This is a genomic window from Citrobacter freundii complex sp. CFNIH4, from assembly GCF_002934505.1.
Classification (GTDB): Bacteria; Pseudomonadota; Gammaproteobacteria; order Enterobacterales; family Enterobacteriaceae; genus Citrobacter; species Citrobacter freundii.
The window spans coordinates 3,780,914-3,895,598 of sequence record NZ_CP026231.1 but is presented as its reverse complement, the minus strand read 5'-3'; the positions used below and the strand labels follow the sequence as shown (position 1 = coordinate 3,895,598).

Sequence of the window (114,685 nt, the reverse complement as noted above, 5' to 3'; positions counted from 1 at the left end):
TACCCTGCATGGTATCGTTCAGTACACTGGCGCGAAATCCGCCGAACGCCGTATACAATGCGATACTGACGCCAAAAATCAGCAATCCAGTTTCGTAAGGAATGCCCGCTGCGGTTTCAAGCAGACGTGCGCCGCCAATAAACTGTACGGTCATTGCTCCGACAAACGCGACCAGCAGGCTGAGACTCGCCAGCCACACCAGCAGGCGGCTCTGGTAGCGCGCAAACAGCATATCGTTGAGGGTAACAGCATTATAACGACGCGCCAGAATCGCGAATTTCTTACCAAGAATCCCCAATGAGAGCCAGACGGCAGGCAACTGGATCATCGCCAGCAGCACCCATCCCAGTCCGTATTTGTAAGCAGCGCCAGGACCGCCAATAAACGAGCTGGCGCTAATGTAGGTTGCCGTTAGCGTCATCGCTAACACGACCCCGCCCATGGAACGGCTGCCAAGGAAATATTCATTCAGGAAGGTACCGGTCACTCTCTTACGCATGGCGTAAACAGAAAGACCGAAGACCACCAGAAGATAGGCGACCAGCGGTAAAATAACTTCAAGCTGCATCGTCATCCTCCAACGAAATGTCGCGATAGATAAACTTCACCATCGCCCAGCACAGCACGATGAAAACCAGCGGCGTTAGCAGGCAGGCCATTTCGAACCAGTGCGGTAAGCCGGTAAAACCCAGCGTTGAATCAGGTAAGTAAGCGGTCACTAACCATGTAACCAGATATAAAAGGGTTAGCCACAGCGCCCAGCGCGCCTCTTTATGGGCCTGAACAAAACGAGCGTCCATTTTTTGTCCCTTGTGGATAAAGAAAGCGGGGATTGTACCTTATGGCACGTGCGGGAGGGGAGAAAAACAAAAGGCCGGAATTTCCGGCCTTTTTGGTTAACGCACGCTTACTTTTCCTGAAGTCCGAGTTTTTTCTCCAGATAGTGGATATTGGTTCCACCGTGCTGGAAGTGCTCGTCATTCATGATACGGATCTGCAGGTCAACGTTGGTTTTGATACCGTCGATGATCAGTTCCTGCAAGGCGTTTTTCATACGGGCGATAGCGACGTCGCGGTTTTCGCCATAGCAGATCAGCTTACCGATCATTGAGTCATAGTACGGAGGTACGGTGTAGCCTGCGTAAATATGAGACTCCCAACGCACACCAAAACCACCCGGCGCGTGGAAACGCGTGATTTTACCCGGGCTTGGCAGGAAGGTGTTCGGGTCTTCGGCATTGATACGGCATTCTACCGCATGGCCTTTAACCACAACTTCGTCCTGCTTGATGGACAGCGGTTGACCCGCTGCGATGCGCAGTTGCTCTTTGATCAGGTCAACGCCGGTGATCATTTCGGTTACCGGGTGTTCAACCTGAATACGGGTGTTCATCTCAATGAAGTAGAACTCGCCGTTTTCGAACAGGAACTCGAAAGTACCCGCCCCGCGATAGCCGATATCAACACAGGCTTTGGCGCAACGCTCGCCGATGTAGCGACGCAGTTCCGGAGTAATGCCCGGTGCTGGTGCTTCTTCGACAACTTTCTGGTGACGACGCTGCATGGAGCAGTCACGCTCTGCCAGATAAATTGCGTTACCCTGACCGTCTGCCAGCACCTGAATCTCAATGTGGCGTGGGTTTTCCAGGTACTTCTCCATGTAAACCATGTCGTTGTTGAAAGCCGCTTTCGCTTCCGCTTTGGTCATGGAGATGGATTGTGCCAGTTCGGCATCGCTGCGCACGACGCGCATACCGCGACCGCCGCCGCCGCCGGAGGCTTTGATGATAACCGGATAACCGATGCGTTTAGCATGAGCGCGGTTAGCGTCCATGTCATCACCCAGCGGGCCGTCAGAGCCTGGGACTGTTGGTACACCTGCTTTCTTCATCGCGGTGATTGCGGACACTTTGTCACCCATCAGGCGGATGGTGTCGGCTTTCGGGCCGATGAAGATAAAGCCGGAACGTTCTACCTGTTCAGCAAAGTTGGCGTTCTCAGAGAGGAAGCCATAACCCGGGTGAATTGCCACCGCGCCAGTGATTTCAGCAGCGCTAATGATAGCCGGGATGTTCAGATAGCTTTTTACGGATGCTGCCGGGCCAATACAGACCGTCTCATCCGCCAGCAATACGTGTTTTAAATCGCGATCCGCGCTTGAATGCACCGCGACAGTCTTGATGCCCAGTTCTTTACAGGCACGAAGAATACGCAAGGCAATCTCGCCGCGGTTGGCGATAACAATTTTATCCAACATGTTCGCCTCGTTATTCGATGACGACCAGCGGCTCGTCAAATTCTACCGGTTGACCGCTTTCTACCAGAATCGCTTTAACTACGCCGGATTTGTCGGCTTCGATCTGGTTCATCATTTTCATGGCTTCAACGATGCACAGGGTATCGCCCGCATTCACTTTCTGGCCGATTTCGATGAACGCTTTCGCATCCGGGCTCGGGGTGCGGTAGAACGTACCAACCATTGGGGAGCGTACGATGTGACCACTGATTTCCGCTGCTGCCGGAGCTTCCATACTTGGAGAGGCAGTTTGTGCGACAGCGTTAGACAGAGCTGGCTGCTGCATCACTGGTGCAGCATAAGCCTGTTGCATCATCGGAAAACTTGCAGCTGGCGCTGCACGGCTGATGCGTACAGATTCTTCGCCTTCAGAAATTTCCAGTTCGGAGATGCCTGATTCTTCAACCAGCTCGATCAGTTTTTTAATCTTACGAATATCCATGAGTGGGTTCCGTACTCTTTGTTTAGTGAGATTGTGACAAGCGTTTTACCGCCGTCTGTATAGCATTTTTATAACAGTGAGTGACAAGATGCCACGCATCTCAGGCGCTGCACTGGGTGCTGCTGCCATTAAATGAGATTGCCAGACTTGTTAGTCATTGTGCGGCTATCTTCTGCCATTTTCGGGTAAAAGACAAAATATACCTTCAATATGCGATTGTCACCCTTTCAGCGCTTTAAAAACGCTACCGGGGATAGCAAAGTCGCACATTATAACTATTTCGTAGCAATTGGCAGCTAAATACTGGTCTTATCAGGGAAGATAATCAACCGTTAACATGTAAAGAAAATCGGATCGTCCGTGTTTTGCAACGCACTGCACATAACGTGAAACTACCGCCACCACTGGCGAAACTTCTTGTAACGGCACGCTAACAGCACCGCCGCGAGCGCTGCATAAATAATCGGTTGAGGGGAGATAATTTTTACCGACCACAGATAATGTATGGGTGCCAGGATCGCCACAAGATAGACGAAGTTGTGCAGATACTGCCATTTTTTACCCAGCATTCTCTGTGCAGCTTGCGTAGACGTTAAGGTGAGGGCGAATAATATGACCCAGCTAGCAACGCCCAATGTTAAATAAGGTCGCGTAAGTAATTCGCGCCCTAATAACGCCAGATTATTAATGCCCAGCTCCAGTAGTGCGTAGCTGGTTAAATGCAGCGTTGCCCAAGCGAAACACCATAGCCCTAACAGACGACGTGTGCGTATCAATAATGGCTGTTTAGCGTAGCGCGTGAGTGGAGAGACCAGCAAGGTCGCCAGCAAGAATTTCAGAGCTGTCCTACCGGTAAAGTGCTGGATATCTTTGACCGGATCGGCGCTCAGGCCGCCGTGATTTACCGCCCAAAATAGCCAGACAAACGGCAATAAACCGGCAAGATGCAGGCAAACTTTCAGCCCGATAATGTGCTTTGCGGTCAGACGCACTTAAAAATTCTCCTGCAAATTGAGTCCGCGATACAGTGATGCAACCTCTTCGGCATAGCCGTTAAACATCAGCGTGGGCTGACGCTGTACGTCCAGGATACCGCCTGCGCCAATAAAACGCTCAGTGGCCTGGGACCAGCGGGGGTGATCGACATGCGGATTCACGTTGGCATAAAATCCGTATTCATTGGGCGCGGCCAGATTCCAGGTTGTCGGAGGGCGTTCGCGCGTGAGTTTGATACTCACGATCGACTTAATGCCTTTAAATCCATATTTCCACGGCACAATTAAGCGAATGGGCGCGCCATTTTGTGGCGGAAGGGCCTTACCATAAACCCCCACAGTAAGCAGTGTGAGTGGGTGCATTGCTTCATCCAGACGCAGTCCTTCAACATAGGGATATTTTAGCCCGCCGCCAATAAAGCGATCTTTCTGTCCCGGCATATCATCCGGTGCGTACAGCGTTTCGAACGCGACATACTTTGCGTTGCTGGTGGGTTCAACCTGCGCCAGCAGTTTATGTAACGGAAAGCCGATCCACGGCACGACCATTGACCAGGCTTCCACGCAGCGCATCCGATAAATCCGTTCTTCCAGCGGGAAACGGGCGGTCAGCGAATCGTGATCGAGGGTGAGTGGTTTTGCCACCTCGCCACTGATTTACAACGTCCACGGATCGGTTTTCAGGCTGCCTGCATTGGCTGCCGGATCCGCTTTATCGAGACCGAACTCGTAGAAGTTGTTGTAGCCAGAAACCTTATCCGCAGGCGTTAAAGGAAGTGAATTTTGCCAGGCGGAGGGCTTACTGAAATCAAGCGGCTTACCTGCAGGTGCGGGCGGGCGATCGTTGCCCTTAAACCAGCTCAGAAGATCGGCCTGTGCAGAGAGGGGCAAAGACAAGGCGGCAGCGCTGATCCCTAATGCTTTTAGTACCTGGCGGCGCTGCATAAAAAAAGCCGACTCATCAGTGACGTCGGCTTCTGTAAATGGACGTAATTTCTTCATAACAGACTCCCGGCTTACGCGTCATAACTGACAGGGGACGCGTAGTTAATATGGCAGGGAGTCTGTAGATGTGCCGCGAAATTTGGTTAATTAAGTGTAAATTTCTGCGCCAGGGCCTGTTACTTCACCTTTACTAGCGTACGGCCTTGCACCTGGTTATTGATGATGGCATCGGCGAACTTCGGCGCATCAGCCAGCGTAATTTCCGTTGCCGCCTGGGCATAGAAAGATTCCGGCAGATCCTTAACCAGACGTGCCCAGGCCTCTGCACGGCGTGCCGGCGGGGTCATCACCGAGTCCACTCCTTGCAAACGAACGTTACGCAGAATGAATGGCATCACCGTGGTCGGCAGAGCGAAACCACCCGCCAGGCCGCAGGCGGCAACGCAGCCACCGTAGTTCATCTGCGCCAGAACTTTTGCCAGAACTTTGTCGCCAACGGTATCCACCGCGCCAGCCCACAGCTGTTTTTCCAGCGGACGAGACTCGGCAAACTCATCGCGGCCAAGAATACGGTTAGCGCCCAGGCTTTTCAGGTAGTCGTGGGTGCTTTCACGGCCCGAAACCGCCGCAACCTGATAACCCAGCTTATGCAGTAACGCAACGGCTGTGCTGCCCACGCCGCCGCTGGCGCCGGTGACGACAATTTCACCGTCTTGCGGGCGAATACCTGCATCTTCAAGCGCCATTACGCACAGCATAGCGGTAAAGCCGGCGGTACCGATGACCATGGCTTTACGCCCATCCAGTCCTTTTGGCAGCGCAACCAGCCAGTCGCCTTTCACGCGTGCGCGCTCTGCCAGTCCACCCCAATGATTTTCACCCACGCCCCAGCCGGTCAGTAACACTTCCTGACCCGCATGAAAACGGGGATCTTCGCTTGCACGCACGGTACCGGCGAAATCGATACCAGGAATCATCGGAAAATTACGAATGATTTTACCCTTGCCAGTGATAGCCAGAGCATCTTTATAGTTCAGGCTTGACCAGTGGATATCCACCGTAACATCGCCTTCAGGTAGCTGATTTTCGTCGAGGGGTTGAACGGATGCGAGGGTTTTTCCGTCCTGCTGTTCTAAGATCAAAGCCTGCATAACCTGTCCTCAATTCGTATAGTGGATTGGAAAATTATTAATGAAGACTATACTCGCTAATCAAAACATGATGCCGATTCTGCGCAATAAATTGCCAGATATACCTGATTTGGTAGTATGCCCACACTGTATGTATAAATGGACGGATTTTGCGTTCAGTTTTGCATTTTTGGGTCGCTTTATCACTTTCAGGCCTGTTTCATAACTGTCGGAGTTAACACAAGGATGCGATTAACGACGAAATTTTCAGCTTTTGTCACGCTGCTTACTGGGTTAACGATCTTCGTGACTCTGATCGGCTGTTCGCTGAGTTTCTATAACGCTATTCAATATAAGTTCACCACGCGCGTGCAGGCGGTCGCGACGGCGATTGATACGCATCTGGTCTCCAGAGATGTCGTTGCGTTAACCCCGCAAATCGATGAGCTGATGGTTTCTGTTGATATCGTGCGCATCGAACTGTTGCAGGGCGAACACGTGGTGTATGACCATTCGCGCACCAGTAGCTACCGACCGGCAGGGACGAACAATCTCTACCGCGAGATCACCGTACCGTTGGTCAAGCATCCGGGCATGTCATTGCGTCTGGTTTATCAGGATCCGATGGGTAACTATTTCCATTCGCTACTGACCACCGCACCGCTCACGATAGCCATTGCTTTCATTATTCTGATGCTCTTTTTGTCTGTGCGCTGGCTTCAGCGCCAGCTTTCGGGTCAGGAGCTGCTGGAGATTCGTTCCACACGTATTCTGAACGGCGAACGTGGACCGAATGTGCGGGGAACGGTCTATGAATGGCCTGCGCGCACCAGCAGTGCGCTCGATATGCTGCTGACTGAAATTCAAAATGCTCGCGAGCAACGCAGCCGCCTGGATACGCTGATTCGTTCCTATGTCGCGCAGGATACAAAAACTGGGCTAAGCAACCGCTTGTTCTTTGATAACCAACTGGCCACGCTGCTGGAAGATCAGGAAAAAGTAGGCTCGCATGGCGTCGTGATGATGGTGCGCCTGCCGGACTTTACGCTGCTGCGCGATAGCTGGGGAATCACCCTCGCGGAAGAACAAATCTCGACGCTGATCAATTTGTTGTCGACTTTTATGACGCGCTATCCGGGCGCGTTGCTGGCGCGTTACCACCGTAGCGATTTTGCCATCCTGCTGCCACACCGCACGTTGAAAGAGGCGGAAAGCATTGCCGGGCAATTATTAAAAGCGGTAGATGCACTTCCGGCTAATAAAATGATCGATCGTGCCGATATGGTTCATATTGGTATTTGCGTTTGCCGCAGCGGTCAGTCGCCAGAGCAAGTGATGGATCATGCTGAAGCGGCCACGCGGAATTCGGTATTGCAGGGTGGAAATAGCTGGTCGGTCTATGATGACTCGCTGCCGGAAAAAGGTCGGGGCAACGTACGCTGGCGAACGCTGATCGAACAGATGCTCAGCCGGGGCGGGCCGAGAATTTATCAAAAGCCTGCAGTAACCCGTGAAGGGCGGGTGCACCATCGGGAGCTGATGTGCCGTATTTTTGATGGTAACGAAGAGGTCATTTCGGCGGAATATATGCCGATGGTCCTTCAATTTGGCCTGGCTGAAGAGTATGACCGTTTGCAGATAAGCCGTCTGACCCTGCTTTTGGGTTACTGGCCGCAGGAAAATCTGGCGATGCAGATAACGGTTGAATCGCTTATTCGCCCACGTTTTCAGCGCTGGCTGCGTGATACGCTGATGCAGTGCGAAAAATCATTACGCAAACGCATAATTATTGAACTTGCTGAGGCAGATGTCTGTCAACATATCAGCCGGTTACAGCCCGTCATCAGATTGATGAATGCGCTGGGCGTGCGTATTGCCGTTACGCAGGCGGGGTTAACGCTGGTGAGCACCAGTTGGATTAAAGAGCTTAACGTTGAGTTATTGAAGCTGCATCCAAGTCTGGTGAGGAACATTGATAAGCGAACGGAAAATCAGCTTCTGGTTCAAAGCCTGGTGGAGGCCTGTTCGGGAACACCCACGCAGGTTTACGCTACGGGCGTACGTTCGCGTAGTGAGTGGCATACGCTGACAGAACGCGGAGTTGCGGGTGGGCAAGGGGATTTTTTTGCTGCATCACAACCACTTGACACTAACGTGAAAAAATATTCGCAAAGATACTCGGTTTAACCTGCCGTTTAATTTGTTTTCACGTAGAATAACGCGCGCTGTGCCTTCTGGGGGTGTGCTTGCCTGCTCGCCAGGTTGTAACAGCAAACATGCAGGTGAATGACCTTTGACAGGTTGCAAACAAAAGCGAGGAGTGCTGCTGATTTATTCAGCCCTGATGGACTCAGGCCGGTTTTGTAACAAAGGAAACGAACTGCACTAATTTTCACCGTAGCAGATGATTTTTGCGCCTTGTCGCTGCTGCGTGTGGTTGGTAAAGTAAGCGGATTTTGTTTTCCGCCCCAGCTTTCAGGATTATCCCTTAGTATGTTGAAAAAATTTCGTGGCATGTTTTCCAATGACCTGTCCATTGACCTGGGTACCGCGAATACCCTTATTTATGTAAAAGGACAAGGCATCGTATTGAATGAGCCTTCTGTTGTGGCCATTCGTCAGGATCGTGCCGGTTCGCCGAAAAGCGTAGCTGCAGTAGGTCATGATGCGAAGCAGATGCTGGGTCGTACGCCGGGCAATATCGCTGCAATTCGCCCAATGAAAGACGGCGTTATCGCTGACTTCTTCGTGACTGAAAAAATGCTCCAGCACTTTATCAAGCAAGTGCACAGCAATAGCTTCATGCGCCCAAGCCCGCGCGTACTGGTGTGTGTACCGGTTGGAGCAACTCAGGTTGAACGCCGTGCGATCCGTGAATCAGCTCAGGGCGCAGGTGCTCGTGAAGTCTTCCTGATCGAAGAGCCGATGGCGGCTGCGATCGGTGCGGGTCTGCCAGTTTCTGAAGCAACCGGTTCAATGGTTGTTGATATCGGTGGTGGTACCACTGAAGTTGCCGTTATCTCCCTGAACGGCGTGGTTTACTCCTCTTCTGTTCGTATTGGCGGCGACCGCTTTGATGAAGCCATCATTAATTATGTTCGTCGTAACTACGGTTCTCTGATCGGTGAAGCGACCGCAGAACGTATTAAACACGAGATCGGTTCCGCTTATCCGGGCGACGAAGTGCGCGAAATCGAAGTTCGCGGTCGTAACCTGGCTGAAGGCGTTCCGCGCGGCTTTACCCTGAACTCCAACGAGATTCTGGAAGCCCTGCAGGAACCGCTGACCGGTATCGTTAGCGCGGTAATGGTTGCACTGGAACAGTGCCCGCCGGAACTGGCGTCTGACATCTCCGAACGCGGTATGGTGCTGACCGGTGGCGGTGCGCTGCTGCGTAACCTTGACCGTCTGTTAATGGAAGAAACCGGTATTCCAGTTGTTGTTGCTGAAGATCCGCTGACCTGCGTGGCGCGCGGCGGCGGCAAGGCGCTGGAAATGATCGACATGCACGGCGGCGACCTGTTCAGCGAAGAGTAATCGGATGCAGGTTGGGTAGCCCCCGCGGGTTGCCCTTCCGCTCTGATACGAGAATACCCATAGACTATGAAGCCAATTTTTAGCCGTGGCCCTTCGCTACAGATTCGCCTTATTCTGGCGGTGCTGGTGGCGCTCGGTGTTATTATTGCCGACAGCCGCTTGGGTACGTTTAGTCAAATCCGAACGTACATGGATACCGCCGTCAGTCCTTTCTACTTTATCTCAAATGGTCCTCGTGAATTACTTGACGGCGTGTCGCAAACGCTGGCTTCGCGTGACCAACTCGAACTTGAAAACCGGGCATTGCGTCAGGAACTGCTGCTGAAAAATAGCGAACTGCTGATGCTGGGGCAATACAAACAGGAGAACGCGCGTTTGCGTGAGCTGCTGGGATCGCCATTGCGTCAGGACGAACAAAAGATGGTGACGCAAGTCATCTCAACGGTTAATGACCCTTACAGCGATCAGGTGGTGATCGACAAGGGGAGCGTTAACGGCGTCTACGAAGGTCAGCCGGTTATTAGTGACAAAGGCGTTGTGGGTCAGGTCGTGGCGGTGGCTAAACTGACGAGCCGCGTGCTGCTGATTTGCGATGCGACGCATGCGCTGCCCATTCAGGTTCTGCGTAACGATATTCGCGTGATCGCTGCGGGTAACGGCTGCACTGACGATCTTCAGCTCGAACACCTGCCGGCCAATACCGACATTCGCGTTGGCGATGTGCTGGTCACCTCGGGTCTGGGCGGACGTTTCCCTGAAGGTTATCCGGTTGCTGTTGTTTCTTCCGTTAAGCTGGACACTCAGCGCGCTTATACCGTGATTCAGGCTCGCCCGACCGCGGGTCTGCAGCGTTTGCGCTATCTGTTGCTGTTGTGGGGTGCCGATCGTAATGGCGCGAACCCGATGACGCCGGAAGAAGTACACCGCGTTGCCAATGAACGTCTGATGCAAATGATGCCGCAAGTTCTGCCAGCACCAGATGCCATGGGGCCGCCTGCGCCAGTGCCAACTCCTGCAACAGGTGTGACTTCTGCGCCTGTGGATACCACGCCGCCACAACCTGCTCCGCGTAAGCCGGGAGGACAGTAAGTGGCAAGCTATCGTAGCCAGGGACGTTGGGTGATTTGGCTCTCGTTCCTTATTGCACTGTTGCTGCAAGTCATGCCCTGGCCGGATGACATTCTGGTTTTCCGGCCAAACTGGGTACTGCTCATCTTGTTGTATTGGATCCTGGCACTGCCGCATCGCGTAAATGTGGGCACGGGATTTGTGGTGGGTGCCATACTGGATCTCATCAGCGGCTCCACGCTTGGCGTGCGCGCATTGTCGATGAGTATCATTGCTTATCTGGTCGCGCTGAAATTCCAGCTATTCCGAAACCTCGCGCTCTGGCAACAGGCGCTGGTGGTCATGTTGTTATCACTGGTCGTGGATATTATTGTTTTCTGGGCCGAGTTTTTAGTGATCAACGTCTCTTTCAGACCTGAAGTGTTCTGGAGTAGTGTAGTGAATGGCGTGCTTTGGCCATGGCTATTCTTACTGATGCGTAAAGTCCGTCAGCAGTTTGCGGTGCAATAAGGTTGATATGAATACTCTGTATCTTGCTTCAGGTTCTCCACGTCGTCAGGAGTTGCTCGCTCAGCTTGGTGTTACGTTTGAACGGCTGATCCCTGGGATTGAAGAACAGCGGCACCCGCAGGAAAGTGCGCAGCAGTACGTTTCCCGTCTGGCGCGCGAAAAAGCGCAGGCTGGTGTAGCGCTGGCACCGCGCGATTTGCCGGTATTGGGTGCGGATACCATCGTTATCCTTAATGGCGAAGTGCTGGAAAAACCGCACGACGCTGCCCACGCCGCAGCAATGCTGCGCAAACTGTCGGGCAAAACGCATCAAGTTATGACGGCCGTGGCACTGGCCGATTGCCAGCACAGTCTGGACTGCCTGGTAGTGACGGAAGTGACATTCAGAGCACTAACCGATGAGGACATCGCGGGTTATGTTGCCAGCGGTGAACCAATGGATAAAGCAGGTGCATACGGTATTCAAGGGTTGGGTGGCTGTTTTGTCAGGAAGATAAATGGCAGCTATCACGCCGTAGTCGGCTTACCGCTGGTAGAAACGTATGAGTTGCTGACCAATTTTAACGCACTGCGTGAGAAAAGGGATAAACATGACGGCTGAATTGTTGGTAAACGTAACGCCATCGGAAACTCGGGTGGCTTATATTGATGGCGGTATTCTGCAGGAAATTCATATTGAACGTGAGGCGCGACGCGGAATCGTAGGCAATATCTACAAAGGTCGTGTAAGTCGTGTACTTCCGGGTATGCAGGCGGCTTTTGTAGATATTGGACTGGATAAAGCCGCATTTCTTCACGCTTCTGACATCATGCCGCACACCGAATGCGTGGCGGGTGAAGAACAAAAACAGTTCACCGTACGCGACATTTCTGAACTGGTGCGCCAGGGTCAGGATCTGATGGTGCAGGTGGTAAAAGATCCTTTGGGAACGAAGGGCGCACGCCTGACGACGGACATCACGCTTCCTTCCCGTTATCTCGTTTTTATGCCGGGGGCCTCGCACGTTGGCGTATCCCAACGTATCGAAAGCGAAACGGAACGCGAACGTCTGAAAAAAGTGGTGGCGGATTACTGCGATGAGCAGGGTGGTTTCATCATTCGCACGGCGGCAGAAGGCGTATGCGAAGAGGATCTGGCCTCGGATGCTGCCTACCTGAAACGCGTCTGGACAAAAGTCATGGAGCGTAAAAAGCGCCCGCAAACGCGCTACCAGATGTACGGTGAACTGGCACTGGCACAGCGCGTGTTGCGTGACTTTGCTGATGCGCAGCTTGACCGCATCCGCGTCGACTCCCGTCTGACCTATGAGGCGTTACTGGAATTTACGGCGGAATATATCCCCGAGATGACCAGCAAGCTGGAACATTACAGCGGGCGTCAGCCTATTTTTGATCTCTTTGATGTAGAGAATGAAATCCAGCGCGCGCTGGAACGCAAAGTTGAGCTGAAGTCCGGCGGTTATCTGATCATCGATCAAACTGAAGCGATGACCACCGTCGACATCAATACCGGCGCGTTTGTTGGGCATCGTAATCTCGACGACACTATCTTTAATACTAATATTGAAGCAACGCAGGCCATTGCTCGTCAGCTGCGTCTGCGTAACCTCGGCGGCATCATCATTATCGATTTTATCGACATGAATAATGAAGATCACCGTCGCCGGGTGCTGCACTCCTTGGAGCAGGCTCTGAGCAAGGATCGTGTAAAAACCAGCATTAACGGTTTTTCACAGCTGGGCCTGGTGGAGATGACGCGCAAACGCACACGTGAAAGTGTGGAACATGTATTGTGCAACGAGTGTCCAACCTGCCATGGGCGTGGTACGGTGAAAACGGTGGAAACCGTATGTTATGAAATCATGCGCGAAATCGTGCGGGTACACCATGCATATGACTCCGATCGTTTCCTGGTTTATGCCTCTCCGGCAGTGGCTGAAACTCTGAAAGGTGAAGAGTCACATGCGCTGGCGGAGGTTGAGATCTTTGTCGGCAAACAGGTCAAAGTACAAATCGAACCGCTGTATAACCAGGAGCAGTTCGACGTCGTCATGATGTAAATCGTGTAGTGGCGCCCGCGCATGTAGGCCGGATAAGGCGCAAGCGCCGTCATCCGGCAATATTCACTCAAAGGGGTGTGAGTCATATTTTTTGGTAGACAAGGAGAGGTGCGTGAGGCGATTGCCGGGGATATTACTGCTCACTGGAGCCGCATTCGTTGTCATCGCAGCGCTGCTGGTCAGTGGACTGCGCCTTGCGTTACCTCATCTTGATAGCTGGCGTCCAGCCATTCTTGGCAAGATTGAATCCGCTACAGGTCTACCTGTTTCCGCCAGTCAGCTTTCTGCCAGCTGGCAAAATTTCGGTCCTACGCTTGAAGCGCGTAATATCCATGCGCAGCTAAAAGATGGGGGAGAATTTTCGGTAAAACGCGTCACGCTGGCGCTGGATGTCTGGCAAAGTTTGCTGCACATGCGTTGGCAGTTTCGCGATCTCACCTTTTGGCAACTGCAGTTGCGCACCAATACCCCTATCCAGCGTAGTGAAGGCGGAGATGGAATTGAAACCGACCATCTCAGCAATCTCTTCCTGCGTCAGTTTGATCATTTCGATCTACGCGACAGTCATATCAGCTTTATAACCCTCTCAGGCCAACGTGCTGAACTGGCGATCCCACAGCTTACCTGGCTGAACAATAAAAATCGGCATCGCGCCGAGGGTCAGGTCAGCCTCTCCAGCCTGACCGGACAGCACGGCGTTATGCAGGTGAGGATGGATCTGCGCGACGATAATGGGCTATTGAATAATGGTCGGGTCTGGTTGCAGGCAGACGACATTGACGTCAAACCGTGGTTGGGCAAATGGATGCAGGATAATGTCGCGCTACAAACCGCGCGTTTTAGCCTGGAAGCATGGATGACGATCAGCAAAGGCGTCGTTTCTGGTGGCGATGTCTGGCTGAAAAAAGGTGGAGCAAGTTGGCTGGGTGAAAATCGTACGCACACGCTCTCCGTCGATAATCTGACGGCGCACATCAGCCGTGAAGAGGCGGGCTGGCAATTCTCTATTCCCGATACTCGTATTACCATGGATGATAAACCCTGGCCGAGCGGCGCATTAACGCTGGCCTGGATCCCTGAGCAGGAAGTCGGTGGTGAGAATAACAAGCGCAGCGACGAGCTTCGCATTCGTGCCAGCAATCTGGATCTGGCCGGATTAGAAGGTCTGCGCCCGATGGCGTCCCGGTTATCGCCTGCGCTGGGTGATATTTGGCGCGCCACGCAGCCGAGCGGCAAAATAGATGTGCTGGCGCTGGATATCCCGTTACAGGCGACAGAAAAAACCCGCATCCTGTCATCGTGGACCAATCTGGCCTGGAAACAGTGGAAGTTGTTACCGGGGGCTGAGCATTTCTCCGGTACGCTTGCGGGCAGTGTTGAAAATGGGGCGCTCACCGCCTCCATGAAGCAAGCCAAAATGCCGTATGAAACTGTCTTCCGCGCGCCGCTGGAAATAGAGAACGGCGTGGCGACGCTAAGCTGGCTGAAAAATGATAAAGGTTTTCAGTTAGATGGGCGCAACATCGATGTTAAAGCGAAAGCGGTACGCGCGCGCGGTGGTTTTCGCTATCTGCAGCCCACTGGAGATGAACCGTGGTTAGGCATTCTGGCTGGCATTAGCACCGACGACGGCTCTCAGGCCTGGCGCTATTTTCCGGAAAACTTGATGGGCAAAGAGCTGGTTGACTACCTCAGCGGCGCTATTCAGGGCGGCGAAGCGGATAACGCCACGCTGGTGTATGGCGGTAACCCACATCTGTTCCCGTATCTGCACAACGAAGGGCAATTTCAGGTTCTGGTGCCGCTACGTAACGCGAAATTTGCTTTCCAGCCCGACTGGCCTGCGCTAACCGATCTCAATATTGAACTGAACTTCATTAACGATGGTCTGTGGATGAAGACGGATAGCGTCAATTTAGGCGGCGTGAAGGCCAGTAACCTGACGGCTAGTATTCCCGACTATGCTAAAGAAAAACTGCTGATTGATGCCGATATCAACGGGCCGGGCAAGGCGGTCGGACCTTATTTTGATGAGACGCCGTTGAAGGACTCCCTCGGCGCTACGCTTGAGCAGTTGCAGATTGACGGCGATGTGAATGCTCGCTTACATCTGGATATCCCGCTAGACGGCTCGCAGGTTACCGCCAAAGGCGATGTCAACCTGCGTAATAACAGCCTGTTTATTAAACCGCTCGACAGCACGCTGAAGAATTTGAATGGTAAATTCAGCTTTATCAACGGCGATCTGAAGAGCGAGCCGATGACGGCGAACTGGTTTAATCAGCCGCTGAACGTCGACTTCTCCACCACCGAAGGGGCGAAAGCCTATCAGGTAGCCGTGAACCTGCAAGGCGACTGGCAGCCAACCCGCATGGGGATTTTACCGGCGCAGGTCAACGATGCCTTAAGCGGTAGCATGGCGTGGAATGGCAAGGTGGGTATCGATCTTCCGTATCATGCCGGACCGACCTACGACATTGAGCTAAAAGGCGACCTGAAGAATGTAAGTAGTCACTTACCTGCTCCGCTGAATAAGGCAGCCGGTGAGGCATTACCGGTGAACGTTAAGGCCAACGGCAATCTGCGCAGTTTTGAACTGACCGGCAACGCGGGCAGTAAGAACCACTTTAACAGCCGCTGGTTGCTGAATCAGAAACTGACGCTTGACCGCGCAATCTGGACGTCGGAAAGCCGCACCGTGCCCGCGTTACCCGATCAGCAAGGTATTGAGCTTAACCTTCCCCCTATGGATGGCGCGCAATGGCTGGCGTTGTTCCAGAAAGGCGCAGCAGATAACGTTGGCACCAACGCCAACTTCCCGCAGCGCATCACGGTGCGTACGCCATCGTTATCCCTGGGCGGTCAGAATTGGAATAACTTGAGTATCGTGTCTGAGCCTGCGAGCAATGGCTCCATCGTGCAGGCGCAGGGACGTGAAATTAATGCCACGCTGGCTATGCGCAATAATGCGCCGTGGCTGGCCAATATTAAGTATCTTTATTACAACCCCAGCGCGGCGAAAGCGTCGCCGACGAAAGCACCACTGAATAGTACTCCAGCCTCGCCGTTTTCCGCCGTGGACAACGTCAGCTTCCGCGGCTGGCCGGATGTTCAGTTACGCTGTGCCGAGTGCTGGATGTGGGGACAGAAATATGGGCGTATTGATGCCGATGTGGCGATTAAAGGCGACACGCTAACGCTGAGTAACGGTCTGTTGGATACAGGCTTTGCCAGACTGACCACCGATGGCGTGTGGGTGAACGCGCCGGGCAAAGAACGAACGTCACTGAAGGGTAAACTGAGCGGCAGTAAAATTGACTCCGCTGCCAGTTTCTTTGGCGTATCGACCCCGATTCGTAACTCTTCGTTCAACGTGGAGTATGACCTGCACTGGCGTAACCCGCCATGGGATCCAGATGAAGCTTCGCTGAATGGGATTTTGCGTACCCGGTTGGGCAAAGGTGAGCTTACTGAACTCAGCACCGGACATGCGGGGCAACTATTGCGACTGCTGAGCTTTGATGCGTTGCTGCGTAAACTGCGTTTTGATTTTAGCGATACTTTCAGCGAAGGTTTCTATTTCGACTCGATTCGCAGCACGGCCTGGATCAAAGATGGCGTGATGCATACCGATGACACGCTGGTGGACGGTCTGGAGGCAGACATTGCGATGAAAGGCTCGGTGAACCTGGTGCGCCGGGAGCTGGATATGGAAGCCATTGTCGCGCCGGAAATTTCTGCCACCGTAGGCGTTGCCGCTGCGTTTGCTGTCAATCCAATTGTCGGCGCGGCGGTGTTTGCTGCCAGTAAGGTTCTGGGACCATTGTGGAGCAAAGTGTCGATTCTGCGCTATCGCATCACCGGTCCGGTCGATAAGCCGCAGATTAACGAAGTTCTGCGTCAGCCGCGCAAAGAAAGCCAGCAATAATTTGACGGGGGCGAGTAATTGCCCCAATCTCAACATAGATCCTCTACCGCAGTCCGTAGGCCGGATAAGGCGTTCACGCCGCCATCCGGCATTGAAGTGCCTGATGGCGACGCTGGCGCGTTTTATCAGGCCTACAACAGTAACTAATGAGTAGCAAAACGATGAGTCTGAACCTGGTAAGTGAACAATTGCTAGCGGCAAATGGCCTGAAACATCAGGATCTGTTTGCCATCCTGGGCCAACTGGCCGAACGCCGTCTTGATTACGGCGATCTCTATTTTCAGTCGAGCTATCACGAATCCTGGGTTTTAGAAGACCGCATCATTAAAGATGGTTCTTACAATATCGATCAGGGCGTTGGCGTGCGCGCCATCAGCGGCGAAAAAACAGGGTTTGCCTATGCAGACCAGATTAGCCTGCTGGCTCTGGAGCAGAGTGCTCATGCTGCCCGTACTATCGTGCGTGACAGCGGTGACGGCAAAGTAAAAACGCTGGGAGCTGTGGAGCATCAGGCGCTTTACACCTCGGTTGATCCCCTGCAGAGCATGAGCCGCGAAGAGAAACTGGATATTCTGCGCCGCGTAGACAGCGTGGCGCGTGCCGCCGACAAGCGCGTCCAGGAAGTAACCGCCAGCCTGACCGGTGTTTATGAACTGATCCTGGTAGCAGCGACCGACGGTACGCTGGCCGCTGACGTTCGCCCGCTGGTACGCCTGTCCGTAAGCGTACAGGTGGAAGAGGACGGTAAGCGCGAGCGCGGCGCCAGCGGTGGCGGCGGTCGTTTTGGCTATGACTATTTCCTGGGCGACCTTGATGGTGAAGTTCGTGCTGACGCATGGGCGAAAGAAGCCGTACGCATGGCGTTGGTTAATCTCTCTGCGGTAGCTGCGCCTGCTGGTACGCTGCCAGTAGTACTCGGCGCTGGCTGGCCTGGCGTTCTGCTGCATGAAGCGGTCGGTCATGGTCTGGAAGGCGACTTTAACCGCCGTGGTACCTCGGTATTCAGCGGTCACATGGGGGAGCTGGTAGCGTCAGAACTGTGCACCGTGGTGGATGACGGCACAATGGCGGACCGTCGTGGCTCTGTGGCTATTGATGATGAAGGCACGCCGGGTCAGTACAACGTGCTGATCGAAAACGGTATTCTGAAAGGCTACATGCAGGACAAACTGAATGCGCGCCTGATGGGCGTTGCGCCAACGGGTAACGGTCGCCGCGAATCTTACGCGCACCTGCCGATGCCACGTATGACCAACACCTATATGCTGCCGGGGAAATCTACGCCGCAGGAAATCATCGAATCCGTTGAATACGGTATTTATGCGCCTAACTTCGGCGGCGGCCAGGTGGATATCACCTCCGGAAAATTTGTGTTCTCTACGTCTGAAGCATATCTGATTGAAAACGGTAAAGTCACCAAACCGGTGAAAGGCGCGACGCTGATTGGCTCTGGTATCGAAGCGATGCAGCAGATTTCGATGGTGGGTAACGACCTGAAACTGGATAACGGGGTTGGCGTGTGCGGTAAAGAAGGGCAGAGCCTGCCGGTGGGCGTGGGCCAGCCCACGCTGAAGGTGGATAACCTGACCGTGGGTGGCACCGCATAACATCATGATGTATGCCCGATAAGCACCAGTGCCATCGGGCATCTTTCCGGATGCGGCGTCAATGCCTTATCCGGCCTACACTTTTTTTATTTCTCTTTTCCCCGACCGTACATTCCCTGAAACAGCTGCGCTACATCGACAAAATAGTCTGTCAGATAGTTAATCACCACCTGCACCTTGAGCGGCAATTTGTCTTTTTCGGTATACAGCGCATAGACCGGACGCGGATCCGACTGGTAGCGGGGAAGCAGAATCTCCACTTCGCCACGATTGATCTCATTGATCACCCACATCAGCGGTACATAGGCAATGCCCGCGCCTGCGGCCAGCCAGCGCACCAATGTCATCGGATCGTTAGTCACAAAACGACCCTCTGGGATCAGGCGGGTGGAAATTCCTTCCGGAGCGATAAGCTCGAATTCATTATCCGGGCGCACGCTGTATTCCAGCCACGAGTGGTTGCTGAGATCGGCAGGTTTCTCCGGGGTGCCAAACTGTGCGAGATAGCTTTTCGCCGCGCAGACCACCATCGGCATAGCTCCCAAACGGCGTGAAAACAGGCTGGAGTCCTGCAACGCGCCGACGCGGATAACCACGTCCAGACCATCAGCGATTAAATCCGGGGCCGGGATGCCGGTCACCAGATTTACCGTCAATCCCGGATACTCTTTCAGCATTGTGGCGGTTAATCCGGCGAGGACATTTTGTGCCATAGTTGAAGAACAGCCAATGCGCAGGGTGCCGATGGGCGTGTTGTTAAAGGCATAGAGTTGCTCGTGAACATCCTGCGCTTCGTGCAGCATTCTCCGGCAGCCCTGATAATAAATTTTACCGGCTTCAGTTAGCCCAATGCTACGCGTGCTGCGGTTTAGCAGCTTGACCTGTAGCTCATCTTCCAGTTTTGAGACCGTCTGGCTTATCGATGAAACGCTCATTTGTAGCTGTCTTGCGGCGGCGGTGAAGGAGCCCATTTCGACAACTTTGGCGAACACCGACATACGTTTTAATCGTTCCATTGTTCACTCTGGCTTAAAAGTGATTTAGATCACATAATATAGATAACAGCAAAACAGTTACGTTAATATATTATTATTCAAATAACGGCTATGTCGCTCTCGCCTGGCTCATCCTTGCCCTTCTCTGCGGTGACATACGCTAGAAAATCTATCATCTGCACTCTCTTACGTTACCAAGGTCAACATGAGTCTGTTTCCCGTTATCGTGGTGTTTGGTCTGTCCTTCCCACCGATTTTTTTCGAATTACTTTTGTCACTGGCGATTTTCTGGCTGGTGCGCCGGGTGCTTGTTCCGACTGGCATCTATGATTTTGTCTGGCATCCGGCTCTGTTTAACACCGCGCTGTATTGCTGTCTGTTCTATTTAATAACGCGCCTGTTCGTTTGAGGTTGAAGTGAAAACACTAACAAGAAAACTCTCCCGCACGGCCATTACCGTGATACTGGTCATTCTGGCTTTCATCGCTATTTTCCGCGCATGGGTGTTCTACACCGAGTCGCCGTGGACACGTGATGCGCGTTTCAGCGCCGATGTCGTCGCGATTGCGCCGGATGTTGCGGGCCTTATTACCAACGTTAACATCCATGATAACCAACTGGTGAAAAAGGATCAGATCCTGTTCACTATCGACCAGCCACGCTATAAGAAAGCCCTCGAGCAGGCCGAAGCTGACGTGGCCTATTATCAGGTACTGGCGCAGGAAAAACGCCAGGAGGCCGGTCGTCGTAACCGATTGGGCGTTCAGGCTATGTCTCGTGAAGAGATTGACCAATCAAACAACGTCCTGCAAACCGTATTACACCAGCTTGCGAAGGCGCAAGCGACCCGCGATCTGGCGAAATTAGATCTGGAACGTACCGTTATTCGCGCGCCAGCAGACGGCTGGGTGACTAACCTGAACGTCTATAGCGGCGAATTTATCACGCGCGGTTCCACGGCGGTGGCATTGGTCAAACAGCATTCTTTCTATGTGCTGGCGTATATGGAAGAAACCAAACTGGAAGGCGTCCGCCCTGGGTATCGCGCTGAAATCACCCCGCTTGGCAGTAATAATGTGCTGAAGGGCACGGTTGATAGTGTGGCGGCTGGCGTAACGAATGCCAGCAGCACGCGGGACGCCAAGGGTATGGCGACCATTGATTCCAATCTTGAATGGGTGCGTCTGGCGCAGCGTGTGCCGGTGCGAATTCGTCTTGATGAGCAGCAGGGAACCTTGTGGCCTGCCGGGACGACGGCGACCGTCGTCATTACCGGCAAGCAGGATCGCGATGCCAGCCAGGAATCTTTCTTCCGTAAAATGGCGCACCGCCTGCGCGAGTTTGGTTAATCGCGATGGGTATTTTCTCCATTGCCAACCAGCATATCCGCTTTGCGGTAAAACTGGCCTGCGCGATTGTACTGGCGCTGTTCGTTGGCTTTCACTTCCAGCTTGAGACCCCGCGCTGGGCGGTGCTGACCGCGGCCATTGTGGCGGCAGGTCCAGCCTTTGCCGCTGGCGGAGAACCTTATTCAGGTGCTATCCGCTATCGAGGCATGTTGCGTATTGTCGGGACATTTATCGGCTGTATTGCCGCCCTGATCATTATCATCAGCATGATCCGCGCCCCGCTATTGATGATCCTGGTGTGTTGTATCTGGGCCGGTTTTTGTACCTGGATCTCGTCGTTAGTGAAGATCGAAAACTCTTATGCCTGGGGGCTTTCAGGCTATACGGCGCTGATCATCGTCATTACTATCCAGGCTGAACCGCTGCTGACGCCGCAATTTGCGCTCGAACGCTGTAGTGAAATTGTGATGGGTATTGTCTGTGCCATTGTTGCCGACCTGCTCTTTTCGCCCCGTTCGGTGAAACAGGAGATTGATGTCGAACTGGATAGCCTGCTGGTGGCGCAATATCAGCTTATGCAGCTGTGCATTAAGCATGGCGACAGTGAAGAAGTAGACAAAGCCTGGGGAGATTTAGTCCGGCGTACGGCGGCGCTGGAAGGGATGCGTAGTAACCTGAATATGGAGTCCTCGCGCTGGGTGCGGGCTAACCGCAGACTCAAGGCATTGAATACGCTGTCGCTTACGCTTATCACACAATCCTGCGAAACCTATCTTATTCAGAATACCCGACCAGAACTGATCACCGATACCTTCCGCGAGTTGTTCGATACGCCGGTTGAAACGGTACAGGATGTCCATAAACAGCTGAAGCGGATGCGTCGGGTGATTGCATGGACCGGTGAACGTGACACACCTGTCACAATTTACACCTGGGCCGGGGCGGCAACGCGCTATCTGTTACTTAAACGTGGAGTTGTCAGCAACACCAAAATTAGCGCTATCGAAGAAGAGATCCTGCAAGGTGAACCGGTGGTGAAAGTGGAATCTGCCGAGCGTCACCATGCGATGGTTAACTTTTGGCGCACCACGCTTTCTTGTGTGCTGGGAACCTTATTCTGGCTGTGGACCGGCTGGACATCCGGCAGCGGCGCAATGGTGATGATTGCGGTCGTCACCTCGCTGGCAATGCGTTTGCCCAACCCGCGCATGGTGGCGATAGACTTTATCTACGGTACGTTGGCGGCGTTACCGCTCGGGGCGCTCTATTTCCTGGTGATTATCCCTAATACGCAGCAAAGCATGTTGTTGCTGTGCCTGAGCCTGGCAGTGCTGGGATTCTTTCTGGGGATTGAAGTACAGAAACGACGGCTGGGTTCGATGGGGGCGCTGGCCAGCACCATTAATATCATCGTGCTGGATAACCCGATGACCTTCCACTTTAGCCAGTTCCTTGACAGTGCACTGGGGCTGATTGTTGGCTGCATGTTGGCGTTTATCGTCATTCTGCTGGTGCGTGATAACTCTCGTGACAGAACGGGTCGTGTGTTGCTCAACCAGTTTGTCTCGGCGGCGGTTTCAGCGATGACCACCAACGTGGTACGTCGTAAAGAAAACCACCTCCCGGCGCTTTATCAGCAGCTGTTTTTGCTGATGAACAAATTTCCGGGCGACCTGGCGAAGTTTCGCCTGGCGCTGACAATGATCATCGCACACCAGCGCCTGCGCGATGCGCCGGTGCCGGTAAACGAAGATCTCTCCGCATTCCACCGCCAGCTTCGCCGCACTGCCGATCGCGTGATTTCCGCAGGAAATGACGACAAGCGTCGACGCTATTTTAGCCAGTTGCTGGAAGAGCTTGAGATCTATCAGGAGAAATTAATCATCTGGCAAGCACCACCACAGGTGACCGAGCCGGTAAAACGACTCAGTGGGATGTTGCACAAATACCAGCATGCGCTGGTCAGTAATTAAGAGTTGAAAACCGACACTAAAAGCGTCGGTTTTTTTATGGCTATACTTACCTGAAAATGCGAGAGACCCCTACATATTGGCGGTCTGTAGAGTGGCTGGCGTCGGGATGGTGGCTATAGATGAATATCTATACATTTGATTTTGACGAGATAGAAGACCAGGGTGATTTCTATCGCGAGTTTACGCGCACGTTCGGTCTCGCCAGGGAGAAGGTGGTTGATTTAGATTCTCTGTGGGAGGTGGTTATCGGGGAAGTTTTACCGTTGCCGCTGGAGATTGAATTTGTCCATTTACCGGACAAGCTGCGCAGGCGATACGGCGCGCTGATTTTACTGTTCGATGAAGCGGAAGAAGAGCTGGAAGGGCAGTTGCGTTTTAACGTTCGTCACTCAATGTAAGACATAAAAAAGCCCCCGGCAGGCGGGGGCAAGTCGTCGGACTTAGACGACGAGGGTTTATTTGTAGAGTTCTGCAGTAGCGTGCCAATGAGCACCTTCACGGAGTTCGGTGACGCGATAGCTGCTGGCGCCTGCTTTTTCAGCCTTAGCGGCGATGGCCTGACGCATGTCCATTGGTGAACTACCGATCTGAGATACGGAGATGCTACCCATAGATTGCAGATTCTGTGCTTCTTGTGAGTTCACCTGAGTAACCGCGGCGCTTGCACCGAAGGAGAGAACAGAAAGAAGGCTTAAGGTTGCAATAGTAGTTTTGATTTTCATGATATTTACCTCGTCGAATTCTTTTATAGGGGGCTACGTTTCGTGACCCTCATCACAAAATCAAGTATACACTAATAACCTGATAAATTAATACCACGCTAATTGTTTCTGTGGGTATTAAGTGTTAAGAAAAATATTTTTTATAACCAAATGGAATTAAAAAGAGCGTTTCGAACATTTTAAAAGAAATAAATTAAATAAAATCAATTGGATATGGTTTTTTGCAAAATGTGCGTTTTTAAGCCTTCATATTCACTATGTGAATGGTTTTTGACGGTTAAACGCACCATTTGTTAAATGCATAGCAGTCAAAAATAGACGGAAGGGGGTAGAAAGAGAGTGTTTTCCCCCGCCGCGAGGCGACGGGGAGGCGGTATTACAGTTCTTGTTCGAACAGTTCCAGAATGGCTTCGTAGAGATCTTTTACCGTAAAACCCTTAGCTGGGGTGGTGAAGATGGTATCGTCACCGGCAATCGTACCCAGGATACCTTCCGCTTTCCCCAATGAGTCCAGCAGACGTGCAATCAACTGAGCAGCGCCAGGACTAGTATGAATAACCACGACCGCATCGTTATAGTCGATATCCAGCACCAGATTTTTCAGCGGACTGGAGGTTGTAGGCACGCCCAGTTCCGCCGGAAGGCAGTACACCATTTCCATTTTCGCATTGCGGGTACGCACGGCGCCAAATTTGGTCAGCATGCGTGAAACCTTGGACTGATTGATATTATCAAAGCCCTGATCCTGCAATGCGAGGACGATTTCGCCTTGAGAGCTGAACTTTTCTTCTTTAAGCAGCGCTTTAAACGCCTTTACTAATTCTTCTTGTTTTGCCGAGCTTCGCATAAGTCACCCGTAATATGGCGGTAGAAACAACATTATTGTGCATACAGATGAATTTTTATGCAAACAGTCTGCCTTGTTCAAGGCTGAAATAATGTTATGAAAGAGCGGAATTTTATCAAATTTCGTTATCAAGAAACATGCCTGTGTCACGGCTCGCAAATAAGGTTAAAAGTAAATTAAATGTTATCAAATTGATGTTGTTTTGAGAGGTGGGTAGGGTATATTGTCAGCACCTGTTGGAAAGTTGCTCTACTGTGCGGGTGGTTTTGAATTACGTAACTTAGGTTTTATTTTACGTAAGTTAAATGCATAAAAGCCAAATTTGCGTGACTACGCATTCTTGACGCGTGGTTGTTGTATTCGTTGGATTTGTGAATTAAGGTCGCCGCCGCGGAGCAATAGACACTTTGCTTATCAATATAATAAGGAGTTTAGGATGAAAGTTGCAGTCCTCGGCGCTGCTGGTGGTATCGGTCAGGCGCTAGCATTACTGTTAAAAACCCAACTGCCTTCAGGTTCAGAACTCTCCCTGTACGACATCGCTCCAGTAACGCCTGGTGTGGCCGTTGATTTGAGCCATATCCCTACTGCTGTGAAAATCAAAGGCTTCAGTGGCGAAGACGCTACCCCTGCACTGGAAGGTGCTGATGTAGTACTGATCTCCGCGGGCGTCGCACGTAAACCGGGTATGGATCGTTCCGACCTGTTCAACGTTAACGCCGGTATCGTGAAGAATCTGGTGCAGCAGGTTGCTAAAACCTGTCCGAAAGCATGTATCGGTATCATCACCAACCCGGTGAACACGACCGTTGCTATCACTGCAGAAGTCCTGAAAAAAGCAGGCGTATACGATAAGAACAAACTGTTTGGCGTGACCACGCTGGACATCATCCGCTCCAACACCTTTGTTGCGGAACTGAAAGGCAAGCAGCCTGGCGACGTTGAAGTCCCGGTTATTGGCGGCCACTCTGGCGTGACCATTCTGCCGCTGCTGTCACAAATTCCTGGCGTAAGCTTCACCGAGCAAGAAGCAGCTGACCTGACCAAACGTATCCAGAATGCGGGTACTGAAGTTGTGGAAGCTAAAGCCGGTGGCGGATCTGCAACCCTGTCTATGGGTCAGGCCGCAGCACGTTTCGGACTGTCACTGGTTCGCGCACTGAGCGGCGAAAAAGGTGTGGTTGAATGTGCTTACGTTGAAGGCGATGGTCAGTATGCTCGCTTCTTCTCTCAGCCGCTGCTGCTGGGTAAAAACGGCGTAGAAGAGCGTCAGTCTATCGGCAAGCTGAGCGCGTTTGAACAAGCTGCGCTGGAAGGTATGCTGGATACGCTGAAGAAAGATATCACTCTGGGCGAAGAGTTCGTTAAGTAACGAACTGCCCAAAAGTAAAAAACCGGAGCACTTGCTCCGGTTTTTTTATATCCGTATTAGTTGGTCGCCGGATATTCCTGAATCGTGACCTGTAGCGTCAACTGCTTGTCATCTCGCATCACGACCACGGAGATAACTGAACCTGGTCGAATCTCTGCCACCTGGTCCATCGTTTCCAGTGCAGATACCGCCGGTTTGTTATTGACCGAGATAATCAGATCGTTAACCTGAATACCTGCCTGCGCTGCCGGACCGTCCGGGGCTACTTCGTTAACCACAATCCCCTGAATTTGATCCATCCCGCCGCCCTGGGCGTGCAGTGGCGCAATTTCTCGGCCGCTGATGCCGATATAGCCGCGAATCACGCGCCCGTCACGAATCAGCTTATCCATGATTTTGGTTGCCAGTTGAAAAGGAATAGCAAAGCCGATCCCTTCCGGGGTTTCGCCATCGTTGCTCTTATCAAATGACAGGGTATTAATACCCATCAACTCGCCCAGCGAGTTGACCAGCGCGCCGCCGGAGTTACCGTGGTTGATGGAGGCATCGGTTTGCAGGAAGTTTTGCCGCCCCGTCGGGTTCAGGCCAATACGACCGGTGGCACTGATAATCCCCTGGGTGATGGTTTGCCCGAGGTTGTACGGGTTACCGATGGCGAGTACCACGTCACCAATGTGCGGCACGCGTTTGTTATTAATTGGAATTGTCGGCAGTCCACCAGTGGCGTTGATTTTCAGCACCGCAAGGTCGGTTAACGTATCAGACCCCACAAGCAGCGCTTCAAATACGCGACCGTCCTGCAATGCGACGATGATTTGGTCGGCATCGTTAATGACGTGCTTATTGGTAATGATATAGCCGCGCTGATCCATGATAACGCCTGAGCCGAGCGTGCGGATCTCAAGCTGGTTATGCGCTGTGCTGTTCATACTGCGGTTATAAACGTTAACGACGGCAGGAGCTGCACGGCGAACCGCCGGGTTATAGCTGGCGGGCGTTTCATCTGCACTGTCGAACTGCGGTGCGGTAAGCGTATTAATTTTGCGCAGCGAGGGCATCGCGGCCAGCAGAATAGCGCCGACGATTAAACCAATCGCGACCGAACGTAAAAGCTTCACAAACATGATGGCGGCGTCATTAATAAAGGGAACGGCTGCAGCATATCACGAGTTTACCGGACATCACACGAGGGGCTGATGTCCGGTTGCATGCGTTAACGCAGGAGCAGGTAAATACTCTCGTTACCGCGCACCACCTGCAGGGCAATGATCGACGGTTTCGCTTCCAGCACTTTACGCATTTCAGCGATCGAGTTTACGCGATCGCGGTTAACGCCAATAATAACGTCATCTTTATGCAGTCCGGCCTGTGCGGCAGGGCTGCTTTTTTCAACGTTATCAATTCTGATGCCTTTGGTACCATCTTTTAACTGACCGTCGCTGAGCGTGGCCCCTTGCAACGCAGGCGCAATCATCTCTGCGCTGGCGGACGATGATGTGCTGGTATCGAGGGTGACTTCAACCTCCAGCGGTTTACCGTTACGTAGCAGGCCCAGTTTGACTTTGGTCCCTGGTTCGGTTGTCGCAATACGTGAACGAAGTTCGGCGAAGCTGTTAAGCGGTTTACCGTTGAGACTGGTAATGACGTCACCTGATTTCACCCCCGCTTTTGCGGAGCCGGAGTTAGGCAGAACCTCACTGACAAACGCGCCACGCTGTACGTCCAGTTTGAACGCTTTGGCGATATCGGAAGTCATCTCGGTGCCTTTGATGCCCAACAGACCGCGTTTGATTTCACCAAACTGCATCAGCTGCTGTGCCAGCGTGCGCGCCATGTTGCTCGGAATTGCAAAACCAATACCGATGCTGCCGCCACCGGGGGCTAGAATCGCGGTGTTAATACCGATCAGCTCACCGTTGAGGTTAAGCAATGCGCCGCCGGAGTTACCGCGGTTGATAGAGGCGTCAGTCTGAATAAAGTTTTCCAGACCTTCCAGGTTCAACCCACTGCGACCCAAAGCCGATACAATGCCGGAGGTGGCTGTTTGACCCAAACCGAACGGGTTACCCACAGCCACTGCGAAATCACCCACGCGGAGTTTATCAGAGTCAGCAATGGCAATTTGCGTCAGGTTGCTGGGGTGTTGAATTTGTAGCAGTGCGATATCGCTCTGATCGTCGCTGCCAATAAGCTTTGCGTCGAACTCACGACCATCATTAAGCTGAACGCTGATTTTTTGCGCCTGATTAATAACGTGGTTATTGGTCAGGACGTAGCCTTTGGCGGCATCAATAATGACACCTGAACCCAGTCCTTCAAAAGGTTGTGAAGGTTGATCGGGAAGTTCATCGCCAAAAAACTTTTTGAACTCTTCCGGGACTTTCTGCCCCTGAGTGGCGGTGCCTTCGACCCTTACACTCACCACGGCTGGCAACACTTTTTCCAGCATCGGGGCGAGGCTGGGGAGCGCAGCCTGACCGGGAACCTGGCCGGGAATCGACGCAACGGCCGGGAATGGCGCCGAGAGAGTTAACCCGACACTTAACGCTAATGCACTCAACAGCTGGGTTTGTTTTTTCATGGATCCTGCTCTCGTACCTTGAGTAAACGGAAGATGATTCAAAACAGTTTGATGTTATTGAATTTTCGGTTTGGTCACAATGAGGCTAACGACTAAATAATAGCTGGGACGGGAAGAGAAGCGGAGGGCGCAATTGCTGCGCCCAATAAATTTCTTAACGATGTGCGGTTAGTCGCGCTTTGCGCCACTACGCAGCAGGCCAGATGCCCCTTCAGAATAGTCACGTGGCATCTGAACCGGCGCCTGATCGTTGCCTGCTTCAGACTCTGCCAGACGATTACGGAACGGGTTGTTTTCCGGCGACATACCCGGCAGCAGGTTGCTGGAGCTTTTCGCCATGTGCTGGTAAATCTGACGATAATCGTCCGCCATGTTATCCAGCAATTCAGCGCTGCGGGCAAAGTGGCTCACCAGTTCTTCACGGTACTCTTCCAGCTCAGCTTTATTTTTTTCCAGTTCGTACTGCAATGCCTGCTGTTGGCGTAATTTCCGATTACCAAAACGCATGGCTACAGCACCAATAATGATACCGACGACTAACCCAATTAGCGCATATTCCCAGGTCATGAACATCTCCCGTTGTCTTGTGTTTCCGTAGGGTGTTGGCTTTAGGCTCCATGCCTGCGCCTGATTATGCCACTATAACCGCTAATCCCGTAGAAGTGGAATCCCGTGTTTATATCACGTAATGTAGAACGGCCTTTTTTTCGTCAACCGTGAGCGACGGCACATCGATTCTCAAGGAATAACAATAACATCATGCAAAGCCTTTCCCCGACATCGCGTTACCAGCAAGCCCTCAACGACGGCAGTCATCAGCCCGACAATGTACAACAAGAAGCCGTGAATCGACTGGAAACAATTTTCCAGGCACTTACGACGCCAGCGCGACCTGCGCCGCAGGAGAGCGGACTGATGGCGCGTTTTGGCAAATTGCTGGGCAAGCGTGAGTCGCCGATCAACACACCGGTGCGTGGTTTATATATGTGGGGCGGAGTTGGGCGCGGAAAAACCTGGCTGATGGATCTGTTCTACCATAGTCTGCCGGGCGAACGTAAACAGCGTTTGCACTTTCACCGTTTTATGCTGCGTGTGCATGAAGAGCTTACTGCCTTACAGGGGCAGAGCGATCCGCTGGAAATCATCGCCGATCGCTTTAAGGCCGAAACGGACGTGCTGTGCTTTGACGAATTTTTTGTTTCTGATATTACCGACGCCATGCTACTCGGCGGCCTGATGAAGGCACTGTTTGCCCGTGGCATTACGCTGGTGGCGACCTCCAATATTCCGCCCGATGAGCTGTATCGCAACGGTTTACAACGCGCGCGTTTTCTTCCTGCCATTGATGCTATCAAACAGCATTGCGACATCATGAATGTTGATGCTGGCGTCGATTATCGTCTGCGCACCTTAACGCAGGCGCATTTGTGGCTGTCGCCACTGAATGAGGAAACCCGCCAACAGATGGATAAACTCTGGCTGGCATTAGCGGGAACCAAAGGTGAACATGCGCCGACGCTGGAGATCAATCATCGTCCGATGCAGACGCTGGCCGTCGAAAACCAAACGCTGGCGGTGTCATTTACCACACTCTGTGTTGATGCGCGTAGCCAGCATGACTACATTGCGCTGTCGCGTTTGTTTCACACGGTACTGTTGTCTGATGTGCCGGTCATGACTCCGCTGATGGAGAGTGAAGCGCGGCGCTTTATCGCATTGGTGGATGAGTTTTACGAACGCCACGTCAAGCTGGTGGTCAGCGCGGCATCGCCACTCTATGAAATTTATCAGGGCGAGCGTCTGAAGTTTGAATTTCAGCGCTGTTTGTCGCGTTTGCAGGAGATGCAAAGCGAAGAGTATCTGAAGCGGGAACATTTAGCCGGTTAAACCTGCCGCAAATCACATAAAGGGGTCGATCTTTGACCCTGACTTCTCTATAATCTTGCGACCCCACGTTACGAGAGAGTTTTTTTCCCAAAACTTTCTATGCGCCGGCATAGGCTATTCGAAGGGGTAGGTTTGCTGGACAATGTCGTGTGAACCTCAACTGACAAAACGTTTGGGTGTTCACCAACGTGTAACTTATTTATTTGGGTAAGCTTTTAATGAAAACTTTTACAGCTAAACCAGAAACCGTAAAACGCGACTGGTATGTTGTTGACGCGACCGGTAAAACTCTGGGCCGTCTGGCTTCCGAACTGGCTCTGCGCCTGCGCGGTAAGCACAAAGCGGAATACACTCCGCACGTAGATACCGGTGATTACATCATCGTTCTGAACGCTGACAAAGTTGCTGTAACCGGCAACAAGCGTACTGACAAAGTGTACTATCACCACACCGGCCACATCGGTGGTATCAAACAAGCGACCTTTGAAGAGATGATTGCTCGCCGTCCTGAGCGTGTGCTTGAAATCGCGGTTAAAGGCATGCTGCCAAAAGGCCCGCTGGGTCGTGCTATGTTCCGTAAACTGAAAGTTTACGCTGGCAACGAGCACAACCACGCGGCACAGCAACCGCAAGTTCTTGACATCTAATCGGGATTATAGGCAATGGCTGAAAATCAATACTACGGCACTGGTCGCCGCAAAAGTTCCGCAGCTCGCGTTTTCATCAAACCGGGCAGTGGTAAAATCGTAATCAACCAACGTTCTCTGGAACAGTACTTCGGTCGTGAAACTGCCCGCATGGTAGTTCGTCAGCCGCTGGAACTGGTCGACATGGTTGAGAAACTGGATCTGTACATCACTGTTAAAGGTGGTGGTATCTCTGGTCAGGCTGGTGCGATCCGTCACGGTATCACCCGCGCTCTGATGGAGTACGACGAGTCCCTGCGTGGCGAACTGCGTAAAGCTGGCTTCGTTACCCGTGATGCTCGTCAGGTTGAACGTAAGAAAGTCGGTCTGCGTAAAGCACGTCGTCGTCCTCAGTTCTCCAAACGTTAATTGTACTCTGCTTCGGCAGACGACAATTTGCGAAAAAACCCGCTTTGGCGGGTTTTTTTATCGTTATTTCTCGCCTCAGATCCACGGTAATCCGCTGATTGCCACCTCTTTTTCCCCATTTCAAGAATCGACTCACCACAAAGGTCACAAAATCTGGTAAACTATCATCCAATTTTCTGCCCAAATGTCCGGTATCGTTCATTTTTTGTTTGTATTTTGAACAGCAATGACTTTCCCGAGTCTGGGTGACATCACTTCTGGCTGGCCACTGAGTGGCTGGTAGCAGTAAAAATTCTGAATATACCTGGAGGTTTTCATGGCTGTCGCTGCCAACAAACGTTCGGTAATGACGCTGTTTTCTGGTCCTACTGACATCTATAGCCATCAGGTCCGCATTGTGCTGGCTGAGAAAGGTGTTAGTTTCGAGATTGAGCACGTGGAGAAGGACAATCCACCTCAGGATCTGATCGACCTCAACCCGAATCAGAGCGTACCGACACTGGTGGATCGTGAGCTGACCCTGTGGGAATCTCGCATCATTATGGAATACCTGGATGAGCGCTTCCCGCATCCGCCGCTGATGCCGGTTTACCCGGTTGCGCGTGGTGAAAGCCGCCTGTACATGCAGCGTATTGAAAAAGACTGGTACACGCTGATGAATGTCATCGTGAACGGTTCTGCATCTGAAGCCGAAGTCGCGCGTAAGCGTCTGCGCGAAGAACTGCTGGCAATTGCGCCAGTATTTGGCCAGAAACCTTACTTCCTGAGCGATGAGTTCAGCCTGGTAGACTGCTACCTGGCGCCGCTGCTGTGGCGTTTACCGCAGCTGGGTATTGAATTCAACGGTGCAGGTTCGAAAGAACTGAAAGGGTACATGACTCGCGTCTTCGAACGTGACTCTTTCCTGGCTTCTCTGACTGAGCCTGAACGTGAAATGCGTCTGGGCCGGGGTTAACCTGTATGGATTTGCCACAGCTAACACCACGCCGTCCGTATCTGCTGCGCGCATTCTATGAGTGGTTGCTAGACAACCAGCTCACGCCGCATCTGGTGGTGGATGTGACGCTCCAGGACGTGCAGGTTCCAATGGAATATGCGCGTGACGGGCAAATTGTTCTGAATATTGCACCGCGTGCGGTGGGCAACCTGGAACTGGCTAACGATGAAGTGCGCTTTAACGCGCGCTTCGGTGGTGTGCCGCGTCAGGTGTCTGTGCCGTTGGCTGCTGTTCTGGCAATTTATGCACGTGAAAATGGCGCTGGTACGATGTTCGAACCGGAAGCCGCCTACGATGAAGATGTCGCCAGCTTAAATGATGACGACAACGACGCGTCTGGTTTTGAGAGTGAAACAGTCATGTCGGTCATTGATGGCGATAAGCCTGACAATGGCGACGACAACGATCCTGATGACACTCCGCCGCCACCTCGCGGTGGGCGTCCAGCGCTGCGCGTAGTGAAATAAATAGTGAAATAAAAAAACAGGCCCTTTCGGGCCTGTTCTGTTTTCTGGCTTCGGGATCAGTAAAACAGCGCGATGGTGGCTACCATATTCACCACAAATCCTACTGCCATCGGGATTGCTGTACGTTTTACCACTTCAAAGGGCGATACGCCGGCAATACCTGATGTCACGACAATTACAGCGGTTATGGGTGACACCGCGCGGGCAAGCGTAGTGGCAAAATGCATCGGCATAATCATCACTACTGCAGGAATATGCAGCCCGGCGGCAATATCCGGAATGAGGCTGGCAAAAGACATAAACGGTGCGTTGCCTGACCCCATGACAATCGCACAGGCGGCGATGACCATCGCCATGATGATCATCACGCCAATGCCGCCAAGACCGGAATGCTCTGCGCCTTTTATTACGGCGTCGACAGTCCCGATAGTCGTCAACCCTTTCGCAAAGATTTCACCGGCGACCACCAGCGTGACAACGTTGGCAAACTGCGTCCCCATGCCGTCAAAAAAAGCCTGCACATCATCCATCGTTTCGCGCAGATTATGTTTATGCAGGAATTCAACAAACATAGTCAGCGTCATGCTCATCAACATCACCACCACCAGATTCAACTCTGCTTTCATTAGCCCCATTTGCGCAAGAGCAAGCGAGCCCAGCATCAGGATCAGCGGCATGACGGGTAGAATGGCGTAATAGAGCGGAGGTACGTTTTCCAGCGTCTTTGGTTCAGCAAATCCGTTGCTTTCCGGTGCGGCTTTTTTATCAAACTGACGCTGAACGAAAAAATGCGCAATGGCGACGGCAACAATGACACACGACGCGACGGGCAACTGGTATTGAAAGAAATAAGTGGCGATTTTCATACCCGCGACCTGCGCGGCAAAAATAGAGTTGGTTTCCAGAATGCCCCATTCAATCGACATCGAAGTGGCAATGACCGCAACAGCGGATAAACGGCTCACGCCAAGACTGACCAGCGTTGGGAACAGCGTCACCATCAGCAACATACCTAACCCGGATGCGCTGGTAATGAACTGCGCCATGATCTGACCAATCACATAGGTGGCGGCAAGCACAACATAGGGTGAGCGGATTAGCTTGAGCGGGCGGCTTAACAGGCTAACCATCGCTCTGCTGGCTCCCATTCTGTCCATATAACGGGCATAACCACCCACCGCCATGATTGATAACCCCAGTCCGGCCGCGCGGTTGGAGAGCATACGCAAAATTTCGTTGTAAATATCGACCAGTAGATAGCCACTGCTCTTATCGTCAGCGACCAACACGCCGTAGCCCAGCCAGACGCCGCAGATCATCAGGAAGATCCCGGCGGCGGCCAGCACGACCTGCGGTTTGTAGTTTTTGAGGATCAGGTAACCCATCGTTAATAAAACGATGACAGAGATAATGATGCCGAACATTGTTTCACTCCATGCCAGAGAAGAAGATAAATCCGGTAATAACGCTGTTATCCCAACGGATGTTATATTTTTCTGGGCATTTTTTATGGAGTGAATATCTTATTTTTAATTCGAGGGTTTAATTATTTATCGTTATAAAATAGATGGTTATGATAAATTATCACGTTAATGTTCATAAATTTCATGAAGATGATATAACTCTATTCAATTAAAAATAGGCGGAAGATACTCGCTTAAAATAATATTGCTGTTACGTATGTTATCAATAAGCCAGCGGGGGCGGATCGACCATCATTTCACCCTGCTTTCGATCCTGTGTTAGGATAAACCCGCTGTTGTTTGTCACCACGACTTAGCTGAATGGACCCTATGAACGCATTTGATTCGCAAGCTGAAGACTCTCCATCCACCATTGGCCGTAGCTTACGCAATCGCCCGCTGGCGCGTAAAAAACTGTCTGAAATGGTTGAGGAAGAACTGGAGCAGATGATTCGTCGTCGGGAATTTGGCGAGGGCGAACAGTTGCCGTCTGAGCGGGAGCTGATGGCCTTCTTTAACGTGGGCCGTCCTTCTGTACGAGAAGCGCTGGCCGCGTTAAAACGCAAAGGTCTGGTACAAATCAACAACGGCGAGCGCGCCCGCGTTTCGCGTCCTTCAGCTGATACCATCATCAGCGAGCTGTCTGGTATGGCGAAAGATTTCCTCGCACATCCCGGCGGCATTGCCCACTTCGAGCAGTTGCGACTGTTCTTTGAATCAAGCCTGGTTCGATACGCCGCCGAACATGCGACGGATGAGCAAATCGACAGGCTGGCGAAAGCGCTGGAGATCAACAGCCAGTCGCTCGATGACAATACGTTGTTCATCCGTTCGGACGTTGATTTTCACCGCGTACTGGCGGAGATCCCGGGCAATCCCATCTTTATGGCGATCCATGTTGCGCTGTTAGACTGGTTAATTGCTGCCCGTCCGGCCGTTGCCGATCAAGAATTGTATGAACACAATAACGTGAGTTATCAGCAGCATATCGCTATTGTCGATGCGATTCGTCAGCGCGATCCTGAAGAAGCAGACCGTGCACTGCAAGAACATCTCAATAGCGTTTCCGCAACCTGGCACGCCTTCAGCAAAAGTAAAAAATTGCGTAAGTAATCGCGATCCTGACGATCTTTTAAACCCAAAATCATTCAAGTTGCATCAAGGCGGCAAGAGAGCGAGTCCCCTGGAGCATAGATAACTATGTGACAGGGGTGAGCGAACGCAGCCAACGCAGAGGCGGCTCGAAGGATGAAGTGTTTAGTGAGGTAGATCGCACTATAAGCGTTCTCTATTGTATTGCTGCTTATTTGATCTGGTATAACAGGTATAAAGGTATGCAGTCAGATAACACTAATCATCGTCAGAGGTCGTTATGGCAAGAAATTTAAAAGGCGTAATGCCAGCGTTATTAACTCCATTCGATAACCAACAGAAACTGGACATCGAGAGCCTGCGCCGTCTGGTGCGTTTCAACATTGGGCAGGGGATCGATGGGCTCTACGTTGGTGGCTCAACGGGTGAGGCTTTTGTCCAGAACCGCGCTGAAAGAGAGCAGGTTCTGGAAATTGTTGCTGAAGAAGCAAAAGGCAAGGTGACGCTGATCGCCCATGTTGGCACGGTGAGCACCGAAGAGAGTCAACAGTTGGCGAGCGCTGCGCATCGATACGGATTTGATGCGGTTTCGGCCGTCACGCCGTTTTACTATCCGTTCAGCTTTGAAGAGCACTGCGATCACTACCGCGCAATTATCGATTCCGCCGATGGCTTACCGATGGTGGTCTATAACATCCCGGCACTGAGCGGCGTAAAACTGACGCTGGATCAGATCAACACGCTGGTGACGTTGCCGGGCGTTGGCGCACTGAAGCAAACTTCTGGCGATCTCTATCAGATGGAACAGATCCGCCGCGCTCATCCCGATCTGGTGCTTTATAACGGTTATGACGAGATCTTCGCTTCTGGACTGCTAGCAGGCGCAGATGGTGGTATCGGTAGCACTTACAACATCATGGGATGGCGTTATCAGGGAATTGTGAAAGCGCTCAAAGAAGGCGACATCCGCACGGCGCAAAAGCTGCAAACCGAGTGCAATAAGGTTATCGATCTGCTTATTAAGGTTGGCGTGTTCCGCGGCCTGAAAACAGTACTGCACTATATGGATGTGGTTTCTATTCCACTGTGCCGTAAACCCTTTGCTCCGGTAGATGAACGCTATCTGCCGGAACTGAAAGCGCTGGCAAACCAACTGCTGGCGGAAAAGGCGTAATCGCGGGTCGCCGGGGGCGCTTCGCTTGCCCGGCCTGGATTTTTCGACCGTAAGCCGGGTAAGGCAAAGCCACCACCCGGCACAACAACAAAGATCGTCGGGAGAGTAAAATGAGTATTTCTACCCAGAGCATCCCGTGGTATCGCCATCTCAATCGGGCACAATGGCGGGCATTTTCCGCCGCCTGGCTGGGATATTTGCTTGATGGTTTCGATTTTGTGTTAATCGCCCTGGTGCTGACAGAAGTGCAGGGCGAATTCGGACTGACGACGGTGCAGGCCGCCAGCCTGATCTCGGCCGCCTTTATCTCCCGTTGGTTTGGCGGGTTAGTGCTGGGGGCAATGGGCGACCGTTACGGACGCCGTCTGGCAATGGTCACCAGCATCATTCTGTTCTCCGTGGGGACGCTGGCCTGCGGCTTCGCGCCGGGCTACACCACCATGTTTATCGCCCGCCTGGTTATCGGTATGGGAATGGCGGGTGAGTACGGCTCCAGTGCAACCTATGTTATTGAAAGTTGGCCTAAACACCTGCGAAATAAAGCCAGTGGCTTCCTGATTTCCGGTTTCTCTGTTGGCGCGGTGATCGCCGCGCAGGTCTACAGCCTGGTGGTTCCGGTCTGGGGGTGGCGCGCGCTGTTCTTCATCGGCATTCTGCCAATTATCTTCGCCCTCTGGCTGCGTAAAAATATTCCGGAAGCGGAAGACTGGAAAGAGAAACACGAAGGCAAAGCGCCAGTGCGCACGATGGTGGATATTCTCTACCGGGGCGAGCATCGGGTAATTAATATTCTGATGACGATCGCCGCTGCAACCGCGCTGTGGTTCTGCTTTGCTGGCGACCTGCAAAATGCGGCTATAGTGGCGGTCCTCGGCCTGATATGTGCGTTTATTTTCATTAGCTTTATGGTGCAAAGCAGCGGGAAGCGCTGGCCGACGGGCGTCATGCTGATGGTGGTCGTACTATTCGCCTTCCTGTACTCGTGGCCGATTCAGGCACTGTTGCCAACCTATCTGAAAACCGAACTGCTGTACGATCCTTCCACGGTGGCCAGAGTGCTCTTCTTTAGCGGTTTTGGTGCGGCGGTCGGTTGTTGCGTCGGCGGTTTTCTTGGCGACTGGCTGGGTACGCGTAAAGCCTATGTCTGCAGTTTGCTGGCCTCGCAGTTGCTGATTATTCCGGTGTTTGCGATAGGCGGTTCAAACGTCTGGGTACTGGGTTTGCTGCTGTTTTTCCAGCAAATGCTCGGCCAGGGGATCTCCGGGATCTTACCAAAATTGATTGGCGGCTATTTCGATACCGACCAGCGTGCGGCGGGCCTGGGCTTCACCTATAACGTGGGCGCACTGGGTGGGGCTCTGGCACCGATCATCGGCGCGCTGATTGCCCAACGTCTGGATCTGGGCACCGCGCTGGGATCGCTCTCTTTCGGTCTGACATTTGTGGTGATCCTGCTGATTGGTCTCGATATGCCGTCTCGCGTACAGCGCTGGCTGCGTCCTGAAGCGTTACGTACGCATGATGCCATTGATGGTCGACCGTTCAGCGGGGCTGTGCCGTTCGGCGGTGACAAAAGCACCATGGTGAAATCCAAAAGTTAATCCCATTGCCCGGTGTTGAACCGGGCTATTAGCGTAAGGGAAGAAGTATGTCGTTACTTGAGCAACGGGATAAAAAGCGTATCACCGCGATGCAGAAGGCGGTGTCATGACCACATTGGCAATTGATATCGGCGGTACCAAACTGGCTGCCGCGCTGTTAGACAGTAATCTGCAAATTCGCGAGCGGCGTGAATTGCTGACGCCCGCCAGCAAAACGGCGGAGGCGCTGCGCGCTGCGCTGCAAGCACTGGTTGCACCGCTACAGGGGCGTGCTAATCGGGTGGCGATCGCCTCGACGGGGATTATCCGTGAGGGGGCTTTACTGGCGCTGAATCCGCATAACCTTGGCGGGTTGATGCATTTTCCGCTAACACAAACGCTGGAACAAATCACCGGCCTGCCGACGCTGGCAGTCAATGACGCACAGGCGGCGGCCTGGGCGGAATACCACGCTATGGCAGATGAGATAAGCGACATGGTGTTTATCACCGTGTCGACAGGCGTCGGCGGCGGCGTGATCAGCAACGGCAAGTTACTCACCGGGTCTGGTGGTCTGGCTGGGCACTTAGGACATACGCTGGCGGATCCCAATGGACCGGCCTGCGGCTGCGGACGTGTGGGCTGCGTCGAGGCGATTGCTTCCGGTCGAGGGATCGCGGCTGCAGCCGAAGGTACGCTTGCTGGATGCGACGCCAAAACCATTTTTAGCCGCGCCGGGCAAGGAGATGAGCAGGCAAGCAGGTTGATCCATCGCTCGGCGCGTACTTTGGCAAGGCTTATCGGCGATGTGAAGGCCACGACCGATTGCAAGATTGTGGTGATTGGCGGCAGCGTTGGGCTGGCTGAAGGATATCTGGCGCTGGTGGAACATTATCTGGCACAAGAGCCCTTGGCCTATCACGTGGAATTACTGGCGGCGCATTACCGCCATGACGCTGGATTACTGGGGGCCGCGCTGTTGGCCCAGGGAGAATGATGATGATATCAGATGAGTTGCGTTCACTGCCTTCTGCCGGATTACATCCGGTCTTACAGCAGGCATTAACGCTTGCCATTGCGGCGAATCCGCAGGAGAAAACGCCAGGGCGCTACGCGTTGCAGGGCGATACTATTTTTATGAATGTCATGCAGTTTGCGACGCAGAGCCCAGAGCAAAAGAAAGCGGAACTGCATCAGCAGTACATTGATATTCAGGTGCTGTTGTCTGGCGAAGAACGCATTCTGTTCGGGATGACCGATTCTGCTCGCCAGTGCGATGAGATGCATGTTGAGGATGACTATCAGTTGTGCAGCGAGATTGCCGATGAGCAGGCGATCGTACTGAAGCCGGGAAGATTTGCGATTTTTATGCCGGGCGAGCCGCATAAACCGGGCTGTATGGTGGGGGGGCCGGGGGAAATCAAAAAGGTCGTGATCAAGGTGCGCGCCAGCTTATTACAAGCCTGACGATGAGAGACCGTGTCGGATGGCAAGGCTTGCGCCATCCGACACTGGATAGAACAACTTAGCGCTTAAACGTCACCGCTTCCGGCTGCGCCAGATGCAGCGTGGTCTGGCTTGGCACTGTCTCAGCAATGACTAGCCCGTGACGAATGGAATAACGTGCAGGCGTCTGGCGACGAACTGCGTCAAACCCATTTTCTGCCGCTAAAATCACCAGATTTCCGGAGTTTCCCACGTTCAGACCGTAATCCTGCAGGTGCAGGGTTTTCGCACTGTGGGTGGTAACCAGGTTCAGCCCATCGTTGATTTGTCCGTATCCCATCAGCTGACACACATGTAATCCCATATGCAGTACCTGCAGCATATTGGCGGTGCCCAGCGGATACCACGGGTCGAAGACGTCATCATGGCCGAAGCAGACGTTGATCTCCGCTTCCAGCATCTCTTTGACGCGCGTTACGCCGCGACGTTTAGGATACGTATCAAAGCGCCCTTGCAGGTGAATATTTACCAGTGGGTTCGCGACAAAGTTAATGCCGGACATTTTCAACAGGCGAAAGAGGCGGGAAGCATACGCGCCGTTATAGGAATGCATTGCCGTGGTATGGCTGGCGGTCACGCGTTCGCCCATATTGTCACGATGCGCCAGCGCCGCGACGGTTTCAACAAAGCGTGACTGCTCATCGTCAATTTCGTCGCAGTGCACATCGATAAGCCGATCGTATTTCTGCGCCAGAGCGAAAATTTTGTGCAGCGACTCAACGCCATATTCACGCGTAAATTCAAAGTGGGGGATCGCGCCAATGACGTCTGCGCCCAAACGCACGGCTTCCTCTAATAGCGCTTCACCGTTGGGGTAAGAAAGAATGCCCTCTTGCGGGAAGGCGACAATTTGCAGCTCTACCCACGGCGCGACTTCTTGCTTCACCTCCAGCATGGCTTTCAGTGCAGTCAGCGTCGGATCGGAAACGTCAACGTGCGTGCGGACATACTGGATGCCGTTGGCCATCTGCCACTTCAGCGTCTGCATGGCGCGCGCTTTGACGTCTTCGTGCGTGAGCATTGCCTTACGTTCGGCCCAACGCTCAATGCCTTCAAATAACGTACCAGACTGGTTCCAGCTCGGCTCGCCTGCGGTTTGCGTGGTGTCCAGATGGATATGTGGCTCAACGAACGGTGGAATGGCCAGGCCGCCTTCGGCATCAAGCACTTCGCCCTGCGGTAACGTGGCGGTGTCCTGTGGCTCAATCCGGCTGAAGCGCCCGTTTTCAATCGTGAGCTGCCACAATCCTTCGCGTCCCTGTAAACGTGCCTGACGAAGGGTGATGTTATTATTCTGCATGGCTGACCTCTGGTGATTTAGCAAGGCTGCGATTGAAAAGTGGATTCAGCAGGATATAGCTGAATACGCCGCCAAGTACGGCGTTGACGGGCACAATACCGGGAATATAGTGACCTGCGGCAATGCCCAATGCAACGGACAGGATCGCTATCCAGTTTACGGAAATAAATTGCGCTTTGCTGAAGTCGGCATAGCGACGATGGTTCAGCAGATAGTCGGCGATGATCACCCCGCCAATCGGAGGAATTGCTGCCGACAGAAAAGTCAGCCAACCGACAAAGTTATTGTAAAGCCATAGCGCGCACAATGTGCCGATAATACCGTTAGCCACCGACAGCGTACGGCTGGAAAGGCCGGTAATATTGGCAAATCCCAGACCTGAGGCATACAGCGCATTGTCGTTAGTCGTCCAGATGTTCAGACCGAGCACTACAATCGCGGGCAGCAGCAGTCCCTGGGCAATCATCACGTCAGAGATATCCGCCTGTCCAACGGCAGCCGCGCCCGCAGCGCCGAAGATGAACATCAAGGAGTTGCCAAGGAAAAACGCCACCATGGCAATCAGCACCGCGCCTTTGGCGTTGCGACCAAAGCGAACGAAGTCGGCGGTTAATGTTCCTGCGCTGACAAACGAACCGACCACCAGCGCCAGGGCGGTGGAGAAATTCAGCGGCGTCTGCGGCACTATCGCTTTTAAATGGTCTAAACCGCCGACATCACTCACCGCCAGCCAGACGGAGTAGCTGCCAAGAACGACGATGGCAGGCACGGCGATGATAGATAAAACGGTCAGCGCCGAGATGCCAAAAAAGATGGTCAGGGTCATCAACAGACCGGAAACCGCAATCAGGATATTGACGTCAATTCCTGTCGCTTTGCCCACCGGGATAGCAAACATAGCCACACCCACGCCAAACCAGCCTACCTGCGTACCGCCTAACAACAGTGAGGGAAGCCATGAACCTTTCAAACCAAATGAGTAACGCGCCAGAAGGTGGGTTGAGAGCCCTGTTTTTGCGCCGATAAAACCGAGAAATGCAGTGTAAATACCGAGGAGAAGATTACCGAAGAGAACTGCCAGGAAGAAATCATTATAGGAAAGACCGGTACCGAGTGTGCCACCGGTCCACATACTGGCGGAAAAAAATGTAAGCCCCAACATGACAAATGTTAGTGGAACCACGCCTTTCCGCGCCGCCAGAGGGACGGGGCCCTGGCTATAATTGTTGTCCTGCGACACAACGCCTCCATGAATTTTGCCCAAAAAATCCGTCGCATAATATACAGTTCTCAGAATAAAGCAAACGATTACGTATAATCTTTACATGGTTATTATTTATGGTGTTGATGATTGCGTTGATTTTCCTTGGTCGACAGTTAACCCGCGTCTGTGAGTTGAGTTCCCAGCATGGTTTGTGAACGAATGAGCTCGTCTGCAAGTAATTTTTCATCAGGTAGCTGTACTTTGTACTCGCTCGCCTGGATGGTATTCGGTAGGCCGTTCAACGCGTAGTGCGCTTCCCCCGCCCCTTTTCCTGCGCACAGAATCAGCCCGACTGGCGGATTTTCCCCCGGTATCGTCCAATGTTCTTTGGCATAGTTCAGATACATATTCATCTGCCCGGCATCCGCATAGCTGAATTTGCCTACTTTTAGATCAACGAGCAACAGGCAGCGTAAACGACGATGAAAGAACAGCAGATCGACGCGGAACCAGTTATCGTCAATGCGCAATCGACGCTGGCGGCCAACAAAAGCAAAATCGTCGCCGAGCTCCAGCATAAAGTCCATCAGGTGATTGATCAGCGCCTCTTCAAGATCCGATTCTGAATACTCATCCTTGAGGCCAAGAAACTCCAGAATGAACGGATCGCGGATGGCCTTTTCAGGCAAGACTTCAGGCTCCGTCGGGACTGCCTTCTGCAACATGGCGGATTTGTCGCGGGACAACAGCGTCCGCTCATAAAACTGAGTGGCAATTTGTCGATTGAGCTGCCGTACTGACCAGCCGTTACGGAGAGTCTCTTTCTCATAAAAAGTGCGGGCATCGGCATTTTTAACAGACAAGAGGCGGACATACGCCGACCAGGGTAGTGGGAATGTTTTGGCGAGTTGTATGAGATTTTGAGATTCACCAGACAGTGTCTGCTGAATCTCAATTTGCTGAAAATAAAGATAAAACATACGCATTTGCCGTATGTTTACCATGGAAAACCCCCGTTTATAGCGTTGGTTTAGATCCACTGACAGCCGTTCAATAAGCTGAGCGCCATAGGCTGCCCGGGATTCACCACCTTGCTCAAATTCAACAATTCGTCGACCAATTTCCCAGTAGGTCGCCGTCATTAGTGCATTGATACTACGGACGGTTTCTGTCCGCGCGGTGTCCAGTAGTCGAACAATTCCGTTATGGATTTGCTGATAGTCATCTGCATCCTGAAGTGACGTCGGCGTGGTCATACTTCATCCCTTTCGTGAAAGTTACGGTGTAAAAATATTCCGCGATCAATACGCCCGGGTGCTGAAGTGGTCAATCCACGTTCTACTAATTACAAAGACTTGCAGTCTTAATTGCGAGTAGCTTTCAAAGAATGGTGGAGAAATACGGAGAAAAAAAGCCCCTGTCGACAAACGTGAACAGGGGCCAGAGAAGGCTCTTTTACACTTCCAGGTAATTCAGAATCCCGTCTGCCGCTTTACGACCTTCGGCAATCGCGGTGACCACCAGATCCGAACCGCGCACGATGTCGCCACCGGCGAAGATTTTCGGGTTGCTGGTCTGGAAAGCGTTGTCGCTACGTTCCGGGGCAATAATGCGCCCCTGTGAATCCAGTTCGACGCTGTGCTCTTTCAACCATTCCATGCTATGTGGGCGGAAACCAAACGCCAGGACCACGGCATCAGCCGGAACAACGTGCTCGGAGCCAGCGACGATCTCCGCACGGCGACGTCCCTTCGCATCCGGTTCGCCCATTTCAGTACGCGCCATTTTCACGCCGCACACTTTCCCGTTGGCATTCACTTCCACACCTAAAGGCTGGACGTTGAACTGGAACTCGACGCCTTCTTCGCGCGCGTTTTTCACTTCGCGTTTCGAACCCGGCATGTTCTCTTCATCACGACGATAGGCGCAGATAACATGCGAAGCTTCCTGACGTACGGAGGTGCGCACGCAGTCCATCGCGGTATCGCCACCGCCGAGCACGACGACACGTTTGCCTTCCATGCTGATATATGGCTCATTGCTGCTTTCGCCAAAGCCCATCAACTGTTTGGTATTGGCAATCAGGAACGGCAGGGCATCAAACACGCCATCAGCGTCTTCGTTTTCCAGCCCGCCGCGCATCGACTGATAGGTTCCTACGCCAAGGAACACGGCGTCGTAATCCTTCAGCAAATCATTGAGCTGTACGTCACGGCCTACTTCCACGTTGAGTTTGAACTCAATGCCCATGCCGGTGAAGATTTCACGGCGACGGGTCATGACCTCTTTTTCCAGCTTGAAGGCTGGGATACCGAAGGTCAGCAAGCCGCCGATTTCCGGGTGACGGTCAAATACCACCGCCTTTACGCCGTTGCGGGTCAGCACATCAGCACAGGCCAGGCCCGCTGGCCCCGCACCGATAATCGCCACGCGCTTGTCCGTCTGGCGAACGCCGGTCATATCCGGACGCCAGCCCATCTCGAACGCTTTATCGTTGATATAGCGCTCAATATTGCCGATAGTTACCGCGCCAAACTCATCGTTCAGCGTACAGGATCCTTCACACAGTCGATCCTGCGGGCATACACGGCCACAGACTTCCGGCAAGGTGTTGGTCTGGTGCGAAAGCTCTGCCGCTTCAAAAATACGTCCCTCATTCGCCAACTTCAGCCAGTTCGGGATGTAGTTATGCACCGGACACTTCCACTCGCAGTACGGGTTACCGCAGGACAGGCAGCGATCTGCCTGTGCTTTGGCCTGACCTTCAGAAAACGGCTCGTAGATCTCGATAAATTCGATCTTACGGATCTTCAGCGGCTTCTTCGGCGGATCAACACGCTGCAGGTCGATAAATTGGTATACGTTCTGACTCATTGCTGCTACCCCTTACTGCGCCTGCACACGCAGCTCTGCTGCGCTACGACTACGGTGACCCAACAGTGCTTTCACATCACTGGATTTTGGTTTTACCAGCGCGAATTTCGCCGAGAATGATGGCCAGTTCGCCAGGATCTCTTCGCCGTGAGAAGAACCGGTATGCTGTACGTGCTCGGTAATCAGGCCGCGCAGGTGCTCTTCGTGGATCGCCAGCGAGTCCACGCTCAGCACTTCGACCAGTTCCGGGTTTACGCGTTTGCGGAATTCACCGTCTTCGTCGAGCACGTAGGCGAATCCGCCGGTCATGCCCGCGCCGAAGTTAACGCCGGTTTTGCCGAGAATACAGACGATGCCGCCGGTCATGTATTCACAGCCGTTGTCGCCAATACCTTCAACCACGGTGATTGCGCCAGAGTTACGCACTGCAAAGCGCTCACCCGCACGACCCGCAGCAAACAGGCGACCACCGGTGGCGCCATACAGGCAGGTGTTACCGATGATGCTCGCTTCATGGCTACGGAAAGCAGAGCCAACCGGAGGACGCACTGCCAGCAGACCACCCGCCATGCCTTTACCGACATAGTCGTTGGCATCGCCGGTCAGATACAGCTCCACGCCGCCCGCGTTCCACACGCCAAAGCTCTGGCCTGCAGTACCGCTGAAGTGCGCTTTGATCGGGTCAGACGCCAGCCCCTGATCGCCATGCGTCTGAGCGATATAGCCCGACAGCGATGCGCCGACGGAACGGTCGGTGTTGCGGATATCGAACCAGAAGGTTTTGCTCTGGCGCTCGTCGACAAACGGCTTCGCCTGCTGTAACAGCTGGGCGTTCAGCACGCCATTATCAAACGGCGGGTTGTTCTCGGTGCAATGCAGCGCTTTACCAGGATGCGGTTCGGCGGTTTCCAGCAGACGAGACAGCTCCAGCTTCTGCTGCTTGGCGGTGAAGCCATCCAGCTCTTTGAGCAGGTCGGTGCGACCAATCAGATCCACCAGGCGGGTAACGCCCAGCGAGGCCATCAGCTCGCGCACTTCACGGGCGATAAATTCAAAGTAGTTGGTCACTTTGAACGGCAGGCCGTGATAGTGGTTCTTACGCAGTTTCTCATCCTGAGTTGCAACACCGGTTGCGCAGTTGTTCAGGTGGCAAATACGCAGATATTTACAGCCCAGCGCCACCATCGGGCCGGTACCGAAGCCAAAGCTTTCTGCACCCAGAATTGCCGCTTTAATGATATCGACGCCGGTTTTCAGACCGCCATCGACCTGCAGACGAATCTTGTGACGCAGACCGTTAGCCACCAGCGCCTGCTGGGTTTCCACCAGGCCTAGTTCCCACGGGCAGCCCGCATATTTCACTGATGAGAGCGGGCTTGCGCCTGTGCCGCCATCGTAGCCAGCAATGGTGATCAGATCCGCATAGGCTTTCGCTACGCCAGTGGCGATGGTACCAACGCCTGGTTCGGAAACCAGCTTCACCGAGATCATCGCCTTCGGGTTGACCTGTTTCAGGTCGAAAATCAGCTGCGCTAAATCCTCGATAGAGTAGATATCGTGGTGCGGCGGCGGGGAGATCAGCGTCACGCCCGGTACGGAATAGCGTAGTTTGGCGATGTACGGGGTGACTTTATCACCCGGTAACTGACCACCTTCGCCAGGTTTCGCGCCCTGAGCGACTTTAATCTGAATGACATCGGCATTGACCAGGTATGCCGGGGTTACGCCAAAGCGACCGGAAGCAACCTGCTTAATCCGTGACACTTTATTGGTGCCATAGCGCGCCGGGTCTTCGCCGCCTTCACCGGAGTTCGAATTGCCGCCGATGCTGTTCATGGCTTCGGCCAGCGCTTCGTGTGCTTCCGGGCTTAATGCGCCGATAGACATGGCGGCGGTATCAAAGCGTTTAAACAGTTCGGTCGCGGGTTCTACTTCGCTAATGCTTACGGCTTCATCGCCAGGCGTAATCGCCAGCAGATCGCGCAGCGTGGCCGCCGGACGCTCATTAACCAGCTTGGCGTATTCCTGATAGTCGCTGTACTCGCCGCTTTGTACCGCCTGCTGCAGAGTGCGTACCACGTCCGGGTTGTAGGCGTGGTATTCGCCGCCGTGGACGTACTTCAGCAAACCGCCCTGGCTGATAGGTTTACGCGCCAGCCATGCATGTTTGGAGAGGTTCAGCAGATCCTGCTGGAAGTCGGTAAACCCTGCACCGCTAATACGGCTGACCACGCCCTGGAAGCACAACGCAACCACATCATCGTGCAGACCAACGGCTTCAAACAGCTTCGAGCAGCGGTAGGAGGCAATGGTCGAGATGCCCATCTTGGACATGATTTTGTACAGACCTTTGTTGATGCCGTTACGGTAGTTCAGCATCACGGTTCGGTAATCTTTGGCAATCGCCTGAGTGTCGATCAGACGTCCCAATGTTTCATACGCGAGATACGGATAGATTGCCGTCGCGCCAAAACCGAGCAGGACGGCAAAATGGTGCGGATCGCGGGCACTGGCGGTTTCAACGATGATGTTGGCGTCGCAGCGCAGGCTTTGTTCTACCAGACGCGTTTGCACTGCGCCCACGGCCATCGGCGCCGGAACCGGCAGACGATTTTTAGCGATGTTGCGGTCAGAGAGTACCAGCAGTACCGTGCCGTTACGCACCATCTGTTCCGCCTTATCGCACAATGCTTTGACGGTCTCTTCGAGCGTAGTTTCGGTCGCGTCGAAGGTGATATCCAGACGGTCAGCGCGATAATGCTCCTCTTTCATGGTGGTAAGCTGGGTGAAATCGGAGTACAGCAGGATCGGCGATTTAAAGCTCAGGCGGTGTGCCTGACCTTCGGCTTCGCAGAAGACGTTCATCTCACGACCGATGCTGGTGGCCAGCGACATAACGTGCGCTTCACGCAGCGGATCGATCGGCGGGTTAGTCACCTGCGCGAACTGCTGGCGGAAGTAGTCATAAATGATGCGCGGCTGGCTGGAGAGTACGGCAAACGGGGTATCGTCACCCATTGAACCGACCGCTTCCTGGCCATTTTCGCCGAGCACGCGGATCACGGAATCCAGCTCTTCAGCGCTGTAGTTAAACTGTTTCTGATAGCTGGCGAGGGTGTCATCGTCCAGTTCACGGCTGCCGACCTGATCGTCAGCCAGGTCTTCGAACGGCACCAGACGGCGGACGTTTTTCTCCATCCACTCTTTGTATGGGTGACGGCTTTTCAGGTCATCATCGGTTTCGGCGGAGTGGAGAATGCGCCCGCTGCGAGTATCGATAACCATCAGCTCGCCAGGGCCGACGCGGCCTTTCTCTACCACTTCATCCGGCTGATAATCCCAGATCCCGACTTCAGAGGCGCAGGTAATCAGCTTGTCTTTGGTGATGACGTAGCGTGCCGGACGCAAGCCGTTACGGTCAAGGTTACAGGCGGCAAAGCGGCCGTCGGACATGACGATGCCCGCCGGGCCGTCCCACGGTTCCATGTGCATGGAGTTAAAGTCAAAGAACGCGCGCAGCTCCGGATCCATATCCGGGTTGTTCTGCCATGCCGGTGGAACCAGTAAGCGCATGGCACGGATGATGTCCATCCCGCCTGCCAGTAGCAGTTCCAGCATGTTATCCATCGAACTGGAGTCTGAGCCGGTTTCGTTAACAAACGGCGCGGCGTCGTGCAGATCCGGGATCAACGGGGTCTGGAACTTATAGGTACGGGCGCGCGCCCATTGGCGGTTGCCGGTGATGGTGTTGATTTCACCGTTGTGCGCCAGATAGCGGAACGGCTGCGCCAGCGGCCAGCGCGGTACGGTGTTGGTGGAGAAGCGCTGGTGGAACAGGCAGATGGCCGATTCCAGACGCAGGTCTGCCAGGTCCAGGTAGAAGCGCGGCAGATCCGCCGGCATACACAGACCTTTATAGATATTGACCAGGTTCGACAAGCTACAGACGTAGAAATCTTTGTCTTGCAGGAGGCGTTTTTCGATACGACGACGCGCGATGAACAGGCGACGCTCCATATCACGCGGACGCCAGCCCGCAGGGGCGTTAACAAAAATTTGCTCGATACGAGGCAGGGAGGAGAGCGCAATTTCACCGAGAACACCTTCGTTGGTCGGCACGTCGCGCCAGCCGACAATCGACAGGGTCTCCTGCTGTAATTCTTCTTCAACAATGCGACGAGAAGCCGCAGCCAGCTCAGGGTCTTTATTTAAAAAGATCATGCCGACGGCGTAGTTTTTGGCTAAACGCCAGCCGCGCTCTTGCGCCACGATGCGGAAAAAGCGGTCAGGTTTTTGTAACAGCAGGCCGCAACCATCGCCAGTTTTTCCATCGGCAAGAATTGCGCCACGGTGCTGCATACGGGCCAGTGCGTGTATGGCGGTACGCACTACCTTGTGGCTAGGTTCGCCTTCTATGTGGGCGATCAGGCCGAAACCACAGTTATCCCTCTCAAGGGATTTATCGTACAACATATCAGTGAACCTCCCCAGGCTCTGAGGGATTCCCATCTGGACCGTTGCGCACGGGCACACCAAGAGCATGGCGACGGGGTTTGCGTGTCATACGCTTACCTCGCATTCGCCCTCTTTATCCTTTTCGCACAGGTCAAACAAGTTTGAGGACTTGCTTCAGAGGGAATCTCAATTACTGCATAAATATGATGAGCAGACTGCTCATCCAGAAAGCTTCCAGCGGATTTCCAAGTTATCGGGAATCCACACACAGGTCAAATGGCAATCTTATTTATGCAAAAATGTGCTATAGGGCAATTAACTTTATGAAAATGTTGAAATAAAAGGATTTTTTACATTGATTTAACCTAAGAGGAATCCCCCTGGAAGTGTGATCTGTCTCACTGTCAGAAAGGCTGGATATCCCTCGTCCTCCCTTTATTTATCGAGATGACTGGCATTTTATGCTGGTTTTTAGAGTTCAGGCGTCTTAAAGATACTGTTTTTACGCTCAGAGTATAAGAAGATAAAAAAAACCGCTGAATATAAGGAAAAGTAATTATATTTTGAGTGAATGAAATTTCAATTATTTTGATTTGTTATGCAATAAATAAAGGCTCGCCAGGGCGATTGATCCAGGTCATCGCCGACTGGGGCAAAAAATGGCAGGCTTTGGCCTCTTTTCAAGGCGCGGTCTACCAGATTATGCAGTTACAGAAATTAGTCAATATGTTTGGTGGGGATCTTTCTCGCCGTTATGGGCAAAAGGTTCATAAACTCACGCTGCACGGCGGCTTTAGCTGTCCAAATCGTGATGGCAGCATCGGACGTGGCGGATGTACTTTCTGTAATGTCGCCTCGTTTGCCGATGAAACTCAGCAGCATCATTCCATTGCCGAGCAGCTTGAGCATCAGGCGCAGTTGGTCAATCGCGCCAGACGGTATCTGGCCTATTTCCAGGCCTATACCAGCACCTTTGCTGAAGTACAGGTGCTGCGTTCGATGTATCAGCAGGCGGTCAGCCAGGCCAGTATCGTCGGGTTATGCGTTGGGACGCGCCCCGACTGCGTGCCGGATGCGGTACTCGATCTGCTTTGCGAGTATAAAGACCTGGGTTATGAGGTATGGCTGGAACTTGGTCTGCAAACCGCACATGACAAAACCCTGCACCGTATTAACCGCGGTCATGATTTTGCCTGCTACCAGAACACTACGCGGCTGGCGCGTGAACGCGGGCTGAAAGTCTGTTCGCACCTGATTGTCGGTCTGCCGGGAGAAGGGCATGCAGAATGCCTGCAAACCATGGAACGTGTGGTGGAGACGGGTGTCGACGGTATTAAGCTGCATCCGCTGCATATTGTGAAAGGCAGTACGATGGCGAAAGCCTGGGAAGCTGGGCGGCTGAACGGAATTGAACTGGACGATTATACGGTTACCGCCGGGGAGATGATCCGCCATACGCCGCCAGAGGTGATTTATCATCGCATTTCCGCCAGCGCGCGTCGCCCAACGCTGTTAGCACCGCTATGGTGTGAAAATCGCTGGACTGGGATGGTTGAACTGGATAAGTACCTTAACAAGCACGGCGTGCAAGGCTCGGCGCTGGGTACGCCATGGGTGCAGCCGGTGATCTAACCCTCGTAGGCCGGATAAGGCAAAGCCGACATCCGGCAATCTGCGCCTGCTTGCCTGATGGCGCTTCGCTTATCAGGCCTACGATTAACCTTCTACGGTCATTTCACTGATAACCTCCGCATTTCTTGCACATTCTCAAACGTCACGCCAAGAATTGAGTATTATTGTGCCAAGTTGTCGTGAAGGAACCCTCTATGAAGCAAATCCGTATGCTGGCGCAATATTACGTCGACCTAATGATGAAGTTGGGTCTGGTGCGCTTTTCGCTGCTGTTGGCGCTGGCTCTGGTCGTGTTGGCAATTGTGGTGCAGATGGCTGTCACCATGGTGCTGCATGGCCAGGTAGAAAGCATTGATGTTATCCGTTCTATCTTTTTTGGTCTGTTAATTACCCCTTGGGCTGTCTATTTCCTGTCAGTGGTGGTGGAGCAACTGGAAGAGTCCCGGCAACGCCTGTCACGACTGGTACAAAAGCTGGAAGAGATGCGCGAGCGCGATCTCAAGCTCAATGTGCAATTGAAAGATAATATAGCCCAGCTCAATCAGGAAATTGTTGAGCGCGAAAAAGCCGAAGCGGAGCGCCAGGAAACGTTCGAGCAACTGAAGGTTGAAATCAAAGAGCGCGAAGAAGCGCAGATCCAGCTCGAGCAACAGTCTTCCTTTTTACGCTCTTTCCTTGATGCCTCGCCGGATCTGGTTTTTTATCGCAATGAAGATAAAGAATTTTCCGGCTGTAACCGTGCCATGGAACTGCTGACTGGCAAAAGCGAAAAGCAGCTGGTGAACTTAAAACCGGCTGACGTTTACTCTCCTGAAGCGGCTGAAAAGGTAATTGAAACCGACGAGAAGGTATTCCGTCATAACGTCTCACTCACCTACGAACAGTGGCTGGACTACCCGGACGGGCGCAAAGCCTGCTTTGAAATTCGTAAAGTGCCGTACTATGACCGCGTAGGTAAGCGACATGGCCTGATGGGTTTTGGGCGCGATATTACCGAGCGTAAGCGCTATCAGGACGCGCTTGAACGTGCCAGCCGTGATAAGACCACCTTCATTTCCACCATCAGCCACGAGCTGCGCACTCCTCTTAACGGCATTGTCGGCTTAAGCCGCATCCTGTTGGATACAGACCTGACCGCTGAGCAGGAAAAATACCTGAAAACCATCCATGTCTCTGCCGTGACGCTGGGTAATATTTTCAACGATATCATAGATATGGATAAGATGGAGCGACGTAAAGTCCAGCTCGATAATCAGCCTGTTGATTTCACCAGCTTTATGGCGGATCTGGAAAACCTTTCTGGCCTGCAGGCGCAGCAAAAAGGGCTGCGTTTTGTACTTGAGCCAACGTTACCGCTACCGCATAAGGTCATTACCGACGGCACGCGTTTGCGCCAGATTCTGTGGAATCTGATCAGCAACGCCGTGAAGTTCACTCAGCAGGGACAGGTGACCGTGCGGGCGCGCTATGACCAGGGCGATATGCTGCATTTCGAGGTTGAAGATTCTGGGATCGGCATTCCGCAGGATGAGCAGGATAAAATCTTCGCCATGTATTATCAGGTGAAGGACAGCAACGGCGGTAAACCGGCCACAGGAACCGGGATTGGTTTGGCCGTGTCGAAGCGTCTGGCGAAAAATATGGGCGGCGATATTACGGTTTCCAGCCAGGCAGGTAAAGGCTCCATCTTTACGCTGACCGTACATGCGCCTGCGGTAGCGGAAGAGATTGAAGACGCCTTTGAAGACGATGACATGCCGCTGCCAGCCCTGAATGTGCTGCTGGTGGAAGACATTGAACTGAACGTTATTGTTGCGCGTTCCGTGCTGGAAAAATTAGGCAACAGCGTGGATGTCGCGATGACCGGGAAAGCCGCGCTGGAAATGTTTACGCCGGGTGAATATGACCTGGTGCTGCTGGATATTCAGCTACCGGATATGACCGGTCTCGATATCTCGCGGGAGCTCACGCAAAAATACGCTCGTGAGGACCTTCCGCCGTTGGTTGCACTCACCGCCAACGTACTGAAAGATAAAAAAGAGTATTTGGACGCGGGAATGGATGACGTGCTGAGTAAGCCGCTGTCGGTTCCGGCGCTAACCGCCATGATCAAAAAATACTGGGATACCAGAAACGAAGAGGAGAGCACTGTGACATCTGAAGAAAGCAGTAAATCGCAAGCGCTGTTAGATATTCCTATGTTGGAACAATACCTCGAGCTGGTGGGACCGAAGTTAATTACCGACGGGCTGGCGGTGTTTGAGAAGATGATGCCGGGATATTTGAGCGTGCTGGAGTCAAACTTGACCGCACGGGATAAAAAAGGCGTGGTTGAGGAAGGTCATAAAATTAAAGGCGCAGCAGGTTCAGTGGGGCTGCGTCACCTGCAACAGTTAGGTCAGCAAATCCAGTCGCCGGACCTTCCCGCCTGGGAAGATAACGTTGCTGAATGGATTGAAGAGATGAAGCAGGAGTGGCAGCACGACGTGGCGGTATTAAAAGCCTGGGTGGCGAGCGTGGAAAAAAAATGACCCCGGCTTGACCGGGGTGCGCGAATACTGCGCCAACACCAGGGAAATCGTGGCTGCGCCGTAAATTATTATCATTGTTTACAAGGGCGCAGCCCTAATTTTCAGGCCGCACGCAGTTAAGATAGCAAATCTTAAATAATTTGTTACATGAATCAGTTAAATGTGTGAAGCGTAGCATTTAAATCATAATAACTAATATGTTTCAGCCAGTTGAGAAAGGAGTATCACGATGAAAAAAGTGGGTGTAGTGCTCAGCGGATGCGGCGTGTATGACGGTGCAGAGATCCATGAAACTGTTCTCACGCTTCTGGCCATTGCCCGCAACGGCGCTCAGGCCGTCTGCTTTGCTCCGGATAAACAGCAAGCGGATGTGATTAATCATCTGACCGGCGAGCCGATGCTGGAAACGCGTAATGTACTGATTGAAGCCGCACGTATAACACGCGGTGAAATTCGCCCGCTCGCTCAGGCAGTCTCAACGGAACTGGATGCGTTGATCGTGCCGGGTGGGTTTGGTGCGGCCAAAAATCTGAGCAATTTTGCCAGTCAGGGCAGCGAATGCCGGGTTGACAGCGATTTAGCCGCGCTGGCGGTGGCTATGCATCAGGCGGGTAAGCCGCTGGGATTTATGTGCATTGCGCCCGCTATGTTACCTAAAATTTTTGATTTCCCGTTGCGTCTGACTATCGGTACTGATATCGATACGGCAGAGGTGCTGGAAGAGATGGGCGCTGAGCATGTGCCTTGTCCGGTTGATGACATTGTCGTCGATGAAGACAATAAAATCGTCACCACGCCCGCCTATATGCTGGCGCAGGACATTGCTCAGGCTGCGAGTGGCATCGATAAACTGGTATCGCGTGTGCTGGTGCTGGCTGAATGAGAACAGGAGTTACCGCCTTTCTGCGGCGTATCTTTCTGCGGGCGGTCATTGTCCTCGGCGTATTCTGGGGCGGGGGCATCGCACTTTTCAGCGTGATGCCTGTACCTTTCTCGGCGGTGATGGTTGAACGGCAACTGGGCGCATGGCTGTCCGGTGATTTTGGTTATGTGGCGCACTCAGACTGGGTGAGCATGGACGAGATCTCACCGTGGATGGGGCTGGCTGTCATTGCCGCGGAGGACCAGAAGTTTCCCGAGCACTGGGGATTCGATGTCTCCGCCATAGAGAAAGCGCTGGCGCACAATGAACGCAATGAAAACCGTATTCGCGGGGCGTCGACGTTATCGCAACAGACGGCGAAAAATCTCTTTCTGTGGGATGGGCGTAGCTGGGTACGTAAAGGTCTTGAAGCCGGGCTAACGCTGGGTATGGAAACCGTCTGGAGCAAGAAACGTATTCTGACCGTTTACCTGAATATCGCTGAGTTTGGCGATGGGGTTTTCGGCGTGGAGGCGGCGGCGCAGCGCTATTTCCATAAGCCTGCCAGTCGGTTGAGTCTGTCTGAAGCGGCCTTACTGGCGGCGGTATTACCCAATCCTTTGCGTTTTAAGGCGAATGCGCCTTCTGGTTATGTGCGTAGCCGCCAGGCGTGGATCATGCGTCAAATGCGCCAGTTAGGCGGTGAGTCGTTTATGCGGGAAAATAAGTTGTATTAGTCGCTACTGTCGCTGTTTTTGTAGGCCTGATTTAAGTGCAGCGCATCAGGCACAATACGACACAATGGCATTGCCGGATACGGCGTAAACGCCTTATCCGACTTACTGGCTACGTGTTAAAACCACTTGACTAATCTTCATCAAAACCTGAATTAAACAGGGCAACCACTGCGGCAAGGGCTTCAACTTCCTGCGGACCCGTGGCTTCAACTTCTATCTGACGCCCTTTGGCTGAATCCAGCATCAGCAGAGCGATAACGCTGTTGGCCTCGGCTTCCGTACCTTCATCATTACGCAGCAAAACTTCTGCTTCGAAACCCTGCATCAATTCAAACAGTTTCATAGCTGGACGGGCATGCATGCCCAGCTTATTAGTGATTTCAACGGTTTGCTTCACGGTCATGATTTACGTTTTTCCAGCGTACGATGGCGTGACTGCACGTTTTTACCGCGTGAGCGGAAGTAGTCTGCCAGCTGCTCTGCAATATACACCGAACGGTGCTTCCCGCCGGTACAACCGATGGCTACGGTGAGGTAGCTGCGGTTGTTGGTCTCCAGCATGGGTAACCATAGCTCAAGATAGCTGCGCGTCTGGTAGATAAAATTGTGTACTTCTGTGTGCCTGTCGAGGAACGCGGCGACGGGGCGGTCAAGACCGGTCATTGGGCGCAGCTTCGGATCCCAGTGCGGGTTAGGCAGGAAGCGCACGTCAAAGACGTAATCCGCATCAATCGGGATACCGTGTTTGAAACCAAAGGATTCGAAAACCATCGTCAATTCACGTTCACGTTTGCCCAACAGTCGGGTACGCAACATTTCCGCCAGTTCGTGCACGGACATTTCGGAGGTATCAACGATCAGGTCAGCGCGAGAGCGCAAAGGCTCAAGCAAATCGCTTTCCTTATCGATAGCGCTTTCCAGAGACAAGTTCTTGCTGGAGAGTGGGTGCAGGCGACGCGTGTCACTGTAGCGACGAATCAGCGTGTTACGGTCAGCATCAAGGAACAGCAGCTGTGGTGAGAAGCCTTCAGGCAGATTGTTCATTGCCTGCTCGAAAATCTCCGGGGACTCAGGCATGTTGCGCACATCAATGCTGACGGCCGCAGAAATCTGGCGATCGGCCAGAGTACGAGCCAGATCGGGCAACAGCACTACGGGAAGGTTATCCACGCAGTAAAAACCCATATCTTCCAGCGCACGCAGGGCGACAGATTTACCTGACCCTGAACGGCCGCTGACGATCATCAGTACCATGTACTGTTTCTCCTCACAACGACAAAAAAGGATGCCATTGGGTTGTTATGCTTCATCCTGTCCACCTTCGGTGTCCGTGATGATTTGATACAACTCCTGGTCACTCTGTGCGGCGCGCAGACGACGACAGATGGTTTTATCCGCCAGACGTTTTGCGACCAGTGACAACGTATGCAAATGCGTCTTGGTTTGGTCCGCCGGAACCAGCAGGGCGAACAGCAGATCGACTGGCTGATTATCAATAGCGTCGAAGGCGATAGGCGTTTCAAGTTGCACAAACACACCAACCGCGCGCATCGTGTCTTCTTCCAGCTTTCCGTGCGGAATAGCAATACCATTACCGATGCCGGTACTGCCCATTTTTTCACGCGTCAGAATGGCTTCAAATACCACCTGAGAGGGCAAGCTGAGCTGTTTTGCCGCCAGTTCACTGATGATTTCCAGTGCGCGTTTTTTGCTTTGGCAGTGAACGGCCGCGCGTGTACATTCCTGGTTAAGAACATTGCTCAGTTGTAGAGTCGTATCGTTATTTGTCATAATTTCACCTAAGCGCTAACTGTACAAATGGCCCGTTGTGCTACACAACAGGCCGTCCTGCACCCGCTAACTGCCCGGACAAGTTAGTGCTGTTTCAGTTTATCTTTATGTTTTGTTAACTGCCGAGCCAGTTTATCAATTAAACCGTCAATGGCGGCGTACATATCCTGACCTTCCGCGCTGGCATGAATTTCGCCACCGTTCACATGCAGCGTTGCATCCGAGATATGTGTAACCTTCTCCACTTTCAACACAATATAGACCTGATTAATCCGGTCGAAATATTGTTCAAGCTTGGCAAATTTTGTATTAACAAAATCGCGCAGGGCTTCAGTGATTTCGACGTTGTTTCCAGTGATGTTGAGCTGCATAGTGTCTTCCTTATCGGTTGGGTCAGACCAGCTGTTTGCGCTGGTTAGACGGCGGAATGGATAAAGACTCTCGGTACTTCGCAACGGTGCGGCGTGCCACCATGATACCCTGTTCTGACAGCATAGAGGTTAACTTGCTGTCACTCAGTGGTTTCGCGGGGTTTTCCGCAGCAATTAATTTCTTCACCAGCGCACGGATCGCCGTGGATGAGGCTTCGCCTCCACCTTCAGTGTTAACGTGACTGGAAAAGAAATACTTCAATTCAAAAATGCCGCGCGGACTGTGCAGATACTTTTGCGTGGTCACACGGGAAATGGTCGATTCGTGCATCTCGACGGCCTGGGCGATATCCGCCAGCACCATCGGTTTCATAAACTCTTCGCCTTGCTCAAAGAAGGCTTGCTGTTGTTCAACGATGCAACGGCTTACGCGCAGCAGTGTATCATTGCGGCTTTCCAGGCTTTTAATCAGCCACTTCGCATCCTGTAGATTGCTACGGATAAACTGACTGTCGGCATCGTTGCGCGCGCTATTGCACATAGCGGCGTAGTGCTGGTTAATCTGCAGTCGTGGGATGCTGTCGCTGTTGAGTTCGACCACCCAGCGATCGTTATGCTTACGCACCAGCACATCCGGAATAACGTATTCTGGTTCGCCAGTCTGGATCGACTGCCCAGGCCTTGGATCCAGTGACTGAATAAGATTGACGGCTTCTTTTAGCACGTCTTCTTTCAGTCGGGTCACGCGCATCAGCGTGCGGAAGTCATGATTGGCTAACAGATCGAGATGATCGCTGATGATCAGACGCGCTTCTTCCAGCCACGGTGTGGCTTTATCAAACTGCGAAAGTTGGATCAGTAAGCAGTCGCGGAGATCTTTGGCGGCCACGCCGACGGGATCAAAGCGCTGAACGCGTTTAAGCACGGCTTCGATTTCGTCCATACCGACGTCGTCATCGCCCATGCTTTCGAGAATATCGTCCAGGGTCACGGTGAGATAACCGGTTTCGTCTACCGCATCCACAATGGATGTCGCAATGGCGCGATCGGTATCCGAGAATGGGGTCAGTTCCACTTGCCACATCAGGTAATCCTGTAGTGATTGCGTGGTCTCACCCTGATACACAGGCAGCTCGTCGTCGATGTAATCTCCGCTGGTGCCCGAAGGCGTCCCGGCGGTGTAAATTTCATCCCAACTGGCATCAAGTGGCAGCTCCTCAGGCATCTCTTTTTGTTCGAGAGCATCAGCGGTGTCGAGGGTTTCGCTGTCCTGTTTTTCCTGGGTATCAATTTCGTCGTGAAGATCGGTTTGCTCGAGCAGTGGATTACTTTCCAGCGCTTGCTGAAGTTCTTGCTGAAGTTCCAGCGTGGACAGCTGCAACAGACGGATAGCCTGTTGTAGCTGAGGCGTCATCGCCAGTTGTTGGCTAAGCCTGAGTTGCAAACCTTGCTTCATGTTCAGAGTTGTTTTCTCCTGCGGTGACGTGAAGTCTTCTACCCTATCAGAGTCTGAAGTCTTCCCCAAGGTATACGCGCTTAACGTGCTCATCCTGCAGTATTTCTGTTGGCGTGCCGTGCGCGATCAGGTGCCCCTGACTCACGATATAGGCGCGCTCACACACTGCCAGCGTTTCGCGGACGTTATGGTCGGTAATCAGCACGCCAAGGCCGCTGTCGCGCAGGTGTTCGATGATCCGTTTGATATCAATAACGGAAATCGGGTCAACACCGGCAAACGGTTCATCCAGCAGGATAAATTTCGGATTAGCGGCCAGTGCGCGGGCGATCTCCACGCGGCGTCGTTCACCACCGGAGAGCGACTGCCCCATACTGTCACGCAGGTGTTCGATGTGGAATTCTTCCATCAGCTCGTTGGCGCGATCTTCCCGCTGCTCGCTGGTCAGATCGTCACGAATTTGCAGTACCGCCATCAGGTTATCAAACACGCTCAGACGACGGAAAATCGATGCTTCCTGCGGTAAGTAGCCGATGCCGCGACGCGCGCGTGCATGCAGAGGCAGCAGGCTGATGTCTTCGTCATCAATGATAATGTTACCCGCATCGCGCGGGACAATGCCGACCACCATGTAAAAGGTTGTTGTCTTGCCTGCACCGTTAGGACCGAGCAGACCGACGATCTCCCCGGAGTTGACGGTCAGACTGACATCTTCCACCACACGACGGCCTTTATAGGCTTTTGCAAGGTTCTTTGCAGTTAATGTTGCCATAACGAATCAGTTACCTTTTTTCTCTGCCGGAGCCTTGTTTTTGTCCTGCAACTGCGACGGAACCAGAACGGTGGTGACGCGTTTGCCTTTATCGCTGAAGGCCTGCATTTTCTGCTCTTTTACCAGATAGGTGATCTTATCGCCCGTGATGTTGCTATCGAGCTGTTCCAGATACGCCTTGCCGGTTAGCACGACAAAGTCTTTCGCCAGTTCATAGTGCATCTGCGAGGCGCGGCCTTTAACCGGTTTACCGTTGTCCTGCATCTGGTAAAACGTTGCAGGATTGCCATATCCGTCAATCACTTCTTTGCCGTCTTCGCCGCCAGGACGGGTCACGACGACTTTATCGGCGTTAATTTTGATGGTGCCCTGAGTCACAATCACGTTGCCAGTAAACGTCACCACGTTGCCCTGCATATCCAGGGACTGCTGGTCCGACTCAATGTGAATCGGCTGCTCGGTATCGCCGGTGACGGCAAATGCCGGAATGCTGGCGGCCAGAAGTGAGCTGGCAAGTACAAGATTAAGGCTGAGTTTGTTTGTTTTGGATTTCATATGAGGTTCTAACCTTTTCAATCAGCTCGGCGTTCTTGCTGCGTAAGTTGCCGCGCATCTTCAGTCCGCTGGAGTTAAATGTTGTGCCATACAACGTCACCAGATCATCGGAAGTGACATCTTGTGTCACCAGGTTAATCTGCGCGTTATCGGTCGTAATTCTGCGTAGTTGAGAGTCAGGCACCAGGGCGTTAACCTCAACATGGCCGTACAGATACAGCATCCGATCGTTGGTCAATTTGGCTTTATCGGCCTTGATCGTCCAGGTCGGTACTTTATCCTTATCAAATGTGGTTAATACTGGTTGAGTAAACCACGAAACCGCTTGTTCCGAATAATATTCAACGTGTTGTGCGATCAAGTGATAGCTCAGCGCGCCTTCCGGACTATACACGACGGTATCAGTATGTTCGCTCTTATAGGTTGGCTCGTTGTTATTGACGACGACCTGAGCGGTGTCCTCTTTGTCTGCCAGATTAATACCAATCATCACAAGGACAGCCAGCGACAGTAGAATGATAACCCAACGTCTGGTTTTGCTCATATCGATTGCCCTTTGGCCTCGTCCAGTTTGCCCTGCGCCAGGAGTAATAAATCGCAGACTTCACGCACAGCGCCACGTCCCCCATTAATACGGGTGACATAATCGGCCCGTGGGATCAGCAAAGGGTGGGCATCTGCCACCGCGACGCTCAATCCCACTTGTGCCATCACCGGCCAGTCGATCAGGTCATCGCCAACGTAGGCGACATTCTCCGGTGCGATCGCCAGTTTGCTAAGGAGATCGCCAAAGGCAATCAGTTTGTCTGACTGCCCCTGATACAGGTGGGTGATCCCCAAAGTGGCACAGCGATCTTCTACAAGTTTAGCCTTTCGTCCGGTAATAATGGCAACCTCAATACCGGAAGTGAGCGCACAGCGAATTCCGTAACCATCGCGGACGTTAAAAGCCTTCAGCTCTTCACCGTTGTTGCCCATATAAATCAGACCATCAGACAGTACGCCATCCACATCCAGGATCAGCAAACGGATGTTTTCTGCCCGGGTGATAACGTCTGCGCTGACGGGTCCATAACAGGTCGCAAGCGACGCACCTGCTTTACTCATTTTCGTTATCCTTGAGTTTCTTACACTACACCTGCACGTAGCAGATCATGCATATGTAACACACCGAGTAACTGGTCGCCATCAGCAACCATTACCGAGGTGATATGGCGGGACTGCATTAAGTTCAGGGCATCGACGGCAAGAATACCCGGACGCACGCGAATGCCTCCAGGGGTCATCACATCGGCAATGCCTAACTGGCGTACATCAACGCCCATATCGAAGACACGACGTAAATCACCATCGGTGAAAATACCGTCAATCTTCATGGCATCATCGCAAATGACGGTCATGCCGAGATTTTTACGCGTGATCTCAATTAAGGCGTCACGCAGGCTGGCGTTTTTGGTTACATGCGGGATCTCGTCGCCCGTATGCATAATATCGTTAACGCGCAGTAAAAGCTTACGGCCCAGTGCCCCACCGGGATGAGACAACGCAAAATCTTCCGCGGTAAAGCCGCGCGCTTTTAATAATGCCACCGCAAGGGCATCGCCCATCACCAGTGTTGCTGTCGTGCTGCTGGTCGGCGCCAGGCCTAACGGACAAGCTTCCTTGGGCACTTTAACACACAGATGCACATCTGCTGCACGCGCCATACTGCTTTCCGGACGACCGGTCATGCAGATAAGCGGTACATGAAGACGTTTTAATACCGGGATCAGCGCCGCTATCTCATTGGATTCACCGGAGTTAGAGATGGCGATGACCACATCCTGCGGCGAGACCATACCCAGATCGCCATGTGCAGCTTCGCCTGGGTGTACAAAAAATGAGGGGGTGCCGGTGCTGGCAAATGTGGCTGCCATTTTCCGCCCGATATGGCCGGATTTCCCCATTCCCATCACCACGACTTTGCCCGGGCAACTGAATATTTTCTCGCATGCGAGGGTAAAATTTTGGTTGATGTACTGATCAAGCTCCGCCAGGCCTTCACGTTCAATTGCCAGGACTTCCTTGCCTGCTTGCTGAAAGTCAAAACCCGGTTGCAACTCTAAGTGCGACATAATGCGTTTCCAGTTATCCAACGAGAAGTGGCGATAACCAATACAGCATCGCCAGCCATATGATAAAACCGCCGGTCAGCAGCGCGCCCGCGCCGCGACCAATCTGGCGCGGACGTCGCCAGCAGAGTAATGCAAAAATAACGCTCACCAGCAGCATGACGCTGTAGTCCCGGACGAAGGCCATAGGATTGACTTCGCCCGGCGTAATCAGCGCCGGTAGCCCGAGGACGATAACAATATTAAAAATGTTCGCGCCGATAATGTTACCGACGGCAATATCGTTTTCACCTTTACGCAGACCCGCAATCGCCGTTGCCAGTTCCGGCAGGCTGGTACCAATGGCGACCACCGTCAACCCGATGGTGAGTTCGCTCATGGCGAAATAGTTCGCCAGTACGGTAGCGTTATCTACCACCATACGCGTAGCCATAGGCATAATAATCAGCGCAATACCCAACCACAAAAATGCGACGGGTAACCCGCCTTCGCGCGGTAGCTCAGCTATCTGCTCGCGTGTCAGGCTGTCATTGCCTTGTCGCTCGGCCAGACGAGCGATTTTAACAATGAATAGCAGCCATAGCACGGCCAGGAGCAGAAGAAAGAAACCGTCGCTGCGGCTCAACTGCCCGTCATACAGGACGGATGCAGCTAAAATACTTACCAGCAACATTAGCGGTAATTCACGACGCAGAACATCAGAATGCACGGTAAAAGGATGAATCAGCGCCGACAGGCCTAAAATAAGCAGAATGTTGGTGATGTTAGAACCTATGGCGGTCCCGACAGCCAGATCGAGTTGCCCATTCATCGATGCGGCAACGGAGACAATGATCTCGGGTAACGACGTACCAATGCTGACCACGGTCATTCCGATGATAATGGGGGGAATACCGACGTTTCGACATAAAATGGATGCGGCAAATACCAGACGGTCGGCACCGTAGACCACCAGAAGTAAACCAATTATTAACAGCGCCGTCGCTAAAAGCATCTAAAGTCCTTTCTTCAGGTATACTCGCCGGTCCTCTTGAAGGATCTTCTGGAAGCCGTAACGAAGTCTTAATTTTGACTTTATGCGGCTAAAAAGTAAAACAAATGCCAGCTTTCGCTAACCAGGACAGGCAATAATCTGTAAATATGTTGAGTTCAGGGCTAAATTGAGCGCCAAACTCTTCGATCAACAAGGTAATAGTAAAGGATGAATCAATGGGGCAGTCTGTGGCGAATCTAGTCGATATGCGCGATGTCAGCTTTTCCCGAGGTGACCGCTGCATCTTTGATAATATTTCCCTGACGGTACCGCGCGGTAAAGTGACGGCAATCATGGGGCCATCAGGCATCGGCAAAACGACGCTGTTGCGTCTGATTGGCGGACAGATCTCACCGGATAAGGGCGAGATTCTGTTTGACGGTGAGAACGTCCCGGCCATGTCCCGTTCGCGTTTATTTACCGTGCGTAAGCGCATGAGTATGCTGTTTCAGTCAGGTGCGCTATTTACCGACATGAATGTGTTTGACAACGTTGCGTACCCTCTGCGCGAGCATACGACGTTGCCAGCGCCGTTGCTGAAGAGCACGGTGATGATGAAGCTCGAAGCCGTCGGTCTGCGGGGTGCGGCCAAATTAATGCCTTCTGAATTATCCGGCGGGATGGCGCGCCGCGCTGCGTTAGCGCGTGCTATCGCGCTGGAGCCTGACCTCATTATGTTTGATGAGCCGTTCGTCGGTCAGGATCCCATCACCATGGGCGTGCTGGTGAAGTTGATTTCAGAACTGAACAGTGCGCTGGGTGTCACCTGTGTGGTGGTATCCCATGATGTGCCTGAAGTACTGAGTATTGCGGATTACGCCTATATAATGGCGGACAAAAAAATAGTGGCCTACGGTAGTGCTCAGGCACTACAAGAAAATGCCGATCCGCGCGTACGCCAGTTCCTTGACGGCATTGCCGATGGACCGGTTCCGTTCCGTTACCCGGCGGGTGACTACCATATCGATTTACTCTAAACAGGGAGTTAAGCCACCCATGTTGTTAAATGCGCTGGCATCACTCGGACATCGAGGAATAAAAACCCTCAGGACGTTTGGGCGAGCCGGATTAATGTTGTTCAATGCGGTTGTCGGCAAACCGGAGTTTCGCAAACATGCGCCGCTGCTGATACGCCAGCTTTATAATGTCGGTGTCTTATCGATGCTGATCATTATAGTGTCAGGCGTATTCATCGGTATGGTGTTGGGATTGCAGGGATACCTGGTGCTGACGACCTACAGTGCGGAAACCAGCCTCGGTATGCTGGTGGCGCTGTCATTGTTACGTGAGCTGGGGCCGGTTGTTGCGGCGCTGCTGTTTGCCGGGCGGGCCGGATCGGCCTTAACCGCAGAGATTGGCCTGATGAGAGCGACCGAGCAGCTTTCCAGCCTGGAAATGATGGCCGTCGATCCACTGCGCCGGGTGATCTCTCCGCGTTTTTGGGCCGGTGTCATTTCATTGCCGCTGCTAACGATTATATTTGTCGCCGTGGGGATCTGGGGTGGTTCACTGGTTGGCGTAAGCTGGAAGGGTATTGATGCGGGCTTTTTCTGGTCGGCTATGCAAAATGCCGTCGACTGGCGTCTGGACCTGGTCAACTGTCTGATTAAGAGCGTGGTGTTCGCCATTACGGTCACCTGGATTGCATTGTTCAATGGTTATGATGCGATCCCGACCTCTGCCGGGATTAGCCGGGCAACGACACGCACCGTTGTGCACGCCTCTCTTGCCGTTCTGGGGCTGGATTTTGTGCTGACCGCACTGATGTTTGGGAATTGAGTTCATGCAAACGAAAAAAAATGAAATTTGGGTCGGGTTATTCCTGCTGGTTGCGCTGCTGGCTGCGCTGTTTGTCTGCCTGAAGGCGGCGAACGTTACCTCAATGCGTACTGAACCGACTTACACGATTTATGCGACCTTTGATAATATCGGCGGCCTGAGAGAGCGTTCTCCGGTGCGGATTGGCGGGGTGGTAGTTGGACGCGTATCGGACATCTCGTTAGATCCGAAAACGTACCTGCCGCGCGTGACGCTGGAAATCGAATCGCGTTTTAACCATATTCCTGACACCAGTTCTCTGAGCATCCGTACTTCCGGTCTGCTGGGCGAACAGTATCTGGCATTGAACGTGGGTTTTGAAGATCCTGAGCTGGGAACGTCTATCCTCAAAGATGGCGGTACGATTCAGGACACGAAATCCGCGATGGTGCTGGAAGATATGATTGGTCAGTTCCTTTACAACAGCAACAGCAAAGGTGATGACAATAAGAATTCTGGCGATGCGCCAGCCGCAACTGAAGGCAATAATGAAGCCACTACGCCTGCGGGCGCAACGAAATAATATCAGGAGAATCGACGTATGTTTAAACGATTGATGATGGTGGCTATGCTGGTGATTGCTCCACTTAGCGCGGCAACCGCAGCAGACCAGACTAACCCGTACAAACTGATGGATGAGGCGGCGCAAAAGACCTTTGACCGTCTGAAAAACGAGCAACCAAAAATCCGTTCCAACCCCGATTACCTGCGTCAGGTCGTCGATCAGGAACTGCTGCCTTATGTGCAGGTTAAGTATGCCGGTGCGCTGGTGCTGGGCCGTTACTACAAAGATGCGACTCCTGCCCAACGTGAAGCCTATTTTGCTGCATTCCGTGAATATCTGAAGCAGGCTTACGGCCAGGCACTGGCGATGTACCACGGCCAGACTTATCAGATTGCCCCTGAGCAGCCGTTGGGTGATGCGACCATCGTACCTATCCGCGTAACCATCATCGATCCAAACGGTCGTCCTCCGGTACGTCTGGATTTCCAGTGGCGTAAAAACTCCCAGACCGGTAACTGGCAGGCGTATGACATGATCGCCGAAGGCGTAAGTATGATCACCACCAAACAAAATGAGTGGAGCGACCTGCTGCGTACCAAAGGTATTGATGGCCTGACGGCACAGTTGAAATCTATTTCTCAGCAGAAAATCACGCTGGAAGAGAAAAAATAATGACGCAGTCACTCACCTGGACGCGCGAAGGCGACAAGCTGGTGCTGGTGGGAGAGCTGGATCAGGACGTGTTAAATCCCTTATGGGATGCGCGAATTGAGGCGATGAAAGGGGTATCCTGCATCGATCTGAACCAGGTATCCCGAGTAGATACCGGCGGTCTGGCGTTACTGTTGCATCTGATTAATCAAGGCAAGCAGCAGGGAAACAGCGTTTCGCTCACTGGTGTTAACGATAAAGTGTACACGCTGGCGCAGCTTTACAATCTGCCTGACGACGTCCTTCCGCGTTAATTTTTCCAGGCCGGATAAGGTCTTGTGCCGCTATCCGGCAAAACCCCCGAGGGGGATCTGCCACTAAAGCCTTGTCTGATTTATCAGCGAGGCTTTTTGCTTATTTATGACAGCGCCACTTTGCTCTAAGATGTTGGGCTGTTTTCACTATCTGACGAATGAAGAGCCCATGGAAAATAATGAAATTCAGAGCGTGCTGATGAATGCACTCTCCCTCCAGGAAGTCCACGTTTCTGGCGACGGCAGTCACTTTCAGGTTATTGCCGTGGGTGAGATGTTTGAAGGCATGAGCCGGGTCAAGAAGCAGCAATCGGTCTATGGCCCGTTGATGGAGTACATTGCGGACAACCGCATTCATGCCGTGTCGATTAAGGCGTTTACCCCAGCGGAATGGGCGCGCGATCGCAAACTTAACGGTTTTTGAGCTACGGGTGATGTGCCGGTAGCGAAGATAAATTCTAAACAGAGAACAGAATAATGGATAAATTTCGTGTTCAGGGGCCAACCAAGCTCCAGGGCGAAGTCACAATTTCAGGCGCTAAAAACGCCGCACTGCCGATCCTGTTTGCGGCGCTGCTGGCTGAAGAACCTGTAGAGATCCAAAACGTCCCGAAACTGAAGGACGTTGACACATCAATGAAGCTGTTGAGCCAGTTGGGTGCGAAAGTTGAGCGTAATGGTTCCGTGCACATTGATGCGCGTGATGTGAACGTCTTCTGTGCGCCGTACGATCTGGTGAAAACCATGCGTGCATCCATTTGGGCGCTCGGGCCGCTGGTTGCCCGCTTTGGTCAGGGCCAGGTTTCGCTGCCGGGCGGCTGCACCATCGGCGCGCGTCCGGTGGACCTGCACATTACCGGTCTGGAGCAGTTAGGCGCGACTATCAAGCTGGAAGAAGGCTATGTGAAAGCGTCCGTTGATGGCCGTCTGAAAGGCGCGCATATTGTCATGGACAAAGTGAGCGTCGGTGCGACTGTCACCATCATGTGTGCAGCAACGCTTGCCGAAGGCACCACCATCATCGAAAACGCTGCGCGCGAGCCGGAGATTGTGGATACCGCGAACTTCCTGATTGCGCTGGGCGCGAAGATCACTGGCCAGGGCACCGATCGTATTACGATCGAAGGCGTTGAGCGTCTCGGCGGCGGTGTGTATCGCGTTCTGCCAGACCGCATCGAAACTGGTACCTTCCTGGTGGCGGCGGCAATTTCTCGTGGCAAAATTATCTGCCGTAATGCACAACCGGACACACTGGATGCCGTTCTGGCGAAACTGCGTGATGCGGGTGCGGATATCGAAGTCGGCGACGACTGGATCAGCCTTGATATGCACGGCAAACGTCCGAAAGCGGTTAATGTGCGTACTGCGCCGCATCCGGCGTTCCCTACCGATATGCAGGCCCAGTTCACGCTGCTGAACCTGGTGGCAGAAGGGACCGGCTTCATCACGGAAACCGTGTTTGAGAACCGCTTTATGCACGTGCCTGAGCTGAGCCGTATGGGCGCTCACGCAGAAATCGAAAGCAATACCGTGATTTGCCACGGCGTGGAAACACTCTCAGGCGCACAGGTTATGGCGACCGATCTGCGTGCATCTGCAAGTTTAGTGCTGGCAGGTTGTATTGCTGAAGGTACAACAGTGGTCGATCGTATTTATCACATCGATCGCGGCTATGAGCGCATCGAAGATAAACTGCGTGCGCTGGGCGCAAACATTGAGCGCGTGAAAGGCGAGTAATCGTCAACGTCTCTTGTAACCCCCAGTTCAGTTGGCCGGGGGTTACAGCTCAATGTTCATTCCGGATTCTTTTTCTCTCTGCGACTCCTCATCATCCGCGTTCTGTCGATGAACTCATGCGTTTTGGCATCGTGATAGCGTGACGGCCAAATCATCCAGGGATCAGTTCCCAGTGCCCGGGCGATAATCAACTCACCTTTTGGCCATGGTCTCGTTAACGCATTTGCCAGCGTTGATGAACTCAATCCATTTTTACGTGATTCAGCGGCCATTGAGGTCCCTTTCTTGCGCAGTCCGGCGATGATGTCGGCCGGATGCCAGTCAATCAGCTTGTTTTCCATAAATTCATCTCTCCTTTGGTTAACGACTTACGGTTCCACGATCGGTTGTGGCGACACTATAACTCCCGAAGAACGAATGTTCTAAAATGTTCATGTAAAGTGTCTGTATATTCAGAATATGCCAAGGTTCTGCGTGATTATCCGGAGGAGAGTGGGGGGGGTTACTAGAACTTATAAAAAAATCCCGTGCAGAGCACGGGATGAGGGGGGGGGATGCTGTAGGGAATTAACGGTCGCGCTGTACGGCGATATGTGCCAGACCAATCAGCGCTTCTCTCCACGGCGTATCAGGCAGCACCTGCAACGCAGCGATGGCCTTATCAGCCTCTTCTTCTGCACGTTGGCGCGTCCACTCCAGGGAACCACAGGCGTTCATCGCTTCCAGAACCGGCTCCAGAAGGTGACGACCATTACCTTGCTCAATGGCCTGGCGGATCATTTGCGCTTGTTCTGGAGTACCGTGGCGCATGGCATGCAGCAGCGGCAGCGTAGGTTTACCCTCGTTGAGGTCATCACCGACGTTTTTACCCAACTGCTCGCCATCTGCGCTGTAATCCAGCAAATCGTCAATTAACTGGAAAGCTGTGCCGAGATAACGGCCATAATCCTGCAACCCTTTTTCTTGTTCTTCGCTACAGCCAGCCAGAATGCCTGAACATTGGGCTGCCGCTTCAAACAACCGCGCCGTCTTACTGTAGATGACGCGCATATAGTTTTCTTCGGTGATGTCTGGGTCGTTGACGTTCATCAGCTGCAAGACTTCACCTTCGGCGATGACGTTGACTGCTTTCGACATGACTTCCAGCACTTTCAACGAGCCAAGGCTAGTCATCATCTGAAATGCGCGGGTATAGATAAAATCGCCAACCAGCACGCTGGCCGCATTACCAAACGCCGCATTTGCCGTAGCTTTCCCACGGCGCATGTCTGACTCATCCACAACATCATCGTGCAGCAGGGTCGCTGTGTGGATAAACTCGATGAGGGCCGCAATCGTAACGTGCGCATTTTCCTGGTAACCAACGGCCCGCGCTGCGAGGACGGCGATCATTGGGCGAATGCGTTTTCCGCCACCGCTAACGATGTAGTACCCCAGTTGATTGATCAACTGAACGTCAGAATTGAGCTGTTCAAGGATTGTCGCATTGACCCCCGCCATATCTTGCGCGGTTAACTCATTGATTTTTTCTAAATTCATCGCAAAAGCCGGGCTTCTCGCCCCGATTACCTTACTGTATGAGAAGGTAACGTCGGGTTTAGGGTTATAAATATATGCTGATTGTACTGAAAAAACGCCGTAGATAAACGTTACCGTACGTGTTGTGTTTTTTTTCTTCATGTATTGACGGTAGCACTTGTCAAAGGCTCGCGTTTTGCGTAATATTCGCGCCCTATTGTGAATATTTATAGCGCACTCTGAATCATCAAAAAGGTGTGCGCGGAAGCGGAGTTTTTTATGTACGCGGTTTTCCAAAGTGGTGGTAAACAACACCGAGTAAGCGAAGGTCAGACCGTTCGCCTGGAAAAGCTGGACATCGCAACTGGCGAATCTGTTGAATTCGCAGAAGTTCTGATGATCGCAAACGGTGAAGAAGTCAAAATCGGCGTTCCTTTCGTTGATGGCGGCGTTATCAAAGCTGAAGTTGTTGCTCACGGTCGTGGCGAGAAAGTTAAAATTGTTAAGTTTCGTCGTCGTAAACACTATCGTAAGCAGCAGGGCCATCGTCAGTGGTTCACTGATGTGAAAATCACTGGCATCAGCGCTTAAGTTAAGGGGAGCAGATTAAATGGCACATAAAAAGGCTGGCGGCTCGACTCGTAACGGTCGCGATTCAGAAGCTAAACGTCTGGGCGTAAAACGCTTCGGCGGTGAAACAGTTCTGGCTGGTAGCATCATCGTTCGTCAACGTGGTACTAAATTCCACGCTGGCTCTAACGTTGGTTGCGGCAAAGACCACACTCTGTTTGCTAAAGCAGACGGTAAAGTGAAATTTGAAGTGAAAGGCCCGAAAAACCGTAAATTCATCAGCATCGTTGCTGAATAAGTTTTTCGCGTCCCGGTAACGGATAAAAGCCCCGCAACACGTTGCGGGGCTTTTTACATTCGACGGCCGGTAAATACGCTCGTCACGCCGTGACAACCCGGAAACGAGCCCTTGTAGGGAATACGGCATGAAGCAACAGGCAGGCATTGGTATTCTGTTAGCACTCACAACGGCAGTATGTTGGGGGGCTTTGCCAATAGCAATGAAGCAAGTGCTGGAGGTGATGGAGCCTCCTACCGTGGTGTTCTACCGTTTTTTAATGGCAAGCGTTGGCCTTGGCGCTATTCTTGCGGTTAAAAAAAAGCTCCCTCCATTGCGTATTTTTCGCAAAGCGCGTTGGCTGGTGTTGCTGGCTATCGCAACCGGTGGGCTGTTCGGTAACTTCATTCTGTTTAGTTCATCCTTGCAGTATTTGAGCCCAACGGCTTCGCAGGTTATCGGTCAGCTGTCACCGGTTGGTATGATGATCGCCAGCGTCTTTATCCTGAAAGAAAAGATGCGCGGCACGCAGGTGATTGGCGCCATTATGCTTCTGAGCGGCCTGGTCCTGTTTTTTAATACCAGTCTGATCGAAATTTTTACCCGACTCACCGATTACACCTGGGGCGTTATCTTTGGTGTCGGTGCGGCGATGGTCTGGGTGAGCTATGGGGTCGCGCAAAAGGTGTTATTGCGCCGCCTGGCATCACCGCAGATCCTGTTTTTACTGTACACTTTATGTACGATAGCGTTGTTGCCGCTGGCTAAACCCGGTGTCATCACGCAGCTCAGCGACTGGCAGCTGGCATGCCTGGTATTCTGCGGCCTGAATACGCTGGTAGGATACGGCGCTCTTGCGGAAGCGATGGCGCGTTGGCAGGCGGCGCAGGTGAGCGCTATTATCACGCTCACACCGCTGTTTACGTTGTTATTTTCAGATTTATTATCACTGGCCTGGCCCGATTTCTTCGCCAGACCGATGCTAAACCTATTAGGTTATCTCGGTGCGTTTATCGTGGTTGCGGGCGCGATGTATTCCGCCATTGGTCATCGAATTTGGGGCGGTTTACGTAAGCATGAAACGGTGGTTTCGCAACCCCGCTCAGGCGAATGATTTACGGAGAGTAAAATGAAGTTTGTTGATGAAGCATCGATTCTGGTCGTTGCAGGTGATGGCGGTAATGGTTGCGTCAGCTTCCGCCGCGAAAAGTACATCCCAAAAGGCGGTCCGGACGGTGGTGATGGTGGTGACGGTGGTGACGTTTGGCTGGAAGCCGACGAAAACCTGAACACGCTGATCGATTACCGTTTTGAAAAATCATTCCGTGCGGAACGTGGTCAGAATGGCGCGAGCCGTGATTGCACCGGTAAGCGTGGCAAAGACGTCACGATTAAAGTGCCTGTTGGTACGCGTGTTATCGATCAGGGCACGGGCGAAACCATGGGCGACATGACCAAACACGGTCAGCGTCTGATGGTCGCTAAAGGCGGCTGGCATGGTCTGGGCAACACCCGTTTCAAATCATCGGTTAACCGTACTCCACGTCAGAAAACAATGGGTACGCCGGGTGATAAGCGCGATCTGATGCTGGAGCTGATGCTGCTGGCAGACGTGGGTATGCTGGGTATGCCAAATGCTGGGAAATCGACGTTTATCCGTGCAGTATCTGCGGCGAAGCCGAAAGTCGCTGATTATCCCTTCACCACCCTGGTGCCGAGCCTGGGCGTGGTGCGTATGGACAACGAAAAGAGCTTCGTGGTTGCCGACATTCCGGGTCTGATTGAAGGTGCGGCTGAAGGCGCAGGCCTGGGTATCCGCTTCCTGAAACATCTGGAACGTTGCCGCGTGTTGCTGCACCTCATCGATATCGATCCGATTGACGGTTCCGATCCGGTAGAAAACGCCCGTATCATTATTGGCGAACTGGAAAAATACAGTCAGGATCTGGCATCTAAACCGCGCTGGTTAGTGTTCAACAAAATTGATTTGATGGACAAGGCTGAAGCGGAAGAGAAAGCGAAAGCGATCGCCGAAGCGCTGGGCTGGGAAGGTAAATATTACCTGATCTCTGCCGCCAGCCAACTGGGCGTGAAGGATCTTTGCTGGGATGTGATGACCTTTATCATCGAGAACCCGATTGTTCAGGCTGAAGAAGCGAAACAGCCAGAGAAAGTTGAGTTCATGTGGGATGATTATCACCGCCAGCAGCTCGCTGAAGTCGAAGACGAAGCGGAAGATGACTGGGATGACGATTGGGACGAAGAAGACGACGAAGGCGTCGAGTTCATCTACAAGCGTTAATCGCATGAAAAACCCCGGCCATGTTGCCGGGGTTTTTGTTTCCAGTTTGCGTAGGCCGGATAAGCGTAAGCGCCATCCGGCATCTTCAAAATCTAGTTATTCTGATAAATGTCTTTGTACAACCGGCTCTCGAAGCGCACCAACGGAATACGGCGATTACGCTGGTCAGCCGGCTCTACCGCATAACCAGACAAATACTGCACGAATGCCATGCGTTGGCCGCTTGCCGTGGTAATGAAGCCAGCAAGGTTATAGACTCCTTGCAGCGAGCCTGTCTTCGCCGATACTTTGCCATCCACACCAGCCTGATGCAGACCCGCACGGTATTGCAGGGAGCCGTCGTGCCCCGCCAGCGGCAGCATAGTGATAAAGTTCAGCTCGTTATCGTGTTGAGCGATATATTGCAGCACCTGCATCATGGTCGCCGGGGCAATCAGGTTATGCCGGGAGAGGCCTGAACCGTCGGCAATAATGGTGTTGCCGATATCAACGCCCGCCTGCTGACGCAAAATCTGGCGTACGGCATCAGAACCCGCCCGCCAGGTGCCTGGCACGTTAAATCGGACATGACCAATCATACGGAAAACGGTATCGGCAATCATGTTGTCCGATTTTTTCAGCATAATCTTAAGCAGGTCATGCAGTGGCGCTGACTGCTTACTGGCGACCACCGTTCCCGGCTCGTTGACCAGCGTCTGGCGCAGCAGCGTACCGCTGTAGGTGATACCTGCTTGTTTTAGCTCATCTTTGATAATCGCCCCGGCATAGCTGGCTCCGTCCTGAATGGCGAACGCCAGCGGCAGCGGATCGGCTCGTTGGGGCAGGCATCCGGTCAGCGTATAGCGGTTGAGATCGCCGGGAACCACATCCAGTTCACAATATTGCGCTTCCGCAGAACCTCGGGCGAGAGTACGCACCTGACTGAACATGGTGACCGGGTAATAAGATGCCACGCGAATAAAGGCGAGATCGTTGGGTTTTTGCGCGCTGTAGAGTGAAACCGAGAAACAGTTTCTATCGACAATAGCCGCTGCGGGCGGTGCGCTAAAACACTGCGTCATGTCGTTCCAGGGCCAACCGGGCGCTTTATCATGACTGGCGAAAATAGACGTGTCGATCAGGACATTTCCGGCAATTTGCGTCACGCCTGATTTTTTCAGGGTTGCCACCATATTGCGAATATCCTGGCGTTTTAGCGTCGGATCAGCACCAAATCGTGCCACTAAGTCACCTTTCAATACGCCGCCTTCCACGTTGCCTTTAGTCTCAAGCGTAGTGGTAAAACGAAAGTCAGGCCCGAGCTGAATCAATGCCGCCAGCGCGGTGATCACTTTCTGGGTACTGGCCGGCAGCGCCATCTGCTGGCTATGAAAATCAATAGCGGGTGCAGGTGCGCCAACCTTCTGTACCATAAGGGCGAGGTTGGCCCCGGCAGGGAGCTGATTGATATACTCGTCGACGTTCGCAGCCTGAACGCTGAACGCTATACTGGCAGTCAATCCGATGGTAAATCTGGAAAATCGCATAATCTCGCGCTAACAACCTGGAAACAGGCCGTCATACTACGGCGCAACGCCCCAAAAAGTAAACGATGACCCATAAGGAACTCCAGGGTAAAATGATCATCAAATAGAGAATTGTAGCTGACCTGGGACCTTGAGCCCCGGGTCGGTATTTTTTTGCTTCTGACTCTGGCATGACATTCGCCAGGGTGGGCTTAGCAGCCGGGGTGAGAGCAACTACCCCCTACAGGAATGTTCAAGAGGTATAACAAATGCAAGCTATCCCGATGACCTTACGTGGTGCTGAAAAACTGCGCGAAGAGCTGGATTTTCTGAAATCTGTGCGCCGTCCTGAAATTATTGCCGCTATCGCTGAAGCGCGTGAGCACGGCGACCTGAAAGAGAACGCGGAGTATCACGCGGCGCGCGAACAGCAGGGTTTCTGCGAAGGACGCATTAAAGATATCGAGGCTAAACTGTCCAACGCGCAGGTAATCGACGTTACTAAAATGCCGAACAATGGCCGCGTTGTTTTCGGCGCGACGGTTACCGTGTTGAATCTCGATAACGATGAAGAGCAGACCTGGCGTATTGTCGGCGATGATGAAGCCGATTTTAAACAGAACCTGATTTCAGTGAACTCGCCTATCGCTCGTGGCCTTATCGGTAAAGAGCAGGATGACGTCGTGGTTATCAAAACGCCGGGCGGCGAAGTGGAATATGAAGTGACGAAAGTAGAATACCTGTAATTCGCATCTTGGTTAAGATGTTGATACATTGTAAAGAAAGGAAAAAGGCCGCATAGCGGCCTTTTATCAACGAAGAGAGCGTGGCATTTTGCTCTCCTGCTAGCGGAAAACCCCGCGTTTTACACAAACTTCGTGTTCAACTTTGGGATATTCTTAGCGTGGCAGCGAGATTTTACGTTCTTTAGTCGGGCGATACAGTACCAGCGTTTTGCCGATGACCTGCACATTACAGGCGCCGGTTTCGCGTACGATAGCTTCCACGATCAAGGTTTTAGTATCGCGATCTTCCGAGGCGATTTTCACCTTGATAAGTTCATGGTGCTCTAACGCTTGTTCAATCTCGGCCAGTACCCCTTCGGTCAAACCATTGTTGCCAAGCATAACTACAGGCTTGAGCGGATGTGCCAGACCTTTCAGGTGCTGTTTTTGTTTAGTACTCAGATTCATCGTATATTTTTGCTTACGTTGGGATTGAAAACGGGTCATTCTACCGCCATCTCCCATATATCACCAAATAGCTGTGTAGAAATTTACACCATTGGTTACGATGAACTGCCCTTTGGGAATGTGAAATGACAGGTAAAAAGCGTTCTGCCAGCTCGAGTCGCTGGCTTCAGGAACACTTTAGCGATAAATATGTTCAACAGGCGCAGAAAAAGGGGTTACGTTCCCGTGCCTGGTTTAAACTTGATGAAATACAGCAAAGTGACAAAATTTTTAAACCGGGGATGACGATAGTTGATCTCGGTGCTGCACCCGGTGGCTGGTCGCAATATGCAGTTACGCAGATCGGCAACACCGGCCGCATTATCGCTTGCGATCTTTTACCTATGGATCCAATCGTTGGTGTGGACTTCCTTCAGGGCGACTTTCGTGATGAATTAGTCCTGAAAGCGTTACTTGAACGCGTAGGTGACAGTAAAGTACAAGTTGTCATGTCTGATATGGCGCCAAATATGTGTGGAACACCGGCGGTGGATATTCCCCGGGCCATGTATCTGGTAGAGCTGGCGCTTGGAATGGCTCGTGATGTATTAGCGCCAGGTGGTAGTTTTGTAGTGAAGGTGTTCCAGGGCGAAGGCTTCGATGAGTATCTAAGAGAGATTCGCTCCCTGTTTACGAAGGTCAAAGTTCGTAAGCCGGACTCTTCTCGCGCCCGTTCGCGTGAAGTGTATATTGTAGCGACCGGGCGTAAACCATAACCGGCAGATTTCAAACGAAAGTTTGAAAGAAACTGGATATAGAGTATCCTGACGCTGTTTTTAACACAGTTGTAATATGAGGTTAATCCCTTGAGTGACATGGCGAAAAACCTAATTCTCTGGCTGGTCATTGCCGTTGTGCTGATGTCAGTATTCCAGAGCTTTGGGCCCAGCGAGTCTAATGGCCGTAAGGTTGATTACTCTACCTTCCTGCAAGAGGTCAATCAGGACCAGGTTCGTGAAGCGAAGATCAACGGACGTGAGATTAACGTTACCAAGAAAGATAGTAACCGTTACACGACCTACATCCCGGTTAACGATCCGAAGTTGCTTGATAACCTGCTGACCAAAAACGTCAAGGTTGTTGGCGAACCACCTGAAGAGCCGAGCCTGCTGGCTTCTATCTTCATTTCCTGGTTCCCAATGCTGCTGCTGATTGGTGTCTGGATCTTCTTCATGCGTCAGATGCAGGGCGGTGGTGGCAAAGGTGCCATGTCGTTCGGCAAGAGCAAAGCGCGCATGCTGACGGAAGATCAGATCAAAACGACTTTTGCTGACGTTGCGGGTTGTGACGAAGCAAAAGAAGAAGTCGCTGAGCTGGTTGAGTATCTGCGCGAACCGAGCCGTTTCCAGAAACTGGGCGGTAAAATCCCGAAAGGCGTCCTGATGGTCGGTCCTCCGGGTACGGGTAAAACCCTGCTGGCGAAAGCTATCGCAGGTGAAGCGAAGGTTCCATTCTTCACAATTTCCGGTTCTGATTTCGTGGAAATGTTCGTGGGTGTCGGTGCATCTCGTGTGCGTGACATGTTCGAACAAGCCAAAAAAGCGGCACCGTGCATCATCTTCATCGATGAAATCGACGCCGTAGGCCGCCAGCGTGGCGCAGGTCTGGGCGGTGGTCACGATGAACGTGAACAGACGCTGAACCAGATGCTGGTTGAGATGGACGGCTTCGAAGGTAACGAAGGTATTATCGTTATCGCAGCGACTAACCGTCCGGACGTTCTTGACCCTGCGCTGCTTCGTCCAGGCCGTTTCGACCGTCAGGTTGTGGTTGGTCTGCCGGACGTTCGCGGTCGTGAACAGATCCTGAAAGTGCATATGCGTCGCGTGCCGCTGTCTCCGGATATCGATGCGGCAATCATTGCACGTGGTACGCCTGGCTTCTCCGGTGCGGACCTCGCGAACCTGGTCAACGAAGCGGCACTGTTTGCTGCTCGTGGCAACAAGCGCGTAGTGTCGATGGTTGAGTTCGAAAAAGCGAAAGACAAAATCATGATGGGTGCGGAACGTCGCTCCATGGTGATGACGGAAGCGCAGAAAGAATCTACCGCGTATCACGAAGCTGGCCACGCGATTATCGGTCGCCTGGTGCCGGAACACGATCCGGTGCACAAAGTGACGATTATCCCGCGCGGTCGTGCGCTGGGTGTGACCTTCTTCCTGCCTGAAGGCGATGCAATCAGCGCCAGCCGTCAGAAACTGGAAAGTCAGATCTCCACATTGTACGGTGGCCGTCTGGCGGAAGAGATCATCTACGGTGCTGAACATGTTTCTACCGGTGCGTCGAACGACATTAAAGTCGCGACTAACCTGGCGCGTAACATGGTTACTCAGTGGGGCTTCTCCGATAAACTCGGTCCGTTGCTGTACGCTGAAGAAGAAGGCGAAGTGTTCCTGGGACGTTCTGTGGCGAAAGCGAAACACATGTCCGATGAAACCGCTCGCATTATCGATCAGGAAGTTAAACTGCTGATTGAGCGTAACTATGACCGTGCACGTCGTTTGCTGAACGAAAACATGGACATTCTGCACTCAATGAAAGATGCGCTCATGAAATATGAGACTATCGATGCGCCGCAGATTGACGATCTGATGGCTCGCCGCGATGTGCGTCCGCCTGCGGGTTGGGAAGAACCGGGTTCTTCTAACAACAACTCTGGCAGCACCGGCAAGCCGAGTGCACCGCGTCCGGTTGATGAACCGCGTGCGCCGGACTCTGGCACTATGTCAGAGCAGCTGGGCGACAAATAAGTTATCGTTGATGATGACCGTGTTTTAATTGAAAACCCTGGGGCTTGCTCCGGGGTTTTTCTTATCTGCATATTCAAGATTTTACCAGGGATAAAACTATGAAACTCTTTGCTCAGGGTTCTTCACTGGATCTCAGCCATCCGCACGTCATGGGGATTTTGAACGTCACGCCAGACTCATTTTCCGATGGTGGAGCGCACAACTCTTTGGTTGAGGCGGTAAAACACGCAAACCTGATGATTAACGCTGGGGCGACTATCATTGATGTGGGTGGTGAGTCCACGCGTCCGGGCGCGGCTGATGTGAGTGTTGAAGAAGAGTTGCAGCGAGTGAGCCCTGTGGTAGAGGCGATTGCTCAGCGTTTTGAAGTGTGGATTTCGGTTGATACCTCAAAGCCCGAAGTGATCCGCGAATGCGCCAGGGTTGGCGCGCATATCATCAATGACATTCGCTCACTCTCGGAGCCTGGAGCGTTGGAAGCCGCAGCGGAGACCGGATTGCCAGTTTGCCTGATGCATATGCAGGGGCAGCCGAAAACCATGCAGGAAGCGCCAAAGTATGAGGATGTTTTTGCTGAGGTAGATCGTTACTTTGTTGAGCAAATAGCACGTTGCGAGCGGGCTGGAATCACAAAAGATAAATTGTTGCTCGACCCCGGGTTCGGATTCGGTAAAAATCTCACTCACAACTACACATTACTGGCACGTCTGGCGGAGTTTCATCATTTTAATCTGCCGCTGCTGGTTGGGATGTCACGAAAATCAATGGTCGGTCAGTTACTGAATGTGGGGCCATCTGAACGCCTGAGCGGTAGTCTTGCGTGCGCGGTGATTGCCGCAATGCAGGGGGCGCAGATCGTTCGTGTCCATGACGTCAAAGAAACCGTAGAAGCGATGCGTGTGGTGGAAGCCACATTGTCTGCAAAGGAAAAAAAACGCTATGAGTAATCGTAAATATTTTGGCACTGATGGGATCCGCGGTCGCGTAGGTGATGCCCCAATTACTCCTGACTTTGTGCTCAAGCTGGGCTGGGCTGCAGGGAAAGTGCTGGCTCGTCATGGTTCACGTAAAATTATTATCGGTAAAGATACGCGTATTTCCGGCTATATGCTGGAGTCCGCGCTGGAAGCGGGCCTGGCAGCCGCCGGACTCTCAGCCTCATTCACAGGGCCAATGCCAACACCTGCCGTTGCTTATCTGACGCGTGCTTTCCGTGCTGAGGCCGGGATTGTTATCTCCGCTTCGCACAACCCATTCTATGACAATGGGATTAAATTCTTCTCCATCGATGGGACCAAACTGCCGGATGCGGTTGAAGAAGCTATCGAAGCCGAAATGGAAAAAGCGATCACCTGCGTGGACTCGGCTGAACTGGGTAAAGCTACCCGTATCGTTGATGCTGCCGGTCGCTATATCGAGTTTTGCAAAGGCACCTTCCCGAACGAACTGAGTCTGAGTGAGCTTAAAATTGTGGTGGATTGCGCTAACGGTGCAACGTACCACATTGCACCAAATGTACTGCGTGAGCTGGGTGCAAACGTGATTGCCATTGGCTGTGAGCCAAACGGTGTGAACATCAATGAAGAAGTCGGCGCCACTGACGTCCGTGCCCTGCAGGCGCGCGTGATTGCGGAAAAAGCCGATCTGGGTATTGCGCTGGACGGCGATGGCGACCGCGTTATTATGGTTGACCACGAAGGCAATAAGGTCGATGGCGATCAGATCATGTACATCATCGCCCGTGAAGCCCTGCGTCAGGGACAGCTGCGTGGTGGTGCGGTAGGTACGTTGATGAGCAACATGGGCCTCGAGCTGGCGCTGAAACAGCTGGGTATTCCTTTTGCTCGGGCGAAAGTTGGCGACCGCTATGTGCTGGAAAAAATGCAGGAAAAAGGCTGGCGTATCGGTGCCGAAAACTCTGGTCATGTGATCCTGCTGGACAAAACCACCACTGGTGACGGCATCGTGGCAGGGCTGCAGGTGCTGGCGGCGATGGTGCGCAACCATATGAGTTTGCACGACCTGTGCAGCGGCATGAAAATGTTCCCACAGCTGCTGGTTAACGTACGTTACACCGCAGGTAGCGGCGATCCGCTGGAACATGAAAATGTGAAAGCGGTGATGGCGGAAGTGGAAGCGGCGCTGGGTAACCGTGGACGCGTCCTGCTGCGTAAGTCTGGTACCGAACCGTTAATTCGTGTGATGGTTGAAGGTGAAGACGAAGCGCAGGTGACTGAATTCGCCCACCGTATTGCCGATGCTGTGAAAGCGGCGTAATCCCGAAGAAAGTGAGAGCCGGAGTCTGAGACTCCGGCTTTTTTTTACTATACGGCAAGCGGCTGTTTACGTCGGCGCTGCCAGAAATAACCACCGACCATCAGTAGTACAAGGACTGCCAGCCACGGCAGAACCGCCAGCAAATGCCCAGACCGGGCAAAGGTTAGCGCAATCATCAGTAGCCAACCGCCCAGCATCGGAATCGCGGTGCGCTTAACAATATCCACAGGCGAGACGCCTGCAATCCCTGCGATAGCAATGATGACGCCGGCAATCGGCGATAACGTACGACCAATACCCGCCGATATCTGGATAGGCAACATCATGACTGCGATATCGCTACCGATATGACGGCTGATGTCCGGCACCATGGGGGCGAAGGAGAAAAATGCCGCATTCCCGGAGCCCATCAGCGCTGAAATTGCGAAGGTGATTAGGGTCATCAGCAGGATAATAGAGGCTGCGCTGAGGCCAAATTCGCCAGAAAGCGACAGCAGCGCGTCGACGGCACCAATGGCTTTCAGCCCGGCGGAAAAAACTTCACCGGCGATAATCAGCGTCACGACGGTGGCAAAAACGCTGCCCATGCTGTCGAAAACCTTTTGTACGCCAGCCATCACCTCGCGCGCTTTGCGATGACGGCAGTACTCACAAACCAGCGTAATAGCGAGGCTTATCAGTACGGCGGTATCCAGCGTAATCTTAAGCGAGCTAAATATTAAATCGCTACACACCAACATCAATACCAGCGGCAGCATAGGCAGAAACAGCCAGGCGATAGGTGCGTCGGCTTCATCAGTTGCCGTTAATGTCTGCATCTGCTGAGCTGCATTGTCGCCACTTTCCCGACGGTCAAAAAAGCGTTGCACAACAATATGCAACAGGGCGATGAAAAGAATGACGGGCACAACGATCGGCAACTGATCCTGCACAAAATAGTTCACCACCTCAATACCTGCGGTTTTGGCGGCGAGAACCGAGTTGCCGGATCCTGGGCCAAACTCAACCGCACAGGTACTGGCGATAACTGCGGCAACTGCGGCGCGGCTACAGCCAAGACGGGTAAGCAATGGGTAAAGCGTCGCCATCAACAGCAGACCCAATCCGGTGGCGCTGCTGATAAACAGCGACAGGAATTGGCCTAATAGCAGTGCCAGTCCCAGCAGCAGATAAGGCGAGTTCAGCCGTTGTAAAGGACGAGATGTTACCCGAACCAGTACCTGGCTTGCGCCAATGGCTGACATGTACGTGGCGAAACCACCAATCAGCATAATTTGCAGCCCGAGGCCGCCGAGACGCACGCTCAGGGTATCGCGAATAAACTCAAAGGCGTCAAAGGGGCCGAATCCGGTGCTCTTTTTCACCAGGCCACTGAGTGAGGTCATTCCGCTAAAATGCGCGATAAGCAACAGCACAATCCCGGTCAATAACAGTACCGACTGGGGGTGATATTTTTTGAGGATCAGACGTCCGGCAAAAATGATGGCGATTAGCGCCAGTAGTAATGACATTCTTGCCCCCTTACTCGAAGTTGCCGGTAACCAGGCACTCTCCATCCCGCAGCAACGGTTTACCCGCGGCAAACAGATGGGCCAGCGAGAGGTCATCATTGAGTACACAGATATCGGCACGTTCTCCGGCGCAGAGCACGCCCCCGGAAATACCCAGCGAGCGCGCAACGTTTGCCGTCAACATTGCGATGGCCTGCGGCACCGGAATACCGACATCAATCAGGCGAGGAAGTAGGTTAAGATTGCCTGCGACCGGTGCCGCGCTTAAACCTTCAACGATACCCTGAGCGTTAAAGCGCGGAACGCTGCCATTGCCGTCAGAACTGATCGTGATGCGCTCCGCCGGAACCTGTGCTTCGAGTGCGTGGAGAATCGCTTGCTCCTGAGGCATAAAACGACTGCCACCGGACGTAACATCGATATGGCCGCCGCGATGGGCGAAAGCAATAGCCTGTTCGAACAAGGGCTCTGTTCTTGCAACATGGGTCGGTGAAATATGGTGAATCGGAATACCCGCATCACACAACTCAATAAGTTGCGACATCCCTTCCGGCAGATTCCCCAGGTGCACATGCAGCAAGCCTTTTTTCCCTGCCAGCAGGGAAGCGACGCGAATATCGCTCACTATCCTCAGCAACTCCTGGAAAGAGGGGTAAGAACCGCGGTGATCGGCGAGGGCGATTTTTACACCAAGAATTGCCGGAATAAAGGCCATATCATCGCGGATGGATCGCGTAATGGTTGGGCTGGGAACGGCGTAGGCTCCCGTATGCATAAACGCGCGTAATCCCTCAAGGTTGAGAGACTGCATTTTAGCGTAGAGGTCTTTGGGCGAACGAGAAATAGCATCGGTGCCTAACACGCCAACCACCGTGGTAATACCCGCTTGAATCAGATCGCGCAGCTTGACGGCGGGTGTCCGACTGGCAAATCCGGCTTCGCCACCGCCACCGGTAAGATGAACATGCTGATCGATGATGCCAGGGATAACCCATTTACCCCGACAATCGATGACCTCGTTGACGCCATCAAACAATGAAATCTCTTTTTCTACCGCCACAATTCGGTCGGCATGAATGAGCAGGGAGCAGAGGCCTAAATCCTCAGGAGAAAAAACACGGGCATTGGTCAATAAAGTAAACATAGCGGTCCTGTCAAACGTCGAAGGTGAGAGTCGGCAGGTGAAACGGAATATTGTTGTTATGATGCCCACCATAAAGCCATTACTATAACTATGACTATTACCGATTTGTTATTGGAGGATGCGGTTATGGCATGGCGGAGAGCACAACGTGGATTGTAAGTGGCTGGAAGATTTTCTGGCCTTGAGCCAGCATGGAAACTACTCTCAGGCCGCGGCGCAGCGGCATATTACTCAACCTGCGCTGAGTCGGCGTATAAAGGCGCTGGAAGAGGTGCTGGGCGTGCCTTTGTTTGATCGGACAACGACCCCCGTCACGCTGACGCGCTATGGTGAACGCTTTGAACCTTATGCCCGGCACGTCCTCAGTACGTTAACAGAGGCACGCCATGAGCTGTCGGCGATGACGCCAGCAACGGATAACACGCTGGTGATGGTCAGCCTGCATACGCTGTCGGTGAATATCCTGCCGGATATGATCAACTACCTGCGGCAGAGTGAGCCGCAGCTAAACTTTACGGTAAACGCCAGTATCCAGGGGATAGACAACCACTTCAATGCCCTGATAAACCGGCAAATTGATATGCTGGTGACTTACGATTTACCCTCTTCACAACCAGGGCTGGAGATTGCCGGAGGGTTAAAACGTTCACTATGGCGGTATGAGCGATTTATTCCTGTGATTTCTGCACAGTTGGTGGATACGCTTGACGATCCGCATACCCCGATCCCCTGGCTATGTTACAGCGACTATACCTTTGTCAGACGTATTATTGATCTTGCAGAACAACGAGTGCGACCACGGTTGAAAAAAGTGTTTGAGAGTGGTTTAAGCGAAACGATACGAGAAATGGTGTTGCGTCATATGGGAATGGCCTGGTTACCTGAATCGATGGTGGCGGAAGAGTTGGTGAATCAGCAAATTATTCACTGCTGGCCACAAAATGCAGATCTGATTTGTGAAATCCCTGTTGTGGTATGGGCGAATCTTGACGATCAACGCGCCGTCATGCAGAGATGCTGGGAGAAGTTGCTGCGTTTTTGATTGATGTGGCGATTTTTTCTGCAGTTGATACAATGCTAACAAATTGCCCTTGCGAAGGTTATTCGCTTTGGTTAGTATTCACACCCGCTTCAGTGGGAAACAGTAAATATTCCCGCTTTAATGGTCGAAGCATTGTACGCGGCAACTCCGCAAGGAACAGGTTGATTATGCACGAAGCTCTTTTAGTAGTTTTCCTTATTGTGGCAATTGGCCTGGTAGGCTTGATCATGCTGCAGCAAGGCAAAGGCGCTGATATGGGAGCCTCTTTTGGCGCAGGCGCTTCTGGTACTCTGTTTGGTTCAAGTGGTTCTGGTAACTTCATGACCCGTATGACAGCTGTATTGGGAACCTTGTTCTTCATTATCAGTCTGGTGCTGGGTAACATGAACAGCAACAAGACCAATAAAGGAAGTGAGTGGGAAAATCTGAGCGCACCGGCGAAAACCGAGCAAACTCAGCCAGCTGCTCCGGCTCAGCCGACCAGCGATATCCCACGCTAAGTATTCTGTACCGAGGTGGTGGAATTGGTAGACACGCTACCTTGAGGTGGTAGTGCCCTAACGGGCTTGTGGGTTCGAGTCCCATCCTCGGTACCAAATTCCAAAAAAAAGACGCTGCAAAGCGTCTTTTTTTTCGTCTGTTATTTGTGGCTGTCCTGTAGGTCGGATAAGCGTAGCGCCATCAGGCGTTGTAATAATGTCGGATGGCGGCGTAAACGCCTTATCCGACCTACAGGGCCGCAGAGCTATATTCTGCACATAAAAAAGGCCGCTTTCGCGGCCTTAAGATGGTGTATCTTTACTTCGCCTTATTTTCCAGATTCTCAACCTGCGGCAGGCCGGTTGTGGAAGAAGCGGTCAGCAGACCAGACTGCGCATAGCCGAACAGCTTCTCGCGGGTATCGGTGATATCCAGATTACGCATGGTTAACTGACCGATACGGTCGTCCGGAGAGAATACGGAATCGCCTTTTTCCATCGTCAGACGTTCTGGTTTATAAGTCAGATTGTCAGATACGGTGTTGAGGATCGAGTAGTCATTACCACGGCGCAGTTCCAGCGTCACTTCACCGGTAATCTGGCTGGCAACCCAACGCTGCAGACCGTCACGCAGCATCAGCGCCTGAGAGTCGAACCAGCGACCCTGATACAGCAGACGACCAAGCTGGCGACCATGTGCGTGATACTGCTCGATGGTATCCTCGTTGTGAATACCGGTCAGCAAACGCTCGTATGCGATATGTAACAATGCCATCCCCGGGGCTTCGTAGATGCCACGGCTCTTCGCTTCAATGATGCGGTTTTCAATCTGATCGCTCATACCCAGACCGTGACGGCCGCCGATACGGTTGGCTTCCAGCATCATCTCAACGTCGTCGCTGAAGGTTTTACCGTTCAGTGCAACCGGATGACCCTGTTCAAAACGCACAGTCACTTCTTCTGCCGGGATCTTCACGCTCTCATCCCAGAACTTCACGCCCATAATTGGGTTGACGATTTTGACGCTTGAGTTCAGGAATTCCAGATCTTTTGCTTCGTGGGTCGCCCCGAGCATATTGGAGTCTGTTGAGTACGCTTTCTCAACGGACATCTTGTAGTCGAAACCACAGGCAATCATAAATTCGGACATCTCATGGCGACCGCCGAGTTCATCGATAAAATCGGTATCCAGCCATGGTTTATAAATCTGCAGTTCGGCGTTGGTCAGCAGACCGTAACGATAGAAACGTTCAATATCGTTACCTTTATAGGTGCTACCGTCACCCCAGATATTTACGCCATCTTCTTTCATGGCGGCAACCAGCATGGTGCCGGTCACGGCACGGCCCAGCGGGGTGGTATTGAAGTAGGTCAGTCCGCCAGTGGTGTTGTGGAATGCTCCGCACTGAATGGCAGCGATCCCTTCGGCAACGAGCTGCTTACGGCAATCTACCAGGCGAGCATTCTCAGCACCATATTCCATTGCACGGCGAGGAATGGCGTCATAGTCATCCTCATCCGGCTGGCCCAAATTCGCAGTATATGCATATGGGACAGCCCCTTTTTGTCGCATCCACAGCAGTGCTGCACTGGTGTCCAGGCCGCCGGAAAAAGCGATACCAATACGTTGACCTACCGGGAGATGCTTGAGAATCGTCGTCATAAAATAAAACCCTGCTTGATAGACTGGTGAAGAGGTCGCTTATTATGCTAATTGCATTTTTATGCAAAATAAATGAGTTTTCATTTAATCATCTTTTCTGGATGACAGGAAGAGTTTAGTGATAATTTCGTTAAATAACGGCGTGGGTGGCATATTTATCTTGCTGGGCTAGCGCTGGGCAGCATTCATTGATTTGCATAGTCGTAACAAGGTTGACATAACGCATAGTGAATCAATATACTGTGCGCAGATTTTACGTCCCGTCCTCGGTACCAAATCCCAGCAGTATTTGCATTTTTTACCCAAAACGAGTAAAATTTGCCACGTTTCAGGCGCGGGGTGGAGCAGCCTGGTAGCTCGTCGGGCTCATAACCCGAAGGTCGTCGGTTCAAATCCGGCCCCCGCAACCACTTTCCCTTAGAGTTCTTTTTCAAATATACTGTGAAGACTTAGGCCTTCGTAGCTGGATTTGAAAAAAATTCTTTCGGAAGGTTCTCCGAACCGCAGGTGCGGTTATAGGGTTCAGTTATCTAAAGCCCCGATTTATCGGGGTTTTTTGTTATCTGACTACAGAATAACTGGGCTTTAGGCCCTTTTTTTATGTCTTGGGGGTGGGCTTGTCCACATTAGAGCAAAAATTAACAGAGATGATTACAGCGCCAGTTGAAGCCCTGGGCTACGAACTGGTCGGCATCGAATTTATTCGTGGTCGCACATCCACACTGCGCATCTATATTGATAGTGAAGATGGCATCAATGTTGATGATTGTGCTGATGTGAGCCATCAGGTAAGCGCCGTGATGGATGTCGAAGACCCAATCACCGTTGCCTATAACCTGGAAGTCTCCTCTCCGGGTCTCGACCGTCCTCTGTTCACAGCTGAACACTACGTGCGTTTCCTGGGTGAAGAAGTCACGCTGGTTCTTCGTATGGCGGTACAAAACCGTCGTAAATGGCAGGGCGTTATCAAAGCGGTGGACGGTGAGATGATCACGGTCACAGTCGAAGGCAAAGATGAAGTGTTCGCGCTGAGTAATATCCAGAAGGCGAACCTGGTTCCCCACTTTTAACAGTCTGGATTGAGGTGAAAAGCCCGCGATGAACAAAGAAATTTTGGCTGTTGTTGAAGCCGTATCCAACGAAAAAGCGCTGCCACGCGAGAAAATTTTTGAAGCACTGGAAAGTGCGCTGGCTACAGCAACAAAGAAAAAATATGAGCAAGAGATCGACGTTCGCGTAGAAATCGATCGTAAAAGCGGTGATTTCGATACCTTCCGTCGTTGGGTAATCGTAGAAGAAGTTACTCAGCCGACCAAAGAAATTACGCTGGAAGCGGCACGCTTCGAAGACGAAAGTCTGAACGTGGGCGAATATGTTGAAGATCAGATTGAATCTGTCACCTTTGACCGTATCACCACCCAGACCGCGAAACAGGTTATCGTACAGAAAGTACGTGAAGCTGAACGCGCAATGGTTGTCGATCAGTTCCGCGAACACGAAGGCGAAATCGTCACCGGTGTGGTAAAGAAAGTAAACCGCGACAACATTTCTCTGGATCTGGGCAGCAATGCTGAAGCTGTTATCCTGCGTGAAGACATGCTCCCGCGTGAAAACTTCCGCCCAGGTGACCGTATTCGTGGTGTTCTGTACTCTGTACGCCCGGAAGCGCGCGGTGCGCAGCTGTTTGTAACCCGTTCCAAACCGGAAATGCTGATTGAGCTGTTCCGCATTGAAGTACCGGAAATTGGCGAAGAAGTTATCGAAATTAAAGCGGCTGCCCGTGATCCGGGATCGCGTGCGAAAATCGCCGTTAAGACCAACGACAAGCGTATTGATCCGGTCGGCGCCTGTGTTGGTATGCGCGGTGCGCGCGTTCAGGCGGTTTCTACCGAACTGGGCGGCGAGCGTATCGATATCGTCCTGTGGGATGATAACCCGGCACAGTTCGTGATTAACGCAATGGCGCCAGCAGACGTTGCTTCTATCGTGGTGGATGAAGACAAGCACACCATGGATATCGCGGTTGAAGCCGGTAACCTGGCTCAGGCGATTGGACGTAATGGTCAGAACGTCCGCCTGGCTTCACAACTGAGCGGTTGGGAACTCAACGTGATGACCGTTGATGACCTGCAGGCGAAGCATCAGGCTGAAGCACATGCAGCCATCGATACCTTCACCAAATATCTCGATATCGATGAAGATTTCGCGACCGTTCTGGTGGAAGAAGGTTTTGCGACGCTGGAAGAACTGGCCTACGTGCCAATGAAAGAGCTGCTGGAAATTGACGGCCTGGATGAACAGACCGTTGAAGCGCTGCGCGAGCGTGCTAAAAACGCACTGACCACTCTGGCACTGGCCCAGGAAGAAAGCCTCGGTGATAACAAACCGGCTGACGATCTGCTGAATCTGGAAGGATTGGATCGTGAGATGGCCTTCAAACTGGCGGCCCGTGGTGTTTGTACGCTGGAAGATCTCGCTGAACAGGGCATTGATGATCTGGCTGATATCGAAGGGTTGACCGACGAAAAAGCCGGTGAGCTGATTATGGCTGCCCGTAATATTTGCTGGTTCGGCGACGAAGCGTAATAAACTGTAGCAGGAAGGAACAGTATGACAGATGTAACCGTAAAAACGCTGGCTGCAGAGATACAGACTTCCGTGGATCGCCTGGTACAGCAATTTGCTGATGCCGGTATCCCGAAGTCTGCTGACGACTCTGTGTCCGCACAAGAGAAACAAACCTTACTGGCGCATTTGAACCGTGAAAACGGCTCAGCGCCGGATAAGTTGACATTGCAGCGTAAAACGCGCAGTACTCTCAATATTCCAGGTACCGGTGGAAAAAGCAAATCGGTACAAATCGAAGTCCGCAAGACACGCACCTTTGTGAAACGCGATCCGCAAGAGGCTGAACGCCTTGCCGCGGAAGAGCAGGCGCAGCGTGAAGCGGAAGAGCAAGCCCGTCGTGAGGCAGAAGAAGCTGCCAAACGCGAGGCGCAACAAAAAGCCGAACGTGAGGCCGCAGAACAAGCTAAGCGTGAAGCCGCTGATAAAGCGAAACGTGAAGCTGCGGAAAAAGACAAAGTGAGCAATCAACAGACCGACGATATGACTAAAACCGCCCAGGCCGAAAAAGCCCGCCGTGAAAATGAAGCCGCAGAACTGAAGCGTAAAGCGGAAGAAGAAGCACGTCGCAAGCTTGAAGAAGAAGCGCGCCGCGTAGCGGAAGAAGCTCGCCGTATGGCGGAAGAAAACGAGAAAAATGGTGTGAATAACGTTGAACCTGTCGAAGACACCAGCGATTATCACGTCACCACTTCTCAGCATGCTCGCCAGGCTGAAGACGAGAACGATCGTGAAGTCGAAGGCGGTCGTGGTCGTACTCGCAGCACTAAAGCAGCGCGTCCGGCGAAGAAAGGCAACAAACACGCTGAATCTAAAGCTGACCGTGAGGAAGCACGTGCAGCGGTTCGCGGCGGTAAAGGCGGTAAGCAGCGTAAAGGTTCCGCTCTGCAGCAGGGCTTCCAGAAGCCAGCTCAGGCCGTTAACCGTGACGTTGTGATCGGCGAAACCATCACCGTTGGCGATCTGGCGAACAAAATGGCAGTTAAAGGCTCTCAGGTCATCAAAGCGATGATGAAACTGGGCGCAATGGCTACCATTAACCAGGTCATCGACCAGGAAACCGCACAGCTGGTTGCCGAAGAGATGGGCCACAAAGTTATCCTGCGTCGTGAAAACGAGCTGGAAGAAGCGGTAATGAGCGACCGTGACACCGGTGCTGCGGCTGAACCGCGCGCACCAGTTGTGACCATCATGGGTCACGTTGACCACGGTAAAACCTCTCTGCTGGACTACATTCGTTCTACGAAAGTGGCCTCTGGCGAAGCAGGCGGCATTACTCAGCACATCGGTGCGTACCACGTTGAAACTGACAACGGTATGATCACCTTCCTGGATACCCCGGGTCACGCCGCGTTTACCTCCATGCGTGCTCGTGGTGCTCAGGCAACGGATATCGTTGTTCTGGTTGTTGCAGCAGACGACGGCGTGATGCCGCAGACCATCGAAGCTATCCAGCACGCGAAAGCGGCGGGTGTACCGGTGGTGGTTGCAGTCAACAAAATCGATAAGCCGGAAGCGGATCCGGATCGCGTTAAAAACGAACTGTCCCAGTACGGCATCATGCCGGAAGAGTGGGGCGGCGAGAGCCAATTCGTTCACGTTTCTGCGAAAGCGGGTACCGGTATCGACGAGCTGCTGGACGCTATCCTGCTGCAGGCCGAAGTACTGGAACTGAAAGCTGTGCGTAAAGGTATGGCGAGCGGTGCGGTTATCGAATCCTTCCTGGATAAAGGTCGTGGTCCGGTTGCTACCGTACTGGTGCGTGAAGGTACGCTGCACAAAGGCGACATCGTACTGTGTGGCTTCGAATACGGTCGCGTTCGTGCTATGCGTAACGAACTGGGTCAGGAAGTACTGGAAGCAGGTCCGTCCATTCCGGTGGAAATCCTCGGTCTGTCCGGTGTTCCGGCTGCAGGTGACGAAGTTACTGTCGTTCGTGACGAGAAGAAAGCCCGTGAAGTTGCACTGTATCGTCAGGGCAAATTCCGTGAAGTTAAACTGGCTCGTCAGCAGAAATCTAAACTCGAGAACATGTTCGCTAACATGACCGAAGGCGAAGTTCACGAAGTGAACGTCGTCCTGAAGGCTGACGTTCAGGGTTCTGTAGAAGCGATTTCCGACTCTTTACTGAAACTGTCTACCGACGAAGTCAAAGTGAAGATCATCGGTTCTGGCGTAGGTGGTATCACCGAAACCGACGCGACCCTGGCTGCGGCATCCAACGCGATTCTGGTTGGCTTCAACGTCCGTGCTGATGCCTCTGCACGTAAAGTTATCGAATCTGAAAGCCTGGATCTGCGTTACTACTCCGTCATCTATCATCTGATCGACGAAGTGAAAGCAGCGATGAGCGGCATGCTGTCTCCGGAGCTGAAACAGCAGATCATTGGTCTGGCTGAAGTTCGTGATGTGTTCAAATCACCGAAATTCGGCGCTATCGCAGGCTGTATGGTTACCGAAGGCACGATTAAACGTCACAACCCAATCCGCGTTCTGCGCGACAACGTGGTTATCTATGAAGGCGAGCTGGAATCCCTGCGTCGCTTCAAAGATGACGTTAACGAAGTCCGTAACGGCATGGAATGTGGTATCGGCGTTAAGAACTACAACGACGTTCGCGTTGGCGATATGATCGAAGTGTTCGAGATTATCGAAATCCAACGTACTATCGCTTAATCTTCGTCGTCTTTTGGGCCGCAATTTGCAGCCCAAAATCCTTAGAAGATGATTAGGTGTAGGCCGGGTAAGCGAAGCGCCACCCGGCAAGAAATTTAAAAAGGGGCTGATAGCCCCTTTTTTGTCTTTATTCTGGAGAATTTATTATGGCGAAAGAATTTGGTCGCCCGCAGCGTGTCGCGCAAGAGATGCAGAAAGAGATCGCACTTATCCTGCAACGCGAAATCAAAGACCCGCGTGTTGGCATGATGACCACCGTATCGGGTGTTGAGATGTCTCGTGATCTGGCATATGCCAAAGTATTCGTGACTTTCCTCAACGATCAGGACGAAGCTGCTGTGAAAAACGGCATCAAGGCACTGCAGGAAGCCTCTGGTTTTATCCGTTCTCTGCTGGGTAAAGCCATGCGTCTGCGTATCGTGCCTGAGCTGACCTTCTTCTACGACAACTCGTTGGTTGAAGGGATGCGCATGTCCAACCTGGTGACCAGCGTGGTGAAACATGACGATGAGCGTCGTGTGAACCCAGCGGACGACAGCAAGGAGGACTGATGAGTCGTCCTCGTCGTCGTGGTCGCGACATTCACGGTGTCCTGCTGCTGGATAAGCCGCAGGGCATGTCCAGCAATGATGTACTGCAAAAAGTAAAACGCATCTACAATGCCAATCGCGCAGGACATACCGGCGCACTGGATCCGCTGGCGACAGGCATGCTGCCTATCTGCCTCGGTGAAGCGACTAAGTTTTCACAGTATTTGCTGGATTCTGACAAACGCTATCGTGTGGTTGCCCGTCTGGGCCAGCGTACAGACACTTCCGATGCCGATGGGCAAATCGTGCAGGAGCGTCCGGTAACCTTCACCGCAGAACAACTGGCGAGCGCGCTGGAAACTTTCCGCGGCGATATCGAGCAGATCCCGTCAATGTATTCGGCGCTGAAGTATCAGGGTAAGAAGCTGTACGAATATGCGCGTCAGGGTATTGAAGTGCCGCGTGAAGCGCGACCGATTACCGTCTATGAGCTGCTGTTTATCCGTCACGAAGGTAACGAACTGGAGCTGGAAGTTCACTGTTCCAAAGGCACCTATATTCGCACCATTGTTGACGATCTGGGTGAGAAGTTGGGCTGCGGCGCGCACGTCACGTATCTGCGTCGTTTGACGGTCAGCAAGTATCCGGTGGATCGAATGGTGACGCTGGAACATCTGCGTGAGCTGGTTGAACAGGCCGAGCAGCAGAACATTCCGGCGGCACAGCTGCTTGATCCTTTGCTGATGCCAATGGACAGTCCAGCATCGGACTATCCTGTTGTTAATTTGCCTTTAACATCCTCGGTTTACTTTAAAAATGGTAACCCGGTACGGACGTCAGGTGCGCCGCTGGAAGGGCTGGTCCGCGTGACGGAAGGCGATGACGGCAAGTTTATCGGCATGGGGGAGATGGACGATGAAGGTCGTGTCGCCCCCCGTCGCCTGGTGGTTGAGTATCCTGCATAGCGCTCTCTGTCTTGCGATAAAAGGGCGCTGCGAGTAGAATACTGCCGCTTAACGTCGCGTAAATTGTTTAACAATCTACGCGACGTATACACAAAATCATTCGAGCTGCATCAAGGCGGCAAGTCTGAGAATTCTCAGGAGCTTACTTAGGTAAGTGACTGAGGTGAGCGGACGCAGCCAACGCAGAGTCAGTTTGAAGGATAAAGTGTATACACTGGGATAGCTGAATTAGAGATCGGCATCCTTTCATTCTTAACACTTTGGAGTTTTAAAATGTCTCTAAGTACTGAAGCTACCGCTAAAATCGTTTCTGAGTTTGGTCGTGATGCAAACGACACCGGTTCTACCGATGTTCAGGTTGCACTGTTGACTGCACAGATTAACCACCTGCAGGGCCACTTTGCAGAGCACAAAAAAGATCACCACAGCCGTCGTGGTCTGCTGCGCATGGTTTCTCAGCGTCGTAAACTGCTCGACTACCTGAAACGTAAAGATGTTGCACGTTACACCGCGCTGATCGAGCGTCTGGGTCTGCGTCGCTAATTCTTTCGAGTTTCAGAAAGAGGGGGCCTTCATGGCCCCTTTTTTCCAGCAGATGGCAGCAATTCGCTGGAAACTAATGTATTGTTGCTATGAATGATCTTCCGTTGCAGAGGTTCGCGCGGCTAATGAGAGGCTTTACTCATGCTTATGGGTTAGGGTTGTCATTAGTCGCGAGGATGCGCAGAAGATCGGGTATTAACGATGGCGCAAAATGTGCCGTCAAAAAAATAGAGAAAGGATATTATTTTGCTTAATCCGATCGTTCGTAAATTCCAGTACGGTCAGCATACCGTTACGCTGGAAACCGGCATGATGGCGCGTCAGGCGACTGCCGCTGTTATGGTTAGCATGGATGACACCGCGGTATTCGTTACCGTTGTTGGCCAGAAAAAAGCGAAACCAGGCCAGGACTTTTTCCCGCTGACCGTTAACTATCAGGAGCGTACCTACGCTGCTGGCCGTATCCCGGGTAGCTTCTTCCGTCGTGAAGGCCGTCCGAGCGAAGGCGAAACCCTGATCGCGCGTCTGATTGACCGCCCAGTTCGCCCGCTGTTCCCGGAAGGCTTCGTTAACGAAGTTCAGGTTATCGCGACCGTTGTTTCCGTTAACCCGCAGGTTAACCCGGACATCGTGGCAATGATTGGTGCATCTGCTGCGCTGACTCTGTCTGGTATTCCATTCAACGGCCCGATCGGTGCTGCACGTGTTGGTTACATCAATGACCAGTACGTACTGAACCCGACTCAGGACGAACTGAAAGAAAGCAAGCTGGACCTGGTTGTTGCGGGTACTGAAGCAGCCGTACTGATGGTTGAATCCGAAGCAGAACTGCTGAGCGAAGATCAGATGCTGGGTGCTGTTGTGTTCGGTCACGAACAGCAGCAGGTTGTGATTCAGGCTATCAACGAGCTGGCGAAAGAAGCTGGCAAACCGCGTTGGGACTGGCAGCCAGAAGCCGTCAACGAAGCGCTGAACGCACGCGTTGCCGCACTGGCAGAAGCTCGCCTGAGCGATGCTTACCGCATCACCGACAAACAAGAGCGTTATGCTCAGGTTGACGTAATCAAATCTGAAACCATCGCGACTCTGGTGGCTGAAGACGAAACCCTGGATGCTAACGAACTGGGTGAAATTCTGCATGCTATCGAGAAAAACGTTGTTCGTAGCCGCGTACTGGCAGGCGAGCCGCGCATCGATGGCCGTGAAAAAGACATGATCCGTGGTCTGGACGTGCGTACTGGCGTTCTGCCGCGTACCCACGGCTCCGCACTGTTCACCCGTGGCGAAACTCAGGCGCTGGTTACTGCGACCCTGGGCACCACTCGTGATGCGCAGAACCTTGACGAACTGATGGGCGAGCGCACTGACAACTTCCTGTTCCACTACAACTTCCCTCCGTACTGCGTAGGTGAAACCGGTATGGTCGGTTCTCCGAAGCGTCGTGAGATTGGTCACGGCCGTCTGGCGAAACGTGGCGTACTGGCAGTAATGCCGGAACTGGATAAATTCCCGTACACCGTTCGTGTGGTTTCTGAAATCACCGAATCTAACGGTTCTTCTTCCATGGCTTCCGTATGTGGTGCTTCCCTGGCGCTGATGGACGCAGGCGTGCCGATCAAAGCCGCCGTTGCGGGTATCGCGATGGGGCTGGTGAAAGAAGGCGACAACTTTGTTGTTCTGTCTGACATCCTGGGCGACGAAGACCACCTGGGCGATATGGACTTCAAAGTGGCGGGTTCCCGCGACGGTATCTCTGCACTGCAGATGGATATCAAAATTGAAGGTATCACCAAAGAGATCATGCAGGTTGCTCTGAACCAGGCTAAAGGTGCGCGTCTGCACATCCTGGGTGTGATGGAACAAGCGATCAACGCACCGCGTGGCGATATCTCTGAATTTGCTCCGCGTATCCACACCATCAAGATCAGCCCGGACAAGATCAAAGACGTTATCGGTAAAGGCGGTTCTGTTATCCGTGCTCTGACCGAAGAAACCGGCACCACCATTGAAATCGAAGATGATGGTACCGTGAAGATTGCTGCGACTGACGGCGAAAAAGCGAAATATGCTATCCGTCGTATCGAAGAGATCACCGCAGAGATCGAAGTAGGCCGTATCTACAATGGTAAAGTGACCCGTATCGTTGACTTTGGCGCATTCGTTGCCATCGGTGGCGGTAAAGAAGGTCTGGTACACATCTCTCAGATCGCTGATAAGCGCGTTGAGAAAGTGACCGACTACCTGCAGATGGGCCAGGAAGTACCGGTCAAAGTTCTGGAAGTTGATCGCCAGGGCCGTGTACGTCTGAGCATTAAAGAAGCAACTGAGCAGTCTCAGCCTGCAGGCGAACCGGAAGCTCCGGCAAGCCAGGGCGAGTAAGGTTGCCATTGCCCTCCGTGAAAGCGGAGGGCCTTTAACCCGGCAGGATGCCTTGTTAGCAACCGGGGAACCTGGACGTTCATTCAATCGTTGTCTTCGGGAGTGGGAAATGAAGCCTTTTTTGCGCTGGTGTTTCGTTGCGACAGCACTCACGCTGGCTGGATGCAGTAATTCCGCCTGGCGAAAGAGTGAAGTCCTCGCAGTACCATTGCAACCGACTTTGCAGCAGGAAGTGATTCTGGCACGTATGGAACAAATTCTTGCCAGTCGGGCTTTAACCGATGACGAACGCGCACAGCTTTTATATGAGCGCGGAGTGTTGTATGATAGTCTCGGTCTGAGGGCACTGGCGCGAAATGATTTTTCACAAGCGCTGGCAATCCGACCAGATATGCCTGAAGTATTCAATTACTTAGGTATATATTTAACGCAGGCAGGCAATTTTGATGCTGCCTATGAAGCGTTTGATTCTGTACTTGAGCTTGATCCAACTTACAACTACGCGCACTTAAATCGCGGTATCGCATTGTATTACGGCGGTCGCGACAAGTTAGCGCAAGATGATCTGCTAGCGTTTTATCAAGACGATCCCAATGATCCTTTCCGTAGTCTGTGGCTTTATCTTGCCGAGCAGAAGCTCGATGAGAAGCAGGCTAAAGAAGCGTTGAAGCAACGCTTTGAGAAATCGGATAAAGAGCAATGGGGATGGAACATTGTCGAGTTCTACCTGGGCAACATTAGTGAAGCAACGCTGATGGAACGCCTGAAGGCGGACGCAACGGATAACACCTCGCTCGCTGAGCATCTCAGTGAAACCAACTTCTATTTAGGTAAGTACTACCTAAGTCTGGGGGATTTGGACAACGCTACGGCATTGTTCAAACTGGCGGTGGCTAACAACGTTCATAACTTTGTCGAGCACCGATACGCATTGTTGGAATTATCGCTCCTGGGCCAGGACCAAGATGACCTGGCAGAATCGGACCAGCAATAGCTGACGTACACATCAGCCCGTAATCTTTTTTGATTGCCATCACCTTCACGGGTGAGGGCGTTGTTGTTCGTTAATACACCTACTTTGAGCCGGTTCACACTTTTCAATGAAAATTGCAGATCAATTTCATGATGAGTTATGTAGACTGGCCGCCATTAATTTTGAGGCACACGTACTACATGGCTGAATTCGAAACCACTTTTGCAGATCTGGGCCTGAAGGCTCCTATCCTTGAAGCCCTTAACGATCTGGGTTACGAAAAACCATCTCCAATCCAGGCAGAGTGCATTCCGCATCTGCTGGGCGGCCGCGATGTTCTGGGTATGGCCCAGACAGGTAGCGGCAAAACTGCAGCGTTCTCTTTACCGCTGCTCAACAATCTTGATCCTGAGCTGAAGGCACCTCAGATTCTGGTGCTGGCACCGACCCGCGAACTGGCGGTTCAGGTAGCAGAAGCCATGACGGATTTCTCTAAACACATGCGCGGCGTGAATGTGGTTGCCCTGTACGGCGGCCAGCGTTATGACGTGCAATTACGTGCCCTGCGTCAGGGACCACAGATCGTCGTCGGTACGCCGGGCCGTCTGCTGGATCACCTGAAGCGCGGGACTCTGGACCTCTCCAAACTGAGCGGTCTGGTACTGGACGAAGCTGACGAAATGCTGCGTATGGGCTTCATCGAAGACGTTGAAACCATCATGGCGCAGATCCCGGAAGGTCATCAGACCGCTCTGTTCTCTGCAACCATGCCGGAAGCGATTCGTCGTATTACCCGTCGCTTTATGAAAGAGCCGCAGGAAGTACGCATTCAGTCCAGCGTTACCACCCGTCCTGACATCAGCCAGAGCTACTGGACTGTGTGGGGCATGCGTAAAAATGAAGCGCTGGTGCGTTTCCTGGAAGCAGAAGATTTTGATGCGGCGATTATCTTCGTTCGTACCAAAAATGCGACCCTGGAAGTGGCAGAAGCGCTGGAGCGTAGCGGTTATAGCAGCGCTGCACTGAACGGCGACATGAACCAGTCCCTGCGTGAGCAGACTCTGGAACGTCTGAAAGATGGCCGCCTGGATATCCTGATTGCTACCGACGTTGCGGCCCGTGGCCTGGACGTTGAGCGTATCAGCCTGGTTGTTAACTACGACATCCCGATGGATTCCGAGTCTTACGTTCACCGTATCGGCCGTACCGGTCGTGCGGGTCGTGCTGGCCGTGCGCTGCTGTTCGTTGAGAACCGTGAGCGTCGTCTGCTGCGTAACATCGAACGCACCATGAAGCTGACGATTCCGGAAGTAGAACTGCCGAACGCAGAACTGCTGGGCAAACGCCGTCTGGAAAAATTCGCCGCTAAAGTACAGCAGCAGTTGGAAAGCAGCGATCTGGATCAGTACCGTGCTCTGCTGGCGAAAATGCAGCCGGAAGAAGAGCTGGATATCGAAACGCTGGCAGCCGCACTGCTGAAAATGGCTCAGGGCGAACGTCCGCTGATCCTGCCGCCAGATGCACCAATGCGTCCGAAACGCGAATTCCGCGATCGTGATGACCGTGGTCCGCGCGATCGTAACGATCGTGGCCCTCGTGACCGTAATGACCGTGGTGGTGAAGATCGTCCGCGTCGTGAACGTCGTGACGTTGGTGACATGCAGCTGTACCGCATTGAAGTGGGCCGTGATGACGGTGTTGAAGTTCGTCATATCGTTGGCGCGATTGCTAACGAAGGCGATATCAGTAGCCGTTACATCGGTAACATCAAGCTGTTTGCTTCCCACTCCACCATCGAGCTGCCGAAAGGTATGCCGGGCGACGTGCTGCAGCACTTTACCCGTACTCGCATCCTGAACAAGCCGATGAACATGCAGTTGGTTGGCGATGCAGTTCCGCACACCGGTGGTGAGCGTCGTGGCGGTGGCCGTTTCAGCGGTGAGCGTCGTGAAGGCGGTCGCGGTGAAGGTCGTGGCTTTAGCGGTGAGCGTCGTGAAGGCGGTCGTGGCGATGGTCGTCGTTTTAGCGGCGAACGTCGTGAAGGCAACCGTGGTCCGCGTCGTGACGATTCTTCTGCACCGCGTCGTGATGACTCCGCTGGTCGTCGTCGTTTCGGCGGTGACGCATAAGTTTCGCTGCGTAAAGTAATATATACAGCCCCGATCTCAACAATCGGGGCTTTTTTTGTTTCATTTGTACTCATGTACTGGTACAGTGCAGCACATTGAGATGTAGTCACAATATAAATGACTGGAGAGATGGCTAAATGGCAACACTAACCACCACCCAAACGTCACCTTCGCTGCTCGGCGGCGTGGTGATTATCGGCGGCACCATTATTGGCGCGGGGATGTTTTCTCTGCCAGTGGTCATGTCCGGGGCGTGGTTTTTCTGGTCAATGGCGGCGCTGATCTTCACCTGGTTCTGTATGCTGCATTCCGGGCTGATGATCCTCGAAGCTAACCTCAATTACCGCATTGGCTCCAGTTTTGACACCATCACGAAAGATCTGCTGGGTAAAGGCTGGAACGTAGTGAACGGCATCTCGATCGCCTTCGTTCTCTATATCCTGACTTACGCCTATATCTCAGCGAGCGGGTCGATTCTGCATCACACCTTCTCCGAGATGTCGCTGAATGTTCCGGCGCGTGCGGCAGGTCTTGGCTTTGCGCTGCTGGTGGCATTTGTGGTGTGGTTAAGCACCAAAGCGGTTAGCCGCATGACGGCGATTGTGCTGGGCGCAAAGGTGATTACCTTTTTCCTGACCTTCGGCAGTCTGCTGGGGCACGTGCAGCCCGCAACACTGTTTAACGTGGCGCAGAGCAACGCTTCGTATACGCCGTATCTGCTGATGACGCTGCCGTTTTGCCTGGCCTCATTCGGCTATCACGGTAACGTCCCGAGCCTGATGAAGTACTACGGCAAAGATCCGAAGACCATCGTTAAGTGTCTGGTGTACGGCACGCTGCTGGCGCTGGTGCTGTATACCGTATGGTTGCTGGGAACGATGGGCAACATTCCGCGTCCAGAGTTTATCGGTATTGCGCAACAGGGCGGTAACATTGATGTGCTGGTACAGGCGCTGAGCGGCGTACTAAACAGCCGCAGTCTGGATCTGCTGCTGGTGGTGTTCTCTAACTTTGCGGTGGCGAGTTCATTCCTCGGCGTTACGCTCGGTCTGTTTGACTATCTGGCGGATCTGTTTGGCTTTGATGACTCAGCAGTGGGACGTTTCAAAACGGCATTGCTGACGTTTGTCCCGCCAATTATCGGTGGCCTGCTATGGCCGAACGGTTTCCTGTATGCCATTGGCTATGCAGGACTCGCGGCAACCATCTGGGCTGCCATTGTTCCGGCGCTGCTGGCCCGTAAATCCCGCGAGCGTTTCGGTAGCCCGAAATTCCGTGTCTGGGGCGGTAAGCCGATGATTGCGCTGATCCTGGTGTTCGGTATCGGCAACGCGGTTATCCATATTCTGTCGAGCGTGGATTTGTTACCGGTCTATCAGTAAAACCGTTGCCCGGTAGCGCTACGCTTACCGGGCCTACAGTACCGTGTAGGCCGGATAAGGCGTAGCCGCCATCCGGCACAAACCGCGCTACCCCAACAATTCCTGCTTCACATCCATCGCCAAATCAAATGAGTGTAGCCGCGCCAGGTGATCAAAAATCTGGCCGTTAACCATAATTTCATCAGCCTGGGTTTCACGCAAAATGGCATCAAGACCGTGACGCACTTTTGCCTTATCACCAACCAGCGACATGCTCAGCGCCTGTTGTACGCCGTACTGTTCAGAAGCGGACCACAGCTGATGCATATTCTCTACCGGCGGTGGTAGCTGGCCGGTTTCGCCACGACGCAGTTTCACAAACGCCTGCTGCATCGAGGTGAAAAGAAACTCGGCGTCGCGATTGCTGTCAGCGGCAATGATGTTGATGCACACCATCGCATACGGCTTTGCCAGCCGCGCTGAGGGTTTGAACTGGGTGCGATACAGATGCAGCGCCTGATGCAGCATATCCGGAGCAAAATGCGAGGCGAAGGCAAACGGCAGGCCGAGCTTGGCCGCCAACTGTGCGCTGTACAGGCTGGAGCCTAATAACCAGACCGGGATCTGCTCGCCGTAGCCGGGAACCGGGCGTACATGAGGGTTAGGATCGCGGGCGTCGAACCAGTCCACCAGTTCAGCGACGTCGCGTGGGAAGTTATCGATATCACCGCTCATATGGCGGCGCAGCGCACGCATCGTTGGCTGATCGCTCCCCGGCGCGCGGCCAAGCCCAAGATCGATGCGTCCCGGATACAGCGTATTCAGGGTACCGAACTGCTCGGCGATCACCAGCGGCGAATGGTTGGGCAGCATAACGCCACCGGAACCGAGATGCAGCGTGGTGGTATTGGCAGCCAGATAGCCAATCAGCACTGAAGTTGCCGCGCTGGCGATACCGACCATGTTGTGATGTTCTGCCAGCCAGTAGCGGTGGTAGCCGCGCTTTTCGGCCAGTCGGGCGAGATCAAGCGAGTGCGTGAAGGCCTCTTTTGCCGAAGAACCTTCAGGGATCGGTGCCAGATCCAGCACCGAGAACGGAATAGTTTTGTCAGTCATAACGGCTCACTTTGTTACCGGTTAATCTTTTAATACTGCATTAAAATTTGATTACCGTTGTTAACAAAGTGAGCTTTATGAGACTGACGGCAAAAACAATGCCCGATGGCGCTGCGCTTATCGGGCCTACGGGATCGCTATTTGTAGGCCGGATAAGGCAATTTGCCGCCATCCGGCTAGGCTTGCAGCTCCAGACCAGCCAGTCGCTTCCAGTAGCCGTTGCAGTCACTGTGGGCGGCAAGCGGTAATGGAGCACTGCCATTTTCATTGGCACGGAAGGCGTCAAGCATGGCGAATGTCTCTGTCCCCAGCGGGGAAAGGCGCACAATATCAACCAGCCCCTGCATGGATGTCAGCTCGTTACCGAGGTTGTAGACATAGCCGCTCATGGTCTGGATCCCGTTGAGCACAAAGACCTGCTGATTCTCCTGCGACAGCACATCGCGTCCGTTCGGGTATTTGATGCAGCAGGTTTCACATTCGTCTTTTGGACGATCTTCGGAACGCGCGGTAAAGCAGCGGGCAGAGTAGGCCAGCGGTAAATGCCCATAACTCAGCACTTCGGTTTCAAACTGGTCGCGAATACCCAGTTCGTCGCACTGGTTGAGCAGGTTCACCAGCCAGTCGCGCGACAGCTCAACCGGCATACACCAGCGCACCATGCCCTGCTTGAGCAGAATACGCAGCGTGACGGCGTTGTAGCAGTTGAGCGCGTGCCCGGCGACAAACGGCAGCTTACGCTCGGCGCACATATTCACCACGCCGAGATCGCTGGCTTCCAACAGGAAGTCGCCGTTTTCGACATAGCGCTTCAGCTCTCCCAGTTCAGAGGAAGCCTGCACCAGCGCCAGCGTCGACAGCACCACCTGCTTACCGCTACCGGCGAGAGACTTCGCCATATCCAACCAGTCGCCCACTTTGGTCGCACGGCGTTTGCTGCATACTGCTTCGCCAAGATAGATAACGTCAGCATGACTGGCGGCGGCCTGCTGGTAAAAATCTTCCAGCGTTTCTTTCGACCAGTAGTAGAGCACGGGTCCTAATGAATATTTCATTGCTTTTCTCACTGCCATTTACGGTGATACGCGCCAAGCGTGGTCTGCGTGCCTTCGGACATTGAACCGAGCGTTTCCATCCACGCGGCCTGCGGGACGTAGTTTTGCGGGTCGGCCATACAGCGGTCGATTGCCTGACGCCACACTTTCGCCACCTGGCTGACGTAAGCCGGGCTGCGCTGGCGACCTTCGATTTTCACCGAGGCAATATTGGCAGCCAGCAGTTCCGGCAGCAGTTCGAGCGTGTTGAGGCTGGTGGGTTCTTCCAGCGCATGGTAGCGCTCGCCATCCACCAGGTAGCGCCCTTTACACAGCGTTGGATACCCGGCGTTTTCGCCATCCTGGTAGCGATCAATCAGCACTTCGTTCAGGCGAGATTCCAGACCCTGTGGGGTCTGCTGCCAGCGCACAAAACGGGCAGGGGAGCAGGCACCGACGGTATTAGGAGATTCGCCCGTCAGGTAAGACGAAAGATAGCAACGGCCTTCCGCCATAATGCACAAGCTGCCAAAGGCGAACACTTCCAGGGGAACTGGTGTGACGCGAGCAAGTTGCTTCACCTGATGAATAGACAGCACGCGCGGCAGAACCACGCGGGCGACGTCAAAGTTGCGATGGTAGAAATTAATCGCCTCTTCATTGGTTGCAGATGCCTGAACAGAGACATGGCGCTCAATATGCGGGTAGCGCTCTGCGGCATACTCAAGCATGGCGAGGTCGGCGAGGATCAGCGCGTCTGCACCCAGTTGCGCTGCCATATCAACGGCACGCTGCCAGCGTGCGTAACCATCCGGGTGCGCAAAGGTGTTAATCGCAATGTGCAGCTTACGGCGATGTTGATGAACGAAACTCACCGCTTCCTGCAATTTTTTCTCGGTAAAATTAAGGCCGGCGAAATGACGGGCGTTGGTATCATCTTTCAGCCCGATGTAGACAGCATCAGCGCCGTTCTCGATGGCCGCCTTAAGCGCCGGGAGGTTTCCGGCAGGGCAGAGCAGCTCCATAATTTATCCTGAACGTTGCGCCATGTAGGGCGCAGAAATGTTAACGAAGAGGGATTTTAGTTAACCTTGCTGAGACAATTTTTGATTTAAGGCAGTTAAAGTCGTATTGGTGACACCAATAAAGAGGTAACAATTTCGTAGCGAATTGTTGATTTATGCCGCTATGTCGTTTATTTGATATGGCAAAATAGCAGGACTATTGAAACAGGGAGTAAAGCTCGTGTTGGATAAACTGCGTTCACGCTTAGTACATTTAGGTCCTTCTCTGATGAGTGTACCGGTTAAACTGACGCCCTTTGCGCTGAAGCGCCAGGTTCTGGAGCAGGTCCTGAGCTGGCAGTTTAGTCAGGCGCTGGCCGATGGGGAGCTGGAGTTTCTCGAAGGTCGCTGGCTGAGCATTCATGTGCGTGACATTGACCTCAAATGGTATACCTCTGTTGAGAACGATAAACTTATCGTCAGCCAGAATGCAGATGCGGATGTGAGTTTTAGCGCCGATGCCAGCGATCTCCTGATGATCGTGGCCCGCAAGCAGGATCCGGATACGCTTTTCTTCCAGCGTCGCCTGGTGATTGAAGGTGATACAGAATTAGGGCTATACGTAAAAAATCTGATGGATGCCATCGAACTGGAGCAGATGCCTAAAGCGTTGCGCGTCATGCTGATGCAGTTGGCGGATTTTGTTGAGGCGGGGATGAAAACGTCGCCAGAAACCAAACAGACCTCGGTAGGTGAGCCATGCTGATTCGAGTTGAGATTCCCATTGATGCCCCTGGTATTGATGCGTTGCTGCGCCGTTCATTTGAGAGCGATGCGGAAGCAAAATTAGTGCACGACCTGCGTGAAGATGGTTTCTTAACGCTGGGTTTGGTTGCTACCGATGATGAAGGTCAGGTAGTGGGTTACGTCGCGTTCAGCCCTGTCGATGTTCAGGGTGAAGATCTGCAATGGGTCGGCATGGCGCCGCTCGCGGTGGATGAAAACTACCGGGGGCAAGGCCTGGCGCGTCAACTGGTCTATGAAGGACTCGATTCCCTGAACGAGTTTGGCTACGCCGCGGTGGTTACGCTGGGCGATCCGGCACTGTATAGCCGCTTTGGCTTTGAGCTGGCGGCGCATCATGACCTGCGTTGCCGCTGGCCGGGCACCGAAAGCGCGTTCCAGGTTCATCGCCTGGCGGACGATGCGCTGGAGGGCGTGACGGGCCTGGTGGAATACCACGACCACTTCAATCGTTTTTAACATCCGGGGCTTGCAGGCTGCTCAGTAGAGCCTCAAGCCCTTCGCCTTCTACAAGGCGCTCTTTCTGACGCTTTGTGAGCTGTTTGACGCGATACTCTATGCGCAGGGCCAGCGAACGGTCGCCAATCTGCGCCGCAAATGCCAACGTGAGTTCCCCCTTTCCACGTAGCGCCTTCGCGCCTTTCCCACTTTGATGCTGCTTATAGCGGCGCTGCACATCGGTGGTTATTCCGGTGTATAAGGCGTTGTCAGCGGTACGGATCAGGTACAGATACCAGGGTGTCATTGTCACCATCGACGTGATAATTTTCAGGCCTACAGTATAAAAGAGAACAGAAATGGAAACACTGACTGCGGTGTCTCGCTGGCTGGCAAAACAGCACGTCGTGACCTGGTGCGTATACCATGAAGGTGAATTGTGGTGCGCCAATGCGTTTTACCTGTTTGATGCGCAGAAGATGGCATTCTATGTGCTGACCGAAGATAAAACGCGCCATGCGCAGATGTCGGGACCGTGTGCACCGATTGCCGGCACGGTAAATGGTCAGCCCAAAACGGTCGCCCTGATTCGTGGCGTGCAGTTTAAGGGGGAGATTCGCCGTCTTGAAGGGCAGGAGAGTGAAGGCGCGCGTAACGCCTACAACCGCCGTTTCCCTGTCGCCAGAATGTTGCCAGCGCCCGTGTGGGAGATTCGACTGGATGAAGTCAAATTCACGGACAACACGCTGGGCTTCGGTAAAAAGATGCACTGGCTACGTGATCTATAGTTAAAAGAGTGATTGAAGCGTCAGGGGAAAATAAACGATGAGCCAGGTGTTAATAACCGGTGCAACGGGTCTGGTGGGTGGACATTTATTGCGGATGCTACTGAATGAACCCCGGATCAATGCCATTACGGCGCCGACGCGTCGACCGCTGGCTGATACGGTTGGCATCTATAATCCCCACGATCCGCAGCTAACCGATGCTCTGGCGCAGGTTACCGATCCGGTCGATATTGTCTTTTGTTGTCTGGGAACGACCCGACGTGAAGCGGGCAGCAAAGAAGCATTTATCCACGCTGACTATACGCTGGTAGTGGATACAGCTCTGACGGGGCGTCGGCTGGGGGCACAGCATATGCTGGTGGTGAGTTCGATGGGCGCTAATGCCAATTCACCGTTTTTTTATAACCGGGTGAAAGGTGAAATGGAGCAGGCGCTGATTGCGCAGAATTGGCCTCGGCTGACCATTGCCCGGCCTTCAATGCTACTGGGTGATAGGGACAAACAGCGGGCGAATGAGATGTTTTTAGCGCCGTTGTTCAGGCTGCTGCCGGGTAACTGGAAGTCGATTGAAGCGCGTGATGTTGCGCGGGCAATGTTAGCAGAAGCGCTGGCACCTGGGCATGAAGGGGTTTCGATCCTGACCTCTTCCGAGTTACGCGAAAGGGCTAAATAAAATGCCGGATGGCGCTGACGCTTATCCGACCTACAAACGATAACGTCCTGTAGGCCGGATAAGACGCTCAGGCGTCGCTATCCGGCATCAGTATTACTTAATAAACGTAAAGGCCGTCGTGACGCGTTTCACGCCGCTTACCCGGCTGGCGATGTCTGCCGCCGCCTTCGCTTCGCGTTCGGTCACCAGACCTAACAGGAACACTTCTCCATTCTCGGTCGTGACTTTCACGTTAGAGGATTTCACCTGATCGCTGGTCAGTAACTGGGAACGTACTTTGGTGGTTATCCAGGTATCGTTGGACGCATCGCCCAGACCGATTGGCTGGCCCTGACGGATCTCATTAAAGACCTCAGTCGTACCTTCTACGCCCATCGCAATCTGTTTTGCTCGTGCAGACAGTTCGCTATTTGGCGACTGACCGACCAGCAGCACTTTACCCTGATATGCGCTCACGTTGATTCGCGCTTCTTTCTTGATCTGGGCATCTTTCGACAACGCCGTATTGACGCGTAATTCCAGGGTTCCATCATCTACCTGGGTGCCGACGCTGCGAGGATCCGTCGCGGCTTTGGTGCCGACAGCAGCAGTTCCGACAACGGCAGCAGCGACACAACCTTGCAGCAGCAGTGCAGCGATAATCACAGCAAGCGGCGAAAATGCCTTCATGTGTACTCCTTAATCATCCTGGTGAGGGAAAAGCGTGTTATCGATGAGATCGCAAAGGCAGTTGACCGTCAGCATGTGCATTTCCTGAACGCGGGCGCTGTGGTGTGAGGGGATACGGATTTCAACATCCTGCGGCCCCAGTAATCCGGCCAGTTCCCCTCCGTCATACCCGGTCAGCGCGACGATTGTCATGTCGCGTGTCACGGCGGCTTCAACGGCTTTTACGATATCGCGGCTATTACCACGCGTAGAGATTGCCAGCAGAACATCTCCTGCATGTCCCAGCGCACGGACTTGTTTTGCATAAACTTCGTCGTGCAGGCGATCGTTGGCAATCGCAGTTAAGACCACATTATCAGTGTTTAGTGCAATCGCAGGTAAACTTGGGCGTTCTGTTTCAAAACGATTGATCATGCTGGCAGCAAAATGCTGTGCGTTGGCAGCGGACGTCCCATTACCACAACAGAGAATTTTGTTGCCATTGAGCAGGGACTGAACCAGCGTCATGGCGGCACGGGAGATCGCATCCGGAAGTGCTTCAGCCGCAGCTATCTGAGTTTGAATGCTTTCTGTAAAGCAGACTTTAATTCTATCTAACACGCTAATCCTTAAGAACCAGGCTCTGAATCTTCAACTATGAGCGGTCGTTGAACGCGTCCTTAAACCACTCAACATCATTTCCGGTGAAGGCTAACACATCGAACCGGCAATCCACAGTATCAAAACTCCCATTGTGGCGCGCAAGCCACAAGCGGGCGGTCTGTAATAATTTGTGTTGTTTGCTCTGGGTCACACTCGCCGCTGCGCCGCCAAACTGGGCCGAGCGCCGATAGCGGACTTCAACAAAGACGGTGGTGCTGCCTTCACGCATTATCAGGTCGATTTCGCCGCCACGTTCACGCACGTTGGCGGCGATAAAATGCAGTCCCTTGTTTTGCAGCCAGTCACGCGCGGTGGATTCCCACGCGTCACCGGTCTGTTTACTCGTTAACTGGCGGGGACGACTTGTCCTTGCTGGTATTTGAGCCATGATAACTTCCTGTTAATCACACAATCCGGCGTTGCGGTTAAGGCCCCGGTGTTGCCGTTAATTTCGAAACCCTGTACCTGACGCATTTGCGAGAAGTGGTTGGCAAGTGACCAGGCATCGACGCCCATCGCATACATACGTGCCAGTGAGTAGTCGTTACGAACCGCGCCAAGCGCCTGCTGCATGAGAGGAGCGTTAGCACCTGCCAGCATCGGTATTTCGCTGTACTGCAAGCCTTCCATCTCCAGACGGAAATCCGGGCCAGCAGTTCCCTGCGCGCTACGGGAGCTGGCGTACAGCGTCGCTCCGCTCTGGCTGCCGTTGCGCATAGCGATCATCGGCTTAATAAAGGCAATTTCTTCCGGCGTCGCCAGAATATACACGGCATCAACACGGCCGCTGCCGCCGGTGATCTGCGCATCGGTGGGCGCAGCCGGAATCGTCAGGCCGCCAATCGTCACGCCAGGTTGCGCAGGTACAGAGGAGGCCACCGGGCTGCCCGTCAGGGAAATTCCCGAGCCGCCGTTGACGCCCATTTTCAGCTCGGCGGTGGAGCCAAACTTCTGCTGCAACACTACGCCGCCGCCCAGCTTTTGCCATTCCTGTGCAAAGGCGTTGGCAACGCGATCGCCTAATGAACTCCGAGGGATCAACAACAGCGGCGTCTGTTTTCCTTGATCGCGGATGTGACGCGCGGCGTCGCGCGCTTCATCTTCTGGCGACAAAGCGAAGTAGCAGACGTTCGGCAGGTTTTTCACCGACTCCGGCTGATTAAGTGCCAGCACGTTTAATGGCGTATTGCTTTTCATCAGCTCTTCAACATTGTTTTTCAACAGCGGACCAACCACGATGCTGGCACCATCCTGCTGAACCTGAGTCAGGATTTGGTTCAGAGGCTGTGATGAAGTGTCGTAGATTTTCAGCTCTGCTGATGGATTCGCCGGTGCGCTGGCGGTTGTTGGCTGAGCGGGTGCTGTGGGCTGCGCAGCAGGTGTTTCTGGCTGAGCTGGCGTCTCGTTGGTCAGATCGCTTACTGACGCCTGAGAAGGGCTGGCAACGCTGTCAGTCGTTTGCGGCTGTTCTGTGGTCGTCGCAGCTGTTGTATCCGCAGCAGGCGCAGCTACCGCAGGGGCCGCTACGGGTTGAGTACCCATATTTTTCGCCGCTTCAAAGCCTTGCTGAATAGTACGACCAAATACAGCGGCCTGACCGTTCAGCGGCAGCAGCAGCGCAATTTTGCTGGTGGAGGCGGGCTTAAAGCTCTGGACGTTAACCAACTGCGTTGGCAGTATTTTTGCGCCCGGGTTTTGCGGATAACGTTTCTGCCAGTCCGCAATACCGGCTTTCATCATGTCTGGATCGTTACGGTTATCGAACCAGACGCGCTGGAGATCCAACCAGCCTTGCAGCACGTTTTCATCCGCATTGATGACCAGTGCCTGTGCTTGCTCCTGGGTCATGGATGACAGCGCCTGCCAGGTGGCATCGATGTTTTTCTGCTTAGCATTCGCGGACAGCAGCGGTTCCTGAGCGATCAGGGCGCGCAGTAGTGTCAACGATGGGCGACCCTGGTTGACGTCGATTTGCGCCTGCCAGTATCTGGCCTGCTGGTTTTGATCGAAATCGGCAGGAGTGAGTTTATCCAGCAGGGCCTGAGCGCCAGCGATATCTTTCTGTGCGAGCTTGATCTCGACGGCCAGCAGAGACTGCTCACGACGCTGAGTGTCGTTTAGTTTCTGCGGCAGCTGGTTGAACAGCTCGCTAGCCTGCTGGCTCTTGCCTTCTTTCAGCAGTGCACGAATGGCGAGTAATTGCCAGTTGGTCTTGCTATCATCTGAGCTTTGCTGCATTTGTTGCAGATAAAAGCCGGAATCAGCCTGCGCAGTGCCCTGCATATGGGCTGCACTCTGGTCTGGCGCCTGGGTGCCACAGCCTGCGAAAATCAGTGCTGCCAGAATGACTGGTAGCGCGCGCGCGGCTTTCAAACGAGAAAATGTTGAGGGTACCATACTGTATCCAGTGATATTTTTTTACTCAATGCTCAATATTAAATCGGCAATACGGACGACACAATGAAACAACACGAATCGGCGGATAATTCTCAAGGCCAACTCTTTATTGTACCTACTCCTATAGGAAATTTGGCTGATATTACCCAACGAGCGCTCGAAGTTTTACAAGCCGTTGATTTGATTGCCGCTGAAGACACACGTCATACAGGATTATTGTTACAACACTTCGCGATTAACGCCCGTTTGTTCGCGTTACACGATCACAATGAGCAACAAAAAGCGGAAACGCTGGTGGCGAAACTCAAAGAAGGGCAAAACATTGCGCTGGTTTCCGATGCCGGAACGCCGCTGATTAACGATCCTGGCTACCATCTGGTGCGCACCTGTCGCGAAGCGGGGATCCGCGTTGTTCCTCTGCCGGGCCCTTGCGCGGCGATTGCTGCCCTAAGCGCTGCTGGTTTGCCTTCAGACCGCTTTTGCTATGAAGGTTTTCTGCCTGCCAAATCGAAAGGGCGTCGTGATGCGATGAAAGCCATTGAGGCAGAGCCGCGTACGCTTATTTTTTATGAATCTACCCACCGCTTGCTGGATAGCCTGGAAGACATGGTTGCCGTCTGGGGCGAATCCCGTTACGTGGTGCTGGCGCGCGAGCTGACCAAAACCTGGGAAACCATTCACGGCGCACCGGTCGGCGAACTGCTTGCGTGGGTCAAGGAAGATGAAAACCGTCGTAAAGGTGAAATGGTGCTGATTGTCGAAGGGCATAAAGCGCAGGAAGACGATCTCCCTGCCGATGCGCTGCGTACGTTGGCTTTATTACAGGCAGAACTGCCGCTGAAAAAGGCCGCCGCGCTGGCCGCTGAAATCCACGGCGTGAAAAAGAATGCACTGTATAAGCACGCACTGGAACAACAGGGAGAGTAAGCCCGATTGTTGATGGCCAAACCGACAAGGGTATGGCCATTAGCTAACACAGAGCTTAAGACTGAGCGGCAGTTTCACTGATTAATAAGCGGTTTGCTGACCCGCATACAGTGATTTTGCTACGCACCACTTCTTTCATCGCATCCATACCGACCCGCATGTAATAGCGAGGATCGTTGCCCTGCGGATTCTCCGCAAACCACGCCTTGACCGCATCGGCAAAAGCGATTTTCAGTTCAGTAGCGACGTTAACTTTGCAAACGCCAAGCTCGATCGTGCGGCGGACGTATTCGTCAGGAACATCGCTTGCGCCATGTAAAACCAGGGGAACGTCGACGACCTCACGAATTTCACCCAGCCGCTGGAAATCGATCTTGGGCGTTTTGGTATATAAACCGTGTGCTGTGCCGATGGCAACTGCAAGGCTATCTACGCCAGTACGCTCAACAAACCGTTTAGCTTCTTGTGGATCGGTGAGGAAGGCGCTTTCTGCATCCACGCTCATATCATCTTCTACGCCACCGAGGCGACCCAGCTCAGCTTCCACGCTGCAATCTTTGGCATGGCAAAAATCCACAACGGATTTCACCAGCTTCACGTTTTCTTCAAACGGAAAGTGGCTGCCGTCGATCATTGCGCTGCGCACTCCTGCATTCACTTTACGACGGATATCGTCCAGCGACTCATGGTGATCAAGGTGCAGCGCCAGCGGTATACCGTAGCTGGTGGAATAAGCGCTGCACAGCGCGTAGATCTCTTCCAGCGCGATATGCTTAAAGGTGCCCGGTGTTCCGGCAAGAATCACCGGCGATTGCATTTCATAGCACACCTCAAGGATCGCCTGGATCGTCTCGGCGTTATGAATGTTAAAGGCGGGTACGGCATAACCCTTTTTTTGGGCATCCAGCAGGAGGTATTTCGTGGAAATAATGCTCATAAAACGATCCTTTTAGGCGTTCCAGGGATGAATAACAACGCCCTGTACAACGCGGTTCACAGTGCCGCTGGCAGAAGGCGTATCCGGTGTATTGCCGATATTGATGGATTGCGTCAAAGCAAAGACCTGGGCGTAGATCAGGAAGCAGAATGCCAATTCCATATCGATGAAAGAGCGTGCTGGTGGCAGCAGAATATGTGGGCCAGCTTCAATCGCCTCATGGGTTTGTGCGGCAATCGCGACAACCCGCAATGCCTGCCGATCGCGGCGTAACTCTGCCAGCAGATCGAGATCGTATTGACGTGTATAGGGATGGCTGGAAACAAAGACCACTACCAGCGTTTCGTTATCAACCAGCGACTTTGGACCGTGACGAAAGCCTGTAGGGGAGTCATAGAATGCGGCCAGTTTGCCTGCTGTCAGTTCCAGGACTTTCAGTGCCGATTCCCGCGCTGCTCCCTGTAATCCACCGCTACCGAGGTAAACGATCCGTTTCCAGGGTTCATTGCCAAATACGCCGTCGCTGAAATCACCCAGTGAAGTCAGAATCGCCTGGCACCGATCGGCCACGTCGCGGAAGGTCTGACTGTTGATTTTTTCCGGGGCGAATACCGCCAGGCAGCTGGCCATCATGGTGGTAATGCTGCTGGTCATGGCGAAACCACGGTCATGTGTCTCTGCGGGCATCAACAGAGCAAAGGCATTGTCGCTTGCGACTGCGTTTTGATAGAGGCTACCTGCTTCGTTGCAGGTGATTGGCAGGTGATAGCACTCAGGTACAAACTGATTAGCCAGTTCCACTGCCGCAACGCTTTCAGGGCTGTTTCCTGAGCGAGCGAAAGAAATGAGCAGCAGCGGATGTGCGGGATTCAGGTAATCCATCGGATTAGTGACCAGATCGGTGGTTGGCACAGCGCTGATGTTTTTACCGGTATAGCTTGCCAGCCAGGGGGCGATGATGTCGCCAATGAATGCTGATGTTCCGGCCCCAGTCAGTATGATCCGCAGATCGTTTTTGCGCAGTAATGGTGCGAGAAAGCTGTCAATGGCAGAGCGAATGTTGTCGATATTCGTAAGGGAACGGATCCAACTGGCAGGTTGTTGACGGATCTCTTCTTCGGTCCAGGTGCCCGTTACCGCGGTAACAGGGGTATAGGTTTCTGGCATAACTTAAGTCCTTAGTCTTGTAAATTCCACATAAGACGCTGGCGAGAATGTCGCTATCTTTCGTTTCGTTTCACTTGTTCATCTTGTCGATTGATTAAAATCTATAGGAAAGAAATCGAAAGAGCAATGATCCAAAATGAAATAAAACGAAATTTGTGATCGTGAGAACGAAAGGGGCGATTATCTTATTGATCTATAAGAAGTACGCTTGTTGAATGATGGTTAGGTATTTACTCAAGCGAAAGGAAAAGAAAGGCCTTGCGATCGAAGATCGCAGGCCAACACGAGACAAAATGAAAGGTCAAAGGGGGAGAGCCTGACCCTGAATCCAGATCTGTTGTAAATGCAGCCCGCTATTAAGCGCGATCGCGTCGGCACGTTTTCCCACTGCTAACGATCCCAGGTGGCGATCGATACCCAACAGACGTGCGGGGTGGAGAGAGGCCATATGAATTGCCTCTTCTGCCGTTATCCCGGTGAGCTCGACCATATTACGTACGGCGGCATCAACCGAGAGCGTGCTACCAGCCAGACCACCGGAAGCGGTACGCACAATACCACTGTGCATTTCCACTTCCTCACCGCAGAGCGTATAGCGCCCGTCTGGCATTCCTGCAGCTTGCATGGCATCGGTGATCAGCACCAGCCTGTCTTTGGCGCAACAGCAGCAGAGCTTCATGGCCGCTGGGTGGACATGGTGTCCGTCAGCGATAAGTTCCAGCCAGGCGCGAGGGTCGGTTAACCCTGCGCCAACCATTCCTGGATCCCGATGATGTAAGCCGGTCATACCGTTATAGCAGTGCACCAGTCCGTCAGCACCGGCGTCAAAGGCCGCGCGGGTTTGTTCCCAGGTAGCAGCGCTGTGTCCCAGCATCACCCGTACGTTGCGCTGCTTCAGATGTTCGATGGCCTGTAATGCACCGGGTTTTTCTGGTGCCAGCGCAACGACGCGCAATGTTTGCTGGGAAATCGCAATCAGTTCATCCAGTTCACTGAGTTCCAGTTCCCTGAAAAGCTCAGGCGGGTGCGCCCCTTTGTTCTGCGGCGTAAAGTACGGGCCTTCAAGATAACTGCCCAGCACCTGTGCGCCGGGTCCTCCGGAATGGTAACGATGGGCGATACGCTCAAGCGCCTTGCGAATATCTGGTAGTGGAGCGGTGACGGTAGTGGGTAGCCAGTTGGCTACCCCTTCACGTGCTTTGTGCATCGCCAGTTTGTCGAGCGTATCTGGTGCTTCATCCATCACATCGACGCCCGCACCGCCGTGCACGTGGATATCAATGTAAGCCGGACAAAGCAGGTCTGCATCGTGGACCATAACGCCAGAGGGGATTGGCTCTATTTCTGCAAT

At 52.9% G+C, this 114,685-nt stretch carries 108 protein-coding genes, 2 tRNA genes and 1 pseudogene (2 of these 111 cut by a window edge); 63 read left to right on the top strand and 48 right to left on the bottom strand.

The features are described 5' to 3' along the window. The 7 genes and pseudogenes from panF to acuI all read right to left on the bottom strand — a co-directional run. Positions 1 to 568, bottom strand: partial view of a sodium/pantothenate symporter gene (gene panF, locus C2U41_RS19925; protein WP_003839880.1) — the 5' portion only. Its footprint begins 884 nt before the window's first position; only the first 568 of its 1,452 coding nucleotides appear in the window; it begins with the start codon at positions 566 to 568; its stop codon lies off the left edge, out of view. Continuing rightward, positions 558 to 800, bottom strand: a complete 243-nt coding sequence (locus C2U41_RS19920; RefSeq protein WP_003025216.1) for a YhdT family protein — start codon at positions 798 to 800, stop codon at positions 558 to 560. The genes panF and C2U41_RS19920 overlap by 11 nt, the downstream gene beginning before the upstream one ends. A 107-nt stretch (positions 801 to 907) precedes the next feature. Next, entirely contained in the window at positions 908 to 2,257 is a 1,350-nt protein-coding gene (gene accC / locus C2U41_RS19915) for an acetyl-CoA carboxylase biotin carboxylase subunit (protein ID WP_003025213.1), read from the bottom strand. 10 nt (positions 2,258 to 2,267) lie between these two features. Continuing rightward, positions 2,268 to 2,738 (bottom strand): acetyl-CoA carboxylase biotin carboxyl carrier protein, encoded by a 471-nt coding sequence (gene accB, locus C2U41_RS19910; RefSeq protein ID WP_003025210.1) that lies wholly within the window; start codon positions 2,736 to 2,738, stop codon positions 2,268 to 2,270. 392 nt (positions 2,739 to 3,130) lie between these two features. Further along, positions 3,131 to 3,730 carry a protein-methionine-sulfoxide reductase heme-binding subunit MsrQ gene (gene msrQ / locus C2U41_RS19900; RefSeq protein WP_003839882.1) on the bottom strand — a complete coding sequence of 200 codons (600 nt, stop codon included), beginning with the start codon at positions 3,728 to 3,730 and terminating at the stop codon, positions 3,131 to 3,133. Continuing rightward, positions 3,731 to 4,735: pseudogene (gene msrP, locus C2U41_RS19895) on the bottom strand (protein-methionine-sulfoxide reductase catalytic subunit MsrP). It lies immediately after the preceding gene. Between the two features lie 119 nt (positions 4,736 to 4,854). Further along, positions 4,855 to 5,829: an acrylyl-CoA reductase (NADPH) gene (acuI, locus tag C2U41_RS19890; protein ID WP_016151069.1), complete on the bottom strand. Its 975-nt coding sequence runs from the start codon at positions 5,827 to 5,829 to the stop codon at positions 4,855 to 4,857. 225 nt (positions 5,830 to 6,054) lie between these two features. On the opposite strand from acuI, the gene csrD reads away from it, so the two are divergent. From csrD to tldD, 8 genes are all read left to right on the top strand, one after another. Further along, the gene (csrD, locus tag C2U41_RS19885) at positions 6,055 to 7,995 is read left to right on the top strand and encodes an RNase E specificity factor CsrD (RefSeq protein WP_016151068.1); all 1,941 of its coding nucleotides are present in this window, start codon (positions 6,055 to 6,057) and stop codon (positions 7,993 to 7,995) included. 306 nt (positions 7,996 to 8,301) lie between these two features. Then, on the top strand, positions 8,302 to 9,345 hold the full coding sequence (mreB, locus tag C2U41_RS19875; RefSeq protein ID WP_000913396.1) for a rod shape-determining protein MreB: 1,044 nt from the start codon (positions 8,302 to 8,304) through the stop codon (positions 9,343 to 9,345). Positions 9,346 to 9,411: 66 nt separating this feature from the next. Beyond that, positions 9,412 to 10,434, top strand: coding sequence for a rod shape-determining protein MreC (gene mreC / locus C2U41_RS19870; RefSeq protein WP_003844819.1), 1,023 nt, complete (start codon positions 9,412 to 9,414; stop codon positions 10,432 to 10,434). Further along, positions 10,435 to 10,923, top strand: a complete 489-nt coding sequence (gene mreD, locus C2U41_RS19865; protein WP_003025196.1) for a rod shape-determining protein MreD — start codon at positions 10,435 to 10,437, stop codon at positions 10,921 to 10,923. A 7-nt stretch (positions 10,924 to 10,930) separates the two neighbouring features. Then, positions 10,931 to 11,524, top strand: a complete 594-nt coding sequence (locus tag C2U41_RS19860) for a Maf family protein (protein WP_003839891.1) — start codon at positions 10,931 to 10,933, stop codon at positions 11,522 to 11,524. Beyond that, a complete protein-coding gene (gene rng, locus C2U41_RS19855; RefSeq protein WP_003025190.1) occupies positions 11,514 to 12,983 on the top strand; it encodes a ribonuclease G in 1,470 nt (489 codons plus the stop codon). The genes C2U41_RS19860 and rng overlap by 11 nt, the downstream gene beginning before the upstream one ends. A 112-nt stretch (positions 12,984 to 13,095) precedes the next feature. Then, positions 13,096 to 16,911, top strand: a complete 3,816-nt coding sequence (yhdP, locus tag C2U41_RS19850) for an AsmA2 domain-containing protein YhdP (RefSeq protein WP_103848547.1) — start codon at positions 13,096 to 13,098, stop codon at positions 16,909 to 16,911. 161 nt (positions 16,912 to 17,072) lie between these two features. Then, positions 17,073 to 18,518, top strand: a complete 1,446-nt coding sequence (gene tldD / locus C2U41_RS19845) for a metalloprotease TldD (RefSeq protein WP_003025183.1) — start codon at positions 17,073 to 17,075, stop codon at positions 18,516 to 18,518. Between the two features lie 86 nt (positions 18,519 to 18,604). On the opposite strand, the gene aaeR is transcribed toward tldD, so the two are convergent. Next, positions 18,605 to 19,534 carry an HTH-type transcriptional activator AaeR gene (aaeR, locus tag C2U41_RS19840; RefSeq protein WP_003839896.1) on the bottom strand — a complete coding sequence of 310 codons (930 nt, stop codon included), beginning with the start codon at positions 19,532 to 19,534 and terminating at the stop codon, positions 18,605 to 18,607. 184 nt (positions 19,535 to 19,718) lie between these two features. Here aaeR and aaeX point away from each other — a divergent pair, with 184 nt between their 5' ends. The 4 genes from aaeX (at position 19,719) to C2U41_RS19820 (ending at position 23,233) form a co-directional block, all read left to right on the top strand. After that, positions 19,719 to 19,922 (top strand): p-hydroxybenzoic acid efflux pump operon protein AaeX, encoded by a 204-nt coding sequence (gene aaeX / locus C2U41_RS19835; protein ID WP_003025177.1) that lies wholly within the window; start codon positions 19,719 to 19,721, stop codon positions 19,920 to 19,922. A 7-nt stretch (positions 19,923 to 19,929) separates the two neighbouring features. Then, positions 19,930 to 20,862 carry a p-hydroxybenzoic acid efflux pump subunit AaeA gene (aaeA, locus tag C2U41_RS19830; protein WP_003025174.1) on the top strand — a complete coding sequence of 311 codons (933 nt, stop codon included), beginning with the start codon at positions 19,930 to 19,932 and terminating at the stop codon, positions 20,860 to 20,862. Between the two features lie 5 nt (positions 20,863 to 20,867). Beyond that, positions 20,868 to 22,835, top strand: coding sequence for a p-hydroxybenzoic acid efflux pump subunit AaeB (gene aaeB, locus C2U41_RS19825; protein WP_103848546.1), 1,968 nt, complete (start codon positions 20,868 to 20,870; stop codon positions 22,833 to 22,835). 119 nt (positions 22,836 to 22,954) lie between these two features. After that, positions 22,955 to 23,233, top strand: coding sequence for a barstar family protein (locus tag C2U41_RS19820; protein WP_003025168.1), 279 nt, complete (start codon positions 22,955 to 22,957; stop codon positions 23,231 to 23,233). A 57-nt stretch (positions 23,234 to 23,290) separates the two neighbouring features. On the opposite strand, the gene yhcN is transcribed toward C2U41_RS19820, so the two are convergent. Next, the gene (gene yhcN, locus C2U41_RS19815; protein ID WP_003025165.1) at positions 23,291 to 23,557 is read right to left on the bottom strand and encodes a peroxide/acid stress response protein YhcN; all 267 of its coding nucleotides are present in this window, start codon (positions 23,555 to 23,557) and stop codon (positions 23,291 to 23,293) included. A 376-nt stretch (positions 23,558 to 23,933) separates the two neighbouring features. After that, positions 23,934 to 24,404 carry a transcriptional regulator ArgR gene (gene argR, locus C2U41_RS19810; RefSeq protein WP_003025162.1) on the bottom strand — a complete coding sequence of 157 codons (471 nt, stop codon included), beginning with the start codon at positions 24,402 to 24,404 and terminating at the stop codon, positions 23,934 to 23,936. A 436-nt stretch (positions 24,405 to 24,840) separates the two neighbouring features. On the opposite strand from argR, the gene mdh reads away from it, so the two are divergent. After that, a complete protein-coding gene (gene mdh, locus C2U41_RS19800; protein ID WP_103848545.1) occupies positions 24,841 to 25,776 on the top strand; it encodes a malate dehydrogenase in 936 nt (311 codons plus the stop codon). 56 nt (positions 25,777 to 25,832) lie between these two features. Here the strand turns inward: mdh and degS are convergent, their stop codons facing one another. From degS to zapG, 3 genes are all read right to left on the bottom strand, one after another. Beyond that, positions 25,833 to 26,900: an outer membrane-stress sensor serine endopeptidase DegS gene (gene degS / locus C2U41_RS19795; protein ID WP_003025154.1), complete on the bottom strand. Its 1,068-nt coding sequence runs from the start codon at positions 26,898 to 26,900 to the stop codon at positions 25,833 to 25,835. A gap of 89 nt (positions 26,901 to 26,989) precedes the next feature. After that, entirely contained in the window at positions 26,990 to 28,357 is a 1,368-nt protein-coding gene (gene degQ, locus C2U41_RS19790; RefSeq protein WP_003025151.1) for a serine endoprotease DegQ, read from the bottom strand. 168 nt (positions 28,358 to 28,525) lie between these two features. Then, on the bottom strand, positions 28,526 to 28,924 hold the full coding sequence (zapG, locus tag C2U41_RS19785) for a Z-ring associated protein ZapG (RefSeq protein ID WP_003025147.1): 399 nt from the start codon (positions 28,922 to 28,924) through the stop codon (positions 28,526 to 28,528). Between the two features lie 192 nt (positions 28,925 to 29,116). Here zapG and zapE point away from each other — a divergent pair, with 192 nt between their 5' ends. From zapE to sspB, 5 genes are all read left to right on the top strand, one after another. Then, a complete protein-coding gene (zapE, locus tag C2U41_RS19780) occupies positions 29,117 to 30,244 on the top strand; it encodes a cell division protein ZapE (protein ID WP_003839902.1) in 1,128 nt (375 codons plus the stop codon). A 218-nt stretch (positions 30,245 to 30,462) separates the two neighbouring features. Continuing rightward, a complete protein-coding gene (rplM, locus tag C2U41_RS19775) occupies positions 30,463 to 30,891 on the top strand; it encodes a 50S ribosomal protein L13 (RefSeq protein WP_003025141.1) in 429 nt (142 codons plus the stop codon). A gap of 15 nt (positions 30,892 to 30,906) precedes the next feature. Beyond that, a complete protein-coding gene (gene rpsI, locus C2U41_RS19770; protein ID WP_003025138.1) occupies positions 30,907 to 31,299 on the top strand; it encodes a 30S ribosomal protein S9 in 393 nt (130 codons plus the stop codon). Between the two features lie 316 nt (positions 31,300 to 31,615). Further along, a complete protein-coding gene (gene sspA / locus C2U41_RS19760; protein WP_003025132.1) occupies positions 31,616 to 32,254 on the top strand; it encodes a stringent starvation protein SspA in 639 nt (212 codons plus the stop codon). A gap of 5 nt (positions 32,255 to 32,259) precedes the next feature. Continuing rightward, entirely contained in the window at positions 32,260 to 32,763 is a 504-nt protein-coding gene (gene sspB, locus C2U41_RS19755) for a ClpXP protease specificity-enhancing factor (RefSeq protein ID WP_003025130.1), read from the top strand. Between the two features lie 56 nt (positions 32,764 to 32,819). Here the strand turns inward: sspB and dcuC (C2U41_RS19750) are convergent, their stop codons facing one another. Next, positions 32,820 to 34,187, bottom strand: coding sequence for an anaerobic C4-dicarboxylate transporter DcuC (dcuC, locus tag C2U41_RS19750; RefSeq protein WP_103848544.1), 1,368 nt, complete (start codon positions 34,185 to 34,187; stop codon positions 32,820 to 32,822). 360 nt (positions 34,188 to 34,547) lie between these two features. Between dcuC (C2U41_RS19750) and nanR the strand changes: the two genes are divergently transcribed. The 5 genes from nanR (at position 34,548) to nanQ (ending at position 39,539) form a co-directional block, all read left to right on the top strand. Further along, positions 34,548 to 35,339, top strand: coding sequence for a transcriptional regulator NanR (gene nanR, locus C2U41_RS19745; RefSeq protein WP_003844825.1), 792 nt, complete (start codon positions 34,548 to 34,550; stop codon positions 35,337 to 35,339). A gap of 259 nt (positions 35,340 to 35,598) precedes the next feature. Beyond that, positions 35,599 to 36,492 carry an N-acetylneuraminate lyase gene (gene nanA / locus C2U41_RS19740; protein WP_003839909.1) on the top strand — a complete coding sequence of 298 codons (894 nt, stop codon included), beginning with the start codon at positions 35,599 to 35,601 and terminating at the stop codon, positions 36,490 to 36,492. 110 nt (positions 36,493 to 36,602) lie between these two features. After that, positions 36,603 to 38,093: an MFS transporter gene (locus C2U41_RS19735; RefSeq protein WP_032950325.1), complete on the top strand. Its 1,491-nt coding sequence runs from the start codon at positions 36,603 to 36,605 to the stop codon at positions 38,091 to 38,093. 106 nt (positions 38,094 to 38,199) lie between these two features. Then, a complete protein-coding gene (gene nanK, locus C2U41_RS19730) occupies positions 38,200 to 39,069 on the top strand; it encodes an N-acetylmannosamine kinase (protein ID WP_048241994.1) in 870 nt (289 codons plus the stop codon). Positions 39,070 to 39,071: 2 nt separating this feature from the next. Beyond that, positions 39,072 to 39,539, top strand: coding sequence for an N-acetylneuraminate anomerase (nanQ, locus tag C2U41_RS19725; protein WP_003025108.1), 468 nt, complete (start codon positions 39,072 to 39,074; stop codon positions 39,537 to 39,539). A 58-nt stretch (positions 39,540 to 39,597) separates the two neighbouring features. Here the strand turns inward: nanQ and C2U41_RS19720 are convergent, their stop codons facing one another. The 5 genes from C2U41_RS19720 to gltB form a co-directional block, all read right to left on the bottom strand. After that, positions 39,598 to 40,878: a cytosine deaminase gene (locus C2U41_RS19720; RefSeq protein ID WP_048241995.1), complete on the bottom strand. Its 1,281-nt coding sequence runs from the start codon at positions 40,876 to 40,878 to the stop codon at positions 39,598 to 39,600. After that, complete coding sequence (codB, locus tag C2U41_RS19715; protein ID WP_003844832.1) at positions 40,868 to 42,118, bottom strand: cytosine permease; 1,251 nt, start codon at positions 42,116 to 42,118, stop codon at positions 40,868 to 40,870. The genes C2U41_RS19720 and codB overlap by 11 nt, the downstream gene beginning before the upstream one ends. Positions 42,119 to 42,255: 137 nt before the next feature. After that, entirely contained in the window at positions 42,256 to 43,338 is a 1,083-nt protein-coding gene (locus C2U41_RS19710; protein ID WP_003025099.1) for a PDDEXK nuclease domain-containing protein, read from the bottom strand. 199 nt (positions 43,339 to 43,537) lie between these two features. Further along, a complete protein-coding gene (locus tag C2U41_RS19705) occupies positions 43,538 to 44,956 on the bottom strand; it encodes a glutamate synthase small subunit (RefSeq protein WP_003025096.1) in 1,419 nt (472 codons plus the stop codon). Positions 44,957 to 44,968: 12 nt separating this feature from the next. Beyond that, positions 44,969 to 49,429: a glutamate synthase large subunit gene (gene gltB, locus C2U41_RS19700; RefSeq protein ID WP_146051400.1), complete on the bottom strand. Its 4,461-nt coding sequence runs from the start codon at positions 49,427 to 49,429 to the stop codon at positions 44,969 to 44,971. Positions 49,430 to 50,113: 684 nt separating this feature from the next. Between gltB and C2U41_RS19695 the strand changes: the two genes are divergently transcribed. From C2U41_RS19695 to mtgA, 4 genes are all read left to right on the top strand, one after another. Further along, the gene (locus C2U41_RS19695; RefSeq protein ID WP_103848543.1) at positions 50,114 to 51,043 is read left to right on the top strand and encodes a TIGR01212 family radical SAM protein; all 930 of its coding nucleotides are present in this window, start codon (positions 50,114 to 50,116) and stop codon (positions 51,041 to 51,043) included. A 194-nt stretch (positions 51,044 to 51,237) separates the two neighbouring features. Then, positions 51,238 to 53,574, top strand: a complete 2,337-nt coding sequence (gene arcB, locus C2U41_RS19690; protein WP_003025089.1) for an aerobic respiration two-component sensor histidine kinase ArcB — start codon at positions 51,238 to 51,240, stop codon at positions 53,572 to 53,574. 229 nt (positions 53,575 to 53,803) lie between these two features. Beyond that, complete coding sequence (gene elbB, locus C2U41_RS19685) at positions 53,804 to 54,457, top strand: isoprenoid biosynthesis glyoxalase ElbB (protein WP_003025088.1); 654 nt, start codon at positions 53,804 to 53,806, stop codon at positions 54,455 to 54,457. Then, positions 54,454 to 55,173 carry a monofunctional biosynthetic peptidoglycan transglycosylase gene (gene mtgA / locus C2U41_RS19680; RefSeq protein ID WP_003025087.1) on the top strand — a complete coding sequence of 240 codons (720 nt, stop codon included), beginning with the start codon at positions 54,454 to 54,456 and terminating at the stop codon, positions 55,171 to 55,173. The genes elbB and mtgA overlap by 4 nt, the downstream gene beginning before the upstream one ends. A gap of 130 nt (positions 55,174 to 55,303) precedes the next feature. Here the strand turns inward: mtgA and npr are convergent, their stop codons facing one another. The 11 genes from npr to C2U41_RS19625 form a co-directional block, all read right to left on the bottom strand. Continuing rightward, complete coding sequence (gene npr / locus C2U41_RS19675) at positions 55,304 to 55,576, bottom strand: PTS phosphocarrier protein NPr (RefSeq protein WP_003025086.1); 273 nt, start codon at positions 55,574 to 55,576, stop codon at positions 55,304 to 55,306. Next, positions 55,573 to 56,427, bottom strand: coding sequence for an RNase adapter RapZ (gene rapZ, locus C2U41_RS19670; protein ID WP_003025085.1), 855 nt, complete (start codon positions 56,425 to 56,427; stop codon positions 55,573 to 55,575). The genes npr and rapZ overlap by 4 nt, the downstream gene beginning before the upstream one ends. A 45-nt stretch (positions 56,428 to 56,472) precedes the next feature. Next, positions 56,473 to 56,964, bottom strand: coding sequence for a PTS IIA-like nitrogen regulatory protein PtsN (gene ptsN, locus C2U41_RS19665; protein WP_006687857.1), 492 nt, complete (start codon positions 56,962 to 56,964; stop codon positions 56,473 to 56,475). Positions 56,965 to 57,047: 83 nt separating this feature from the next. Continuing rightward, complete coding sequence (gene hpf, locus C2U41_RS19660) at positions 57,048 to 57,335, bottom strand: ribosome hibernation promoting factor (RefSeq protein WP_003025078.1); 288 nt, start codon at positions 57,333 to 57,335, stop codon at positions 57,048 to 57,050. Between the two features lie 22 nt (positions 57,336 to 57,357). Then, positions 57,358 to 58,791 carry an RNA polymerase factor sigma-54 gene (gene rpoN / locus C2U41_RS19655; RefSeq protein WP_003025074.1) on the bottom strand — a complete coding sequence of 478 codons (1,434 nt, stop codon included), beginning with the start codon at positions 58,789 to 58,791 and terminating at the stop codon, positions 57,358 to 57,360. 46 nt (positions 58,792 to 58,837) lie between these two features. Beyond that, on the bottom strand, positions 58,838 to 59,563 hold the full coding sequence (lptB, locus tag C2U41_RS19650) for an LPS export ABC transporter ATP-binding protein (protein WP_003025073.1): 726 nt from the start codon (positions 59,561 to 59,563) through the stop codon (positions 58,838 to 58,840). A 6-nt stretch (positions 59,564 to 59,569) separates the two neighbouring features. Next, positions 59,570 to 60,118 carry a lipopolysaccharide ABC transporter substrate-binding protein LptA gene (lptA, locus tag C2U41_RS19645; protein ID WP_003025070.1) on the bottom strand — a complete coding sequence of 183 codons (549 nt, stop codon included), beginning with the start codon at positions 60,116 to 60,118 and terminating at the stop codon, positions 59,570 to 59,572. Continuing rightward, positions 60,087 to 60,662: an LPS export ABC transporter periplasmic protein LptC gene (lptC, locus tag C2U41_RS19640; RefSeq protein WP_003025068.1), complete on the bottom strand. Its 576-nt coding sequence runs from the start codon at positions 60,660 to 60,662 to the stop codon at positions 60,087 to 60,089. Before lptC ends, lptA begins: the two co-directional genes overlap by 32 nt. Further along, the gene (gene kdsC / locus C2U41_RS19635; RefSeq protein ID WP_044701327.1) at positions 60,659 to 61,225 is read right to left on the bottom strand and encodes a 3-deoxy-manno-octulosonate-8-phosphatase KdsC; all 567 of its coding nucleotides are present in this window, start codon (positions 61,223 to 61,225) and stop codon (positions 60,659 to 60,661) included. Before kdsC ends, lptC begins: the two co-directional genes overlap by 4 nt. A gap of 20 nt (positions 61,226 to 61,245) precedes the next feature. Continuing rightward, positions 61,246 to 62,232 carry an arabinose-5-phosphate isomerase KdsD gene (gene kdsD / locus C2U41_RS19630; protein ID WP_003025063.1) on the bottom strand — a complete coding sequence of 329 codons (987 nt, stop codon included), beginning with the start codon at positions 62,230 to 62,232 and terminating at the stop codon, positions 61,246 to 61,248. Positions 62,233 to 62,245: 13 nt separating this feature from the next. After that, positions 62,246 to 63,223: a calcium/sodium antiporter gene (locus tag C2U41_RS19625; RefSeq protein ID WP_003839941.1), complete on the bottom strand. Its 978-nt coding sequence runs from the start codon at positions 63,221 to 63,223 to the stop codon at positions 62,246 to 62,248. A gap of 215 nt (positions 63,224 to 63,438) precedes the next feature. Between C2U41_RS19625 and mlaF the strand changes: the two genes are divergently transcribed. The 7 genes from mlaF (at position 63,439) to murA (ending at position 68,287) form a co-directional block, all read left to right on the top strand. Further along, the gene (mlaF, locus tag C2U41_RS19620) at positions 63,439 to 64,239 is read left to right on the top strand and encodes a phospholipid ABC transporter ATP-binding protein MlaF (RefSeq protein ID WP_003025057.1); all 801 of its coding nucleotides are present in this window, start codon (positions 63,439 to 63,441) and stop codon (positions 64,237 to 64,239) included. A 19-nt stretch (positions 64,240 to 64,258) separates the two neighbouring features. After that, on the top strand, positions 64,259 to 65,041 hold the full coding sequence (mlaE, locus tag C2U41_RS19615; protein WP_003025053.1) for a lipid asymmetry maintenance ABC transporter permease subunit MlaE: 783 nt from the start codon (positions 64,259 to 64,261) through the stop codon (positions 65,039 to 65,041). A 4-nt stretch (positions 65,042 to 65,045) separates the two neighbouring features. After that, entirely contained in the window at positions 65,046 to 65,603 is a 558-nt protein-coding gene (gene mlaD / locus C2U41_RS19610) for an outer membrane lipid asymmetry maintenance protein MlaD (RefSeq protein WP_003025050.1), read from the top strand. An 18-nt stretch (positions 65,604 to 65,621) separates the two neighbouring features. Then, complete coding sequence (gene mlaC / locus C2U41_RS19605; protein ID WP_003025047.1) at positions 65,622 to 66,257, top strand: phospholipid-binding protein MlaC; 636 nt, start codon at positions 65,622 to 65,624, stop codon at positions 66,255 to 66,257. After that, positions 66,257 to 66,550 carry a lipid asymmetry maintenance protein MlaB gene (gene mlaB, locus C2U41_RS19600; RefSeq protein ID WP_003025045.1) on the top strand — a complete coding sequence of 98 codons (294 nt, stop codon included), beginning with the start codon at positions 66,257 to 66,259 and terminating at the stop codon, positions 66,548 to 66,550. The genes mlaC and mlaB overlap by 1 nt, the downstream gene beginning before the upstream one ends. 169 nt (positions 66,551 to 66,719) lie before the next feature. Then, entirely contained in the window at positions 66,720 to 66,974 is a 255-nt protein-coding gene (ibaG, locus tag C2U41_RS19595) for a BolA family iron metabolism protein IbaG (protein WP_003025040.1), read from the top strand. 53 nt (positions 66,975 to 67,027) lie between these two features. Beyond that, on the top strand, positions 67,028 to 68,287 hold the full coding sequence (murA, locus tag C2U41_RS19590; protein ID WP_003839949.1) for a UDP-N-acetylglucosamine 1-carboxyvinyltransferase: 1,260 nt from the start codon (positions 67,028 to 67,030) through the stop codon (positions 68,285 to 68,287). A gap of 56 nt (positions 68,288 to 68,343) precedes the next feature. On the opposite strand, the gene sfsB is transcribed toward murA, so the two are convergent. Then, a complete protein-coding gene (sfsB, locus tag C2U41_RS19585) occupies positions 68,344 to 68,628 on the bottom strand; it encodes a DNA-binding transcriptional regulator SfsB (protein ID WP_071684773.1) in 285 nt (94 codons plus the stop codon). A 226-nt stretch (positions 68,629 to 68,854) separates the two neighbouring features. Then, entirely contained in the window at positions 68,855 to 69,826 is a 972-nt protein-coding gene (gene ispB, locus C2U41_RS19580; RefSeq protein ID WP_003025033.1) for an octaprenyl diphosphate synthase, read from the bottom strand. 258 nt (positions 69,827 to 70,084) lie between these two features. Between ispB and rplU the strand changes: the two genes are divergently transcribed. From rplU to cgtA, 4 genes are all read left to right on the top strand, one after another. Next, positions 70,085 to 70,396: a 50S ribosomal protein L21 gene (gene rplU / locus C2U41_RS19575; protein WP_003025032.1), complete on the top strand. Its 312-nt coding sequence runs from the start codon at positions 70,085 to 70,087 to the stop codon at positions 70,394 to 70,396. Between the two features lie 19 nt (positions 70,397 to 70,415). Continuing rightward, the gene (gene rpmA / locus C2U41_RS19570) at positions 70,416 to 70,673 is read left to right on the top strand and encodes a 50S ribosomal protein L27 (RefSeq protein WP_003025030.1); all 258 of its coding nucleotides are present in this window, start codon (positions 70,416 to 70,418) and stop codon (positions 70,671 to 70,673) included. Between the two features lie 127 nt (positions 70,674 to 70,800). Beyond that, on the top strand, positions 70,801 to 71,766 hold the full coding sequence (locus tag C2U41_RS19565) for a DMT family transporter (RefSeq protein WP_003844844.1): 966 nt from the start codon (positions 70,801 to 70,803) through the stop codon (positions 71,764 to 71,766). Between the two features lie 15 nt (positions 71,767 to 71,781). Then, the gene (gene cgtA / locus C2U41_RS19560; protein WP_003025024.1) at positions 71,782 to 72,954 is read left to right on the top strand and encodes an Obg family GTPase CgtA; all 1,173 of its coding nucleotides are present in this window, start codon (positions 71,782 to 71,784) and stop codon (positions 72,952 to 72,954) included. Between the two features lie 92 nt (positions 72,955 to 73,046). Here cgtA and dacB read toward each other — a convergent pair whose 3' ends face one another. Then, on the bottom strand, positions 73,047 to 74,480 hold the full coding sequence (gene dacB, locus C2U41_RS19555; RefSeq protein WP_003839958.1) for a serine-type D-Ala-D-Ala carboxypeptidase: 1,434 nt from the start codon (positions 74,478 to 74,480) through the stop codon (positions 73,047 to 73,049). A gap of 248 nt (positions 74,481 to 74,728) precedes the next feature. Here dacB and greA point away from each other — a divergent pair, with 248 nt between their 5' ends. After that, on the top strand, positions 74,729 to 75,205 hold the full coding sequence (greA, locus tag C2U41_RS19545) for a transcription elongation factor GreA (RefSeq protein ID WP_003025019.1): 477 nt from the start codon (positions 74,729 to 74,731) through the stop codon (positions 75,203 to 75,205). Positions 75,206 to 75,358: 153 nt separating this feature from the next. On the opposite strand, the gene yhbY is transcribed toward greA, so the two are convergent. Next, the gene (gene yhbY, locus C2U41_RS19535; RefSeq protein WP_003025016.1) at positions 75,359 to 75,652 is read right to left on the bottom strand and encodes a ribosome assembly RNA-binding protein YhbY; all 294 of its coding nucleotides are present in this window, start codon (positions 75,650 to 75,652) and stop codon (positions 75,359 to 75,361) included. Between the two features lie 125 nt (positions 75,653 to 75,777). Here yhbY and rlmE point away from each other — a divergent pair, with 125 nt between their 5' ends. The 4 genes from rlmE (at position 75,778) to glmM (ending at position 80,718) form a co-directional block, all read left to right on the top strand. Further along, positions 75,778 to 76,407, top strand: a complete 630-nt coding sequence (gene rlmE / locus C2U41_RS19530; protein ID WP_003025015.1) for a 23S rRNA (uridine(2552)-2'-O)-methyltransferase RlmE — start codon at positions 75,778 to 75,780, stop codon at positions 76,405 to 76,407. A gap of 99 nt (positions 76,408 to 76,506) precedes the next feature. Beyond that, entirely contained in the window at positions 76,507 to 78,441 is a 1,935-nt protein-coding gene (ftsH, locus tag C2U41_RS19525) for an ATP-dependent zinc metalloprotease FtsH (protein ID WP_003025013.1), read from the top strand. Between the two features lie 98 nt (positions 78,442 to 78,539). Then, complete coding sequence (gene folP / locus C2U41_RS19520; protein WP_103848542.1) at positions 78,540 to 79,388, top strand: dihydropteroate synthase; 849 nt, start codon at positions 78,540 to 78,542, stop codon at positions 79,386 to 79,388. After that, on the top strand, positions 79,381 to 80,718 hold the full coding sequence (glmM, locus tag C2U41_RS19515) for a phosphoglucosamine mutase (RefSeq protein WP_003025008.1): 1,338 nt from the start codon (positions 79,381 to 79,383) through the stop codon (positions 80,716 to 80,718). The genes folP and glmM overlap by 8 nt, the downstream gene beginning before the upstream one ends. A 47-nt stretch (positions 80,719 to 80,765) precedes the next feature. Here glmM and dcuC (C2U41_RS19510) read toward each other — a convergent pair whose 3' ends face one another. Both dcuC (C2U41_RS19510) and iadA read right to left on the bottom strand, forming a co-directional pair. After that, complete coding sequence (dcuC, locus tag C2U41_RS19510; protein ID WP_016151051.1) at positions 80,766 to 82,229, bottom strand: C4-dicarboxylate transporter DcuC; 1,464 nt, start codon at positions 82,227 to 82,229, stop codon at positions 80,766 to 80,768. A gap of 10 nt (positions 82,230 to 82,239) precedes the next feature. Continuing rightward, complete coding sequence (gene iadA / locus C2U41_RS19505) at positions 82,240 to 83,373, bottom strand: beta-aspartyl-peptidase (RefSeq protein ID WP_071684770.1); 1,134 nt, start codon at positions 83,371 to 83,373, stop codon at positions 82,240 to 82,242. Between the two features lie 148 nt (positions 83,374 to 83,521). Between iadA and C2U41_RS19500 the strand changes: the two genes are divergently transcribed. From C2U41_RS19500 to C2U41_RS19490, 3 genes are all read left to right on the top strand, one after another. Next, positions 83,522 to 84,415: a LysR family transcriptional regulator gene (locus C2U41_RS19500; protein WP_008320638.1), complete on the top strand. Its 894-nt coding sequence runs from the start codon at positions 83,522 to 83,524 to the stop codon at positions 84,413 to 84,415. 167 nt (positions 84,416 to 84,582) lie between these two features. Further along, positions 84,583 to 84,915, top strand: coding sequence for a preprotein translocase subunit SecG (gene secG / locus C2U41_RS19495; protein ID WP_003025000.1), 333 nt, complete (start codon positions 84,583 to 84,585; stop codon positions 84,913 to 84,915). A 9-nt stretch (positions 84,916 to 84,924) separates the two neighbouring features. Next, positions 84,925 to 85,011 (top strand) — tRNA-Leu (locus C2U41_RS19490). Between the two features lie 202 nt (positions 85,012 to 85,213). Here C2U41_RS19490 and argG read toward each other — a convergent pair. After that, positions 85,214 to 86,557, bottom strand: coding sequence for an argininosuccinate synthase (gene argG / locus C2U41_RS19485; RefSeq protein ID WP_003024998.1), 1,344 nt, complete (start codon positions 86,555 to 86,557; stop codon positions 85,214 to 85,216). Positions 86,558 to 86,890: 333 nt separating this feature from the next. On the opposite strand from argG, the gene C2U41_RS19480 reads away from it, so the two are divergent. The 12 genes from C2U41_RS19480 to mtr all read left to right on the top strand — a co-directional run bounded on the left by C2U41_RS19480 (position 86,891) and on the right by mtr (position 100,759). Next, a tRNA-Met gene (locus tag C2U41_RS19480) sits at positions 86,891 to 86,967 on the top strand. A 207-nt stretch (positions 86,968 to 87,174) separates the two neighbouring features. Beyond that, positions 87,175 to 87,627: a ribosome maturation factor RimP gene (gene rimP, locus C2U41_RS19475; protein WP_003024996.1), complete on the top strand. Its 453-nt coding sequence runs from the start codon at positions 87,175 to 87,177 to the stop codon at positions 87,625 to 87,627. Between the two features lie 28 nt (positions 87,628 to 87,655). Next, on the top strand, positions 87,656 to 89,143 hold the full coding sequence (gene nusA / locus C2U41_RS19470; protein ID WP_003024992.1) for a transcription termination factor NusA: 1,488 nt from the start codon (positions 87,656 to 87,658) through the stop codon (positions 89,141 to 89,143). A gap of 24 nt (positions 89,144 to 89,167) precedes the next feature. Then, the gene (gene infB / locus C2U41_RS19465; protein ID WP_003844847.1) at positions 89,168 to 91,858 is read left to right on the top strand and encodes a translation initiation factor IF-2; all 2,691 of its coding nucleotides are present in this window, start codon (positions 89,168 to 89,170) and stop codon (positions 91,856 to 91,858) included. 146 nt (positions 91,859 to 92,004) lie between these two features. Further along, a complete protein-coding gene (gene rbfA, locus C2U41_RS19460; RefSeq protein ID WP_003024988.1) occupies positions 92,005 to 92,409 on the top strand; it encodes a 30S ribosome-binding factor RbfA in 405 nt (134 codons plus the stop codon). After that, on the top strand, positions 92,409 to 93,353 hold the full coding sequence (truB, locus tag C2U41_RS19455; protein ID WP_003024986.1) for a tRNA pseudouridine(55) synthase TruB: 945 nt from the start codon (positions 92,409 to 92,411) through the stop codon (positions 93,351 to 93,353). The genes rbfA and truB overlap by 1 nt, the downstream gene beginning before the upstream one ends. 273 nt (positions 93,354 to 93,626) lie before the next feature. After that, complete coding sequence (gene rpsO, locus C2U41_RS19450; RefSeq protein ID WP_000059465.1) at positions 93,627 to 93,896, top strand: 30S ribosomal protein S15; 270 nt, start codon at positions 93,627 to 93,629, stop codon at positions 93,894 to 93,896. A 246-nt stretch (positions 93,897 to 94,142) separates the two neighbouring features. Beyond that, the gene (pnp, locus tag C2U41_RS19445; RefSeq protein WP_003024984.1) at positions 94,143 to 96,275 is read left to right on the top strand and encodes a polyribonucleotide nucleotidyltransferase; all 2,133 of its coding nucleotides are present in this window, start codon (positions 94,143 to 94,145) and stop codon (positions 96,273 to 96,275) included. A gap of 109 nt (positions 96,276 to 96,384) precedes the next feature. Then, positions 96,385 to 97,269, top strand: a complete 885-nt coding sequence (nlpI, locus tag C2U41_RS19440; protein ID WP_003024982.1) for a lipoprotein NlpI — start codon at positions 96,385 to 96,387, stop codon at positions 97,267 to 97,269. A 106-nt stretch (positions 97,270 to 97,375) separates the two neighbouring features. Then, positions 97,376 to 97,456, top strand: a complete 81-nt coding sequence (yrbN, locus tag C2U41_RS29360) for a protein YrbN (protein WP_010723222.1) — start codon at positions 97,376 to 97,378, stop codon at positions 97,454 to 97,456. Beyond that, the gene (locus tag C2U41_RS19435) at positions 97,449 to 99,377 is read left to right on the top strand and encodes a DEAD/DEAH family ATP-dependent RNA helicase (RefSeq protein WP_003839970.1); all 1,929 of its coding nucleotides are present in this window, start codon (positions 97,449 to 97,451) and stop codon (positions 99,375 to 99,377) included. Before yrbN ends, C2U41_RS19435 begins: the two co-directional genes overlap by 8 nt. Positions 99,378 to 99,514: 137 nt before the next feature. Next, positions 99,515 to 100,759 (top strand): tryptophan permease, encoded by a 1,245-nt coding sequence (gene mtr / locus C2U41_RS19430; protein WP_016151047.1) that lies wholly within the window; start codon positions 99,515 to 99,517, stop codon positions 100,757 to 100,759. A gap of 87 nt (positions 100,760 to 100,846) precedes the next feature. Here the strand turns inward: mtr and C2U41_RS19425 are convergent, their stop codons facing one another. From C2U41_RS19425 to ubiU, 3 genes are all read right to left on the bottom strand, one after another. Then, positions 100,847 to 101,854, bottom strand: a complete 1,008-nt coding sequence (locus tag C2U41_RS19425) for a luciferase-like monooxygenase (RefSeq protein WP_071698361.1) — start codon at positions 101,852 to 101,854, stop codon at positions 100,847 to 100,849. A gap of 176 nt (positions 101,855 to 102,030) precedes the next feature. After that, on the bottom strand, positions 102,031 to 102,909 hold the full coding sequence (locus C2U41_RS19420; protein WP_003839978.1) for a U32 family peptidase: 879 nt from the start codon (positions 102,907 to 102,909) through the stop codon (positions 102,031 to 102,033). Between the two features lie 8 nt (positions 102,910 to 102,917). Further along, a complete protein-coding gene (gene ubiU, locus C2U41_RS19415) occupies positions 102,918 to 103,913 on the bottom strand; it encodes a ubiquinone anaerobic biosynthesis protein UbiU (RefSeq protein WP_003839981.1) in 996 nt (331 codons plus the stop codon). Between the two features lie 220 nt (positions 103,914 to 104,133). Here ubiU and ubiT point away from each other — a divergent pair, with 220 nt between their 5' ends. Further along, a complete protein-coding gene (ubiT, locus tag C2U41_RS19410) occupies positions 104,134 to 104,658 on the top strand; it encodes a ubiquinone anaerobic biosynthesis accessory factor UbiT (RefSeq protein ID WP_003024968.1) in 525 nt (174 codons plus the stop codon). Then, a complete protein-coding gene (locus C2U41_RS19405; protein ID WP_003024966.1) occupies positions 104,652 to 105,155 on the top strand; it encodes a GNAT family N-acetyltransferase in 504 nt (167 codons plus the stop codon). Before ubiT ends, C2U41_RS19405 begins: the two co-directional genes overlap by 7 nt. Here the strand turns inward: C2U41_RS19405 and C2U41_RS19400 are convergent. Next, positions 105,142 to 105,450 carry a GIY-YIG nuclease family protein gene (locus C2U41_RS19400; RefSeq protein ID WP_085952534.1) on the bottom strand — a complete coding sequence of 103 codons (309 nt, stop codon included), beginning with the start codon at positions 105,448 to 105,450 and terminating at the stop codon, positions 105,142 to 105,144. The two genes, C2U41_RS19405 and C2U41_RS19400, sit on opposite strands and share 14 nt — an antisense overlap. A 43-nt stretch (positions 105,451 to 105,493) precedes the next feature. Here C2U41_RS19400 and C2U41_RS19395 point away from each other — a divergent pair, with 43 nt between their 5' ends. Beyond that, a complete protein-coding gene (locus C2U41_RS19395; protein ID WP_032938301.1) occupies positions 105,494 to 105,922 on the top strand; it encodes a YhbP family protein in 429 nt (142 codons plus the stop codon). 37 nt (positions 105,923 to 105,959) lie between these two features. After that, the gene (locus C2U41_RS19390; RefSeq protein ID WP_003024957.1) at positions 105,960 to 106,595 is read left to right on the top strand and encodes an NAD(P)H-binding protein; all 636 of its coding nucleotides are present in this window, start codon (positions 105,960 to 105,962) and stop codon (positions 106,593 to 106,595) included. 93 nt (positions 106,596 to 106,688) lie between these two features. Here the strand turns inward: C2U41_RS19390 and dolP are convergent, their stop codons facing one another. The 4 genes from dolP to C2U41_RS19370 are packed head-to-tail and all read right to left on the bottom strand — an operon-like array spanning position 106,689 to position 110,303. Continuing rightward, a complete protein-coding gene (dolP, locus tag C2U41_RS19385) occupies positions 106,689 to 107,264 on the bottom strand; it encodes a division/outer membrane stress-associated lipid-binding lipoprotein (protein WP_003024954.1) in 576 nt (191 codons plus the stop codon). A gap of 9 nt (positions 107,265 to 107,273) precedes the next feature. Then, complete coding sequence (gene diaA, locus C2U41_RS19380) at positions 107,274 to 107,864, bottom strand: DnaA initiator-associating protein DiaA (RefSeq protein WP_003024948.1); 591 nt, start codon at positions 107,862 to 107,864, stop codon at positions 107,274 to 107,276. Positions 107,865 to 107,898: 34 nt separating this feature from the next. Then, positions 107,899 to 108,294 (bottom strand): YraN family protein, encoded by a 396-nt coding sequence (locus C2U41_RS19375; RefSeq protein ID WP_032938303.1) that lies wholly within the window; start codon positions 108,292 to 108,294, stop codon positions 107,899 to 107,901. After that, a complete protein-coding gene (locus C2U41_RS19370; protein WP_103848541.1) occupies positions 108,252 to 110,303 on the bottom strand; it encodes a penicillin-binding protein activator in 2,052 nt (683 codons plus the stop codon). Before C2U41_RS19370 ends, C2U41_RS19375 begins: the two co-directional genes overlap by 43 nt. Positions 110,304 to 110,366: 63 nt before the next feature. Here C2U41_RS19370 and rsmI point away from each other — a divergent pair, with 63 nt between their 5' ends. Further along, positions 110,367 to 111,230, top strand: a complete 864-nt coding sequence (rsmI, locus tag C2U41_RS19365; RefSeq protein ID WP_003024942.1) for a 16S rRNA (cytidine(1402)-2'-O)-methyltransferase — start codon at positions 110,367 to 110,369, stop codon at positions 111,228 to 111,230. 55 nt (positions 111,231 to 111,285) lie between these two features. Here rsmI and kbaY read toward each other — a convergent pair whose 3' ends face one another. The 3 genes from kbaY to nagA all read right to left on the bottom strand — a co-directional run. Further along, complete coding sequence (gene kbaY, locus C2U41_RS19360; RefSeq protein WP_016151042.1) at positions 111,286 to 112,167, bottom strand: tagatose-bisphosphate aldolase subunit KbaY; 882 nt, start codon at positions 112,165 to 112,167, stop codon at positions 111,286 to 111,288. A gap of 12 nt (positions 112,168 to 112,179) precedes the next feature. Further along, the gene (locus C2U41_RS19355) at positions 112,180 to 113,334 is read right to left on the bottom strand and encodes an AgaS family sugar isomerase (RefSeq protein WP_003839993.1); all 1,155 of its coding nucleotides are present in this window, start codon (positions 113,332 to 113,334) and stop codon (positions 112,180 to 112,182) included. A gap of 301 nt (positions 113,335 to 113,635) precedes the next feature. Next, on the bottom strand, positions 113,636 to 114,685 hold the 3' portion of the coding sequence (nagA, locus tag C2U41_RS19350; protein WP_016151041.1) for an N-acetylglucosamine-6-phosphate deacetylase. The gene runs 84 nt beyond the window's last position; 1,050 of the gene's 1,134 nt are visible here — the last part of the coding sequence; its start codon lies beyond the right edge, outside the window; the stop codon is at positions 113,636 to 113,638.

What these genes read in the sequence shown, in the direction of transcription:
- C2U41_RS19920 (WP_003025216.1), bottom strand. Translation starts at nt 800, where the DNA reads ATGGACGCTCGTTTTGTTCAGGCCCATAAAGAGGCGCGCTGGGCGCTG.
- accC (WP_003025213.1), bottom strand. Translation starts at nt 2,257, where the DNA reads ATGTTGGATAAAATTGTTATCGCCAACCGCGGCGAGATTGCCTTGCGT.
- accB (WP_003025210.1), bottom strand. Translation starts at nt 2,738, where the DNA reads ATGGATATTCGTAAGATTAAAAAACTGATCGAGCTGGTTGAAGAATCA.
- acuI (WP_016151069.1), bottom strand. Translation starts at nt 5,829, where the DNA reads ATGCAGGCTTTGATCTTAGAACAGCAGGACGGAAAAACCCTCGCATCC.
- csrD (WP_016151068.1), top strand. Translation starts at nt 6,055, where the DNA reads ATGCGATTAACGACGAAATTTTCAGCTTTTGTCACGCTGCTTACTGGG.
- mreB (WP_000913396.1), top strand. Translation starts at nt 8,302, where the DNA reads ATGTTGAAAAAATTTCGTGGCATGTTTTCCAATGACCTGTCCATTGAC.
- mreC (WP_003844819.1), top strand. Translation starts at nt 9,412, where the DNA reads ATGAAGCCAATTTTTAGCCGTGGCCCTTCGCTACAGATTCGCCTTATT.
- C2U41_RS19860 (WP_003839891.1), top strand. Translation starts at nt 10,931, where the DNA reads ATGAATACTCTGTATCTTGCTTCAGGTTCTCCACGTCGTCAGGAGTTG.
- rng (WP_003025190.1), top strand. Translation starts at nt 11,514, where the DNA reads ATGACGGCTGAATTGTTGGTAAACGTAACGCCATCGGAAACTCGGGTG.
- tldD (WP_003025183.1), top strand. Translation starts at nt 17,073, where the DNA reads ATGAGTCTGAACCTGGTAAGTGAACAATTGCTAGCGGCAAATGGCCTG.
- aaeR (WP_003839896.1), bottom strand. Translation starts at nt 19,534, where the DNA reads ATGGAACGATTAAAACGTATGTCGGTGTTCGCCAAAGTTGTCGAAATG.
- aaeX (WP_003025177.1), top strand. Translation starts at nt 19,719, where the DNA reads ATGAGTCTGTTTCCCGTTATCGTGGTGTTTGGTCTGTCCTTCCCACCG.
- aaeB (WP_103848546.1), top strand. Translation starts at nt 20,868, where the DNA reads ATGGGTATTTTCTCCATTGCCAACCAGCATATCCGCTTTGCGGTAAAA.
- C2U41_RS19820 (WP_003025168.1), top strand. Translation starts at nt 22,955, where the DNA reads ATGAATATCTATACATTTGATTTTGACGAGATAGAAGACCAGGGTGAT.
- yhcN (WP_003025165.1), bottom strand. Translation starts at nt 23,557, where the DNA reads ATGAAAATCAAAACTACTATTGCAACCTTAAGCCTTCTTTCTGTTCTC.
- argR (WP_003025162.1), bottom strand. Translation starts at nt 24,404, where the DNA reads ATGCGAAGCTCGGCAAAACAAGAAGAATTAGTAAAGGCGTTTAAAGCG.
- mdh (WP_103848545.1), top strand. Translation starts at nt 24,841, where the DNA reads ATGAAAGTTGCAGTCCTCGGCGCTGCTGGTGGTATCGGTCAGGCGCTA.
- degS (WP_003025154.1), bottom strand. Translation starts at nt 26,900, where the DNA reads ATGTTTGTGAAGCTTTTACGTTCGGTCGCGATTGGTTTAATCGTCGGC.
- degQ (WP_003025151.1), bottom strand. Translation starts at nt 28,357, where the DNA reads ATGAAAAAACAAACCCAGCTGTTGAGTGCATTAGCGTTAAGTGTCGGG.
- zapG (WP_003025147.1), bottom strand. Translation starts at nt 28,924, where the DNA reads ATGACCTGGGAATATGCGCTAATTGGGTTAGTCGTCGGTATCATTATT.
- zapE (WP_003839902.1), top strand. Translation starts at nt 29,117, where the DNA reads ATGCAAAGCCTTTCCCCGACATCGCGTTACCAGCAAGCCCTCAACGAC.
- rplM (WP_003025141.1), top strand. Translation starts at nt 30,463, where the DNA reads ATGAAAACTTTTACAGCTAAACCAGAAACCGTAAAACGCGACTGGTAT.
- rpsI (WP_003025138.1), top strand. Translation starts at nt 30,907, where the DNA reads ATGGCTGAAAATCAATACTACGGCACTGGTCGCCGCAAAAGTTCCGCA.
- sspA (WP_003025132.1), top strand. Translation starts at nt 31,616, where the DNA reads ATGGCTGTCGCTGCCAACAAACGTTCGGTAATGACGCTGTTTTCTGGT.
- sspB (WP_003025130.1), top strand. Translation starts at nt 32,260, where the DNA reads ATGGATTTGCCACAGCTAACACCACGCCGTCCGTATCTGCTGCGCGCA.
- dcuC (WP_103848544.1), bottom strand. Translation starts at nt 34,187, where the DNA reads ATGTTCGGCATCATTATCTCTGTCATCGTTTTATTAACGATGGGTTAC.
- nanR (WP_003844825.1), top strand. Translation starts at nt 34,548, where the DNA reads ATGGACCCTATGAACGCATTTGATTCGCAAGCTGAAGACTCTCCATCC.
- nanA (WP_003839909.1), top strand. Translation starts at nt 35,599, where the DNA reads ATGGCAAGAAATTTAAAAGGCGTAATGCCAGCGTTATTAACTCCATTC.
- C2U41_RS19735 (WP_032950325.1), top strand. Translation starts at nt 36,603, where the DNA reads ATGAGTATTTCTACCCAGAGCATCCCGTGGTATCGCCATCTCAATCGG.
- nanK (WP_048241994.1), top strand. Translation starts at nt 38,200, where the DNA reads ATGACCACATTGGCAATTGATATCGGCGGTACCAAACTGGCTGCCGCG.
- nanQ (WP_003025108.1), top strand. Translation starts at nt 39,072, where the DNA reads ATGATATCAGATGAGTTGCGTTCACTGCCTTCTGCCGGATTACATCCG.
- C2U41_RS19720 (WP_048241995.1), bottom strand. Translation starts at nt 40,878, where the DNA reads ATGCAGAATAATAACATCACCCTTCGTCAGGCACGTTTACAGGGACGC.
- C2U41_RS19710 (WP_003025099.1), bottom strand. Translation starts at nt 43,338, where the DNA reads ATGACCACGCCGACGTCACTTCAGGATGCAGATGACTATCAGCAAATC.
- C2U41_RS19705 (WP_003025096.1), bottom strand. Translation starts at nt 44,956, where the DNA reads ATGAGTCAGAACGTATACCAATTTATCGACCTGCAGCGTGTTGATCCG.
- gltB (WP_146051400.1), bottom strand. Translation starts at nt 49,429, where the DNA reads ATGTTGTACGATAAATCCCTTGAGAGGGATAACTGTGGTTTCGGCCTG.
- C2U41_RS19695 (WP_103848543.1), top strand. Translation starts at nt 50,114, where the DNA reads ATGCAGTTACAGAAATTAGTCAATATGTTTGGTGGGGATCTTTCTCGC.
- arcB (WP_003025089.1), top strand. Translation starts at nt 51,238, where the DNA reads ATGAAGCAAATCCGTATGCTGGCGCAATATTACGTCGACCTAATGATG.
- elbB (WP_003025088.1), top strand. Translation starts at nt 53,804, where the DNA reads ATGAAAAAAGTGGGTGTAGTGCTCAGCGGATGCGGCGTGTATGACGGT.
- mtgA (WP_003025087.1), top strand. Translation starts at nt 54,454, where the DNA reads ATGAGAACAGGAGTTACCGCCTTTCTGCGGCGTATCTTTCTGCGGGCG.
- npr (WP_003025086.1), bottom strand. Translation starts at nt 55,576, where the DNA reads ATGACCGTGAAGCAAACCGTTGAAATCACTAATAAGCTGGGCATGCAT.
- rapZ (WP_003025085.1), bottom strand. Translation starts at nt 56,427, where the DNA reads ATGGTACTGATGATCGTCAGCGGCCGTTCAGGGTCAGGTAAATCTGTC.
- ptsN (WP_006687857.1), bottom strand. Translation starts at nt 56,964, where the DNA reads ATGACAAATAACGATACGACTCTACAACTGAGCAATGTTCTTAACCAG.
- hpf (WP_003025078.1), bottom strand. Translation starts at nt 57,335, where the DNA reads ATGCAGCTCAACATCACTGGAAACAACGTCGAAATCACTGAAGCCCTG.
- rpoN (WP_003025074.1), bottom strand. Translation starts at nt 58,791, where the DNA reads ATGAAGCAAGGTTTGCAACTCAGGCTTAGCCAACAACTGGCGATGACG.
- lptB (WP_003025073.1), bottom strand. Translation starts at nt 59,563, where the DNA reads ATGGCAACATTAACTGCAAAGAACCTTGCAAAAGCCTATAAAGGCCGT.
- lptA (WP_003025070.1), bottom strand. Translation starts at nt 60,118, where the DNA reads ATGAAATCCAAAACAAACAAACTCAGCCTTAATCTTGTACTTGCCAGC.
- lptC (WP_003025068.1), bottom strand. Translation starts at nt 60,662, where the DNA reads ATGAGCAAAACCAGACGTTGGGTTATCATTCTACTGTCGCTGGCTGTC.
- kdsC (WP_044701327.1), bottom strand. Translation starts at nt 61,225, where the DNA reads ATGAGTAAAGCAGGTGCGTCGCTTGCGACCTGTTATGGACCCGTCAGC.
- kdsD (WP_003025063.1), bottom strand. Translation starts at nt 62,232, where the DNA reads ATGTCGCACTTAGAGTTGCAACCGGGTTTTGACTTTCAGCAAGCAGGC.
- C2U41_RS19625 (WP_003839941.1), bottom strand. Translation starts at nt 63,223, where the DNA reads ATGCTTTTAGCGACGGCGCTGTTAATAATTGGTTTACTTCTGGTGGTC.
- mlaF (WP_003025057.1), top strand. Translation starts at nt 63,439, where the DNA reads ATGGGGCAGTCTGTGGCGAATCTAGTCGATATGCGCGATGTCAGCTTT.
- mlaE (WP_003025053.1), top strand. Translation starts at nt 64,259, where the DNA reads ATGTTGTTAAATGCGCTGGCATCACTCGGACATCGAGGAATAAAAACC.
- mlaD (WP_003025050.1), top strand. Translation starts at nt 65,046, where the DNA reads ATGCAAACGAAAAAAAATGAAATTTGGGTCGGGTTATTCCTGCTGGTT.
- mlaC (WP_003025047.1), top strand. Translation starts at nt 65,622, where the DNA reads ATGTTTAAACGATTGATGATGGTGGCTATGCTGGTGATTGCTCCACTT.
- mlaB (WP_003025045.1), top strand. Translation starts at nt 66,257, where the DNA reads ATGACGCAGTCACTCACCTGGACGCGCGAAGGCGACAAGCTGGTGCTG.
- ibaG (WP_003025040.1), top strand. Translation starts at nt 66,720, where the DNA reads ATGGAAAATAATGAAATTCAGAGCGTGCTGATGAATGCACTCTCCCTC.
- murA (WP_003839949.1), top strand. Translation starts at nt 67,028, where the DNA reads ATGGATAAATTTCGTGTTCAGGGGCCAACCAAGCTCCAGGGCGAAGTC.
- sfsB (WP_071684773.1), bottom strand. Translation starts at nt 68,628, where the DNA reads ATGGAAAACAAGCTGATTGACTGGCATCCGGCCGACATCATCGCCGGA.
- ispB (WP_003025033.1), bottom strand. Translation starts at nt 69,826, where the DNA reads ATGAATTTAGAAAAAATCAATGAGTTAACCGCGCAAGATATGGCGGGG.
- rplU (WP_003025032.1), top strand. Translation starts at nt 70,085, where the DNA reads ATGTACGCGGTTTTCCAAAGTGGTGGTAAACAACACCGAGTAAGCGAA.
- rpmA (WP_003025030.1), top strand. Translation starts at nt 70,416, where the DNA reads ATGGCACATAAAAAGGCTGGCGGCTCGACTCGTAACGGTCGCGATTCA.
- C2U41_RS19565 (WP_003844844.1), top strand. Translation starts at nt 70,801, where the DNA reads ATGAAGCAACAGGCAGGCATTGGTATTCTGTTAGCACTCACAACGGCA.
- cgtA (WP_003025024.1), top strand. Translation starts at nt 71,782, where the DNA reads ATGAAGTTTGTTGATGAAGCATCGATTCTGGTCGTTGCAGGTGATGGC.
- dacB (WP_003839958.1), bottom strand. Translation starts at nt 74,480, where the DNA reads ATGCGATTTTCCAGATTTACCATCGGATTGACTGCCAGTATAGCGTTC.
- greA (WP_003025019.1), top strand. Translation starts at nt 74,729, where the DNA reads ATGCAAGCTATCCCGATGACCTTACGTGGTGCTGAAAAACTGCGCGAA.
- yhbY (WP_003025016.1), bottom strand. Translation starts at nt 75,652, where the DNA reads ATGAATCTGAGTACTAAACAAAAACAGCACCTGAAAGGTCTGGCACAT.
- rlmE (WP_003025015.1), top strand. Translation starts at nt 75,778, where the DNA reads ATGACAGGTAAAAAGCGTTCTGCCAGCTCGAGTCGCTGGCTTCAGGAA.
- ftsH (WP_003025013.1), top strand. Translation starts at nt 76,507, where the DNA reads ATGGCGAAAAACCTAATTCTCTGGCTGGTCATTGCCGTTGTGCTGATG.
- folP (WP_103848542.1), top strand. Translation starts at nt 78,540, where the DNA reads ATGAAACTCTTTGCTCAGGGTTCTTCACTGGATCTCAGCCATCCGCAC.
- glmM (WP_003025008.1), top strand. Translation starts at nt 79,381, where the DNA reads ATGAGTAATCGTAAATATTTTGGCACTGATGGGATCCGCGGTCGCGTA.
- dcuC (WP_016151051.1), bottom strand. Translation starts at nt 82,229, where the DNA reads ATGTCATTACTACTGGCGCTAATCGCCATCATTTTTGCCGGACGTCTG.
- iadA (WP_071684770.1), bottom strand. Translation starts at nt 83,373, where the DNA reads ATGTTTACTTTATTGACCAATGCCCGTGTTTTTTCTCCTGAGGATTTA.
- secG (WP_003025000.1), top strand. Translation starts at nt 84,583, where the DNA reads ATGCACGAAGCTCTTTTAGTAGTTTTCCTTATTGTGGCAATTGGCCTG.
- argG (WP_003024998.1), bottom strand. Translation starts at nt 86,557, where the DNA reads ATGACGACGATTCTCAAGCATCTCCCGGTAGGTCAACGTATTGGTATC.
- nusA (WP_003024992.1), top strand. Translation starts at nt 87,656, where the DNA reads ATGAACAAAGAAATTTTGGCTGTTGTTGAAGCCGTATCCAACGAAAAA.
- infB (WP_003844847.1), top strand. Translation starts at nt 89,168, where the DNA reads ATGACAGATGTAACCGTAAAAACGCTGGCTGCAGAGATACAGACTTCC.
- rbfA (WP_003024988.1), top strand. Translation starts at nt 92,005, where the DNA reads ATGGCGAAAGAATTTGGTCGCCCGCAGCGTGTCGCGCAAGAGATGCAG.
- truB (WP_003024986.1), top strand. Translation starts at nt 92,409, where the DNA reads ATGAGTCGTCCTCGTCGTCGTGGTCGCGACATTCACGGTGTCCTGCTG.
- rpsO (WP_000059465.1), top strand. Translation starts at nt 93,627, where the DNA reads ATGTCTCTAAGTACTGAAGCTACCGCTAAAATCGTTTCTGAGTTTGGT.
- nlpI (WP_003024982.1), top strand. Translation starts at nt 96,385, where the DNA reads ATGAAGCCTTTTTTGCGCTGGTGTTTCGTTGCGACAGCACTCACGCTG.
- yrbN (WP_010723222.1), top strand. Translation starts at nt 97,376, where the DNA reads ATGAAAATTGCAGATCAATTTCATGATGAGTTATGTAGACTGGCCGCC.
- C2U41_RS19435 (WP_003839970.1), top strand. Translation starts at nt 97,449, where the DNA reads ATGGCTGAATTCGAAACCACTTTTGCAGATCTGGGCCTGAAGGCTCCT.
- mtr (WP_016151047.1), top strand. Translation starts at nt 99,515, where the DNA reads ATGGCAACACTAACCACCACCCAAACGTCACCTTCGCTGCTCGGCGGC.
- C2U41_RS19425 (WP_071698361.1), bottom strand. Translation starts at nt 101,854, where the DNA reads ATGACTGACAAAACTATTCCGTTCTCGGTGCTGGATCTGGCACCGATC.
- C2U41_RS19420 (WP_003839978.1), bottom strand. Translation starts at nt 102,909, where the DNA reads ATGAAATATTCATTAGGACCCGTGCTCTACTACTGGTCGAAAGAAACG.
- ubiU (WP_003839981.1), bottom strand. Translation starts at nt 103,913, where the DNA reads ATGGAGCTGCTCTGCCCTGCCGGAAACCTCCCGGCGCTTAAGGCGGCC.
- C2U41_RS19405 (WP_003024966.1), top strand. Translation starts at nt 104,652, where the DNA reads ATGCTGATTCGAGTTGAGATTCCCATTGATGCCCCTGGTATTGATGCG.
- C2U41_RS19400 (WP_085952534.1), bottom strand. Translation starts at nt 105,450, where the DNA reads ATGGTGACAATGACACCCTGGTATCTGTACCTGATCCGTACCGCTGAC.
- C2U41_RS19395 (WP_032938301.1), top strand. Translation starts at nt 105,494, where the DNA reads ATGGAAACACTGACTGCGGTGTCTCGCTGGCTGGCAAAACAGCACGTC.
- C2U41_RS19390 (WP_003024957.1), top strand. Translation starts at nt 105,960, where the DNA reads ATGAGCCAGGTGTTAATAACCGGTGCAACGGGTCTGGTGGGTGGACAT.
- dolP (WP_003024954.1), bottom strand. Translation starts at nt 107,264, where the DNA reads ATGAAGGCATTTTCGCCGCTTGCTGTGATTATCGCTGCACTGCTGCTG.
- C2U41_RS19375 (WP_032938303.1), bottom strand. Translation starts at nt 108,294, where the DNA reads ATGGCTCAAATACCAGCAAGGACAAGTCGTCCCCGCCAGTTAACGAGT.
- C2U41_RS19370 (WP_103848541.1), bottom strand. Translation starts at nt 110,303, where the DNA reads ATGGTACCCTCAACATTTTCTCGTTTGAAAGCCGCGCGCGCGCTACCA.
- rsmI (WP_003024942.1), top strand. Translation starts at nt 110,367, where the DNA reads ATGAAACAACACGAATCGGCGGATAATTCTCAAGGCCAACTCTTTATT.
- kbaY (WP_016151042.1), bottom strand. Translation starts at nt 112,167, where the DNA reads ATGAGCATTATTTCCACGAAATACCTCCTGCTGGATGCCCAAAAAAAG.
- C2U41_RS19355 (WP_003839993.1), bottom strand. Translation starts at nt 113,334, where the DNA reads ATGCCAGAAACCTATACCCCTGTTACCGCGGTAACGGGCACCTGGACC.